This is a genomic window from Methylomonas koyamae (genome assembly GCF_006483455.1).
GTDB lineage: Bacteria > Pseudomonadota > Gammaproteobacteria > Methylococcales > Methylomonadaceae > Methylomonas > Methylomonas koyamae_B.
Window position 1 is genome coordinate 1 of sequence record NZ_PPPU01000012.1, and the last position, 114432, is coordinate 114432.

A 114432-nucleotide genomic window follows, 5' to 3' on the forward strand; every position below is an offset into this window, starting at 1 on the left:
ATCGGCAATTCCAAGTGGCTAAGCCCAATCAAGTATGGACGACCGATATTACCTACGTATGGACCCTGCAAGGTTGGCTTTATGTCGCGGTAGTGATCGATCTGTTTTCCCGCCAAGTCGTGGGCTGGGCGATTGACGATCACATGCGCACCTCGCTCTGCGCACGGGCCTTGCAAATGGCCTTCTGGCGCCGTAAACCGCCACCCGGCTTGCTGCATCACTCGGATCGTGGCAGTCAGTATGCGAGTCGTGAATACCGTCAACATTTGGCGGTGATGAAGATGCAACAAAGCATGAGCCGCAAAGGCAACTGTTGGGACAACTCCCCAACCGAACGATTTTTTCGCAGTTTGAAGCATGAGCAACTCAACTACGAAAAATTCAAAACCCAAGAAGCGGCAAAACTGAGCGTGATCGATTATTTGGCTTTTTATAACGGCCGCCGATCGCACTCAACATTGGGCTATCAATCCCCGCTTGAATTCGAGCAGGAATTTTATAGAAACGCTGCCTGATGTGGTGTCCGGTTTTTGTTGACCATTACAATCCAGGTACGGGACACGTAAGGCTGCTAATCCGCCTAGAGAGTCGTTCAATTCGACTACATTGCGGCAATTCGTGCTCGCCAGTCAGCTAAATTGAATCGACCAGTCACCCGAGAAACGACATTCCTTTCCCGGCCAATCAAAAAACTGCTGGGCGTCAACCATACATCCCCAAAGGCCCTCGCATGGACTCCTTCGATATCCAAGGCTACTGCATACGGCAATTTCCGCATTTCGCTCAACTGCTTTACTCGGCTGGGAATGTCGTAAGGCATCGCTACCGCAATTATTTGCAAACCCTTGTTGGCGAATTGTTGGTGCAAAGCGATTAAATCCGGGATTTCTTCGATACAGGCCCGGCAGTCGGTCGCCCAAAATGTGATCAATACTGGCTGACCGCCCAATTCTCGGAGCACAATTCGCTCGCCACTTAGCGTGGTGAATTCGGCATCGGGGGCTTTGGGGTCTAAATGAGTTTGTTGCCAAAAAACTATCGCCAACATGCTCACAGCGACAATTGCACCAAGTGCGGGTTTTAGTTGCATAGGCGTTAAATTCGGGACGACTTGATTGGTCTTGGGGCGATTATAACAAAGCTGCTAAAATGGCCGAATTGCCCATCAATCGTGGTTTCTGTTATGAAAAAAATTCTGATTTCCGACAAGCTCGCGGAAGACGGCGTTAATTTTTTGAATGCTCAAGAAGGCATTCAAATTCATATTCAGACCGGATTGGATGAAGATGAATTATGCGAATTGATTGCCGAATATGATGCATTGCTGATCAGAAGCGATACCCAGGTCACGAGGCGGGTTTTACAGTGCGCGACCAAGTTAAAAGTGGTTGGACGAGCGGGCATTGGAGTCGATAACGTCGATTTAGCGGCTGCTACCGAACAGGGTGTTATCGTAATGAATACGCCGGATGCGAACGCGACCACCACGGCGGAATTGGCGATCGCCCATATCTTCTCGTTAAGCCGGAATCTGCCTGCGGCCAATCTCTCGGTTCGACAAGGAAAGTGGGAGCGGGCCAAGCTGATGGGTGCGGAGATTGCCCACAAGACGCTGTCTATTTTGGGTTTCGGTACGATCGGCCGGATCGTCGCCCAGCGAGGACATGGCTTAGGCATGCGGGTAATTGCTTACGATCCTTATGTTGCCCCCGATGTTTTCGCTAAACACGGTGCGGAAATGGTCGATCTGGATACGTTGCTTAAACAGGCAGATTATTTGACGCTGCATTGTCCGTTATTAGAAAAAACTAAAAATATTATCGGCCACCAACAATTGGCCATGATGAAGAAGTCGGCAAGACTGATTAATTGCGCCCGTGGTGGTTTGGTCGACGAAGCGGCTTTATACGACGCGTTAAAGGAAGGGCGTATTGCCGGCGCGGCCTTGGACGTTTATGAAAACGAGCCACCGGCCGATTCCCCTTTGTTGAGTTTGGATAATATTGTGTTTACTCCTCACCTTGGAGCGTCCACCAAAGAAGCGCAAATTGCAGTCAGCGTAGAAATTGCGCGTCAGGTTGTCAAATACCTGCAAACCGGCGAAGCGGTTAATGCCTTGAATCTACCTAGACTGTCAGCCGAAGAGCTGAACGAGGCGCAGCCATTTATGAACTTGGCGAATATTCTGGGTAAGGTTTTGGTGGGTTTAATCGACCGGCCGATCGAAAAACTGGATGTTGCCGTTTTCGGTAAAGCGGCCCAAGTCAAAATCAGGCCGATATCGGCGGAAGCCATGGTAGGTTTGTTTAAAGGTCAGCTTTCGACTCCAGTCAACCGGGTCAACGTCGAAAATATCGCCAAACGCCAGGGTGTTGCGCTGGTTGAATCACAGACCGAATACGCTGAAGGCTATCAATCGTTGATTAAAATCACCGGGCATTGTGCGGATAAGGAAGTATCTCTGTCCGGTACCTTGCTCGGACATCAGCATCCCCGGTTGGTCGGTATCAACCACTTCGAAATCGAAGTCGTGCCGGAGGGGGCATTGTTGATTACCCGGCATGACGACAAGCCGGGTGTGATTGCGGCGATCAGTTCGATATTGGGCACGGCCAATATCAATATCACCCGGATGCAGGTCAGTATCGCCGACCAAAACCAATTGGCGATGATGGTGATCAGCGTTTCCGACCCTTTGAACGAACAAGTATTGAAAGCAGTATGCGAAGTGCCGGCAGTGCATACGGCGAGGCAAATCGTATTATGAGTTTTGACGTAGTCTGTTTTGATTGTGACAGTACCTTGAGCCGGATCGAAGGGATAGACGAGTTGGCCCGGCGTAATGGGATATTCGATGAAGTGGCGGCGTTGACAGATGCGGCGATGAATGGCGAATTGGCGTTGGAAGAGGTTTATGCCAAACGCTTGGAATTGATCAAACCGGACAAAGCGGCGATAGATTGGTTGGCCGCCTTGTACATTTCCGAGTTGGTCGACGGCGTTGCCGAAACCGTTGCCGCGTTACAAGCGAATGCCAAACAAATCCATATTATCAGCGGAGGATTGCGGCAAGCGATTTTGCCGTTGGCGGAACGGCTGGGGATTCCGGAGCAGCACGTGCATGCGGTCGATATCGAGTTCGACGCCGACGGCGGGTATTCGGATTTTGCCCGGCATTCGCCGTTAGCCGTCAGCGGCGGCAAGGCTAGAGTCTGCAGAAGGCTTAGAATGCACCATTCAGCCTTGGTGATGATAGGTGATGGCAAGACCGATCTGGAGGCTAAGCAGGCCGGTGCTTATATGATTGGGTTTGGTGGCGTGGTCCGCCGGCCTTTGGTGGAAGAACAAGCGGATTGCTACGTCGCCGATGCGTCGCTAACGGCCGTTTTGCCGCACGTGCTATAACGAAGCTCGATAAGCCGGGTTTGCGATGGTAAAATCGGCAAATTTTTTAGAGGATTCAGAGAGATACAATGGCAGGGCATAGTAAGTGGGCGAATATCAAGCATCGTAAAGGTGCGCAAGACGCCAAACGGGGCAAGATTTTTACCAAACTGATCCGGGAAATTACTGTAGCGGCCAAAGGTCCGGGGGGCGGCGACGTTGCCAATAATCCCAGCTTGCGCGCGGTTATCGACAAGGCGCTTGGTGCCAACATGAAGCGGGACACCATTGATAACACCATCAAAAAAGCCATCGGCGCACTCGACGGTGATAATTACGAACACGTGCGCTACGAGGGTTATGGCCCCGGCGGCACCGCGGTCATGGTCAATTGCCTGACCGATAATCGTAATCGCACCGTAGCCGACGTGCGACACGCTTTTTCCAAGCATGGCGGCAACTTGGGTACGGACGGTTCCGTGGCATATCTTTTCCGTAAGGTCGGCATTATCAGTTTTTCCGACGAGGTAAACGAAGATGCGGTGATGGAAGCGGCGATGGAGGCGGGGGCCGAGGATGTCGTGAGCAACGACGACGGTTCGATCGATGTGTTTACGGCGCCGGAGGATTATCTGAATGTCAAAGAAGCCATGGTCGCTGCTGGATTGGAGCCGGAAAGCGCGGAAGTCACAATGCATGCCGACACTAAAACCGAGTTAGACGCCGAGGCGGCTGAGAAAATGCTGAAGTTGATCGATCGCTTGGAAGATTTGGACGACGTCCAAGACGTCTATTCGAATGCCGACATCAGCGACGAAATTATGGCCGCGATCGGTTAATCTGCTTTGACATTAAGCGGCGGTTAAGCGATTGGTCAGGATACTAGGCATAGACCCCGGCTCGAGAATTACCGGTTACGGCGTGGTCGAAACCTCGCCGCGCGGCGTCAAATACTTGGCTAGCGGTTGCATTCGGGTGCAGTCCGATAATTTTCCGGAGCGGTTGCAACAAATCTTCGATGGCGTGAGCCAGATTATAGAGTTGTATAGTCCGGAGCAGATGGCGATCGAGCAGGTTTTCATGCACAAGAACGCCGATTCGGCCTTGAAGCTCGGCCAAGCCCGCGGAGCGGCAATTTGCGCGACGATGAACAGGCAGCTACCGGTGTTTGAATATGCCGCTCGGCAAGTCAAACAGGCGCTGGTCGGCAAAGGCAACGCAGACAAGTTGCAAGTGCAGCATATGGTGAAAATTTTGTTGAATATTCAAGGCGAGCTACAAATCGATGCCAGCGATGCGTTGGCGGTCAGTCTGTGCCATAGCCATTACCAGGAAACCGCGAAACGCCTGCAGCAGGTGGGGGCGTGATCGGTTTTTTGCGTGGCAAGCTGATCCACAAGGCGCCGCCGCAGTTATTGCTGGACGTGCAGGGCGTTGGCTATGAAGTCGAAGCACCGATGAATACCTTTTACGATTTACCGGCGCTGGGCGAGGAAGTCCGCTTACATACCCATTTGATCGTACGGGAAGACGCGCATATTTTGTTCGGTTTTGTCAGCGAAGGCGAGAGAAGTTTGTTTCGGGCGCTGATCAAACTTAACGGGATAGGACCCAAATTGGCGTTGACCATATTGTCCGGACAGACGACAGAGGCGTTTTACCGCTGTATCGACGACAATGACGTCAAGGCCTTGGTGCGCTTGCCTGGCGTCGGCCAAAAGACCGCCGAACGTTTGATCGTGGAGATGCGCGGGCGCTTGCCGGACCTAAACAAATTTAGCGCGCGCGATTCAGGTAGTGGCCAAACCTATGTCGCCAAAGAGTCTGCAAAACAGGAGGCCATCAGCGCGTTGTGCGCGTTGGGCTACAAACCGCAGGATGCGGCGCGGATGGCCCAGGCCGTTGCCAGCGACGATAGCAGTTGTGAAGATATCATTCGCGCGGCACTGCGCGGAGCGGTTAAATGATAGAAAGCGACCGTTTGGTCACTGCGCTGGGTAGTAACGACGAGGAAAGAGTCGATCGGGCGATTCGGCCGAAACGCTTGAAAGATTACGTCGGCCAGCGCGAATTGCGCCAACAAATGGAAATCTTCATTCAGGCTGCAGTCAGCCGTGCCGAAGCGTTGGATCATGTGCTGATATTCGGACCGCCCGGACTGGGTAAAACTACGTTGGCCAATATCGTAGCCACCGAAATGAACGTCAATATTCGGCAGACCTCCGGGCCGGTGCTGGATAAAGCCGGAGATTTGGCGGCTTTATTGACCAATTTGCAGGCGCACGATGTCTTGTTCATCGACGAGATCCACAGGCTGAATCCTGCGGTGGAGGAGGTGCTGTATCCGGCTATGGAAGACTACCAGATTGATATTATAATAGGCGAAGGCCCTGCCGCGCGCTCGATCAAGCTGGATTTGCCGCCGTTTACATTGATCGGTGCCACTACTCGTGCTGGATTATTGACTTCGCCATTGCGCGATCGCTTCGGTATCGTCCAGCGCTTGGAGTTCTACACTGTCGAGGAGCTGTCCAGTATCGTCAAGCGGTCCGCACAAATGTTAGGTATCGGCATGGATGGCGGCGGTGCAGATGAAATTGCCTGCCGTTCACGCGGCACGCCGCGCATTGCCAATCGTTTGTTGCGCCGGGTGCGTGATTTTGCCGAGGTGAAAGGGAGCGGCGTGGTGACGCGCGAAATTGCCTCTCAGGCTCTGGAAATGCTCAAAATTGATCCGCAAGGCTTCGATATGCTGGACCGCAAATTGCTGCTGGCGATGATCGAAAATTTCCAGGGTGGTCCAGTGGGTTTGGATACATTGGCAGCGGCTATCAGCGAAGAGCGTGGTACGGTTGAGGATGTATTAGAGCCGTATTTGCTGCAGCAGGGATTCATCATGCGCACGCCGCGAGGCCGTGTCGCCACGCACAAGGCTTACAGCCATTTCGGATTGCCTCAGCCCAAAAGCGCGCCAGGTAGCGACGATATTTTTAGCCTATGACGTTAGGACTGTTCAATGCGGCGGAATTCAACTGGCCGGTCAGGGTGTATTACGAGGATACCGATGCCGGCGGTGTCGTATTCTACGCAAACTACCTTAAATTTTTCGAACGGGCCCGAACCGAATTTTTGCGCAGTTACGGATTCGAACAAGACGCATTGATTGCCGAGCAAGGCGTTATTTTTGTAGTGCGCTCGGTCAAGATTGAGTATCTGAAACCGGCCCGATTTAACGAACAATTGGCGGTCAGCGCCAAAGTCATTGAAATCAAAAAAACCAACCTTACTTTTGAACAGGCCGTTACCCGCCAACAACAAATTCTGTGTGCCGGGGAGGTCAGGATCGCCTGTCTCGATGCGCAAACCATGAAACCCAAACCAATTCCCACCGTTATTTTGGAACAATTAAGCTGATGAATACCGATTTATCCATTCTGACACTGGTCAAAGAAGCCAGTTTTGTCGTGCAGTTTGTCATGTTCATACTGCTGTCGGCGTCGATTGCTTCGTGGACTTTCATTTTCTCCAAACGGAAAGAGTTGAAACAGGCTATCGAGATCACCGACGATTTCGAGGACGAGTTCTGGTCCGGCGTCGGTCTGGCGGAGTTGTACAAAAAAATGTCCAGCGACCGTTTCGAGCCGGAAGGGATCGAAAAAATCTTTCTGGCCGGCTATCGCGAATTTGCCAGAATGCGCCAAAAAGGTGACGTCGAGCCGGTGGTTCAGGTCGAAAGCGCGCAGCGGGCGATGCGTATCGAGCTGGCCCGCGAATTGGACCGGTTGGACGAAACCCTGCCGTTCCTGGCAACGGTCGGCTCGACCAGTCCTTACATCGGCTTGTTCGGTACCGTATGGGGCATCATGAATTCGTTCCGGGCTTTGGGCGAAATTAAAAATGCCACCCTAGCAAACGTCGCACCTGGCATTTCCGAAGCGCTGATCGCGACCGCAATCGGTTTGTTTGCCGCGATTCCGGCTGTTATCGCCTACAACCGCTTCTCGACCCGGCTGGACCGTTTGGCCGGCCGTTACGAGTTGTTTATCGACGAATTCGTCGTCCTTCTGCAAAGACAGGCGCACAGCAAATGAACGTAGGCGGCAGCAACCGTAAATCGCGCAAACGGCGCGGACCGATGGCGGAAATTAACGTCGTGCCTTATATCGACGTTACTTTCGTGTTGTTGATGATATTCATGATCACGGCGCCGCTGGTGCAAACCGGGGTCGATGTCGACTTGCCGCAAGCCGAAGCCGAATCGGTCGACTTGCAAGACCAGGCCCCGGTCATCGTCTCGATTAAAAAAGACGGCAGTCTGTATGTCGACATCGGTAACGGCGATGAAGAAGCGGATACCCCGGTCGATGTCGACACCGTCAAAACCAGGGTGGCAGCGGTGTTCCGGAACAACCCGAAGGCGCAGCTTTACGTGCGCGGTGACCATGAAGTCGACTACGGCAGTATTGTCAAGGTCATGGTGGAACTGAAAAAAACCGGTGCGCCGAAAGTGGGCTTGATGACTTCGCCGCCGCCTGAGAGCAAATAACGTCAGAATCATGAGAAATTTCAAACCTTCGTTTGTTTTGGCGGTGGCACTGCACATATTGATTGTGCTGCTGTTCAGTATCAGCTTCCTGACCGATAGCGATAATGCTCAAACTGCGCCGCCGGCCGAAATTATCGAGGCTACCGTACTCGATGGTGCGGCAATCGATGCCGAAGCCGAGCGTCTGAAGCAAAACGAAGAAAATAAACGGCAGGCTGAAGTCGAGCGCCAGCAGCATTTGGAAGAAGCGCGCAAGGTCGAGGAACAAGCCCTGCAGCAGGCAAAAAAGCAGCGGGTATTGGAAGAGCAGAAAGCCTTGGAAGCCGCCGAAAAGCGTAAGCAGGAGGCCCAGGCTGAACAAAAGCGCCAGGAGGCGCTAGAAACCAAGCGCAGGGAAGAGGAAAAAAAGTTGGAGGAGGCCAAGGAACGGCGGGCTCTGGAGGAAAGAAAAGCCAGGGAAGCCGCGGAAAAACAGAAGCAGGCCGAATTGGACAAGCAAAAGGAAGTAGCCGAAAAGCAGAAACAGGCCGAGCTGGAAAGGCAAAAGGAAGCCGAGAAACAAAAGCAGTTGGAAAAACAAAAGCAACAGGAAGCCGAACGGGAAGCCAAAGTCAAGGAACAAAAACTGGCGGAAGAAGCCAAGCTGAAACAACAGGAAGCCGAAGCAAAAAAATTGGAGCAGGAAAAGAAGCTTCAGGAACAAAAGGCTCTGGAACAGAAAAAGCTGCAGCAACAAAAAGCCGAGGAAGCCAAACGCGAGGAACAGGCGCAACAAGCCAAGGCGGAAAAAGAAAAGCAGTTAGCTGAAGAAAAAGCCCGGGCCGAGAAGGAAAAACAGGCGGCATTGGCGGCTGAGAAGGCGAAGCAAGCGGCGGAAGCCGAAGCCAAGGCAAAAGCGGATAAGGCCGAAAAGGATCGCCAGGCTAAATTAGCGGCGGAAAAGGCCGAGAAAGAACGACTTGCCGCAGAAGCGGAAGCCAAAGCCAAGGCCGAAAAAGAACGCCAAGCCAAATTAGCCGCGGAAGCTGCAGCAAAGGCGAAAGCCGAGCAAGAACGCCAAGCGGCAATAGCCGCCGCCGAAAAGGCCGAGAAAGAACGCCAAGCCGCCGAGGCCGCTGCCGCTGCTGCGAAAGCCGAACAGGAGCGCTTGGCTGCTGCGGCGGCCGAGGAAGCCCGCTTGAATGGGTTAATCAAAAGCAAAACCGAAGGCGCGTGGATTCGGCCGATGGGGGCCGCACAAGGCTTGAAATGTACAATTCAGGTAAAATTGCTGCCCAGCGGCGACGTGATGGATGCGGTGGTTGTCGGCAGCAGTGGCGACCCGATATTCGACCGTTCGGCGGAAAATGCGGTCAGAAAAGCCTCGCCGCTGCCGGTGCCACAAGACAAAATACTATTCAACCAAAAGTACCGAGTTTTCAATTTATCGTTTAAACCGGAATAAACCACGGAACCCATAGAATGATGCTAATCAACAGAATTTTAATCGGCGGCTTCATTGCCTCATTGCTATCGGTGGCCCAGGCGGCCGGTTTGACTATCGAAATCACCAAGGGCTCGCAAACCGCCGTGCCTATCGCTATTGTCCCATTTGCCCAACAAGGCTCTATCGGCAACGTAAAACTGTCCGATGTGGTCAGTTCCGACTTGGCCGGTAGCGGTTTTTTCAAAACCCTGGCCGAAGACGATATGTTGACCAAGCCCAGCGAGCCGGAAAAGGTAAATTTCCGGGACTGGCAGGTGTTGGGCCAGGACTACATGACCATTGGCCAAGTCGTCGGTAACGGCAATAGCTTCAATATCCAGTTTTACTTGTTCAACGTGCACAACGGCCAATTGCTGATGGGTTACCGGCTGACTGCCGGAGCCAACGAATTGCGCCGCGCCGCGCACCACATCAGTGATTTGATTTACGAAAAACTGACCGGACGCAAGGGCGCGTTCAATACCCGTATCGCTTACGTTACCAGCGTATCTCGCGGAAGCGGCAAACAGTACATGCTGCAAGTCGCCGATGCCGACGGCTACAACCCGCGCACGATAGCGGAATCTCCCGAGCCGATCATGGCACCGGCTTGGTCGCCGGACGGCAGCAAAATCGCCTACGTTTCGTTCCATACCAAGCGTTCCGAGATTTGGGTGCAGACCTTGGCTACTGGTCAACGTGAGAGTGTTGCCGCCTACCCTGGCATTAACGGCGCGCCGGCGTTTTCGCCGGACGGCAGCCGGTTGGCGGTTACCTTGTCCAAAGACGGAAGTCCCGATGTTTACGTGCTGACTTTGGCTAGCCGGGCCTTGACCCGCTTGACCAGCGGCTTGTCGATCGACACCGAACCGACTTGGTCTCCGGACGGTTCGACGATCGTGTTTACCTCGGACATGGGCGGCAAGCCGCAACTCTACAGCATGCCTGCGTCCGGCGGTAAAGCCAGCCGTTTGACCTTTCAAGGCGATTACAACGCCAGAGGCCGATTCTCGGCGGATGGCAGAAGTTTGGCCATGGTCACCGCCAATGGCGGCAGTTACCGGATCGCAGTAATGGATATGGCGTCGCGTACCGTAAACGTGTTGAGCGAAGGCAATCTCGACGAATCGCCCAGTTTTGCCCCAAACGGCAGCATGATTCTGTTTGCGGCGACCCGTGGCGGCAAATCGGCGTTATCGGTGGTGTCGACCGACGGCGCGATGCAACAAAAATTGGCATTCGAGAGTGGCGGCGTGCGCGAACCGGCTTGGGCGCCTTGATTGCAAGGCCGATAACCCTCAAACTATAGCTACCTGATTTTTATTTATTTTTGGAGAGACTTGATGAGATTCAATAAAACCTATTTGGCTTTGGCGATGAGCGCCGTGTTGATTGCCAGCGGTTGCAGTTCAACCGACGAAGAAGGCAGCTTGGCCGATTCCACCCAAGGTACCGACGCTTCGACCAGCGGTTATAACGACGGCTCGATGTCCGGCAGCCAGTTTGGTTCCGGCAACGGCTTCGGTTCCGGCTCAGGTTCGAATTTGGGCCCGGAGTTCAGCGACCCGAATAATCCGTTGTCCAAACAGATCATTTATTTCGAGTTGGACAGCAGCCAAGTCAAACAGGATTACGTGCCGATTGTCGCCGCCCATGCCCGTTATCTGGCCTCGCATCCGAACCAACACGTCATTCTGTCCGGCCATGCCGACGAGCGCGGTTCCAGCGAATACAACATCGCCTTGGGCGAGCAACGTGCCAAATCGGTGGAAAGAATGATGCGCTCGCAGGGCGTCACCGCGTCGCAATTGGAAGTCGTCAGTTACGGTGAAGAAAAACCGGCGGTATCGGGCCACGACGAATCCGCTTGGCAAATGAACCGCCGGGTCGAAGTCGGTTACCAGTAATGGCTAAGCGCGCACTTCTGGCAATCGGATTGAGCCTGGGGTTGGCCGTCTCGGCATCGGCAGCGCCGGTCAACAATGCCGGTGCCTATCCGGCCGCACCCAGCGATAACGCGATATTCGAAGTCCTGGGACGGCTCGAGCAGTTACAGTCGGAAGTGCAGCAATTGCGCGGCATGGTTGAAGAGCAGTCGCAAACCATCGCCGATTTGCAACGCAAACAAAACAATATGTATTCCGATCTGGACGAGCGGATGCAGGCTTTATCGACCGCTGGTCAGCCGGCTGCGACCCAACCTGCGGTCGGTCAGCCGGACGCAGCGGCGGCACCTGCGGCTGCTGTGCAAACGGCGGCTCCGTCTGTCGCTGCAACTGTTCCGGCCGCTTCCGCGACGCCTGCTGCTCCCGCGGCAACGCCCGCGGTTCAGCCGGCGCCGGTAGCTGATACCAAGCCCGTTGCAACAACGGTTTCCGGCAACGAAAAAGAGCGCTACCAAACGGCCTACGACACGTTGCGTAACGGTCACAATGCCCAAGCCGTAAAAATGTTTCAGGAGCTGCTGAAAGATTTTCCGGCCGGCGAGTTCGCCGATAATTCCCAGTATTGGCTGGCAGAGGCTTATAAGATCAATCGCGAATTCGATGCCGCCCGAGCTGCGTTCAACAAAGTGGTCAGCCAATATCCCAACAGTTCGAAAGTGCCTGACGCCTTGTTGAAATTGGGCTATATCGAATTCGATCTGCAAAACACCGCAAAAGCCCGCGATTATTTGACCCGAGTAACCACCAGTTATCCGGGAACCACCGCTGCGCATTTGGCCGAGAAAAAGCTGGCGCAAATGTCGCAATAGCCCGTCGGCGGATGGACCAACAGTTACGCATCACCGAGATTTTTTATTCGTTGCAAGGGGAAACCAATACGGTTGGTATCCCCACGGTATTCGTGCGCCTGACCGGATGTCCGTTGCGCTGTTCCTACTGCGATACCGCTTACGCCTTCAGCGGCGGCGAGAAACTCGCTATTGCGGATATCCTCGCCGAAATAACGCGCTATAACACCCGTTACGTGACCGTGACCGGCGGCGAGCCGCTGGCTCAACCCGGATGTCAGTTGTTGTTGGTACAACTGGCGGACGCCGGTTATTTGGTCTCTCTGGAGACCAGTGGTGCTTTGGATGTGGCGGCGGTCGACTCCAGAGTCGTCAAGGTTATTGATTTGAAAACGCCCAGTTCCGGCGAAATGCAGCGCAACCTTTACCGCAATCTCGATTTTCTGTTGCCGCACGATCAAGTGAAATTCGTTATTGCCGATGCTGCCGATTATGAATGGTCCAAACAACAAGTGGCGCATTTCCGATTGGCGCAGCGTTGCGAAGTATTGTTTTCGCCGGTGATGGGGGTAATGCCGCCGACCGAATTGGCTGAGCGAATTCTGGCCGACCAGTTAACGGTCAGATTTCAAATTCAATTGCATAAATATTTGTGGAATGATGCGCGAGGAAAATAATTTCAGCGGCAAGCCGGCGGTGATTTTGTTGTCCGGCGGATTGGATTCGATCACGGTGTTGGCGCTGGCTCAGCGGCAAGGCTTTGTCTGTCATGCGTTGAGTTTCGATTACGGCCAACGCCACAACGCGGAACTGGAAGCGGCAAGAAACATTGCCGGCCACTATCAAGTCGCGGCCCATAAAATCATCAATTTGGGATTGAGTTCGATCGGCGGCTCGGCACTGACCGACGCCAATATCGATGTGCCGACTTCGCCTCAAGCCGGTATTCCGGTGACCTACGTTCCGGCCAGAAACACTATTTTCCTGGCCTTTGCCTTGGGTTGGGCCGAGGTGTTGAACGCACACGATGTGTTTATCGGCGTCAATGCCGTGGATTATTCCGGTTATCCCGATTGTCGGCCGGAATTCATCAAGGCGTTCCAGGATATGGCCAACCTCGGCACCAAGTCCGGCGTCGAAGGCCATAAAATTCAGATCCACACGCCGTTGATTGCGTTGAGCAAGGCCGAGATTATCCGGCAAGGTATGGTCTTGGGCGTCGATTATGCCGCTACCGTTTCCTGTTATTCTGCCGACAGCGAAGGCCGGGCCTGCGGCGTATGCGACGCCTGTCGGCTGCGTGCGGCTGGGTTTGAGGCGGCCGGCGTCCTTGATCCGACCCGTTATCAGTCCCGCTAAATTCGTATCGGCGCGCATTTATCGAAACTGAAATTCGCGCGCTGGAATTTGTCGGCTAAGCTTTGCAGGGTCAGACGGAGTCAGTCGCAAGAGGTTTCGCCACATGCAAGTCAAACAAACCAAATCCCAGTTCGTGGCGGTGGCGTCCATCGCCGCCGAATTGAGTGCCGTGATGGAGGTGGCTAAGGAAATATCGTTGGCTGCGGCCAACGCCAAAGCCATCGCCTTTCGCGCCGGAGAAAAAGCCAAAGGCTTTCAGCCCATCACCGATTTTATTAACGAATTGGCCAAGGGCACCATTGAGTTGGTCAACAATATCAACGATTACGCTTTTGTTCTGTACCGGCTGACGGTCAACGAACAGCGTTTGGCAGAAGCCTGCGAGCGTTTCGAAAAAGTCGAACGACTGGCCGTGGGGGCTCGCTACGCCGAATCCTTGAAGGGACCGTTGCAGCAGGCCAGACAAAGAGCTCAGGCCGGACGTCGCGAGTTCACAATTCATGTCGAAGAATTGCTGGTTAAGCTGGCCGAAGTGATGCATCCGGCTCGCGCGGCGCGGGTGATCGCCGCCAATTCCCGAATCGAAGCGTCGCAAGCCGGCGAATATCTGCAGAGCTTGCAAGCGGTTGCCGAGAGCGTCGATAACGCGGCCCAGATCATTAACGACAAAGTTCATCGCTGTCGCAGCGCATTGACCGTTATCAATCTCGCCGATTAGCACAGTTCGGCAGCACGAGGTATATCGCATGAAAATGACCAAAATTTACGAAGGCGCACATCAATGGATAATGTTCGGCCGCGATCCGCACCGGCCGGAGAAGATCATTGATACCAACCAATACATGGTGCGCACTGCCGATCGTTGTTTATTGATGGACCCCGGCGGCATCGAGCTGTTCGCGCCGATGCTGGCGGCGGTTTTGCACCACGCGCCGGTCGAAGAAATAACCGATTTATTCGCCTCGCACCAGGACCCGGACATTATTTCCTCTTTGGGTTTGTGGGACCAAGCCTTGCCGAACGCCAAATTGCATGCGGCCCAGTTGTGGGAGGGCTTTTTACGCCATTTCGGTTGCGAAACAATCGAGTACGTGCCGATTCCCGACCATGGCGGCACGATCAATCTCGGCAGCGTCGAGCTGCAAATCGTGCCGGCACACTATCTGCACTCGTCGGCCAACTTTCATATTTACGATCCGCAGGCCAAGATTTTGATGTCGGGCGATGTCGGCGCGGCACTGGAGGCTTCCGATGCGCCGGTTTTCGTCGATAATTTCGATGCCCATATCGAGAAAATGCGCTTTTTCCACCAGCGTTGGATGCCGTCCAACCAAGCCAAACGGGTCTGGTTGGAGCGGGTCAGAAAACTGGATGTGCAAATTCTGGCGCCGCAACACGGCCGGATGTTCAAGGGCGACGATGTCAAACGTTTCCTGGATTGGTTCGAGGCGTTACAGGTGGGTATTGCCGTATAAAACAAGCATTTGCCGACAATTGGGTTTATAATCCAGCCGTTATCAAGCCCCTGTCGCGAGACGGGGGTTTTTTGTTAGTGAGAGGAGCTGGAGTATCTCATCAAGCATGGCGCAAAAACTTTATATACAGACTAACGGCTGTCAAATGAACGAGTACGATTCCGACAAAATGCGGGACGTACTGCAAGCATCGCACGGTTTGGAATTGACCGATATCCCCGAACAGGCTGACGTGTTGTTGCTGAATACCTGTTCCATCCGGGAAAAAGCCCAGGAGAAAGTATTTTCCGCGGTGGGGCGTTGGAAAAAAATCAAAGACAAGCGCCCTGACGTGATTATCGGCGTCGGCGGTTGTGTCGCCAGTCAGGAGGGGGCGGCGATACAGAAGCGTGCGCCCTACGTCGACATCGTGTTCGGTCCGCAAACCCTGCATCGTCTGCCGGAGCTGTTGAATCAGGCGCGCAGCGGCGACAAACATGTGGTCGATATCTCCTTCCCGGAAATCGAAAAATTCGACAACCTGCCGGAGCCGCGCGCCGAAGGTCCGAAAGCCTTTGTGTCGGTGATGGAAGGGTGCAGCAAATATTGCACTTATTGCGTCGTACCCTACACCCGCGGCGAGGAAGTCAGCCGGCCGCTCAACGATGTGATTGCCGAAATCGAAACGCTGGCCAAGCAAGGCGTGCGCGAGATCAATCTGCTGGGCCAGAACGTCAACGCTTATCGTGGCGCAATGGAAGACGGCGACATCGCCAGCTTCGCGTTGTTGCTGCACTGTGTCGCCGCCGTCGACGGCATCGACCGTATTCGCTTTACCACCTCGCATCCGTTGGAATTCACCGACGACATCATCGAAGCTTTCGCCGAGATCCCGCAGCTGGTCAATCATTTGCATTTGCCGGTGCAAAGCGGCAGCAACCGGATTCTGGCCGAAATGAAACGCGGCCACCGGCGCGAGGATTACCTGGAAATCATGCGCAAGATCAAAGCCGTGCGGCCGGGAATCAGTTTGTCGTCGGATTTCATCATCGGTTTTCCCGGCGAAACCGACCAGGATTTCGAAGATACGATGGCTCTGATCGAGGAAGTCGGCTTCGACTTTTCCTACAGTTTCATATTTAGCGCCAGACCCGGCACGCCGGCCGCGAATTTTGCCGACGACGTCAGCATGGAAGTCAAGGAGCAGCGCCTGCAACGCCTGAAAGAACGCTTGAACCAGATGTTCATGGCGATCTCGGAATCGATGGTCGGCACGGTGCAAAGCGTGTTGGTGGAAGGCGTTTCCAAGAAAAATCCGTTGCATCTGACCGGGCGTACCGAGAATAACCGGGTGGTCAATTTTGCCGCCCATCCGCGCCTGATCGGACAATTCGTCGACGTCCTGATCACCGAAGCGTTGCCGAATTCTTTGCGCGGCCGCGTGTCGGAATCTTCCATCGAAAAAGTCAGACAGACCGCCTAGTGTTGAATACCTCGCATTTTTCCCAAGAAATCACGCTGTTGCCGGACGACGCCCAGCGCCTGTCCAATTTCTGCGGTCAACTCGATAGCCATATCCGCCAGATCGAGCAGCGCCTGCATGTGGATATTGCCAACCGTAGCAATCATTTTCGGGTCACCGGCGTCGATGCCGCAGTCAAAGCGGCTTGCGCGGTGATTCAAAAGCTGTTCGAAATGACCGAGCGCGAAGAAATTACCCCGGAGCAGGTACATCTTAGTTTGCAGGATGCCAGCATCGACCAACTGTTGCAGCCGGCGGCCAATCACGAGCCGGTGGCGATCCGGACCAAGCGCGGCGTGATTAAAGGCCGCGGCCATAATCAGCAGGATTATTTGCGCAAGATTCTCAGCCACGACATCAATTTCGGCGTCGGTCCGGCCGGCACCGGCAAAACCTATCTGGCGGTAGCTTGTGCCGTGGAAGCCTTGCAAAACGAGACTGTACGGCGAATTGTTCTGGTGCGGCCGGCGGTGGAGGCCGGCGAGAAGTTGGGTTTCCTGCCCGGCGACATGGCGCAGAAGGTCGATCCTTATTTACGGCCGTTGTACGACGCTTTATACGACATGCTCGGTTTTGAACGGGTCGAGAAGCTGCTGGAAAAAAACGTCATTGAAGTTGCGCCGTTGGCCTTCATGCGCGGCAGAACTCTGAACGATTCCTTCATTATTCTCGACGAAGCCCAAAATACCACGGTAGAGCAGATCAAGATGTTTCTGACTCGGGTCGGTTTCGGCTCGACGGCGGTGATTACCGGTGACGTAACCCAGATCGACTTGCCCAGCGAAAAAATGTCCGGCCTGAAGCATGTGTTGAAAGTGTTGAAAGACGTAGAAGGGATCAGTTTTACCTTTTTCGGCGTGCGCGACGTGGTCAGGCATCCTTTGGTGCAGCGCATCGTTGCCGCTTACGACCGCTACGAACTGGAACAGGGCAACAATAAGCCGTGAACTATATCGATCTACAGATTGCCACCGAATCGGTCCACCCCGACGCGGGGCAATTCCAAACCTGGGTCGATGCCGCCTTGTCCGGTTTCGAACGCGACAGCGAAGTGACGATTCGCCTGGTAGACATAGCCGAAAGCGCCGAATTGAACGGCCAATACCGGCACAAATCCGGCCCGACCAATATCCTCAGCTTTCCGTTCGAAGCGCCGCCGGGCGTGGAGCTCGATTTGCTGGGCGACCTGGTGATCTGCGCGCCGGTGATCGCGCACGAGGCGGCGGAACAGGGTAAATTACCCGACCACCATTGGGCGCATATCACTGTACACGGCGTATTGCATTTGCTAGGGTATGACCACATCGAAGAGCAAGACGCGGAACAAATGGAAGCGCTGGAAATTGACATTCTAAGCCGATTAAACATAGCCAATCCCTATCTGGAGGATAGTAAGCAATGAGCGATGGTAACCCCCCGAGTAGCCAGCCCCATCAGAAAAGCCTGATCGAACGCATCGGCCATTTTCTGAGTGGGGAGCCCCAAGATCAGGAAGACTTGCTGGAGATATTAAGAGAGTCGCAAGAAAAACATTTACTCGATTCCGACGCGCTGTCCATGATGGAAGGCGTCATGCATGTGGCGGAGATGCGGGTCAGAGACATCATGATCCCCCGGTCGCAGATGGTGGTAGTGCCGCGCGAGGCCGAACTGGAAACCATCTTTCCGCTCGTCGTCGAATTTGCCCATTCTCGTTTTCCCGTCATCGAAGAAGACCGCAGCAAAGTGGTCGGTATTCTGTTAGCCAAGGATCTGTTGGCTCATGCCTTGCGCGATAAATCTCTGAAAGTGGAAGACGTGATGCGACCGGTTAACCTGGTGCCGGAGAGCAAACGCCTGAACGTGCTATTGAAAGAATTTCGTACCGAGCGCAACCACATGGCGATCGTGGTCGACGAATACGGCAACGCCGCCGGCTTGGTCACCATTGAAGATGTGCTGGAACAAATCGTTGGCAAAATCGAGGACGAGCACGACGATGACGAGGTTCAGGAATTTATTTCTCAGCGGGGCGAAAAAGAATTCATTCTGAACGCGTTGACGCCGATCGAAGAATTCAATGATTATTTTTCCGCCGATTTGGCCGATGACGAATACGACACCATCGGCGGTTTGATCGTGCAACGCCTGGAGCATTTTCCGAAGAAAGGAGAAAAAGTCGAAATCGGCGATTTTTGTTTCGAGGTCTTGCGCGCCGATAACCGCCGCGTGCATCTGTTGAAACTAAAAATCAAATAAGCGTTCAATCCGGCCTTGCGGCCGCACTCAAATAACCCTCGAAATCCTCGGCCGGCAACGGCTGCGAAAAGTGGTAGCCCTGGCCGTAGTCGCAGCCGGATTCGAGCAGCAAACGGAGTTGGTTTTCGGTTTCCAGACCTTCGGCGACGACTTGCATGCCCAGCTTATGCGCCATGACGATGATGGCTTCGCATAACGCCATGTCGCTCGAGTCCGGGGCTAAATTGGCGACGAAGGAGCGGTCGATTTTCAAATAATCGATATCGAATTTTTTCAGATAAGCCAATGCCGAATAACCGGTGCCGAAGTCGTCGAGCGCTATCTGCATGCCGGCCTCGCGAAATGCTTGCAGGCTATTGCGGACCACGTTGCTGGCATCCAGTAGTAGACCCTCGGTAATTTCCACGACCAGGCCTTGCCCGGCCAATCCCAAAGCCCGCAGTTGGCTTAACCATTCGTCATGTATTTGGCTACCGTAAAATTGCGCAGGCGACTTGTTGATACTGATTTGAAACTCGGGATGGTAAAGCTCCCGCCAGCGCTTGGCCTGCCGCGCCGCCTGCTCGAACACCCAGTTCCCGATCTCGACGATCAAGCCGTTATCCTCCGCGATCGGGATGAATTCGGTGGGATTGATTTGCCCGCGCTCGGGATGGTGCCAACGCAATAGAGCTTCGGCTTTCAATATTCTGCCGGAAGCCAGTTCGACGATAGGCTGGTAATACAGCTGGAATTGTCCAGTTGCCAGTGCGCTCCGTAAATCGCCGGCAATCAACATCCGTTTTTGGGCCGCGGCATGCATCGCCGGCGTGAAATAACAGTAGCGGTTGCGGCCTTGCTGCTTGGCGGCATACATGGCCTGGTCGGCGTTTTTGATTAACGCATCGATCTTCTCGGCGTCCCGCGGATACAGAGTAATGCCGACGCTGGCCGACAAATAAGCGACTTTGTTTTTGAGTTGAAAAGGGGCTGCCAGAGTGCGCAGCACGCTTTGTGCGACGCGTTCGGCGCTGGCAATATCATCCAGTTCCGACAGTATCATCGTGAATTCGTCGCCGCCGAGACGCGCCACCGTATCCGATTCTCGTACGCAGCGGCTCAAGCGTAAGGCGGCGTCTTTCAACAGCATGTCGCCCATGTCGTGGCCCAAGCTGTCGTTGACTTCCTTGAAACGGTCCAGATCGATAAAAATCAGTGCCAACGGCAGGCCGTTGCGTTGGCATTTTTTGGTTTCCTGTTCCAGTCGGTCATGGAACATGCGGCGGTTGGGCAACCCGGTCAACGGATCGAAATTGGCCTGAGTCCAAATCAATTCTTCGGATTGTTTTTTCTGCGTAATATCGGAGAACATCGCCACTCGTCGGTGCGGGCTGCCGTCGGCATTGAAAATGGTATTGATGGTCAGCAGTTCGGCAAAGATCTCGCCGTTCTTGCGCCGATTCCACAGTTCGCCTTTCCAGTGGCCGCTACTGCCAATCGCTTGCAGCATGGCTTGGTAAAATTGTTCGCTCTGCCGATTCGAATTTAGGATCGCATGGCTCCGGCCCGCGACCTCGGCCAGCGTGTATCCGGTCAATTCGGTAAAGGCCGGATTTACCGTGATGATGGCGCAGTCGGCATCCATCACGGCCATTGCTTCGCTACTGTTCTGGTACACCAGCGACGCCAATTGCAAGGCTTCGTTGCTGCGGCTGCGGTCCACGGCGATTCCGGCCAGATTGGCAGCTTGTTCTATGGCCAGCAAATCATCGGCACTCGGTGCCCCCGGCTTATGTTGATAAATAGCCAGACAGCCCAACAATTTGCCAGCGGTGTCGTGAATCGGTTCGGACCAACAGGCGCCCAGTCCGGCTTGAGCGGCCAATTCGCGAAAAGGTGCCCAGTAGGGATGTTGCTGAATGTCTTCAACGATAATGCGCTCGCCTGAGTAGGCCCCGGAATCGCTATGTCCGACGCCGTTTTCGACCGGCATGCCATCGATAGTCCGATGGTAAAAAGCCGGCAGATGAGGGGCGGCGGCAATATGCAATTGTTTGCCGTCGTTATCCAGCAATAGTATCGAGCACAGCAGATCGGGATTCTGGGTTTCGACGGCTAGAACCACGGCTTCCAGGATGCCGGCCAGTGGTGCGCCTTTGGCGATCAACTCCAGGACGTGATTATGGGCGCGTTCCCGGTCCGCCGCCTGCTGGCGGTCGGAAATGTCCATGGCGATACCGATCACTCCGGCCGGCTTGCCGTCGATATCTTGCAGACGGGCGCGGGTGATTTGCAGCACCCGGCGTTTGCCGTCCGCGAATGTCATGCGTTCCAACGACTGGTGAACCGGTTCTGCTCCGTTCAGGCAGTCCTGGTCGGCGGCGTTAAACCGCGATGCCAATTCCTCGCCTAGCGACTCAGCCAAATCCGGGTTGGCAATGACTTGGTTTTCCGCCAATCCGAGGTGGTCGCAAAAGGTTTTATTGGCGAAGGAAAATTGCCGGTTTGCGTCAATCAACCAAATTCCGACCGGTGCATTATCCAAAATGGCGTGCAACTTAGCTTCGGACGCATATAGCTCGGCCACCTGGTTGTTCAGTTGCCCGGTCATGGCGACGAAATTTTTCGCCAGATAACCGATTTCGTCGTGGCGGTCGATTGGAACGGCTTCCAAGCGTTGGCCAAGCCGAAACCGACTGACGGCCTGGGTCATCTGATCTAGCGGTTTGGCCAGTATTCTGGCCAATACCAACGAAATTGCGCTGGCCAACAGGCTGAAGATCGCGGTGATCTCCACCACTTTCCAGCCCAGCAAGTGGCTGCCGGTCAATACCTCGGCCAAGGGGGTGTAAATACCCAGTAGCGCGAAGCGTCGGTTATACGGGTCTAGCGGTAATTTGACGAAGGCCGCTAACGACGACGGCGCCAAGGTTCGCTCGGCGCCGGTCGCGAACACCGCCAAATTCCGCTCGCCGTGCAACACGCCTTCGATTTCGGGAATATCGTTCTGAATCTGGAAACGACGGCCGTTCTCGAAGCCGAAGGTCTTGGTTTTGTCGGGGTGGATCAGATAATCGCCGTTGCCGTTGCTCAGTAGCAATTGGGTGTGAGGTGGCAGCCGGCGGCTAATCAGCGCAAATAAGCCGTCGAGGTCGACATTGATAACCAGCAACGCGATGTGAGTGCCTGCCGGCGATGAAATCGGTAGCGCGATGCGTACCGTGGGCTTGCCGAAACCTTGGTGGGAGCCAAGTTCCTGGTTTAAATTGATCTCGGAGACGTAAATTTCATCGGCGCTGGCTAAATGCAAGGTTTCGAACACGTACGGAAAATGGTTCTTTTCCTGCAACTGCGCCTCCGGAACGATCTGTACGCCGTCTTGGTCCCGGTCGACGCGGACCAGTTCCTTGCCGTAACGCTGGGCATGGATCAGCCGGACTTGGCTGTATTCCGGGTGACTTTTCAGCAATGCCGAAAACAGGTCGGCTAATTCGGCTTTCGCGGCGTCGAGCTGGCTGGCGGGATTTGCCAAGGCGATTTCTCGGCATAGCTTGAGGTTCGCCAGCGTTTTGGCGTCTTTTGCGGTGGCGGCCAACGCATCGCCGAAGCGGAACGATAAGCCCTGGACGGTGCTTAGCAACTGTGTTTGCGCGGTGCCGACCAGCAGCTGGCGGCTGCGGTCGTAGACGTAATAACCGGTCAGGCCGGTGGAAACGGTACCCAGCAAGGCTAGCCAGAATCCTAGTTTGATCCCGACGCTTGCCTTCATCAAAACGCCTCGGGCGGTTCGCCGGAAATAACGCGATCCCACAGCTGTTTTTGCAGGTCCGGATTGGCGACGGGTTCCAGCCAAATCAGTTTTTGCCCGGATTCGGTGTCGGGGTGGGCGGAGATGGTGTTTGCCAAGCCGTGACGGGCACTGAGGCGTTCGCTGACGGCAGGTTCCAGCGTGTAATCAATCCATTGTTCGGCCAATGCCGGGTTGGGTGCGTTGCGGGTAATCGCCCAGCAATCCAGCCAAGCCAGCGCGCCTTCTTGCGGAATCAGATAGCCGACATCGGCGCCGGCGTCGCGCAAGGCTTTCAGTTGCTGGCTGCCGTAATTGCCGAACACCAGTGCGACATCGTGGCGCATAAACAGCTGGACCGCTTGTTCCGCCGTCGAATAAAAGGTCAGCACGTTGCGGCGTAATTTCGCCAGTTCGCGCGCGGCTTCGGTCAGATTGCCATCTGAGAGTCGAAACGGATTGGCGGCGCCCAGCAATAGTCCGACCAACGAGAAATTATGGTCGCTGGTGTTAAATGCCAGGACCCGGCCACGGTAGGCAGGGTCCCACATTGCGGCCATCGATTGTGGTGGTTCGGCAATGATCTTGCGGTTGTAGATCAAGCCCATTTCCGCATAGGTGTAGGGAATTGCGAACACCTGCCCCTGCCGAACCAAACCTGGAATTGCCGCCAGATCGCGAAAACGCGGCAGTTGCCGGGCATGATTGGCGAGCCGGCTGGGATCGAGCCCTTGCACTAAATTCCGGTCGATATAGCGCTGCAGTTCGGCCGTGTTGACTGCAAACACGTCGTAGGCGGCATGGTTGATCTTGTACCACAGGTCGTCGTCGGAATTGGCGTAAGTCACTTCCACCTTGGCGGCGTAGCGGTATTCGAATTCGCGGACAGTATCGGCGTCGGCATAACCGTCCCAGGCCAACACTCGCAAGACTTCCGTTGCCGCTACCGTCGCGGGGCAGAGCGCACAAATAATCGCCAGTACAGCGATGGTGGCGGCGAATCGAAAGCGTGGTGCCATAAAGAGTGCCGGGGCTTATGCTCGATTGACGAAGATGCCTAAGTATATTGGCAGATGGGGCAGAGTGTGGGCCGCTAAACGCTGGAAACGTCGCCGCCGCGGCATTTGCCGACTAAAGCGTGTCAGTCGGTCGTTTCCACTTTGACCAGAATCCGCAGCTGGTTGTGCCGCGTGGCGTCGTTGAAACTGTTGAATCCGCTATGCCGGCTGTTTTCGTCATCGACGTTGCCGGCAATTTCGACCCATTCGCCCAGATTGGCGCGTATCGAGGTCTGTGCCGACTGGGTGTCGAGTTGGCCATTCTGGCGAAAGCGATCGGACCAGGGGGCAACGTCGATGATTACTTGCCGGCCGACCAGGCGCGGCGTGACGGCGAATCCGGTCGTCGCTTCGACCATTTGGGTGTTGCTGTAAACGCTGGCGCCGTAGCCGTATTGGTAAGCATTGTATTGATGCACCGGCCTTACCTCGCCGGTTCTGATGATGGCCGGCTGGCCTTCCAAGGTGCGCAATTGTTGGTGTTGTTGCCGGTTTTCCAAATCGGCCGTGTTGCCGACCATGCCGCGCATCCGAATCGCGTCCGGCGACACTGCGATTGCCGCTTCGGCGTTGAGTTCGGCGGCGGTTTTGCTGCTGCTTTGCAAGACGCTGATCACCAGGTTGCTGAGGCGGGCGTCCAGTTTGCGCACCAGGGACTGAATGGCCTCCAGCCGGTCCGGATGGGTTCTGACGATCAGGCTGCTGCCGTTGTCTACCACCCGATCGTTGGCGTCCAGTAATGGCGCCAACAAGGGCAGGATTTCTGAGGCTGGGCGGTTGGCGAGCGGAATCACTTCCATCACCGGTTCGTCGGCCAGGGCGGCTTGCCCGGCCAAGATTGCCAGCGCCAGCCCAGCGGCCTTAAATTTCATCGTACAAGGCCATGTATTGTGCGGCGCTGTTTTTCCACGAGAAATCCTTGGCCATCGCATTGCGTTGAATCTGATGCCAGATCTTCGGATTATGGTATAGAACCAAACTGCGCTTGATGGCTTCGATCAATGCCGCCGCCGAGGCATCGTTGAAGGCAATCCCGCTGGCGGTACCGTTGGCGATGCTTTCCGGCAAGGCGTCGACCACGGTGTCGGCCAGACCGCCGGTCTTTCTGACGATCGGGATGGTGCCGTAACGTTGGCTGTACATCTGATTTAGTCCGCACGGCTCGAACCGCGACGGCATCAGGAAAATGTCGGCCCCGGCTTCGATTTGGTGCGCCAGACGTTCGTCGTAGCCTATCGTTACGGCCACCTTTTCCGGGTAGAGCCGAGCGAACTCCTGCAAGCGGTACTCTATGCTTTTGTCGCCGCTGCCCAGCAAGGCGAATTGCAGCGGTAAGCTCGTCATTTCCGCCAGACAGTTCAATACCAAGTCTATGCCTTTTTGCTCCACCAGTCGGCCGATGAGGCCGAACAAAGGTACATCGGCCGCGACCGGCAGGCCCAGTTGCTGTTGCAATGCGGCTTTGTTGGCCTGCTTGCCTTCCAGGTTGTCAGCACTGTAATTGTGCGCCAAATAACTGTCGCTGCTCGGGTTCCAAACGGCTGTATCGATGCCGTTGATGATGCCGCTGAGCTGCTGTTGCTTGTGCGCCAGCAAGCCTTCCAGGCCGTAGCCGAATTCCGGCGTTTGGATTTCCTGGGCGTAGGTGGGGCTGACCGTGGTGATGCGGTCGGCGTAGGCCAGGCCGCCCTTGATGAACGACAGCATGCCGTGAAATTCGAGTCCTTCCGGGTGCAGCAATTGCCCTGGCAAATTCAGTTGCGAATAGGCGCTACCCGGAAACAGGCCTTGGTAAGCCATGTTGTGGATCGTGAACACGGTCGCCGGCGGTTCTTGCTCCAACGACAACAAGGCCGGCGCCAGCCCGGTTTGCCAGTCGTTGCAATGTAAAATGTCGGCGCGCCAGTCCAGGTAAGCCCGATTCATCGCGACTTCGACGATGATGCGGCAGAACAGTGCAAAGCGCTCGCCGATATTGGCCCAGGGCCGGCCGGCTTCGTCCAGGTAGGGATTGCCGGGGACGTTGAAGAACGGGGGGTAATCGACCAGCCAGACGATGACGCTGCTGTCCGGCAGTCGGGTTTCCAGCAAATTGACGTCGCAATTATTCACCCGCACCGTGCACAGGTAGCGGCCCGGCTCGCAGTTTTTGATGGCCTGGTAATTGGGCATGATGATACGCACGTCCTGACCCAATTCGGCCAAGGCTTGCGGCAAGCTGCCGGCGACATCGGCCAAGCCGCCGGTTTTGATCAGAGGATGGGTTTCGCTGCTAGCGAACAGGATTTTTTTCATATCGGAGAACTACATTTTCAAAATGATGCCGGCTAAGGGCGGTAAGGTGACGGCAATCGAATGTTGCTGGCCCATCCACGGTTGCGGTTCGGACAATACCGTCCCGTTGCCGACGTTGCTGCCGTCGTAATATTGCGAGTCGGAGTTGAAAATTTCGAAGTAGGTGCCCGGTTGCGGCACGCCGATCCGATAGCTTTCCCGCGGCACCGGTGTGAAATTCAGGATGACGATCAAATCTTCGTGCGCCGATTTGCGCCGGTAGCTGATGATGGACTGCTGGTAGTCGTGGCAATCGATCCATTCGAAGCCTTGATGTTCGAAATCGTACCGGTGTAACGCGGCATGGCTGCTGTATAGCTTGTTCAGATCCTTGACCAATGTCTGCAAGCCGCGATGGTGGGGATAGTCCAACACGTACCAATCCAAGGTACGGTTACAACTCCACTCGGTGCCCTGGCCGAATTCGCAGCCCATGAACAACAGCTTCTTGCCGGGATAGGTGAACATCATGGTATAGAGCAGGCGCAGGTTCGCGAAACGCTGCCATTCGTCGCCGGGCATTTTGTTCAGCAGGGAGCCTTTGCCGTGCACCACTTCGTCGTGCGAAAACGGTAGCACGAAGTTTTCGGTGAAGGCGTACAACAGGCCGAAGGTCAGCGAATCGTGATGGTAGGAGCGGTGAATCGGCTGCTCTTGCATGTAATGCAGAATGTCGTGCATCCAGCCCATATTCCATTTCATCGAGAAGCCCAAGCCACCGGTCCAGGTCGGCCGGGTCACTTGCGGCCAGGAGGTGGATTCTTCGGCCATGATCACGGTGCCGGGGTGCTGCTCGTGGGTCACCGTATTCATATGGCGCAGGAAGTCGATCGCTTCCAGGTTTTCGTTGCCGCCGTACATATTGGGAATCCAGTCGTTGGCGTCGCGCGAGTAATCCAGATACAGCATCGAGGCGACCGCATCGACGCGCAGACCGTCCAGATGGAATTCCTCCAGCCAGAAGAAGGCGCTGGACAGCAGGAAGTTTTTCACTTCATTGCGGCTGTAGTTGTAGATCAATGTGCCCCAATCGCGATGTTCGCCTTTGCGCGGGTCTTCGTGCTCGTAAAGCGGGGTGCCGTCGAAGCGACCCAGCGCGAAGCTGTCCTTCGGAAAATGTGCCGGCACCCAGTCCAGGATCACACCGATGCCGTTTTGGTGGCAGTGATCGACGAAAAAACGGAAGTCGTCCGGCGTGCCGTGGCGGCTGGTCGGCGCAAAATAACCGGTGGTCTGGTAGCCCCAGGAAATGTCCAGCGGGTGTTCGGTGACCGGTAACAGTTCGATGTGGGTAAAGCCCATTTCCTTGACGTAATCGACCAATTGCGCGGCCAGATCGCGGTAGTTCAGAAAATTGCCGCGGTGGTCGCGCCGCCAAGAGCCGAGGTGTACTTCGTAGATCGACATCGGCCGGTGGAGCCAGTCGTGTTGTGGCCGTTGCTCCATCCAGGCGCCGTCGCGCCAGATGTAGGCATCCTCGTCGACCACGATTGCCGCAGTGGATGGACGAAACTCGAACTGCTGGCCGTAAGGGTCGGTTTTGACCAGCACCTGGCCGCTGTGGCGGTTCAGGATTTCGAACTTGTACAGGTTGCCTACCGTCAGGCCCGGAATAAAGATCTCCCAAATGCCGCTGTTGCCCAGATTGCGCATCGAATGGCAACGGCCATCCCAGCGATTGAAGTCGCCGATGGCGCTGACTCGTTGCGCGTTGGGAGCCCAGACGGCGAAATGCACGCCTTCAATGCCGTCGACCGTCATCAAATGGGCGCCGAGCTTTTGGTAAATGTGCCAATGCCTGCCTTCGCCGAACAGATGTTGGTCGAATTCCGGCAGTATCGGCCCGAAGCTATAAGGATCGTACTGGCAGTGGCTGCCGCCGTCTTTGTCCAGCCAGATTAACTGGTAGTGGGCCGGAACGCCGGTTTTGCCGGGGCGGTATTCGAAGAAATCGCTGTCCGGGATGCGTTGGAATTCGCCGCCGTCGGCTGCCAGTTTGACGGATTCGGCGTAGGGCAAAAAGGCGCGGAGAATGGTGTCGCCGCCTACGGTATGGCGGCCCAAAACCGAGAACGGATCGTGATGTTTGGCATCTTTAATTTTGACGAGTTCTGAATCAAGCGAATGTAACGGGCTTGGCTTGTTCATCTTGCAGGGCCTCAGTATAGTTAGGGTTAAGCGTTGGGCGGGGACGGCGATTTTGCTAAAAGACCGGCGTTAATAGTAGCAATGCGTATGGGTTTTTACTTTTCCGTGAAGAGTAACGATAATGGCTCAGCGCGGCAAGTGCCAGCTCGAGAAATCTGCATCGGCCGGCCGCCGCCCGTATTTGCAGTAAAGCTTATCAATTGAACGAGGAAATACATGTCAGTCGTCGATACACATCAGCAGGAGAGACGGGTAAACGATTTAACCCGCAATACCATCGCTTTAATTTTGGCTGGCGGACGCGGCTCGCGGTTGAAGAACATGACGGACTGGCGGGCTAAGCCGGCGGTACCTTTCGGCGGCAAGTTTCGGATTATCGATTTTCCATTATCGAATTGCATCAACTCGGATATTCGCAAGATCGGAATCCTGACCCAATACAAAGCCGATTCCTTGATTCGGCACATTCAGCAAGGCTGGGGCTTCCTGCGCGGCGAATTCGGCGAATACGTCGATCTGATGCCGGCGCAGCAGCGCCACGACGAACACTCCTGGTATCAGGGCACAGCCGATGCAATCTACCAAAACATCGATATTTTACGGGCGCGCAATCCGGAGTTCGTGTTGGTCTTGGCCGGCGACCACATTTACAAAATGGATTACTCGGTGATGTTGGCCGACCATGTCGCGAACAAGGCCGACCTGACCATCGGCTGTATCGAAGTGTCGCTGGAAGATGCTAAGGCGTTCGGGGTAATGCACGTCGACGACAACCGTCGGGTCAAGGCCTTCGTCGAAAAGCCGGAAAATCCGCCGGTCATGCCGGGCCGGGAGAACACCGCGCTGGCGTCTATGGGGATTTACATTTTTAACGCCGGGTTTTTGTTCGAGCAACTGATCAAAGATGCGGACACCAAGGGGTCCAGCCGCGATTTCGGCAAAGACATCATTCCGGCGGTAATCGACAAGTACCGGGTCAACGCCTATCCGTTTTTGGATCTGCAAAGCGGCCAGCAAAGCTACTGGCGCGACGTCGGAACCATCGACGCTTACTGGACCGCCAACATGGAGCTGGTCGGCGTCAAACCGGACCTGAATCTGTACGACAACACTTGGCCGATCTGGACCTACCAAGCGCAGACGCCGCCGGCTAAATTCGTGTTCGACGACGACGACCGCCGCGGTCAAGCCATCGACTCGATGGTCTCCGGCGGCTGTGTGATATCCGGCGCGACGGTCAGGCACTCGCTGTTGTTCTCGCAAGTCAGGGTCAATTCCTATAGCATCGTAGAGGATTCGGTGGTGCTGCCGGAAGTCAATATCGGCCGGCATTGCCGGATCAAGAAAGCGATCATCGAAAAAGGCTGCCAAGTGCCGGAAGGCACCGTGATCGGCGAAAACCGGGCTGAAGACGAAAAGCGCTTTCATGTCAGCGAGGGCGGCGTCGTGCTGGTGACCTCCGACATGTTGGGGCAACGCCGGAATTATGTCCGCTAAAAAATTGAAGCTGGTGCTGTGCTGGCACATGCACCAGCCGGAATACCGCGATATGCAGAGCGGGGAGTTCAAATTACCTTGGACTTATCTGCATGTCATAAAAGACTACGTCGATATGGTGGCTCACCTGGAGGCCACTCCGGCGGCGAAAGCGGTGGTGAACTTTGCGCCCATCCTGCTGGAGCAGATCGAAGACTATTCAAACCAAGTCAATGGCTATTTGCACGATAGAATCGCGATCAAGGATCCGCTGCTCGCGGCCTTGGTTGAGCCGGCTGTTTCGGCTGATCCGGAGCGGCGACTGAAATTGTTGCACGATTGCCGTAAGGCGAACCGCGAGCGACAGATCGAGCGCTATCCCGCCTTCCGCAAGCTAATCGATATGGCGGATTGGATCCAGTCCCATCAGGATTCGGTCAACTACGTTAACGCACAGTTCATTTCCGACATATTGGTCTGGTACCATTTGGTATGGATGGGCGAGACCGTCAAACTCGGCGACGGCCGCGTGCAGCGTCTGATCGACAAAGGCAGCGGCTTCAGTCTGCACGACAGGATCGAGATTGTCGAAATTATCGGCGACCTGTTATCGCGAGTCATCTACCGTTATAAATCGCTGGCCAGAAAAGGCCGTATCGAATTATCCGTTACCCCTTACGCCCATCCGATCATGCCGCTGATGCTGCAAATCGATTGTGCCCGCGAGGCGATGCCTGGCGTCGAATTGCCAGGACTGGAGAACTATCCGGGCGGCGAGGAGCGGGTACGTTGGCATCTGCAGAAGGGCGTGGCGACGTTTCGGCATTTCTTCGGCTTCGAGCCGCAAGGTTGCTGGCCGTCGGAGGGTAGTGTCAGCGAGCGGACGCTGCAGATTCTCGCGGATAACGGTTTCCGTTGGGCTGCCAGTGGCGGCAACGTGCTGCACAATAGTTTGCACGCCTCAGGTGTGGCCGGAAGTTGCAGCCCGCACCAGCCGTTTAAACTGCATTCAGCGGATATCGCCTGTTTTTTCCGGGACGATGGCTTGTCAGACCTGATAGGTTTTGAATATTCCAAATGGCATGCCGATGATGCCGTGGCCGATTTGATCAAACATTTGGAGAATATCGCCGATTTCGATAGCGAGGAGCCTCTGGTTTCGATCATTATGGACGGCGAAAATGCGTGGGAATATTTTCCGGATAACGGCTATCATTTTCTTAGCGCTTTGTATCGACGGTTGAGCGAGCATCCGCGTATCGAGTTGACCACCTTTTCCGAATATCTGGATAGCAACGGAAATCGCAGAGGAAAATTGCCGCAATTGGTGGCTGGAAGTTGGGTCTACGGTACCTTTTCGACCTGGATTGGCGATGCTGATAAGAATTACGGCTGGGATATGCTGGGCGATGTCAAGACGGCGTTCGATCGGGCTGTGGCGAACGGTAAGCTCGGCGAGCAACAGCTGCTGCGTGCCCAAACCCAGCTGGGTGTTTGCGAAGGATCGGACTGGTTCTGGTGGTTTGGCGACTATAACCCCGGCGAAGCGGTTAGCGACTTCGAAAAGCAGTATAGGCTCAATCTGACCAACCTTTACCGGTTGTTGGGGGAAGAGCCGCCGGCGTACTTGGCCTTGTCGTTTACGCAAGGTAGCGGTAGTCCGGCGATGGGCGGTGCTATGCGCCGCGGTAATCAAATATAAGAAAACGGAACTAGTTCATGGGTGCTCTCTTGGATAAACGCCGCGCGGGCGTTTTGCTACACATTACATCCTTGCCGGGGCGCGGAGAGTGTGGCGATTTGGGAAGGGAAGCGTTTCATTTTGTCAATTTTCTGCACGATACCGGTGCCACGGTTTGGCAGACCTTGCCACTCGGCATGCCGCACGGCGACGGGTCGCCGTACCAGTGTTTGTCTGCCCATGCCGGCAATCCGGCGCTGATCAATCTCGAATGGTTGTCGGACAAGGGTTGGCTGCAGGCCGTCGACCGTTGCGGCGATTGTCATACCAATACTGAAATTACCAAAAGTTGCCTGATAACCAAGGCGTTCTACGGCTTCCAAAATTTGGCCGATGCCGAACAGCAGGCTGATTTTCAACGGTTTTGTCAGGAAAAAGCCGATTGGCTCGATGACTTCGCTTTGTTTATCGCATTGCGTAACGTATTCGGGCACAAATGTTGGAACGAGTGGCCGGAAGCGTTGCGGCAACGTGAGCCGAAAGCGCTGAGCGAGTCGCGGCAGTTATTGAAAGCGGTGATCGATTCGATCAAATTCGAACAGTACGTATTCTTCAGACAGTGGCACGAGTTGAAGGATTATGCGGCTCGGCACGGCGTGCTGATGTTCGGCGACATTCCGATTTTTGTTTCCTATGATAGTGCCGACGTTTGGGCTAACCGCGACGTGTTCAAACTGAATGCGGCCGGCGAGATGGAAGTCGTGGCCGGGGTGCCGCCGGATTATTTCTCCGAATTCGGTCAGCGCTGGGGTAATCCGCATTATGACTGGGAGTATTTGCGCAAAACCGGTTTCAAGTGGTGGCTGGAGCGGATCAAATCCCAATACGAGATGTTTGATATTCTCCGCATTGACCATTTTCGCGGGCTGGAGGCGGCCTGGGAGATTCCGGCCAACGAGGACACCGCGATCAATGGCCGCTGGGTCGTGGCGCCCGGCGCCGAGCTGTTGGCCGAGATTCAACGCCATTTCGGCTCGCTGTCGCTGGTTGCCGAAGACTTGGGCATCATTACCGCCGAAGTCGAGGCCTTGCGCGACGACTTTGAATTGCCCGGCATGAAGATTTTGCAATTTGCTTTCGGCGACGATAGTCGCAATCCCTATTTGCCGTGTAACTACCATCGAAACTGTGTGGTGTATACCGGTACCCACGACAACGACACCACGTTAGGCTGGTTCGACGGGCTTAACGACAGCGAAAAACAGCGGATTTATGACTATTTAGGCTGGTCCAGTTTGCCGATGCCGAGCGCGCTGATTCATGCCGCGATGGGATCGGTTGCCAATCTGGCAATGATTCCAATGCAGGATATCTTAAAGCTCGGGTCGCCGGATCGGATGAATACGCCCGGAACCACTGAAGGTAACTGGCGCTGGCGTTTCGATTGGTCGCAATTGTCCGACGATAAAGCCGGACATTTTGCGCATTTAGTCCGCTTGTTCGGCCGCTGCTGAAGCGGCCGAGTTCAGCTGTCAATCGTCGTCTTGCTTGGCCGGTTTTTCCGGTATCGGTAGCGACGGAATTTTGTAGTCGGCAATAATCGCCTGGATTTTTGCCCGATTCTTGTCGATCAAGTCGTTAAGCTGTTGCTTGCGCTGATTGTCGCCTTGGCGAATGCCCATCGCAATCGAGAAATCGAAGCGCGTCCCCGGTGCCGATTGCATCGGGATTGCGATATAGCCGTTCTTGGTGTTCTGATTTTGCACGTACGCCGCCATCGGGCCCCATAAAATCACCATGTCGATTTTTCCGGCGCTCAGATCCTTCTCGATCTGCATTGCCACGTTGTGTTCGCTGTCGCCGGTCATGCTTTGGTAAGGAACGCCGTAATCCAGCAGGCCGTTCTGTTGCAGCCAGTCGGTGCCGGGGCCGCGGTCGAACATGGCGATTTTCAGTTTCTGCTGTCGCTGCTCGGGCAATTGCACCAATTGATTGGGATCTTTGATATCGTCCCAGCCCCGGCCTTTTGCAATCAATAAAACGTAGGTGGAATGCAGGTAGGGTTTGGTGGTTTCGGTCAATTCGAAGCCGGCCGGCACGCCCATTACGACATCGCACTTGAAGCCTTCGCCATTGTCGTTTTCCGCTTTCAAGGTATTGCGGATGAAGCCGATGCGGTCTGGCAACCAGGTGTATTCGAGTTCCTGGCCCAATTGGTCGGCAAACAGCGCGGCGATTTTATTCTCGTAGCCGGTCAGTTCCTTAGTGGAATAGGGCGGGTTTACCGGATCTGCGCAGACTTTGAACTTGTCCTGGGCTTGGCTGTTGGCGATTGGCGCGGTCAAGGCTAGAGATAGGGCCCAGGTGGTGAAGGTCGAATTGGCTTTCATGATAATTCCTGTACTGGTTTTCTTGGCATAAAAAAGCCTTGGCCGATTGCTCGGCCAAGGCTTGCTTCACTGCGAATCTAAAGAATTATATCTTAGTTAGGCAGAGCGAATACAGTCAGTGTACCACCCAGTTTGGTGTATGCGCCTAAGCTTCTGTACGCGCCAACCGCACCCAAACCTTCTGAGTTGGTCGATGACGAACCGTCGTCCAGACCGGCCGCGATACCGATACCTGCCCAACCGCCGATACCTGACAGAACGCCGACGTATTGTTTGCCTTCGAATTCCCAAGTGTTGACGTTACCGATGATGCCGGATGGGGTTTTGAATTTGTACAATTCTTTACCGGTTTTGGCGTCAACTGCTTTCAGGTAACCTTCCAGGGTGCCGTAGAACACAACGCCACCAGCGGTTGCAACAGAGCCTGACCATACAGAGAATTGTTCTTTGTTAGACCAAGCGATTTTGCCGGTTTTAGCATCCCACGCGGTGAACTGGCCCAGGTTGGTGGTGCCGTCTTTTTTACCGGTCAAAACATCGGCGCCAGCAGGCATCATGTTCAGGGTTGCACCAACGTAAGGTTGGCCGGCGGTGTAGCTAACTTCAAACGGTTCGTACTCCATGCACAAGTGGTTGCCGGAGATGTAGAACAGGCCGGTTTGTGGAGAGTAAGAAACCGGTTGTTGGTTTTTCGCACCCAGCGCTGCAGGGCAGGTACCAACGGTGTTGACGTCTTCGCCGTTATGTTCGGTAGAGAATTCAGGCACGACTTGTGGGCGGCCGGATTTCATGTCGACGTGAGTCAGCCAGTTGACTGATTTGTCGAAGGTTTCTGCAACCAGCAATTCGCCAGTTTCACGGTCCAGGGTGTAGCCCACGCCGTTACGGTCGAAGTGGACGATGGTTTTGTGCATTTTGCCTTTCACTTCTTGGTCAACCAGCACGGTTTCGTTGATACCGTCATAGTCCCATTCGTCGTGAGGCGTCATTTGGTAAACCCATTTAACTTCACCGGTATCGGCGTCACGGGCCCACAATGACATAGACCATTTGTTGTCACCTGGACGTTGTACAGGATTCCAGGTTGAAGGGTTGCCTGAACCGTAGTAGACCAAGTTCAGTTTAGGATCGTAAGAGTACCAACCCCAAGTCGTACCGCCGCCGATTTTCCATTGGTCGCCTTTCCAGGTCGCCAAGCTGGACTCAGGTCCCAGCGGGGTGACTTTACCGTCTTGCCAGGTGGTGGATTTGCCCGGTTTGATCAGGGTGTCCTTGTCTGGACCCATGCTGTACCCTTTCCACGCCAGATGGCCGGTTTTGATATCGTAAGCAGCCAAAAAGCCGCGAACACCGAATTCGCCGCCGGAAATGCCGGTGATGACCTTGTCTTTAACAACGATCGGCGCGTTGGTGTTGGTCATACCCAGTTTCGGGTCGCCGTTTTGTACGCTCCATACGCGTTTGCCGGTTTTGGCATCCAGCGCAGTCAGCACGGTGTCTGATTGTTGCAGGAAGATTTTACCGTCGCCGTAAGCCAAGCCGCGGTTAACGGTATCGCAGCACATGACCGGGATGGTTACGTCGGCATCCATGGTCGGGGTGAATTCCCAGATGACGGCTTTGGTTTTTTGGTCGATAGCGTAAACCGTGTTTGGGAACGGAGTGTGAACATACAGAACGCCGTTAACAACCAGAGGACCACCTTCGTGACCACGCAACACACCGGTAGAGAAAGACCAGGCAGGTTGCAGGTTTTTAACGTTCTGAGTGTTGATTTGGGACAATTTGCTGTAGCGGGTACCAGCGTAGTCGCCACCCCAAGAAGCCCAGTTAGCAGGGTTTTGAGTTAATTTTTCTAAGTCGTCGTTGGCGGTAGATACGGTTGGTGCAGCAAGGATCGTCGCTACAGTCGAAGCAAGCAGCCAGTTGTGTACAGGCTTCTTCATATGTTTCCTCCTGGTAATCTGTTGATGAGACAGAGTACGGTTTTGTGTTGTTAAGACTAATATTAGTTTTAAAGCTCTGTTTGGATGACTGACCTGTTCAGGTCGTTCGCACATCGTCGAACGCAGAGGTAGAGCCACACCAGACGTGTAAATTGAAGGATTTTTTCCTAAAAGTCAACCGGAAAAACTCTGCCGGGAGCGCCCGCAAACGATAAAGCCAAGACTTATAATGCCTTAGCATTTGGCGCTGATTTGCTCAACGCGGCAAACAAATGCCCAGGCCGCCGAGGCCGCAATAACCGTCGGGATTTTTGGCCAGATACTGCTGGTGGTCCTGCTCGGCGTAGTAAAACGGCGGTGCAATGCGGATTTCGGTCGTGATTGGCGGAAATCCGGCTTTCGATAGTTCAGCTTGGTATGCGTGTTGGCTGGCGGTGGCTGCGGCGAGTTGTTCGTCACCGTAGCAGTAAATTGCCGAACGGTACTGCGTGCCGATGTCGTTGCCCTGACGCATGCCTTGGGTCGGGTTGTGCGATTCCCAAAACACCGCCAACAACGACGCGTAGCTAACGGTTTGCGGGTCGAAAACTACCAGCACCACTTCGGTGTGGCCGGTCATGCCGCTGCAGACTTCCTGATAGCTTGGATTGGGCGTAAAGCCGCCGGCATAGCCGACTGCAGTAGTATAGACGCCGGCTTGCTGCCAGAACTTGCGTTCGGCGCCCCAAAAACAACCCATGCCGAATACCGCTTGCTGCATCTGCTCCGGAAACGGCGGGTGGTAAGGATGGCCGTGTACGGCATGCGCCAAGCCGCTGGCGATAGGCGACGAGCGGCCCGCTAACGCTTGTTCCGCAACAGGCATGGCAATTTTTTTGGAAAGAAAAGACATAACCGCCTTCCCCCTAGTCGAATGATGGGACGCTGGGGATTATAATCCCCGACCTTTCGATAAAGTTAATCAAATCATGAAACAACAGGATTGCTTACGCCGCTTTATCTTCGAAGAGCACGGTGTGCGCGGCGAATGGGTGCGGCTACAGACCAGCTTGGTCGAAGCCAAGCAACACCAGCGGATAGCGGACGACGCAGTCGACGCCCAAATGGGACAGGCGCTGGCCGCGGTGGTATTACTGTCGGCGACGATCAAATTTAAAGGCGCAATGATTATGCAGATTCAGGGCGGCGGCGATTTGACCGCTTTGGTCGCCCAGGCCAGCAACGACCGTAACATTCGGGGACTGGTGCGTAGCGCGGACAACGTCAGCGGCGCCAACCTGCGCGAAATGGTCGGTGCTGGCGGGCGATTGGTGCTGACCGTCGAATCCGAGAATGCCGAACCTTACCAAGGTATCGTCGGGATCGAGGCCGATACGCTGGCCGAAGTGTTGGAAGTGTATTTCAAACAATCGGAACAACTGAACACCCGATTGTGGTTGTTCGCCGACCGCAACGCCGCGGCCGGATTGTTGATTCAAGAGTTGCCGGGTGAACACAAAGACCCGACCGACTGGGAGCGCCTGGAAATGTTGGCTGCTACCGTCACCGCCCAGGAAATCTTCTCGCTGGATTGCGAAGATTTGCTGTATCGGCTATTCCATCAGGAAAAGGTCAGAATCTTCGATCCGGAAGCGGTGGAATTCAAATGCACTTGTTCCCGGCAAAAAATCGCCGGCACTTTATTGATGTTGGGGCGGTCCGAACTGCATGCGATTTTGCAAGAGCGCGACGACATCGAAATCGACTGCCAGTTCTGCGGTGCACAATACCGCTTCGATCAAATCGACGTAGAAAATTTGCTGACCAATCCGGCGGCAGAAACCGAGACCAACCCGCCGACCCGGCATTGAGGAGGCTATGAAAACATTTTCCCGAGTTTTACGCTGGTTGCTGGCTTTTACCTTGCTCAGCACGATGACTGGTTGTCTGCATTGGTTGCACGCCTATCAGACCTATTTGCAGATGGACGAATTCGACCGCTATTTCTCGGTGGTGTCGAAAGACGATTTCACCGTACATTTCAAAAAGCCGAAGTTGTTCAGTGAAGATTTCGTTTCCTTGGCCAAACTGCATGCCAGTAGCGAGGAGCTGACCGCCGACGGCAAACGTTGGCGTTACTGGTTCCGGAAAATCGACAAGGACGGCAAGCAGGTCGCCCCGGAAATCAGCTTTTACCTGGATCTGGCCTTCAACAAGGAGGACAAGATCACCGACTGGACCTTTTCCAACCTGTTTCTGCAAATCGCGCCGCCGGAGTTTTTGGAGGCTTCGTTCCGTTCGTTGGGCGGTGCCGAAATCAATGAAGAGAAGAAGCAGTTAAAAGCCAAAGCCGACCAACTCGAAAAAATTGCCGCGCTGCTGCCGAAAAAATCGGTAGTGGTCAAGCAGTTAGGCGAGCCGTTGGAGATCACTCAGGAAGACAAGCAGGAAGTTTATCTGTACCACTTCCGTCTGGAAGCGAAGGAGATCGAAGAAGGTTACGAGGATAGGGCTTTGAGCGAAGTCAGGCTGATGTTCGACAAGCAAACAGCGGAGATGGTGAAAATGTCCGGCCGTTTCGCCGGCCTGAAGATTTCGATCAACTACCGGGATTACCAAGAAGATAAGACCGTCGCCGGTTTGTAGGCTGATTGGGCCGGCTGCATGGCCGCCGGCCCATTTGCTCGACTGCTTGATTAGCTGCGGGCTTTCAATACTGCAACGGCAGGCAGTTCCTTACCTTCCAGGAATTCCAGGAAGGCGCCGCCGCCGGTGGAGGTGTAGGACACTTTATCGGCGATACCGTATTTGTCGATCGCCGCCAAAGTGTCGCCGCCGCCGGCAATCGAGAATGCCGGGCTGTCGGCGATCGCCATCGACATGGATTTGGTGCCTTCGCCGAACTGGTCGATTTCGAATACACCGACCGGGCCGTTCCAGACGATGGTGCCGGCCGTTTTCAAGATTTCCGCATATTGCTTTGCGGTTTCCGGGCCGATGTCCAGAATCAGATCGTCTTCAGCTACGTCGGCCACGTTTTTCACGGTGGCGGCTGCGGATTCCGAAAATTCTTTGGCAGTGACCACGTCAACCGGCACCGGAATGTCCGCACCGCGTTGTTTCGCCGCTGCAATCAATTTTTTCGCTTCCGGAAGCAGATCGGCTTCGTACAAGGACTTGCCGACGCCATAGCCAGCCGCGGCAATGAAAGTATTCGCGATGCCGCCGCCGACGATCAACTGATCGACTTTGGTCGACAATGATTCCAGCACGGTCAATTTAGTCGAAACCTTGGAACCGCCGACGATTGCCACCAACGGCCGGGCCGGGGTTTCCAGGGCCTTGCCCAATGCATCCAATTCCGCGGCCAGCAGCGGACCGGCGCAGGCGACTGCAGCGTGCTCGGCCACAGCATGGGTCGAGGCTTCGGCGCGGTGGGCGGTGCCGAAGGCGTCCATCACGAAGATGTCGCACAGCGCGGCCATTTTTTGGCCCAGCTCGGCGCTGTTTTTCTTTTCGCCCTTATTGAAACGCACGTTCTCGCATAATACGACTTCGCCGCGTTTGACTTCGACGCCGTCCAGCCAGTCTTTGACCAGACGTACCGGCTGGCCCAGCAATTGGGAAAAACGCTCGGCAACGGGTTTCAAACTGGAGGCTTCGTCGTATTCGCCTTCGGTCGGGCGGCCCAGGTGAGACATCAAAATCACCGCGGCGCCGCCGGCCAAGGCTGCTTCAACGGTCGGAACGCTGGCCTGGATGCGCAAATCGCTGGTGACTTTGCCGTCCTTGACCGGTACGTTTAAATCCTGGCGGATCAGGACGCGTTTGCCTGCCAGATCCAGATCGACCATTCGTTTGATAGACATAAGTTCTCCTATGGTTGAAATAAAAACATTATAGGGTAACACCGGTCGCGGCCCGAATTAAAAATCGGCAACACTCCGACCCATTAGACTATATTTTTTAACCATTACCTTAACTCTCCCGGACGGAGTCATGTGCAGATTACTGATGGCGGTCGCGGCATGCGTTTTTGCTTTTGCCGGTACTGTGGCCCGAGCGCAACCCTCGCCGGCAACGGGCGGAGACGAGATTCAGGTGCTGATCGACGTCTCCGGCAGCATGAAGCAAAACGATCCGGACAATCTGCGCGTCGAAGCCGGCCGCTTGCTGGTCGAATTGCTGCCGGACGGCAGCCGGACCGGATTGTGGTTGTTTGCCGAAAAGACCGTGCCGCTAATCGCCAGCGATAAGGTCAATGCGGCCTGGAAACAGCAAGCCGGTAAAGCGCTGGCCAACATTCATTCCCGCGGCCTGTACACCCATATCGAAGACGCGATCCGTACCGTTCTCAGCCAAGGCTTCAAAGGCCCCGGCCGCAAGCACTTGATCCTATTGACCGACGGCTTCGTCGATATCTCCAAGGACATCATGCAGAGTGCCGATTCGCGGGAGCGCATTCTCAGCGAATGGATTCCGCAGTTGCAGCAACAAGATATCCAGGTGCAGACTGTCGCGCTGTCCGACCAAGCCGACCAGGAGTTGCTGGATAAACTGGCGTTCGAGACCGGCGGTTGGGCTGAGGTCGCCCAATCCGCCGACCAATTGCAACGTTCGTTTTTGAAGATGGCACAAAAAGCCGCGCCGAAAACCACGCTGCCGTTGCGCGACAATAAATTCAGCGTCGACAGCGGCATTCAGGAGTTTTCGATTCTGGTGTTCAAGACCGCGCATGCGGCGCCGACCCAATTGGCCCTGCCGGACGGCAAAACATTGGCGAAGCAGACCATGGCCGCCAATGTGTCGTGGCTGGAAAGCCAGAATTACGATTTGATCACGGTCAGGCAGCCGGCGGTGGGTGAGTGGCGTTTGCTGGCCGAAGTCGATCCGGATAATCAGGTCATGATCGTGACCGACCTCAAGCTACAGCTCAGCCAAATTCCGAATTTTATCGGCGAGCACGACACATTGGCGGTGGAGGCCCACTTTACCGACCGCGATCAGTTGATTACTCGGGCCGATTTTCTCGGCATGTTGAGTTTGGAGTTGGGATTGGACCAATCTGCGCCGCAGAAAATGGCGGCGGCCGGCAACCCCGGTTTTTTTCAGCAAAGTTTGAGCGGGCTGGCGGTTGGTAAGCACACCCTGAAATTCCTCGCCGACGGCAAGACCTTCAAACGCGAAATCATCAGCGAGATCCAAGTGGTAGCGACGCCGATTACTGTGGAGAGGCAGATCGATGCCGGACAGCGGCGGGTACGCCTGTTGTTGAAACCCGATTTGGCGCTGTTGGAGCCGGCCGGCATGGTGATTAACGCCCAAATCAGCCGCGACGACAAACCGCCTGAAACGCGTGCAGCGACCGCAAAAGATGGGCTCTGGGAGTTGGATTTAACCGAATTGCCGCCGGCAAGCGTCACCAAGGTCAGTTTCAACGTAATGGCCAAGGATCGCCATGGCAACCCGGTGTCTCCGGCCGTCAAGCCTGTAGCGATAGACGATAGCTGGTTTCATGCGGCGCCGGCCGCTGCCGAGGAACCACCGCAACATGGCGAGCCTGCGGTCCCGGCTGCCGAGGCAGGCCATGTTGCGGCCAAGGAAGCTGCGCATCCGGACACGCATCCCGAGCCCGAGTCGGAGCCCGAGCTGCTGCCGGCGGCCAATTGGTGGCTGGTCGGCGGCGTTTTGCTGGCGATTAATCTGTTATTCGGGCTGGCCGGCTTTTTTATCTACCGCTATTTGAAAAAATCCGAAGCGGAACAGCATCAACGCTTGTTGGAGAAATTGTCATGAGTTCGTTCGATTCGGTAGTCGTGGTATTGGCGGCGGAAGCCTTTGCCGTTTTGTTGTTGTTGGTTATCGCGCTGTTCTACTTGTCCCGGAATAGAAAAGGCAAGGAAATGGCCGAAATCGAGCGCTTCATCGGCGATTTGGAAGGCCATTCCTTCGAAAAAGGCGAACGTTTGCAGCAGTTCATCAGCGAACACTGCAGTTTGAGCGAAGCGGAAATCGAAACGGTGCTGCAGCAAGTCAACGCCTCGGAACGCGCCTTGTTTCAGGATGTAATCCGCTTGTTCCTGAAGCGGGAATTGGTGCTGTTGCAGGAGATAGAGCAACGCATCGAGCAATTGGCCGAGCCTTACCAAAATCTGGTCACCAGCGCCGGTTCGGTTCAGCACGGGCCAGCCGGAGGCGCTGATGCGGAGCAGGTGCAAAAGCAGGTCGGCTTGGAGCGGGTGAATCAGCAATTGGTGCGGCAGCTCGATACGGCGATGAAAACCATAGACGAGATGTCCGCCGAATATACCCGGGTGTTCAGCGGCAACCAAACCGCTTTGGAATTGGAAAACAGCAGCAAAAAGATGTTGCAGATATTTCTCGACGCCGAGTTGGCGTTGCGGCATGACCTTGAGGAGTTGGCGCAGCGATGAGTCAGACGTGGACGATCATCATTCTGGCCAATCTATTCGCCGTCAGCGTGTTGGGATTGGCGGTGCTGTGGCTGGTTGGCAGACGGGAGAAAAAACGCCATCAGGCCGAAATCGAGGCGTTGTTGGCTGAAATCGAAGACCGGCAAGGGCAGCGTGCAGATCGTATCCTGCTGGCGCTGGTCGAAAAATACGGCTTCGGCGAGGAGGCAGGGCATAGCGTGTCGGAGGTGCTGATGCTGGCGGAAAAGCAGTTCCTATACCAGTGTGTCGAGCAATTGCTGGGTCGGCAACCGCTATCCGGTTTTTACGAGAGTCTGTGCGGCTTGCTCGACAGTTATCTGAACGCCACGCTGACGGCAAAAACCGTTGCGCCGCCGATTGCAGAACCAGCGGACGGCGATGGCGATGCGGAGCCTGCGGAAGCCGGTGCGGAGCAAACCGAAACGCCGCCGCCGGATTGGGGGGATGTGTTCGATTGACGCTCAGGCCGCAGTATCGGCCAGTTTAATACCGGTGAATTTGCTGAAAAGTTGGGCGGAGCGTTTAGACAGGCTATCGCCGTCGCCCGGTTCCGGTTGGCCGTTTTCGAATACGACCACCGAGTCGCTGTCTACCCAGTAACGGTTGCCTGCGACCGGTTTTTGTTCGGCCGGTTCGAAAATGTCGCGCCCCGGTTTTTGCGCGGTGTCCACCGCCAGCCGCCAAGTCCGTTCCGGAATGGACGGTAACTCCATCGCCAGCCGTTGATCCGACATGTTCAGTATCACGTGCAAGTCGGACTCATCCTTAGCCAAAGCCGTTAACGTAAATGCCAGCACACGCGCTTCCCGATCGTCCCAACGCGGAGGCTGGCCAACCTCCAGGCCGTGCCAGACGATATCGGGCATACCGCGTTCTTCCAAAATCTCCCCGCTCAGAAACCGCCGGCGCATCAGCGAAACGTGGCGTTTGCGCAAGCGAATCATCAACTGTACGAAATGCAGAATGTCGGCATTTTCCTTGGCTTTCTCCCAATTCAGCCAGCTGAGTTCGTTGTCCTGGCAATAGCAGTTGTTGTTGCCCTGTTGCGTGTGCAGGATTTCGTCGCCGGCCAGCAGCATCGGTACGCCGTGGCTCAACAGCAGAATGGCAAAGGTGTTTTTTACGCGTTTGCGGCGCAGCGCCAGGATAGCCGGATCGCGGGTTGGGCCTTCGGTGCCGCAATTGCTGCTCAAATTGTTATTGCAGCCGTCGCGGTTGTTTTCGCCGTTGGCGGCATTGTGTTTTTCGTTGTAACTGAACAGGTCGTTCAGCGTAAAACCGTCGTGGCAGGTGACGAAATTAATCCCGCTGATCGGCAACCGGTGTTGGTGCTGGTAAAGGTCGCTGCTGCCGCAAATGCGGGTGGCGACCTCGCTGATGATGCCGGTGTCGCCGCGCACGAAACGGCGGATCACGTCGCGGTAACGGCCGTTCCATTCGCCCCAGCGGTAACCGGGGAAGTTGCCGACCTGGTACAGGCCGGAGGCGTCCCAGGCTTCGGCGATCAGTTTGGTTCTGGCCAATTGTTCCGACAATTCGATGCCCCAGACCAGCGGCGGGTCCTGCAATACGCTGCCATCTTCGCCGCGGGCCAGTGCGCTGGCGAGGTCGAAGCGGAAGCCGTCCACGTGCATTTCTCTGACCCAATACTCCAGGCAACTGATAATGAAGTTGGTGACCAGCGGATGGTTGGCGTTGACGGTGTTGCCGCAGCCGGTGTAATCGTGAAAAATGCGTTTGTCGTGCTTGTCGGTCAGATAAAAGCTGTTACCGGTGATGCCTTTGAAGTTGATCACCGGTCCATCGGCGCCGGCTTCCGAGGTGTGGTTGAACACAACGTCCATGATCACGCCGATGCCGGCTTTGTGTAAAGCCTTGACCAAGTCGCGGAACTCGCGGATGTGCGTGCCCTGTTCCGGCGTTACGCAGTAGCCGGGATGCGGGCTGAAAAAACTGTGGGTGCTGTAACCCCAGTAGTTTTTCAGGCCCAAATCCGAGGTGTGCGGCGGAACGTCCTGCTCGTCAAAGGCCATCACCGGCAGCAACTCGACGTGGGTGATGCCCAGTTTGGACAAGTAAGGGATTTTTTCGATCAGGCCGGCAAAGCTGCCCGGATGCTTGACTTTGGCGGACGGATGGCGAGTGAAACCGCCGACGTGCAATTCGTAAATGATGGCTTTCTCGCTGCGGATCGCCAGCGGGGTATCGCCTTCCCAGTCGTAGCGGTCGTCCACCACCACCGCGCGCATCGCATGGGCGCTGTTGTCGCCGGGCAGGCAGGCGGCGGCGCGTTGCCAGAGTTTGTCGCTAACCGCGCGTGCCCAAGGGTCCAGCAACAACTTGTCCTTGTCGAAGCGCAAGCCGGACTCGCGAGTATTGCTCGGCCCGTCGATACGCCAAGCGTACCAAGTGCCGGTCGGCAAGCCTTCGACGAATACGTGCCAGGAAAAAAAAGTGTGGTGTTTGTCTTTGTGTAGCGCAATGACTTGAAACGGTTCCGGACTATCGTTGCTGGCGAACAGCAACAATTCGACCTCTGTGGCATGCCGGCTGGAGATGGAAAAATTCACGCCGCCTTCGCTGACTTTGGCGCCGTGCGGATAGGGACTCCCTGACTTTAAACTGTATGATTCGCGCATGCCCTTTGCCGAAAAACTTGGATGCCTTGATTTTACTGCATATCGTAGGCACAGGCCTACGCCTTGCGTAAATAATCGACAACGGGTAGAGTCTATTAGCGTGCCATTGCGGAGGGCTGAATCAGCCGGCAGCATCGGCCTGCGCTTAACCTTCCGCCAAACCATATCTTTAACATTGCCAATGGCTTCTTCCCGGTCCACATCCCAGTCTCGCTTGCAGCTATCTGCCGAGGAGATGCGGGATATCAGCCTGGAGATCAGCCGCACTTTTGCCCCGCGGCGGTTCAGGGCCGGCGGTCGGGCCGCCACCTCCGGGTTTTCGCCGCAAGAGCTGTTTGGCATCAGCCAGCAAATCAGCCGCGAATTCGCGCCGCGGGCCGATATGCGCGCACCGGGGGCGCCCAGCTTGGTGCTGTTGCCGGTGGATCCGCGCCGGCTGCACGCCTATTGGCAATTGCCGGAACCCGCGCGGCAAGCCCGGACCGATGCTCAGCCGCAACTGCCGGCAACGAGCGAAACCGGATTGACCCTACGGATTTACCGGCAACCGGAAGCGAAGGCTGATTTGCCGGAGCAAACCGAAAACCGGCCCGAGTGGTTCGACCTGCCGGTGTCCGGCCAGAGCAGTCAGCAGCAAATCGCGTTACCCGAGCCATTGTCGAATTCCGCCGGCTATTACCAGGCGGCTATCGGTCATCTGGACCAGTATAAGGAGTTTACCGCCTTGGCCTATTCCAATCCGGCGGCTGTCGCCGAAACCGCGAGTGCGGCGACCTGGCTGGCGCCGGTCATCGCCCAGTTCGTGTTGCCGGTCTCCGCCGGTTCGCCTGCCGGATCGGCGGCATTGGCGGGTTGCGACCATGAATAACGGCTATCTGGCAATTGTTCTGCACGCGCATTTGCCGTACGTGCACCACCCCGAGCACGACAGTTTTTTTGAAGAAAACTGGCTGTTCGAGGCGATCAGCGAGTGTTATCTGCCGCTATTGGCCATGTTCGAGCGGTTGCGTTACGACCGGGTAGCCTACCGGCTGACCCTGTCGTTATCGCCGACGCTGATGGCGATGTTGCGCGATCCGTTGTTGCAAAACCGGTTTTTGCGTTATCTGCGGGGACGGGTGGAGCTGGCCGAGCGCGAGGTGGAGCGTACCCGGCGCTTGCCGCAGTTTCATGCGCTGGCGCAACATTACCTGCAACTGTTTCACGACAATCTGTACGATTACCAGCAGCGCTACCACTGCGATCTGCTGGCTGCATTTCAGCGCCACCAAAGCAGCGGCCGGCTGGAGTTGATCACTACCGCGGCGACCCACGGCTATCTGCCGTTGTTGGACGTCAATCCCGTCTCGGTCCGCAATCAAATCGGCGTCGGCATCGACAGCTTTCAGGCTCAATTCGGTTTTGCCCCGCGCGGATTTTGGCTGCCGGAGTGCGGCTATTACCCCGGTCTGGAGCAGACCCTGAAGGCCGCCGGTATCGAGTATTTTTTTCTGGAAAGCCATGCGCTGCTCAATGCCGATCGTCGGCCGCCGTTCGGCGTGTATGCGCCGATCGATTGCGGCGGAGTGGCCGGATTCGGCCGCGACCCGGCCGCGTCGCACCAGGTTTGGAGCGCCGAGTCCGGCTATCCTGGCGACGGCGACTACCGCGAATATTACCGGGACATCGGTTTCGATCTGCCATTGGAATATATCGCGCCCTACATCCTGGACGGCGAGACCCGGATCAATACCGGCATCAAATACTACCGGATCACCGGCGGCAAACAGCCCAAACAGGCTTATCAGCCGGAATTGGCCAAGTTGAAACTACGCCGCCACGCCGAAGATTTCATCGCCAGCCGCCGGCGGCAGATCGACGCCTTGGCCGCGGAAATGCAACAAGCGCCTATCGTTGTCGCGCCTTACGATGCCGAATTGTTCGGCCATTGGTGGTTCGAGGGGCCGTTGTGGCTGGAACAGGTATTGCGTTTGGCAGCCGGCGCGGACAGCGGTTTGCAAACCGTCGGTTGCAGCGATTATCTGCAATTGGGCTTGCCGTGCCAGCCGGCGGTACCTGCCGCATCGAGTTGGGGCGAGCACGGCTATTCGGAATTCTGGTTGAACGAAAGCAACGATTGGATTTATCCGTTGTTGCATAAGGCGGCCGCCGAAATGGAAAAGTTGGCGGGCGACTTGCGCGGCTTGCAGGTCAGCGACTTGCAACGCCGGGCGCTGAACCAGGCCGCGCGCTCCTTGTTGCTGGCGCAGGCTTCGGATTGGCCGTTCATCATGAAAGCCGGTACCACCATCGATTACGCGCGGAAACGCATCACCGACCATCTGGCGCGCTTCAATTATCTGCACGACTCGATTCGTAAAAACCGGATCGACGAACGCTATTTGACAGCGCTGGAGATCATGGACGATATTTTTCCGGAGATCGATTTTCGCCAGTATGCCGCCTAGGCGGCCGGCCACCAAGCCAAACCGGTGCGTGCTATTGCCGTGCCGTTCAGCTCACGGGAGGGATCATGGATAACATCCAGTTACTGTATGTCGGCAACATCGTTAGCGGTAAAGCCGCTGCCAGCAGCCAGATCTTGCAGTTTTTCATGCGGGTGGCCAATCTCGGTTACGGTAAGACCGTCGAAGTGCATTGGGCCGGCGAAGACGGCGTGCGGCGCACGGTGTTGGCTGACTATTGCATCACTGCCGGCGACGGTAGCGAATACTGGCGCGCCGAGCTGAGGTTTCAGTGTCAGGCCAAGGCCGATTTGCCCGGCGATATCCGTTTCTCCTTACGCTTACAGCATGAGGGCCGCGAATATTGGGACAACAACGACGGCTGTCAGGGTTATTTTTGCGCAGCCGGCAGCGGTGGACGCACGACCGGTCTGGTGCCGGTACTGAATTTGAGCCCGTTGCAGGGACTTAGCGCGTCGCAACGCAGCATTCCGCTTAAATTGGCCGTCGATGCCGGTTTGGCGGCAGAAAAGGTGACGGTCCATTGGACGCTGGACGATTGGCACCACGTCCACAAAACCAGCTGCCGGCTGCAATCCGGCAGGCGCTCCGCCACCCGTAGCGGTTATGCCGGGCTGCATCCGGTACAGCATTGGAGCACCAATCTCAAACTCGACGGCGCGTTCCGGGTGCAGTACAGCATCTGCTGCGAAGGTAAGGAGCAGACCTTCTGGGATAACAATGCCGGACAAAACTACCGGCTGAGCCGGGCGCCGCTGAAAGTGATGATTCTGAATCTGCACTGTTACCAGGAGGACGATCAGGATCGGAAGTTCTGGCAAATCGCGAAAGCGGTGGACGAACTGGGCGCCGACCTGGTGTGTTTGCAGGAAGTGGCGGAACATTGGAACGACGGTCGCGGCGACTGGGCCTCCAATTCCGCCAATATCATCAACCGGCGTTTGAAGCAGCCGTTTCATTTGTATAGCGATTGGTCCCATCTGGGGTTCGACAAATACCGGGAGGGCGTGGCGATCCTGAGCCGCTATCCGTTCGAGCGCCAGGAGGCGCGCTACGTTTCCGACAGCAGCGATGCCTATAGCATCCATTCCCGCAAAGTGGTGGCGGCCAGCATCGACGTACCTTACATCGGCACCATCGACGTGTTCTCCGCCCATTTGAGCTGGTGGGAAGACGGTTTTCGCGACCAATTTCAACGCTTGTCGGAATGGGCCGACGGCCGGCGCGGCGCCGAGGTGGCGGCCACTTTGTTATGCGGCGATTTCAATATCGCGGCGGGTTCGTTAGGCTATGGCTTGGTCGTCGACGGCCACCGCTACGAAGACCAATATCTGGCGGCCAACGCACCGGCCTTGTTTCAACAGATCTTCCGGGTGGACGATGCCCACTGGCGCGACCGGCTGGCGGACGACTACCGGATCGATTATGTGTTTATGAACAAAGATAGCGGATTGCGGGCGACTTCGGCGCGGGTAGTCTTCACCGAGCAGGATTACGGCCGGGTTTCCGACCATTGCGGCTATCTGCTGGAGTTCGAGCCGCTGTAACCGGTTCCAGGCTCGAGTATGGATTTTAACCTGTGCGATTAGGCGAGCGAATATGCAAGTAGCAGAACATTACGCCAAGCCGGTATTCGGCAAATTGGGGGGCTGTTTTCAACGCAGCAACGATTTTAGGGAAATCTTCGACGTTCGTTGGGGCAAGATCGATTTCGAGTTGAACCATGGCGTCACCGCCAACCTGAAGGTGGTGCTGAAGGTATTCCGCGATGCGATCTGCGAAACTTACGTGGTCGACACCGATGCCTACGACGTCGAGTGGGATCGGCACAAGCGTTCGACCCGCGACTTTTACGTGATGCCGTATTCGGCCCAGTTCGGCCGGATCCATTGCATCAAGTTTGCGTTCATCGTCCACCTTGGCGAACATTCTATAGCGTCTCGGCACGAGTACATCTTCATGGACGCGCCGCAATTGCAGGACAATCAGCCGGCGCAACGGCATATCGGCGAACAATGGGCGACTGCCAACCACTACCGCACGCATGAGGTCGATCCCGGCAAATTGCAGGCCGACGTGGACTGGTACAACCGCCATTTCGACTCGCTGCACCTGACGCCAAAATTCACCAAGGGTCAGCAGCACCATCCCTACCACCCGAAGCGCTTCATCCACGACCATATCGACAAAACCATCGCCGCCAAACGGGCACAACCCGATCGCCTGTGCACGATCAAGGTCAGCGTGGACTGCATCGACGACAACGACTTCATCAATCACCTGATCCATGCCAGCCACCAGGGCGTACTGGTGCAATGCATCGTCGACTGGCGCAAGATGACCTTGACCAACAGCCAGAACTACGCCCGGTTGAAACGTTCCGGCATCGAGTTGGTTGGCGTGTTCTGCACGCCGAAGCACCACTTGATCGAAGTCGAGCCGGACATGCATACCAAATTCGTCATCTTTAACGACGAGGACGCGATCATCGGTTCGTTCAACATTACCTTCGACCGCTGGTGGGCCAACTGGGAATCGGGCATGAGCTTCCATTCCCAGGGCGTGTGCCGCTTGCTGGACAACATCTTCCAAAGCCAGCGCGGCGGTGTGATCCAGAAATACGGTATCGATCCGCTCAGCCCGTTCAACCTGCTCTACACCTTCGGCCGGCAAACCATGGCTAACGGCAAGGTGTATAGGCCGCATCATGCGATTTTGGCCGAAATTCACCGCGCCCGCCGCTCGTTGAAGCTGTGCCTGTTTTTGATCGGCGATCTGCTCGGCGACCACAACGATAGCGTCATTACCGCCTTGATCCAGGCCCGCGACCGCGGGGTGGACGTGCAGTTGCTGTTCAACGGCCATTTGGCGCGGCAGGGCAAGATCGGGGTCGAACGGCCGATGGCGGAGGAACTGGCGCGGCCCTTGCTGCCGGCGATTCAACGCCTGAAAGACGCCGGCATCCGCGTCGGCCTGGTCTACGGCCAAGACGATTTACCGGTGCCGTACTCGCCGATCCATTGCAAGTATTGCGTGATCGACGAATACATCGTCATCGAAGGCAGCTTCAACTGGTACAACACCTCGGTGTTCTCCCACGATCTGGTCGTCGTCGCCGCCAACCGCGACGTGGCGCGGCCTTACTTGTACGAGTTCGAGCAGATTCAGCGCTTGTTCCGGGTGTTCTACTGATTCGAGTCGATACGGCATGGCAAAAAAACAAAAGTCGGCGTACGTCTGTACCGAATGCGGCGCGGATTATCCGGGGTGGTCGGGGCAATGCAACCAATGCGGCGCCTGGAATACGATCAAAGAGGTCAAACTGGGCGGCGGTAAAACGGAGCGGGAGCGTTCCGGTTACGCCGGCAGCCGCAGTGCGGTGCAGTTGCTGTCGGAGGTCAATCTGGCTCAGGCCGAGCGCATTTCTACCGGCTTGGCCGAGTTCGACCGGGTATTGGGCGGCGGTATCGTCAAGGGCAGCGTGGTGTTGATCGGCGGTGCACCGGGCGCCGGCAAGAGTACGATTTTGTTGCAGGCCATCGCCCATATCGCCCGGCAATTGCCGGTTCTTTATGTTTCCGGCGAGGAATCCTTACAGCAGATTGCCGAGCGCGCCCACCGCCTGCAATTGAATACGGCCGGCATCAAGATGCTGGCCGAAACCTCGGTGCAGCAGATTTGCCAGCTGCTCGATGAAGAGCAGCCGCAAGTCGTCATCATCGATTCGATCCAAGTCATGTACACGGCGGATTCCGATTCGGCGCCGGGTTCGGTGTCGCAGGTGCGGGAGTCGGCCAGTTTTTTGACTCAGTACGCCAAGCGCACCGGCGTGTCGTTTTTTATGGTCGGCCACGTCACCAAGGACCAGTCGCTGGCCGGGCCGATGACCTTGAGCCACATCGTCGACGCCCAGGTGGTGCTGTCTTCGACCGACGATTCGCGGTTTCGGGTGTTGCGCGCCGACAAGAATCGCTTCGGCAGCGTCGGCGAGCTGGGTTTTTTCGCGATGGAAAGCAGCGGCTTGAAGGAAGTGAAAAACCCGTCGGCGATGTTTTTGTCGCGCGCGGAAAAGCCGTCGCCGGGTAGCGTGGTGACGGTGTTGTGGGAAGGCACCCGGCCCTTGCTGGTGGAAATCCAGGCTCTGGTCACCGAAAGCCAGTACGGCAATCCGCGCCGGTTGGCGGTGGGTCTGGATCAAAACCGGCTGGCGATGCTGCTGGCGGTGTTATCGCGCCACGGCGGTATCTTCACCGGCAACGACGAGATTTACGCCAACGTGGTCGGCGGTATCAAAGTCAGCGAAACCAGTACCGATCTGGCCATCCTGGTCGGTGTCGTATCCAGTCTTAGAGACCGGATCATTCCTTACGATACGGTGTTTTTCGGCGAAGTGGGCTTGAACGGCGAGATTCGCCCGGTCGCCAACGGCCATGCCCGTCTCAATGAAGCTGCCAAACACGGTTTCAAAAAAGCCATCATTCCGAAAAGCAATAAGCCGAAGGATGGCGTCAAACATCTGGAAATCCATGCGGTGAGCAACATTCAGGACGCGCTGGCGGTATTGGCTGATTTGTGAACGGCGGCCGGTTGTCGGTAGCGGTGATCTTTAAACCGTCTGGGGGGCAGAGATACGGTTAACGCTAGCTACTTCCCGGAATCTCGGGGTGTCGCGGAACGTTAAGTTGTCAGGTAGCCGTGTCCGAGGCGTTACGGATAGGCGATGCGGCCGCACAGAAGCGGCAGAGGAGAGATGCGGAGCGTCCTTGCTCCGTTGGCTCGACGCAATCCGGCGTCGAGCGTCCAGCTTAGTTTAAGCCAGTTGTTGTTTGCGACGGCTGGCGCCAATCAGGCCGGCCATGGCGCTGCCGAACAACCAGACTGCGCCCGGTACCGGCACCGCAGCGACGGTGGTTTCGATGGTGAAGCCGTAAGGACTACGCAATGTAGCCACCAAGTTTTCGTATTTTGTAACGTTAGTCCGTGCTACGTTGTAAGCATCTTTTAAAGCAACTGCGGCCGGATCAGCTGCTAAAGCGGCGTCCAGTGCGGCTTTAGCGGCTGCTTTTTCAGCGGCTGTTGTCGTATGGCTTGCGATAGCCGCGTCGTAAGCTGCTTGTGCTGCTACGATGGCTGGAGCAGTCGATATGTAGTTTGTATAAGCGGTGTTTGCCGCAGCGATTGCGGCATCGTCCGCGGTATGCGCTGCCTGTAGGCCTTGGTAGTTGGCTTGTTGTTCAAGGGCATGTGCTGCGTTGGTGCCGCCTACCCAAAGACTGTAGTCACCGGGGCCTAAGATGCCGCTCCATGTGACCGTATGGCTGCCAGCGGCTGACGCCGCAGAGTCGATATATTTCAAGGTTGAGACATTACCTTCGCCGAGCACTTGTGACGTGCCAATCGACTTGCCATTACCGTATGTTGCGGTCGCGCTAATATCTCTTCCGCCAGTCCAGTCGGCGTTTGAACGATATGCACCCCATGTGCCGGAACCGGTATAAGTATTGCCGGTTGTTGTTTCATAGGTAGCATCCGTTGCCGCGGTATAGGGCTGAACTGATGCGTAGGGCCCCCATGCAACATATCCTGGAAGACGCTGGGCCAGTGCGGTGTTGCCAATCCCGCCTTCGTGAGATGACTGCGGAGCCAAGCCTTTAAAAATGGAAAATGCCGGGTTCCAGTCTTGACCGCTCAAGGTGGTCACTGTGCTGCCGCCTGTAGCTTGAGTTTGTACGGTGCTAGCGGCTGTACCCAGCGTTGTCACAGTGAATGTAACGCGAGAGGTATTGGCTAGAGAAAACGCCAAGCCTTTGTTGTCGTGGCTATTGGCCCACAGGCTATTGTCTTGGCCTTGGATCCAGCCGTAGTCGGAAGAAACCGCGCGAGTTTGGGTATAGGTGCCGTAGCTGGTGCCGGTAGCGGTATTGGTACCGAAAGTGCCGGCTGCATTGGCGCCGGTACCGTTGTTTGCTACGCCGGCGGCCAAGTTGCTATTAGCCAGATTCATTGGGTTGGTGCCGGCATCGTTATACAGGAAAGGGCCGGAACTCCAGTGAGCGAACGCTTGGCCGGAAATACCCGCCATGCCGCCGGTTAACAGTGCTACTACCAGTTTTTTTTGCAATACCATTTTCTGTCCTCAGAATTATCGTTTTTGTAAAGACGGTGCTAACGAAGCGGCCTCCCCCATAGCCCGGCGATCACCCTTACTGCGGCAATTAGCCAAGCTCGATCCGATTCAATAACTTCCTGCTGTTGTGTCCGTCGCTCAGCTTCGGACGTGTTGTCTTCGAGTCGGGACTATCTGTTCGGAAATCCCGAGTGTTGCCGACATCGACGAGCAAAAGCCCATCAACAATATTCGTGCCAGCTCGATTTGCAATGTTGACAACGCCTTTATAAATCAAATGGTTGGCGGTATAGATGGCTGGTCGGGTCGGCTAGACGAGTTTGAGGCGGCTGCTGCGTACCGGCCGAAAAGTGTGTGATTTGGCGCAATTTTTTATAACTTATTGAAATCAATTTGATATTTTTTGCGCAGATTGCGGATTGCTTCCCGGTTTTGCGGATAAAGCTGAGTTTTTTCGGCGGACAGCCAGGAATTCCGGGGCGAGACCTGGAAATTAAATAGTGTTATTTCACAAAAACAATGATTTATATAACATAGTTTAATTTTTAAATCGTGAAATTCCTTCCTAATCCTAAGGTTGGACTAGAGGTGTTTGGCGGCTGATTAAACGCGGCGCGGTTTAACGTTCGACGGGATGGTGGCGCCGCAACGCTTGGTTTTAGCGGCTTCGGCGGATTGCGTGGTGTCGGCTGAGTATGGCCGTTCGATATGTCGGCGGCGTAGTTCCAGATTGTGGCGCGGGTTTTGCTGTAATCCATTGGATTCTGCAGGCCGGTGGTCGAGGCTTGTCTGTAACCGTTCTACTAAACGTTTGAGGATTGCTATGAAGCACCAGTTATTCAAGGTCGTACCCGTTATTGCTACCGTCATGCTGCCGTTCCAATCGGCATCGGCTCATGTGAATTATTACGATTTGTTCAATAACGTGACTACCCAAGTCACCAGCACTGCGACATCAACGACCTACAGCGGCGGCGACGTCCTGAAAGGCAATTTTGGTTGGGGTGACGCTACCGATGTGGACTGGGGTGACAGTCATATGGGTTCTTGGATTCGCTTCAGCGTTAGCCAGCCGGCAGGTGTTTGGGTAAGTATTAACGTCGCCAGCGACGGCATCAACCAATACGTCAATAACGATCCGAACAACCCGTCGCGCTTGGGCGACTTAAAGCCGGGGTTTTCTTTATACCGCGGCTTAGTGCCCGACGAAGCTCACGATGGTGCTACTGCCGGTGTGCAGCCCGGCGATCCGCAATTCGGTAAGGAAGGGGCTTGGCGAGCGCTGGCGGATACAACCATGGGCAATGACAACGGCGATGTCGCTACCATCGAATACTTGGCTCATGCCGGTTCCGTCAATGGTTCCGCAGCCAGCGTCTCGTTGCTCAATTTCTTTTTGACGCCTGGCGATTACACGCTGGCAATCGGCGGCAGCTGTTACGACCAAAACCAATGCGTTGGCGCGTTCAATATCTTCGATCCGAACGCCGACGAAACTGCCCGCGGCTATAAAGTCAGCGTTACCGTGTCTTCGGTTGCGCCGGTACCGCTGCCGGCAGCCGCTTGGCTGATGATCAGTGGCCTGATCGGTGTATTGGGTTTAAACAAACGCCGCTTGCCCGCGGCTTAACCTAAGAATTTTTGGCCGTGGTGGCAGAGCGCCGCGGATCAAAGAGCTGGCGCCGGTTCGGCGTTTCCATCAATGCAATTAAGGAGATCAACATCATGGGTTTTACCAATAGCTTGAAGATATCGGCGCTCGCGCTGGGTTTGGCGGCCGGAACGGCCAATGCGCACGGATTGCCGACTCCGGTGTCCGGCGACCCTTACATCGCCACCGAAACCGACCTGAGTTGGAGCGGCGGTGTCGGTACAGCCACCGACGGTGTGCTGATTAACAACACCATTTTGGCTTACCACTTCGACGTCACTACGGCGGGATCTTTGGATGTGTATACCGACGACGGCGATGATGCGGCCGGGATTGCTTCTCTATACATCTACAAAAAAGATGACGTAGGCGCGGATTGGACCCTGACCCATTTCAATTACTTCGGCGACGGCCCCGTTACCGGTCCGACCGATCCGAACAATATCTTCGGGGTGCCTCGTACCGGTTATCTCGATCAGAACAATGTTGGTCTATCTGATGCTGGTCTCCGCGAGCATTTCGATTTGGGATCCTATATCGCATTTGTGGTCGGCAGTTCCGGCGATATCTTCGGACATCTTGGTGCCCCGCTGGGGGCTAAACTGTCCGAGGGCTTTACATGGTCTTGGACTGGCGACAAGGACGATTTGTATACCAATGTACAAGCTTTGAGCGATTTGACGATCAAAGCGTCGCCGGGTTCGTTGGCCGTGGCCGGTCCTGCGGTCGAGCCGGTGCCTGTGCCTGGCGCCATTTGGCTGATGGGTAGCGTGTTGGCCGGCTTCGGCGCATTCGGCCGCAAAAAAACCATCGTCGCTTAAATCGCGGTTTTGCCGGTATACCGATTCGGGGATGAAGCGCATAGTTGCACTAAATCGGCGGTACGGCCGCGTGTTCCGGCATTTGCCGACACCGCATTTGTCTAGCCTTGTGAAAACTTGGCATTGTTGGTTTGCCGTGTGGGCAATCATTGAGTGTGGCAATCCGGTTCATGCGGCGACTGACAGCGGCGTTGTCGTCGAGCGTATCGCAGGCCAATGGCATCTGGATGCGCGGCATGCCGACTTGCCGCGCTTGTTGGATATGGTTGCCGAACGTACCGGCAGCAAGCTGCATTACTCCTGGTTGCCGGCGCCCGAGGTGACCGCGACTTGCGTGGCTGTCGATGCGGCGGGGCTGTTGAAATGCCTGTTCGGCAATTCCGTGAACATGGCGGTGCGCGATCTCCCGCTCGCGACCGGCAAAACGGCGGCGGCCAGCGAGATCTGGATTATGGGCTCTACGTTGGGCGCGGCGAAACAGGCCGCGACGAGCCAATGCCAGTCGAGCGTTAGTGCCGCGGCGGCCGAAGCGCCGGCCAAGGAGCTGGCTATCGCCACCTGGTTGCAGCAGGCGCGGAGCAAAAACACCGGCGAAAGGCTGCAGGCGGTTAGCGAACTGGCCCGATTGAACGCCTCAAGCGACGACGCTGCGATCCGGACCGCTTTGCAAAACGCCTTGGCCGACAGCGACAGCCGGGTCAAGTTGCAGGCCATTGGCGGTATCGCCAGCCGCGACGGCGAAGAAGCGGTAATGCAACCGCTGGCGCAGATCCTGCGTAACGGGAACGCCGAACTGCGGCTGATGGCGCTGGACTACATCGAAACCGACCAGACTTTGTTGCAAATGGCGGCACGGGATGCGGATCAGGCAGTGCGCGATTTGGCTTCGGTCAAACTGGAACAGTTGGCGCAGCCGGATAGGTAAAGCGGGTTATTAATTTTCACAAAAAATCCCAAATTGCCGCGGGCTTCGACGACAGTCCGATGTTGGCATCGCGGTTTGTTTGGCTATAAATATCATCAGGAATTCTTATGCAAAAAATCACGAGTAAAAAAACCTGGCAAATGGGTTTGGTGTTGGTCTGTGCTGTCGCAACGGAGCAGGCGTTTGCCCACACCCAGAACGGCAGCTTGACCTTGACATCCGGCCTCAGCGCGACCGACTATTACCAAGTCACTTGTTCCAGTGCGACGGATGGCACGGCGACCGCCAACCTGTTTTTCCAGATTCGCGATCTTAGCTCTGGAGGTAACTTGGTAGGTATGTCGGTGGTCAAAGCCGATGCACCGGCCAATAAAGCCGCTTACACGACCATCGATCCGGTCGGCGGTAGTGCCAATACGGTTTATAGTCCGGGCATCACTATGCCGGGCGGCAACGGGGTGTATAACGTCCTGGTTTGGCATACCGGTGTGGCCGCGACCGAGAGTTATAGCTTTGAATACCATTGCCAAAACGCGGATGGTAGCGTACACACCCCCACTTCTATTTTGCGTATCTCCAATCAATAGTTCGCGTTACCGGGCGTTTGCCGGCTCCGGCCGGCAAATTTGCCGGTAATTCTGTTGTTCGCCGCGCGGCTATTCGAGTTCGGATTGCTGCGCGGTAGATCGGTCAATCTTCTGTTCCTAGATATGAAATCCGCATTAATCCCTTTCCTAATTTGCTTGTTCGCTGTTTCCGGTTCAGCCGTGGCGGCGGACGAGGCGGTCTTGGCGCCCGATTGCAGATTCGCCGGCTTCGAGTCGGCTCCCGAGCGGAGCTTGAGCCAGTACCGCGGCAAAGTGGTTTATCTGGATTTCTGGGCTTCCTGGTGCGGGCCTTGTCTGGAATCGTTTCCGTTCATGAACCGATTGCACAGCCAGTTGCAAGATAAAGGTTTGGTGGTATTGGCGGTGAATCTGGACGAAAACCTGGAGGACGGCGCCCAATTTTTGGCGCAGCATCGGGTCGATTTTGCCGTGGCAGTGGATAGCGGGCAGGCGTGCGCCAAACAACTCCAATTGAAGGCCATGCCTTCTTCCTATTTGATCGATCGGAACGGGCGGATCCGGGCTCGGCATTTGGGGTTTCGCGTCGGCGAGGCCGAGCAATTCGGTAAGCAAGTCGAGCAACTGCTCGACGAGCCGACCGCGCCCTGATGCTAAGCGGTATCGGATGCTTTGGCTTGGGTTTCGGCGGCGGAATCAAAAGCGGTTAGAATGCGCGCCGGTTTAATCGTGGTAAATGCCTATGAAAATGTCCCTGTCTCTATTAGCAATCGTCATTAACCTGACTGCTTGCGCCGAGGTGCAGCCGTGGGAGCGCGGCAATCTGGCCAAACCGCAGATGGCGTTGGATCCTTATCCGGTGCAATCCGAATTGCGCGGCCATAGTTACGGTGCCCGCGAAGCGGCAGGGGCAGGAAATACCGGTAGCGGAGGCGGTTGTGGCTGTTATTAATCCGGAAAAAAAATCTAATCCCGGTTTGCAGGCTCTGACGGCCGCGGCCTTGATGTTGCCGGGGCTGGTCGGCTCCGCGGCGAATGCCGCCGACGGCGACGAGTTCAGCTTTCAGTACGGCCGCTATGAAGAAAGCGCGCGCGATTTGAATGGCGTCAAAAGCCAGTACCAGCCGATCACGGTGGATAGCCTGCATGGCGGCGGCAACGTCAAACTCACCGACAGAATCAAATTTGCCTTCAATTTCGTGCAGGACACTTGGTCCGGCGCGACGCCGATCACGACCGCGCCTTCGGGTCGTCATGGTAATAAAGTCTATGAGCAATTCGGTACCGTCGCCGGTGCTTCTCCCTACATCAAGGATAGTGACAATATCGTTTATTTCGATAACAAGCTTCAGCCGCTATTGGTGGACCCGGATTCGGTTGCGAATGGGGATGTGGTGGGCTTGGGCGCCGACCGGAAACTGGTGCACACGATGTCGACCGCTTCTCCGGAGACGCGGAAGGAGGGCAACTTCAAACTGGGCTACGAATGGGACGAAGCGGCGGTGGATGTCGGTGGCGGCATCTCGGTCGAGAACGACTACGAGTCGCGCTTCGGCAATGCTGGGATCAGGCTGGATTTCAATCAAAAGCGCACTACCGTGAATGCCGGCTTGAGCTATACCAATAGCGATTCGTTTGCGCGCCTGAGCGGCCATTTTACCGAGCCCTACATCAATTACGTCGCCTACGCGAATCAGTTAAAGAGAGTAACCAGCGATCGGAGCGGGGATCAGATGATCATGGGCAAACGCGACGACTGGAGCGGAAGCTTGGGGTTGACTCAGGTCGTGAATAAGGACGCTTTGTTCAAATTGGGTGTCGGTTTTACCCACAGCCAGGGCTATCTGGAAAATCCGTATAAAGGGGTGACGGCATTTTTTATTCAGCCGGCTGACGGCAGCTTGGGCGAGTTTTCGTCGACGCTTCCTTATGTCGGCGTCGCCAAAGTGTTTTTGGAGCAGCGGCCGGATTACCGGAACCAGTGGAACTTCACTACCGGCTGGGTGCAGCATGTCGGCTGGCTGGATGCGGCGTTTCATTTCGATTACAAGTTTTTCCATGACGATTGGGGGATCAACGCCCATACCTTCGAGAGCGATTGGGTGCAGCCGCTCGGAGCGGGATGGTCGGTCACGCCGCGGGTGCGCTATTACTCGCAAAGCGCGGCGGATTTTTATCACCCGTATTTGATTGCCGGGCCTTCGGCCAATCCGGGGGAATCCAATTTAGCCAGCGATAACGCCAAGCTGCCGGCCGCATTTTCCAGTGACCATCGTTTGTCGGGCTATGGCGCCTTGAGCGGTGGTATCGTGTTGAGTAAGCAATTCAGTAAAGGCATCCGTTTCGATGCCGGCTTCGAGTATTACACCCACCAGGGCGATTTGAAACTGGGCGGCGGCGGCGAAGCCGGCTATGCCGATTTCAACTATTACCTGGCCAGCGGGACGCTCAACGTCAATTTGAGCGCGATGGGGCGCAGTTTGGCGGATGATCCGCATGCGCAGCATCGGCACCATGGCCACCATCACGGGTCACCGTTGCCGGCCGGCGTGATGTTCGGCCACGTGATGTCGACGCCGGGCGAGGTGATGGTTGGATACCGCTATATGTACAGCCGCCAGGACGGTGACATGCTGTATGCCGGTAAAACCGTGACCGATCGCGCCATCATCAATAACGGCTGTACCGAAAACGGCGAAACCTGCCGCACCGTGCCCGAGTTCATGAATATGCACATGCACATGCTCGATATCATGTATGCGGCGACCGACTGGCTGAATTTGATGGTGATGCCGCAGTTCATGGATATGGATATGAATTCGCGCTCCTTGGCCGGGATTTCCCCCGCGGCGTCGCCGGCCGCCGATCACTTGCACGGCGGTCACGACACCGGCAGTGTCGGCGATACCGGGATATATGCGTTGGTCGATGTGTTTAAAACGGAAGGGCATCAGGTCAACATGGGGCTGGGCGTCACCGCCCCCACCGGCAAGGTGGATGTCAAACTGAACCGAAACCATCAATTCGACAGCGGTTATATCCATTATGGGATGCAACTCGGCAGTGGTACCTGGGACTTTAAGCCGAGTTTGACCTATACCGGCCAGGCCGGCGCTTGGTCCTGGGGCGGCCAGGTCAATGCTACCAAACGGCTGGAGGACAGAAATTCGGCCGGTTTTGCCTTGGGCGACGCGGTGCAGGGTACGGCATGGGGGAGCTACAATGTGCTGGATTGGTTGGCGGCCTCGGTGCGCGGGATTTACACGGCGCAGGGCGCCATCAAAGGCCGTTTTTCAGCGATCCCCGGCGAGTGCGCCGTGAATTACAATCCACTTATTCGGACAGAGTGCGCCGACGTCAACCCGAAAGGCGGATCGATGGATAACCCGAAGAACTACGGCGGCCATTATTGGGATGTCGGTTTCGGCTTGAATGCGACGGTGCCGGACGGCGCTTTTGCCGGTCACAATTTTAGTGTGGAATGGCTGCAACCGGTAGAGGATAATGTCAACGGCTACCAATTGGAGCGCAGCGGCACTTTGAATGCGACCTGGATGTACGCGTTTTAATAACCGATCATTTAAACCTTTCAACCGAAAAATTTATGCAAAAAACCGACAAGACGCCGTTATGGGTTTTCCTGGCCTTATCCAGTATCGAAACCCGCCGAGGCGCGTTGCTGCTGATTTGGAGCAGTATCGTGTTTACTCTGTATTGCCTGCCCTGGAGCACGTTTTTTGTCGGCAACGAGTGGGTGGCGAAGTTATTCCTGATTTCGGATTGGGAGTGGTTTGCGATGATGCTGCCGATGACACTCTGGTACTGGGCGAGCATGCGCTGGGTGGATAAAAACGGCGGATGGCGGGTTGCCGGAGTCTGATCCGGCTTTTGTCGGGAGCGGTGGCGGTAACGGCTCGGTTTTCGGCGATTCTTTCGCGTACAGTTTCTGACCGGTTGTGCCGGTCAAATTTTGGTTGCGCCTGGTCTGCCGCTGGATTTTTCCGAATCCGGCCTTATTATTGCGTTTGCCGCGGCTTGCCGTCTTGTCCTCTCTGAGTTTTTCTATCCATGCTTTCCCACATACTGCCTAAAGCCGAAATTTCGATTCGGGAAAATCTTCGCTGGTTGTATATCCTGCGAAATCTGATGTTATTCGCTGTGACTTTTGCCGTGTTCATCGCCGTGAACGGGCTGGGTATCAATCTGCCGCAAAATCAGCTATGGCTGGCGATATTCGCGATCTCGATACTGAATTTATACACTTGGCTGCGGTTGCGTACGCCGGAAGAAGTCACCGAGCACGAGATTTTTTCGCAAATCTGCATGGACGTGTTGGCGCTGGCTTATCTGCTCTATCTAACCGGCGGAGCCTCCAATCCGATCATTTGGGTGTTTCTGTTGCCGTTGATCGTAACGGCGATCATGTTGCCGCAAGCTTATGCCTGGAATATGGTGATCATTACGTCCTGTGTTTACACCGTGTTGATCGCCTACAACGTGCCGCTTCCGGCCATCGAGCCGCATTTGGCCCATCCGGCCATGACCGAATTGACGCCGGAAATGAGTCTGCAAATGCATTTGATCAACGACCGGCGCTATTTCAATTTACATGTGTTCGGCATGTGGTTCGGCTTTGTGTTCAGTGCCGGCTTGGTTGCGTTTTTTGTGGTGGAGCTGTCGAAAACGCTGAAAGAGCGCGAACGCAATCTAGCCGACGCCCGCGAGAGTGCGTTGCGGGATGAACGGGTGGTGTCGCTGGGTACGTTGGCAGCCAGCGCCGCTCACGACATGGGCACGCCGCTGGGTACGATCGCGATCCTGACGCATGAGATGGTTGAGGATTTGCCCGAACACCGTTACCCCGAGCTTTACCAGAAACTGATGATCGTGCAGCAGCAAATCGACCGTTGCAAACAGGCCTTGTCGGTGATGTCGGCGTCTGCCGGCGAGATGCGGGCCGAGTCGGGCAAGGTCATGCTGGTCAGCGAATATATCGACGAGGTGCTGAACCAGTGGCGGGCGCATAAGTCCGCTACCCGGATGAAGCTGTTCGTCTCGCCGAATGTGGATATGGCGGCGAAAATCATTGCCGAGCGCACGGTGACCCATTCCATTATCAATATCCTGAACAATGCGGCCGAAGCCTCGCCGGTCGATGCCGGTATCGAATTCCATGCCGAGTGGAGCGATGAGAATTTGTTTTTGCGGATACGGGATTTTGGCCCCGGTTTACCAGCCGAGTTTATCGATTTCGCCGGGCATCAGCCGGTGAAAAGCAACAAGCAGGGCATGGGGGTGGGATTGTTTTTGACCTATACCACGATAAAACGCCTGGGAGGTACAATACAGTTCAGTAATCTCGACAGCGGCGGAGCTTGCGTGGAGATCAGTTTGCCGTTATTAGCTAAGGAGAGTACCCATGACCAATTTGCCTATGGATAAGCCGAATTTACTTTTGGTTGACGATGATGTCACCTACTGCTCGGTGTTGAAACCGGCACTGGAGAAACGCAATTTTCAGGTGACCGTAGCTAACGATGTGGCGACGGCAATGAAGCTGGCGGAGCAGACCGAGCCGGAATATGCGGTCATCGATTTGCGGATTGGTTTCGATTCCGGCTTGGAGATGGTCAAGAAGCTGATCTCGCTCGACGACAATACCCAGATCGTCATGTTGACCGGTTTTGCCAGCATCGCGACCGCGGTGGAAGCGATCAAATTGGGTGCAATCCATTATCTGACCAAACCGGCGAATGCCGACGAAATTGTCAGCGCGTTGTACAAGAACGAGGGCGACGCCTCGGTGGCTATCAGCGATAGTCCGCTATCGGTAAAGCGCCTGGAATGGGAGCATCTGCAAAAAGTGCTAATGCAGCACGACGGCAACATTTCGGCCGCCGCGCGCGCACTGAATATGCACAGAAGGACTTTGCAAAGAAAGCTGGAAAAGAAGCCGGTCAAGGAATAGATTGCAACAAGGTTTTAGATTGTTCTTGCCGATTGCGTTGATTCATAAGCAATAGTTCGAATCAGTTAAGGCCACTCTTAGCTTTGGATGTCTTGGCGTTATGCTAAACAAGCGTTCTTTGACGATGGTGTGGTTGGTGCGGGCTTATCGGTTTTGTAATATTTTGGTTATATCTGTTGCAAAATTAAAAAACATAGGTATAATGGGTAATTCATTCAGGGGGTCGTTAGCTCAGCCGGTAGAGCACCGCACTTTTAATGCGATGGTCGTGCGTTCGAATCGCACACGACCCACCATCAAATTCAAAGGCTTACAGCAAAAACTGTAGGCCTTTTTTGTTTTTAGGCGTTTTTCGTTCACAAATCGTTCTCAGTGAACAGGAAAAGCGCTTATGGCAGCTATCGGAAAGTTACCAACCGGTTCTTGGCAAGTTCAAGTAAGACGCAAAGGCGAATCGCCGATAAGCAAAAGTTTTTCATCAAAAAAAACTTGCTGAACAAATGGTCAAGATCAATTGAGGGCCAAGCTGATTGAGGTCTCTTTGTAGATCGTAGTGAAGCAGAAAAGACAGCTCTCGGAGGTTTGATAGATATGCCTGGCGGTCTAAGTTGCGGCGTAGGATCGGTACGCAGCCAGCGCCCGTCAAAGCAAAGTCATTGATCGGGCGGGCTCGTTATTTTACGACGCGCAATTGCGGTTTTTGCGGCGGTTTGGGTTCTGTGGGTGTTGGCGGTGTTTCGTCGTCGGTTTCGTCCGGGTCGAATATCATACCTTTGCCGTTTTCCTTGGCGTAAATCGCCAGTACGGCTTTGCAGGGGGCGACTATACGCATGGCTTTGCCGGCAAAGCGGGCATTGAACTGGATCTCATCGTTACCGAGGTGCAGGCCTTGAATGGCTTCCGGGCGGATGTTCAATACGATACGACCGTCTTCAACGAAATCGGTCGGAAGTACGACGCCAGGGTATTCGGCGTTGACCAATAAGTGCGGAGTCAGGCTGTTGTCGACAATCCATTCATAAATGGAGCGGATCAGATAGGGTTTTAGTGGGGTCATTTGCTTGCGAGTTGCATCATGTCTTTTTCTTCGCGGCTCAAGCTTTCCTGAAAGGCTTTGCGGCCGAATAAGCGGTTGGCGTAGGCAGTGACGCCTTTGCCCAGCCCGGCGATGTCGATACCTATGCTCGGCAGCCGCCATAAAAACGGAGCCATCGCGCAATCGATCAACGAATATTCTTCGCTCATAAAATAAGGTGTGGCTTCGAAGACCGGAGCCGCCGCAATCAGGCTTTCCCGCAGCATTTTTTTGGCTTTTGCGGCTTTCTTGTCGCCGTGGACCTGGACTTCCTCCAGCAACGGGTACCATTCCTGGTCGATGCGTTTGATCAGCATTCTGGCGTTGGCGCGGGAAACCGGGTCCATTTGGTGCAGGGCGGGGTGGGGGAAGCGTTCGTCGAGGTATTCCATGATAATGCGGGCGTCGTATAGAACCAGATCGCGTTCGACGAAAGTAGGCGCGTTGCCGTTCGGGTTCAGTTCCAGCAAGTCTTCCGGCGGGTCGTTCGGATCGAAAAATTCGATGTCGGCCGGCACGCCTTTTTCGTGCACCACCAGCCTGGCGCAGTGGCTCATTATGCAGTTGGCCGAGCTGAAAAGAATCATTGCGGATTTTCGGCTGGAAATGTTTGCCACGAATTGAACCTCTTGGAGAAACCGGAATTGGATCGCGGCTGATTGTAGCATGGATGATCGGGCTTTTGGGTTGAGCGGCGGAGGCTGGAGGCGCCGTAATTCGCCGGTTTCAGCTTGGCTTGGCGGCATTTGCCGGGCTGCGGTCAGCCGAGTTTGACGATGATGTCTTCCAGCACGTTGGCGGTGGCGTGAACCTTGTCGGCGGCGTTGGAAAGGTGCCGATAGAGCTCGCGTTGTTTGAACATATTCAGATAGTCGTCGCCCTGGAATAAGTCGGCGATGGCCTTACGGTACATTTTTTCGATGCGCCGCTCGGAATGGCGAGCGGCGAAAGCATGCGGTTCCGCGCCGCGAGGCTGTTTGCCAAGCACCGCAAAGCCCTTTTCCAGGGCGTTGATGCCGACTTGTAGTTCCTGCACCATGGCCAGTGAATGCCGGTCCGGTGCCAGTTGCAGTGCCTGCATTTCGTTGTAAGTACTCTTGCAATAGGTGACGATACTGTCCAGCGAGGCTATGGCGCGGTAAATATCTTCCCGGTCCATCGGCGTCGCAAACGAACTGTTCAGCGCGTGCAAATTGCGTATCCGCAGGCGGTCGGCCTCGTGCTCGTCTTCTTTTAACATCTCGCCGGCGTCAATGCATTCGGTGACCATGAACCGCGCCAGATTGTCGACCGTGACGCAAACTTGTCGACATTGCTCGTGCAATAGCCGGTAAAAATCCGCGGGTTTCGGGAAAATCTTTTGCAGGAGGCGTGAAATGGCAGACGTGTTTGGGCTCGGCATCGCGGTTCACAGGCCCAAAACGGGCAAATGGCTGATTAAGGTATAACTCAGGCTGGCGATCAGTGCCGAGCCGGGAATGGTGATGATCCAGGTTTCCAGTATCTCCCCGGCTTTACCCCAGTGCACGGTGCGCGGCCGCTCCGAGGCGCCTATGCCCATGATCGACGCCGCGACGACGTGGGTGGTGGAGACCGGCGCGCCGCAGAACGAGCCGGCGAATATGGCGCCGCAGGCGCTCAGTTGCGAATTCAGAGCGTGAATCGGCCGAATCTTGTAGATCGAGAACCCCAGGGTGCGGACGATGCGCCAACCGCCGGTCAGCGTGCCGGCCGTCATCGCGCCGGCACAGAGCAAGATCACCCACATCGGCACCCGAAAGCTGTCGATAGCGCCGCCGAGCAGTAGAACCAGCGTCAAAATGCCCATGCTTTTCTGAGCGTCGTTGCTGCCGTGGGCGAAGGCCAGTGCCGCGGCGGTTAGCCATTGGCTTTGTTGCAGGCGTTTGTTGATGCGGGGATGGGCTGCGCGTAGTAAAAACAGGGTCAGCCGCTGCAGCACGAAACCGGCTGCAAAGCCCAATAGCGGTGACAAGCACAAGGCGAGCAAGACTTTACTGAAACCGTCGAATTCTCCGCGGCGGAGTTCCGCAAATCCCCAGTACACCGGTTCGGTACCGGCCGAAACCACTACCGCGCCTATCAGTCCGCCCACCAACGCGTGGGAGGAGGACGAAGGCAAGCCGCGCCACCAGGTGAACAAGTTCCAGGCCACGGCGGCAAACACACCGGAGATGATGATGGGCAAGGCTTGGCGCTTGGGAATATGCGAAAGATCGATCATGCTGCCCAGCGTGTTGGCCACGGCCGAGCCGCCCAGCAACGGTCCGAGAAACTCGCAGCTGGCTACGACCATTACGGCTTGAAGTGGAGTCATCGCCCGGGAAGCGATGACTCCGGCAATGATATTGGAGGCGTCGTGGAAGCCGTTGGTATAGTCGAACACCAGTACGATTCCCACGGCAACAACGATAAGCGGTAGTAAGCCCTCCAATGTAGGTGGCAAGCCCGGTTAATTAGTTGATGACGTTGTGGCCGCGCTGCCGCAAGCAGTTGCGGTAAGCGTTCTTGTAGCTGTCGTTGGAATGGATGCCTTGCTGGGCTGCGCCGCCGATACCGCCTGCGGCTGCGCCGACCGCAGCCCCTCTAGCGGCGTTACCGGTTGCAGCGCCGATCGCCGCACCGCCGGCTGCGCCGATCAGGCCGCCGACGCCGGCGCCGATTGCGGTATCCTTGTAGGTGCTTGCCGATTGCGCTGCCAACTGTTGACATTCCTGCATGTCCTGGTTCAATCGGTAAGCGTTTCTGTCGTTGTAGGTGTCCACGGTCGGCGTCCAGCCTGTCGTCGTCGCGCAGCCGGAAACCAGCAATACGGTTGTCAGTACCGATTTAAGCGATAGTTTTTGCATGTCATTTCTCCTGAATATGTCCGACTCGGCGGAAGTGGGCCAGAGATTAGCCGATTTCGCACCAATTTGGAATCGGGTAAGTCGAATTGACAGTTGCGCGCCGCTTCACGTATGATTCGCAGCCTTTTTATCCGTTATCAATCAGGGCAGTACCTTATGAAAAGAACATATCAACCCAGCAAAATCAAACGCGTCAGAACCCACGGTTTCCGTGCTCGCATGGCTACCGTCGGCGGCCGTAAAGTAATTAACGCGCGCAGAGCCAAAGGCCGCGCTTCGTTGACGGTTTAATTGTCGGCGGAAAGTTTTGGCTTTCCCGATCAGTATCGGCTAGGGACGCCCGCTGAGTATAAAAGAGTATTCGCTAACCCGGTAAAATCGACCGACAGGTATTTTACGGTATTGGCAGTAAGCAATTGCCTGGCCCATTCGCGTTTGGGCCTGGCGATCGCCAAAAAAACGATAAAAAAAGCAGTCGCACGGAATCGCATAAAAAGGGCTGCCAGGGAAAGTTTCAGATTACAGCGGCAACATATCGTCGGCATAGATATTGTAGTTTTGGCGCGGGGCGACGCGGCTAACGCAGCCTCGCCCATATTGAGGAAGTCATTGGAAAGGCATTGGCTAAAACTGGTAGAGCGATGCGATTCCTGCTCATAACCCTGATCAAGTTTTACAAATACTTCATAAGTCCTTTGCTGGGGCCGAGATGCCGTTTTTATCCCAGCTGTTCAAGTTATGGCTTAGAAGCAATCCAACTGCATGGTGCTTTCAAAGGCTCTTACCTCACGCTTCGCCGATTATTGAAATGCCACCCTTTTCACGAGGGCGGCATTGATCCTGTTCCGGAAAAATTGAGTAAATAACAATGGATAACATAAGATTTGTCTTGGTCATGGCGATGTTGATGATCTCCTACATGTTGTGGGAGTCTTGGCAGATCGATTATGGCCCGAAGCCGCAAGCGATTATTTCCGAAACGCCCGTGATCGCTGGAGACGTAACGGTCGCCTCAGCCGGACAGACAGCCGCTGCCGGGCAAAACCCCGCAAATCCAGCCGTTGTCCAAGCGCCTGCTGATAAAGTCATCAAAGTCAAAACCGATGTTTTCGAGCTGGAGATCGATACCCAAGGCGGCACATTACGCAATCTCGATCTGCTCAAGTACCCCCACGAAAAAGTCAACACCGTCGTCGACAAGGCCTATGCTCTGATCGGCATGACCCCGCCGGAAAAAAATCTCAACCCGATCCGCCTGTTCGACAGCAATCCGGAAAGCCTTTATCTGGCGCAAAGCGGCTTGATCGCCAATGCCAATTCCGCCGCGGCTCCGGACCACCGCAGCGTGTTCAGTGCCGAAAAGAACGAATACCAATTGGCCGAAGGCCAGGACGAATTGCGGATTCCGCTGACCTGGACCAACCAGCAAGGCCTGACCGTGACCAAAACCTATACCTTCAAACGCGGTAATTATGCGATCGGCCTGGAACAAAAGGTCAGCAACCGTTCGGCACAGGATTGGTCGGGTAAACAATACAACCAACTGCTAAGAAAGCTGTACAGCGACAAAAGCAACAACAGCTTCATCAGAACCTTCTCCGGCGGCGTGGTTTACACCGAGAAAGACAAGTTCCAAAAAATCAAATTCGAAGACATGGCCGACGACAAATACGACGTCAAGGCCAAAGATAACGTGCACAGCAAAAGCGGTTGGAGCGGCATGATCCAACACTATTTCGCCGCAGCCTGGATTCCGCCTGCCGACCAGGACGCCCAGTTTTACACCAACGATTTAGAGGATACCCGCTATCAAGTCGGTTCCCTGTCGCCGGATTTAAGCGTACCCGCCAACGGTGAAGCTGCGTTCACCAGCCAATTGTTTGCCGGCCCGAAAATCCAGCCGGTGATGGAAGCTTTGGCTCCCGGACTGGAATTGACCGTCGATTACAGCTGGTTGACGCCGATTGCCAAAGGTATTTATTGGTTGCTTAACCAGATCTACGGTTTCGTCGGCAACTGGGGTGTGGCGATTTTGGGCGTGACCTTCGTCATTAAGGCCTTGTTCTTCAAATTATCCAAAGCCAGCTTCCAGTCGATGGCAAAAATGCGCAAGATTCAACCGCGCTTGAAGGATTTGCAAGAGCGTTACGCCGATGATCGCCAGAAGTTTAATACCGAAATGATGGCGATGTACAAAAAGGAGAAGGTCAACCCGCTCGGCGGCTGTTTACCGATTCTGGTGCAGATTCCGGTGTTCATTTCGCTGTACTGGGTATTGATCGAAACCGTCGAAGTGCGTCAGGCCGACTTTGCCCTGTGGATTCAGGATTTGTCGGCGCAAGATCCGTTCTACCTGTTGCCGATTTTGTACGGCATCACGATGAAGATCCAGCAAAGCCTGAACCCGGCGCCGATCGATCCGCTGCAAGCGCAGGTCATGAAAATGTTCCCGATCGTGTTCACCGTGTTCTTCCTGTTCTTCCCGTCCGGTTTGGTGCTGTACTGGATTTGCAATAACAGCTTGTCGATCATCCAGCAGTGGTACATCACCAAGCACGTGCTTGAAGAGGATGCCCACAAGCATAGTGTTGTCCCTTAATGCTTGACGGCGACACCATAGCCGCCATCGCCACGCCGCCGGGTAACGGCGGCGTCGGCGTGATCCGCATCTCCGGGTCCGCCGCGCCCGGCATCGCCGGTCACCTGACCGGCAAACCACTCCCCAAACCCCGCTTCGCTCAATTCGTCTCTTTCCTGGAAGCCGACGGCCGCGCCATCGACAGCGGTCTGCTGCTGTATTTCCGCGCCCCCGCTTCTTTTACCGGTGAAGACGTCGTCGAACTGCAAGGCCACGGCGGCAGCGTCGTGTTGGATATGCTGTTGCGCCGGGTATTAGCGTTGGGCGCCAGATTAGCCGAGCCGGGAGAGTTCAGTCGCCGCGCCTTTTTGAACGACAAAATCGATCTGGCCCAGGCCGAAGCGATTGCCGATTTGATCACCAGCAGCACCGAACAGGCCGTGCGCTCGGCTCAGAGATCGCTGCAGGGCGTGTTTTCCGAAAAAATTAACCAGTTGATCGACGAATTGATCGAGCTGCGCGTGTTCATCGAAGCGGCGATCGATTTCGTCGACGAAGAAATCGATTTTCTCGGCGACGGCGTCGTCGCCGGCCGGATCGCGCGCCTGCAAACACAGATCGGCGAAATCCGCCGTAGCGCCGAACAGGGCCGGCTGCTGCACGACGGCATGACCGTGGTCTTGGCCGGCAAACCCAACGCCGGCAAGTCCAGTTTATTGAATGCCTTGGCCGGCCACGACGCGGCCATCGTCACCGACATCGCCGGCACCACCCGCGACGTGTTACGCGAGCGGATTCAACTGGACGGCATGCCGCTGCACGTGATCGATACCGCGGGTCTGCGCGACAGCGACAATCCGGTCGAGCAGGAGGGCATCCGCCGCGCCCGCCAGGAAATCGCCAGGGCGGATCGGGTGTTGTTGTTGATCGACAGCAGCGACACAGACTGTACTGGCAGCGATGCCGATTTGCCGGCCGGTATCGCCGTCACCAAAGTGTTCAACAAAATCGACTTGGTGGGCGGCCAGGCTCGAATCGAACAAACCCCGCAAGGGACCGAGATTCATCTGTCGGTCAAACAAGGCCAGGGGTTGGATTTGTTGAAACACCATCTGAAGCTGAGTATGGGCTTCAGCGAAGGCGCGGATAACGTTTACGTGGCCAGAGTCCGCCATATTCAAGCCCTACAACAAGCCGCCCAAGCCGCAGAAAACGCCGCCGACCAATTGCAGCACCAGGCCCACGAACTGGTCGCCGAAGAACTGCGCCAAGCCCAAACCAGCTTGTCCGCAATCACCGGAGAATTCACCTCCGACGACCTGTTGGGCGAGATTTTTTCCAGTTTTTGTATCGGGAAGTAATCGATTTAATTCCAGTCTGTTAGGCCTGGAAGCCATTAAAGCTGGGTATCGCCGTCGCTCGGCCCTAGGCCAAAGTTACTCAAGTTTATTTTATGAATCCACACGTCTACGAAACTGGCTTGGAAAACTTGGCCCATATTCAGACACTAATTTTCGAGTCCGCTCGAATACTTCAGTTTCCTTCCCTCGACCGCCACAGAGCGGCTACGCAATACCGGCCCGGTCGGACCTACTAAACACTATCGGCGAATTCGGCCATTTCGGTGTAGTATCGGTCTTACGCGAATGGGCGCAGCCGCTAACGAGGTACCGCTATGTTGGACACCATGAGAAAGCCGTTTTTTGCCGTCGCGCTGGTGCTGTTGGCGCTGGCGTTTTTGATCGACATCGGCGCTTCGTTTCTGGATTTCGCCGCGCCGAGCGGCCAGAAAAGTCCGGGCGATCTGCCGCGGCCGGGTTTGGGGATTCCCTACCTGGCCCTGGTCGACGGGCTGTTGCTGTACACGGTGGGCTTGATCGGCGTGTCGCTGCTGGTACCGGAACGCATCCACGGCCGCGTCCAAGGCATCGTGACTTTCATCGTCGGCTTAATCAGTCTGATCGCGTCGATCGGCATGATTATGGCCGCCATCGCCTTGTTAGGGGTCATGGTGTCGTTGCTGTTGGCGGTGCCGTTCGGCACCGCGCTGTATTTCGCCGGATTCGCCGATTTTGCCAAGGCCGCGGCGGCCTCCACCCTGGCGCTGATCATGCTGTTGAAGCTGGGCTTTTGCGGATTTTTGGTGGCGGCCCAGCAGCAGTTCCTGCAGAACAAGGGGCTGGTGCTGTTGACGCTGACGGCCTTGCTGGCGAATATCCTGGTCACTTTCCTGCACGGGCTGGTGCCGGGTTTTCTGGTCAGCATCACCGACTGTATCGCGGCGCTGGTGATCGGCGTGCTGGGCGCGATCTGGAGCCTGGTGCTGCTGATCGGCTCGCTGCCGGCCATCGTCAAGGCCTTGCGGGTGGATCGGGCGCTGGCCTGAGCTTATTCCAAGGCTAAGCGCGCGGTTTGCCCATCGCCGCAGGTTTCGCAGCTCAGTCTCAAATTGGCGCCTTTGGTCAGCACCGGCGCTTTGAAATGTTGCGGATTGCGGGCCGGTTTCCAACATAGCGGTTCTTCCCACTTCGAATCGGCGTCGTTCAATTCGAATCTGACCCGGACCCGGACCGGCGCCGAGTTTTGCGGACAAGCCTCCCCGGCGGCAACCGGGATCAGCAACTGATAATTGTCGGACCCGCGCAGGTTCAAGGTTCTGCGTTCGGCTGTGGCCGGGTCGATTTTGATCAGGCAGGACTCATTGGCGCTGAGCGACAATGTATCGCCGTCGCGCCGGCAATGGTTATCCAACGGGTGAATTTCGGCCGGCTTGACCGCCGGCGCCAGCGGCGCCAGCAGGTCGTCCATCGCACTCAGCCAACTATCCTTACTTAAACGCGAGGCCTCTTGGTTTCGGCTGCGGGCGTCGGCCGGTTTGTCGTTGGCTCGGGGACGGAACCCCAAAGCCAACGCCAGCGCAAACAGGCATAGCAATAAAACCAAGCCGATGATCACGCCTTTGTTTTGCTCCATCGATCGAATCTCCGAATTTCAATCTGTGATTACTGTTCCGCCGGTTCAATGCCGCGCGGCATGACTTTGAAGATTTGTTGTTGTCTGGTCATCAACTTGGTCAAATCGCGGTCCCAGATAATCACCGGCCGGGTCGGCGTGGTTGCCACGGTCAGCTTGATCGGAGTACCTTTATCCACGGCTTGGCCGGGAGCAGGGTTTTGCTCGATGACCGTTTGTTCCGGCTGGGCGTTAGTGGGTTGCGAGTTGGCTTCGCCCAACACCAGATTGCTGTTGGATAGGGTTTGCGCGGCGGCGAGCAGCGTTTTACCTCTCAGGTCCGGCACGGCGATGCCGGGAAAGCTCAACACCACCGACACCGTCGTTTCCGCTTCGGCCGCTGAACCGGCAGACGGAGATTGATCCAGCACGATCGGATCGCGTTTGCTCGGGTCGAATTTGAAGCTGGTTTCAAATTTACTCAAGCCGGCCTGCTTCAGGCGTTGCTGAGCTTCGTCCCAGATCATGCCTTTTAAATCCGGAACTTTGGCTTTCTCGACCACCGGGCCGGTGTCGTCGGGCTTCATCATCAACCAAACCGCGACGCCTATGGTCAACAGCACCACCAACGCCAACACCAGAATCCACCAGGGGAATGGTTTGGGCGGGGGAGGCGGCGCCACTGCGTTCTGGATTTGCAGATAAACCGGTTCGCCGTCCTTGAAGTCGTCGTCCGGCCTATCCACCGAGAACACCTGCAAGTGGAACGGGTATTTGCCGTCGGCAACCGATTTGGGGACTTGAAAATTGACCGATATTTCCTCGGTGGCGCTCGGCGCCAGCTTCCATTCGTTTGAAATCGCGCCGCCGGTCGGTTTGGCGTTGGCGCCGGCCTGAATCGACGAGATCCATTTTTCATCCGTGCCGCTGCCGGTGACGACCCGGGCTTTGAGCAGCAATTGCCGGTCAGTGTAGGCGTTGGTGACGAAAAACTTGCAATTGCCGTTGCCGTTGCTATCGCAACTTACCTTGTCTGACGCTTGTTTGATACTGACGATTGCGGTCATTGTAGTTATCTCCTGTGACGTTAAATAAAACGAATACCGGCTTGTTAGCCGCCGCTGTCGGCGCTACCAGCCGCTTCGACCGAGTTGCCCGGATAGCGGGTTCAAGTTCCGCCATCGGCGACAAAACAAACCTCGCTGGTCGCGTAAGCCGGCTTTTCCTGATCCACTATTCTTTCGATCAAGCCGCGGTGCGGCCGCAGCCGTTCCGGCACCAACACGCACAAATGGAACGGCCTGGCGGCACCGTCGGCCGTGGCGTTTTCTCTCAGCTCGAAACCGGCGTCGCCGGTGGCGGTCTGTAAAAATAATTTCAGGCCGTAGGCGGTCCCGCGCCACTTCGACAGCAAGGTGGCCGACGCGATCAGTTCGCGCAAGCGCTCGATGCCGGTGGAAATTGGCGGCGCGCCGTTCGGGCGGCCGGCGCCGGATAAGGGCGACAGCCGGTCCAGATCGACCCAGGCCGCCAGCATCGGCACGAAACGCTCGTCCGCCAGATACGGGTTGAAACGGGTTTCGACGTTTTCCAGAATCGCTTCGGCCGGCGCGTGTAGCGCTTCCATAATCTCCAGAATCGCGAACAGCGGCGATTGCGGCGTCAGGCCGCGCTGGAATATGCCCGGCAACAGGCGTTCAATCGCTTGGCGTTTCATCTTCGCTGACCACTTCGAGTTCGTGCGCGGCGGAACACAGCAACCAATTGCACGGCACGGTGACGATGTCCGGAAACCAGTCTGCCGAGCAATTGCGGTAATCGCCGGCCGCGCCGCGCAGATAAAGCCCTTCGACGCCGCCGCACAGCAATAGCGCTTTGCCGGCCGGAGCGGCGGCAATCGCATCGACGGCCTGGAACCGGCCCACATCGCGCACCGGCAAGCCGCATTTGGCGTCGGGCGCTTTCCAGGCGGGCGCGGCGGAATTGGTGTTCAGGCTCAATACGCCCAGGCGTTGGCTGGCGGCGAATACCTCTTCGCCGACGAAAGCGAGGCCGTTGCAACTGCCGGCTTGCCAGCCGGCCTGAAAGCCTTTCCAGCCCTCGTTGTTATCGCTGGTGCCGGTCAGTCGCCAGCGGAAGCAGCCTTTGCCGGGGTCGGTGCCCGGTGCGCCGATGCCGGCCCATAAATAACTGTGTCCGCCCTGGTTTTGCACCGCAAGCAGCCGGACCAGCTCGCCTTTCAAGCCGATGGCGCTGAAGCTGCCGGGACGGCCGCCGTTGTTGGACAGGTAAATGCCGCGGTTATTGCCGGCAGCCAGCGCGACGCTGACCAAGCCGGAGGCGTCGGCCGCGACCGCAACCGCGTATAACGGGATTTCGTTGTCCTCGGCATCGAACTGCACCGGTTTCGGGCCCGCCGCCGGGTCCCACGGCACGCCGAGTTCGAACAGGCCTTTCTCGGTGGCCAGCAGCAGCGCCAGTTTGGCGTCGCGCTCGATCCAGGCCATGTCTTCAATCAGAAAATTGGTTTGCGCATAATCCAGCCAGCTTTCGCCGCAGTCGAGCGAGACTCTGACCCGGCTGACGCCGTCGCTGTCGAGCAGGCGCGAGCTGATCGCCAGCAAGCCGGCATGTTTCGGATCGGCGCCGGCCTGTTTCGGCCAGGCTTTGATCGCGTCGATTTTTTCGCCGGCAAACGGCTCGATCAATTCCCAGCCGTCGCCGTCGTTCGAGGAGCGGAACAGCCCGGCCGGGGTTGCCGTGTACCAGGTTTTGCTCTGGAAAGCGTCGGCGCACAGGGCGGCGACATTGGCGTTCGGCGCGTGTTGCACCGAGAGCCGGACATTGTTGACCGATTTGACGCCGGGGTCGTCGCCGAGGATTTTGTAAACGTCGAACACCCGTAACGGTTGGCCGAACGGCCAGGGTTGCGCCGAGTTGGCTTCGATCGGATTGATGCCGCGGTAGAGTTTGCGTAACAAGCGCTGTTTCAATTGCAGCAGGTCTTCTTCGCGGTGGGTGACGATCTGCGCCCGCACCGTGACGTTTTTGTAGCGCGCCCAACTGACCTGGCATTCGGTACCCAGCGGCCGGCGTTCCGCCAGCGCGTTTTCAATTCGCAGCCGGGCTTCTTCGCTTTCCAAAGCGTAGAGTTGTTCGGCAGTCAACGGCGCGCTGTAGTCGTCCGGCGCCGGCAGGTTGGGCACGATCAGGACTTCGACGGTACCGGGTCTGGCGTGGCTCCAGATGTCGGCCCGGGTAAAGGCTTTGGCCCGGTTGGCGGCACCGGAGCAATGCACCGCCAACAGCGCGTAATCGCGGGCCGTGACCACTCGTTCCAGCGAGTGGATTTGTTGCGGGCCGCGGATCAGCGCGTTTTCCAGGGTTTCGGCGGCTTTGCCGCCGGCGGCCGGTTCCGGGTTGGTCACCGCAACGCCGACGAGCGGATCTTTCAGTGTGTTCAGCGTATTCGCCGCCAGATTGCCTTCGCCGCCGCCGCCGCGCCGGTACCAAAGCCGGATCTCCCGCCCGGCCGCCGGGATTTGCGCCAGGGTTTGCAACGGCGTCATGCCGCCGGCCGGATCGGGCAGCCGTAGCGCCGGGGTAAACACGATTTTCCCGGTCAGGCGGTCGACCAGATAGACTCTGCCGTCGGAACCCGGATTGGCGAAGTTCTCGGCTTCGCGCCAGACGATGTAGGACTTACCTTCGTATTCCAGCGCCGAGGTATGGTCTTCGATTTCGTCCGCTCCGGCCTCCACCCCCACCACCAGATCGAGGCCGTCGCGGTTCGGCGCGACGATGGGCGGCCGTTTGGCGTTGACGAAAAATCCCGGTTGGCCGTTGCTCTTGCCGGCCAGTTCGCCGCGCACCCAGTCGCAGTGGTAGGCGATGCTTTCGGCGCTGGTACTGCCGGCCGGAATCGTTACCGCCTCGCTGGTGGTGAAGATCGGCGGTTCTCGGCCCGAGCCGGCGCGGCCCAGCGTCACCCTTACGCCTTTCGGGATTTCCACGGCGTGGCCCAATGGTTTCGGAATCGAAAACACCAATTTGGTGACCGCGGCGGCGGGCGGTTGCAAGCGCACGCCGATCAGGTTCAGGAACTCGATATAGGCTTTTTCCGGCAAGCGGTTCAAGCGGTAGATCATCACCTCTGTCAGATGGGCAAAGGCTTCCAGCAGCACCATGCCCGGATCGCTCGGACTCAGATCGGTCCACTCCGGGCATTGCTGGCGAATGCGGTCGCGGGCTTCCTGTAGCAAATCGGCGAAGCGGCGGTCGTCGAGGTTGGGCGGCGTCAAGTAAGTCATGATTAACCTGCCACGAGTGGGTAGCCAAATAGTAGTTGGTCGCGGCCTAGCGTCCGCCGCACCCGGTAATCCAGAACAATGTCGATTCGGGTCGGGTCGTCGGGATTGCTGCCGGCGTCCAGTTTCAGGATTTCGATGCGCCGTTCCCAGCGTTCCAGGGCCTGGCGCACGAAGTGGATCGCCAGGCCGTGAGTGGTGGCGTCGTTGGGCATGAAGGCCAGTTTATCCAGACTGCAACCGTAGTCGGGACGCATGACCCGCTCGCCGGGCACCGTGGTCAACAGTATCAGGATCGCCTGACGTACCGACAAATCCTCGCTGACCATGCGGATGCCGCCGCCGGCGGAGATTTCCAGACCGGCCGGCGCGTCGGGATGCAGAAAATCGGGGTGGGCAAAACTCCAGGCCCGGAATCTGGCTGTACTGGGCATTAGCGTTCCTCCACGAAATATTGGCCCGGCTGGCGTACTTTATACAGCACGGCGCCCGGCGGGGTGCCGTCGGTCAGGCCGGTCACGATGTCCAGGCAAACCCGTTTACCGCCGATTCTGATCCAGCTCGAATAACCGTGCTTCACCGCCAAGGTCGAGGTACAGGGTTTGATCGCCGGGCCGGCGTTCGGGCAGCCGACGATCGGCCGTTGCTCAGGATTGGTCTCGACCAACAGTCGGCGGCCGTTGACGGTGACAAACGACTGGGTCGGGACAATACCGACCAAACCCAGCTCGTGGGCGCAAACCAGCGTGGCGTCTTCGGTTAACAGTTTCATGATTTCTGCTCGAAATTAATGGCCTGGCCGCGAATCGTGATGGTGCGCCCCGGCGCCTCGATCTCCAGATCAGCCTCGGCATGCAACCGGGTGCCGTTATCGGCCAGTTCGAAAAAACTGCCGGAATCCAGTTGCAGGCGGATCTTGTCCGGCTGCAGTTCCACTTGTTGGCCGGATTGGGTTTGCAGCCGGATCGAGCGCTCGGAGTCGTCCAGGCTGATGCGTTGGCCGCCCGGCGTGGACAGAAAATAGCGGCCGATGTCGGCATCGACCACGGCGTCGTCCGGCAGCGGGCTGTCGCCGTACAAGCCGCCGATGACGATGGCCTGGGCCGGATCTTCCCGGATCAGCGCCAACAGCACTTTGTCGCCCAGATTCGGCAGCAGCAGCAGACCTTTGCCTTTGCCGGCGCCGGTACAGGCGACTTCGATCCAGTCGGTTTCCAGTTCGCCGTAAGAGGGCAGCATGGCCTTGACCCGGCCCAGGCCGTCCGGATCGTCGACCCTGGTGACGACGCCGACCGTAGCCAACGTGGCACGTTTGCGCGGTCGCAGCGGCGGCGGTGCCGAATCCAGCTCGCAGACGTAGCCCTGGCGGCTATCGAAGCGGTGAGTCACCGCGCTGAGCACGTACTGGCCGTTTACCGGTCCCGGCAAGCCGTCGAGCTTGACTGCCAGACCGGGCATCAGCTCGGGATTGCCGGCGGCGATGCCCCAAAACACGGTTTCGGCGGCCGTTCTGTGGTCCAGTTGCGCCTGGGCGTAAGCTTCGGCCTGGTTGTCGTCCTGCACGCTGTCGTCGGTCGAAGTGAATTCCGGCGCCGAATCGGCGTGAAAAGCGGCGTCGGCGGCCAAGCGGCGGCCGCAGCGGGCGGTATCGGCCCGGCCGCGGCGGGCGGCGGCCTGCCAAGGGTCCCAGGCCAGGTTGGTCACTGCTTGCCGGCTTTTGCCGCTATTGGCTTCGATTTTGGCTTCGAATAGATTTTCGCCCAGGGTTAACACCGCGTTGCCGGGGCGGCCGGCCAGACTGGCGAACTGCAACACCGAATCGCGCAAATGGAAATACAGACCGGCGCGTTCGGCGAATTCGGTCAGCAATTCCAGATCGGATTGCTCGTGTTGCATGATCAGCCGCCAGATCGGGCCGGTTTCGTAGGCTGCGACTGCGATATCCAGATCGCCGACCAAGGTCGCGGCCAATTCGGTGACGGTCAAATCGACATAGGAGCGCGGCGCCTGGCGCTGGCGCAAGCTGTGTAGCCGGTCGTAAGCGCGGATGCGCAAGCCTAGATTGTTGCCCGGCGCGAATTCGTATTCCAGTGCGGTGACGTTACCTTGAAACAGGCAGCGGTCGGGGCCGGTACGAATGACCAATGCCGTGCCGTCGGCGATCGAGGCCAGCTCGCCGAGCAAATCCGGTAGCCCCTGAAACGCCAGTTCGCATTGGCTGGGCACGGACAGGCGCTCGCAGACTTGCAGTTCGGTCAGATATTGGGCGTCGCCGGCAGACAACGGCTTACCGGCCAATTCGATCTGCAGTTGCGGCGGGTTCAGCAGCGCTTCCATGGCTAAGGCTCGGCGGCGGGGGCGGCCGGGCCGATTTCCAGCACGGTCCCGGAGGCAATGTTTAACGGATCGGCAACGACGGTGTTGGCAAACAATTCCCGCCAGCGGCCCGGATCGCCGAAATACTGGAACGACAACAGGTCGGGGCGATCGCTGCTGCTATTGTCGGCGGCGGCATCGGCCTCCGCCAGTTCGGTTTCGGCTGCGGCAATCATGTGTTGCAAACCGCCGGCCGGGAGCGGCGCGTTACCGGGGTAAGTGAAATTTTCGATAGCCATCGCTTCGGGAAAATCGGCGTCGGTCGGTATCGGCGGTTCGTTGACCCGCAGCAGCCGCATCCGCAGCCAGGAACGCTGCGGGACGCCGTCCTGATTGAAATGTTCCAGTCGTTCGGCGACGGCGGTCACCACGCCGGGAATGTTCCAGCTTTTGCCCCAGACGAAGCGGCAGACCGGGACTTGGCCGCTGCCGCCGGTTTTGGCGTTGTTCTCGGCCAGATTCCAGAACGGCCGGGTCAGGTCGCGCACGTCTTCGCTGCCGATCGACGAGCCGGCGATATTGACATCAAACAGCAGATCCAGCTCCAAAACGGTAGTGCCGCCGCCGGTCTGGATATAGCAATCGTCGGCCAGACCGTGGCCGGTCAGGATTGCGGCCGAGGACTGCCGGGGCTGGATGCCGGCCTTGCGCCGCATGACCAGTGTTTCCGGGTTCAACAGGCAGCGTAATTGTTCGCCGCTGTGTTCCAATACAAAGGCTACTCGTTCCATGCCAGCCCCCGTTGTTCCTGCGCCAGCCGGCGGTTACGTTCCAGTTCGCGGCTCATCGGCTCGGCTGGGCGCTGGGTTTGGGCGCCGGATTCCGAAAATTGATCCGGCAGATCCGGCCAGCGTTGGCAGCGTTGTGCGAATTGGTCCGCCGATTCGTCGGGTAATTGCGGCCAGTTTTGCCGCTGCCAGTTTTCCGGTTTGGCCGGCTGTGACTCGGCTGGTAGCGTCGGCTTGGCCGGAACCGCGCCAAGCAGCGGCTGGGTTGCGGGCGACGGGTTGTGGGAAACTGCGATCGGCTCGGCCGAGCGGGTGGCGTTGCCCTGGATCGGGGCGGTCTGCTGCGGCCTTGCCGGTAGTTGAGCCAGCGCAATCAGGCGCCGGCTAGCGGCCGGCGGATTTTGCCGGTCCGCTTTGCCGGCCGCTTCAGTTTGGCCGGCAAATTGCCGGGTACGCGACGCCGATTCCGGTTCGATCGTGGCAGGCCGCGGCGCTGGTGTCGCTTCGAACTGATGACGGGCTGTTTGCTGTTGCTTGCGGTACGCAGCCCCAGGCGCCGGGTGGCTTTCGATCCGGCGCCGAGTCGAGGCAGCCGACGCGGGCTTTGCCGAACCCATTTCGGTTGAAATCGGCGTGGGTCGGGCCGGCGGGTCGGTGCGCGGTGTTTCAGCTCGCCGGGAGGGGGCATCGCTGGGTTCGATAGTCGCACTGGGCCGTGCGGACTGCCGGGTGCGGCTGGCTTGGCCGGGGAGCGTCGGCTTGGCCTTACTGTGCCGGCGCAGCCAGAGCTTGGCAGGCGAGGGCAATGGCTGGGCTGGGCTGTGGTGATTCGTGGCAGCGGTTTCCGGCACGGGTTGACCGCCGGTTAACGGTGAGCCGGCTACTGCCGGCGCCGGCGTATTCGCTGCTCGAGCTTGGGCGGCGGGCGCTCGGCGGCTCGGCTCCGGTTCGTTTCCTGGGCGGCCGGTGCGGGTCGCGGCGCTTGGCTCGGTCGCGGTTCGATAAGCCCCGGTCTCCGGCCAAACGTAGTCTTCCAGCAGCCAAGGCGCCTCGGCTTGGACCAAAGCCACCCAGTGCGGCGGCGGTACCCTGGCGGATGAGCCTGCTACAGGCGCTGCCCCATCCTCTGCTTCGGCAAGGTCGCCGGCCGGATTGACGGTCTGGTAGCGTTCGACTAAACGATTGCCCCAGCTTTGCAGCCAGTGTCCCAGGTTCATCAGCAGCGTGCGTCCCATAGCCGTTCCCGCTTAGCGTTGTTCCAGGCCTTCGTGGGCGATTTCCAGGGTCTGAATCGCCACGCCCTGGCCCAGCGATTCCAGCCGGGCGCCTTTCCATTTGCAGGGCCAGGCGTTGTGCAGGTTCCAGCGGGTGGCTTCCTCGGCCTGGCCGTAAGGCTTCAGCAAAATGATCGATATTTCCCGGCGGTCGGCTTTGCCGCGCGTCGATTGCATCAACCAATTCCAGACGTCTTTATTGTCGGAAACGCCCCAACGCAACACCACGTTGCCGTAGGCAACCCGGCCTTCCAGTTTGCGTACCGCCGGTGCGGCGCCGCCTTCCCGGTAATCGATGGTCTCGACGTCGATGCTGAGGCCGTCGATTTCGGTGAAATAGGCGCCGTTCTGGCCGCCCCATTCGAGGATGAAATTGTAATTTCGGTAAATTTCCGCTTCTGCCATGGTCGTTCTCCTGGTTGCTTGGTCGCTGATTGATCTATGCCGCGTTTTGCGGTTCTACCGGCGTCGCGCCGGCCCATTGCCCGATGCGGAAGATGATGAATTCGGCCGGTTTCACCGGCGCGATGCCGATTTCGATGATCAGTTGGCCGGCGTCGATGACTTCCTGCGGATTGGTTTCCGCGTCGCATTTGACGAAGAAGGCCTGCTCCGGCGTTGCGCCCTTCAAAGCGCCGCTACGCCACAATCGGGTCAGAAAAGCCGAGACGTTGCGCACCACCGAGTTCCACAGAATGCGTTCGTTGGGTTCGAACACGGTCCACAGCGTGCCTTTGGCCAGCGATTCTTCCACTGAGTTGAACAGGCGGCGGACGTTGACGTAGCGCCACTCGCTGCGCGAACTCAAAGTGCGGGCGCCCCAAACCCGGATTCCGGAAGTCGGAAACGAGCGGATGCAATTGACGCCGAGCCGGTTCAATTCGCCTTGTTCCTGATGGGTCAGCATGTAGGTCAAACCCAGCGCGCCGTTCAGCACTTGGTTGGCCGGCGCTTTGTGGACGTCGGTTTTGGCGTAGATCCCGGCCATGAAACCGGACGGTGGCGTCGCCACTTTTTGCAGCGGATTCAGCGGGTCGGCGGCGACTACCCAGGGGAAGTAAAGCGCGGTGAAGCCGCGGTCGGAGCCGCTCGGCAACAAGCCTTTCACGGCTGGGGCGTCGGCCGGCTTGGCCGCGGCGTCGCTGGCTTCTTCGCTGCCGATCTGCTTCAGCGCGTCGATGTTCTTTTCGGCGTCGCGCGAGGCATCGAGGATCGCCACCACGTCCTGCCGATTCTCGCAGAAGGTTTTCAGGGCTTCCTGCGTGGTTTTGTCGGTATAGCCCGGTGCGGCGACGATGGCGATTTCGTCGATCGGTTCCAGACAATACAGGCCGGTGCGCTTGCGGGCGTCGCCGACCACCGAGCCGCCTTTGCCGACATTGACCACATAACAGCGCGAGCCGCCGTTACAGAAAAAGGCGTACACCGATCGGGCCAGATCGGTACTTTCGCTGTCCTCGGCGGTGAATTCGCGGACGAATTGCTGCCAGTTGTTGCAGGCGAAGGCTTCGTTCAGGTGCTTGTTCGCGGCGGGGGCCACGCCCAGGAAAGCGGCGACTTCGGATCCCACCATTTCGATAGAATTCGATCCGGTCGAGAGCTCTTCGATATAAACGCCCGGTGTCAGATAGGTAGCCATGTCAGATCTCCAATTGCTCGAAATGTATTACTACGGGTTCTTGAGTCGAATTAGCGGGTTCCACTAATAACTCGCGTCGTTTGGCGCGGATCAGATAACCGCGACGGTGTTGGTTCGGATCGATGCCGGCAAAGCTGAAATTGCCGGCGGCATCGGTCCGGGTGTAACGGCCGGCCGCCACCAGCTCGACGTCGGTGTCGGCCAATGGAATCTCGCCGGGGCCGAGCAGGCGGCCGCTGAAAGTCGCGACCGGGCCCATCCTGACCTGTGGCGGTGCTTTGATGCGCGGCACCGTTGGTTCGGCCAGCGGTAGCGTTACCGGAACCTTGATCGTAAAAGCCGGCGCCGGTTTGGCGGCGAAGGCTTGCCAGACTTCGAGCGGTGGCGGCGCAAACTCGTATTCGAATTCGGTTTGTTGCACGGCTGCCGCGACCAGGGTGCCCAATAATCGGTGTGCCGCGGTTTGATCGGCGGCCTGCACCGTTATCAGATAGTTCAACAGCAATTGCGGTTGCGGGCTGCGCGCGGCCGCAGATGAAGTCAGACGTCTGAAATCCAGCAGGTACAACACGACGGTCGGTTCGGCGGCCGGGACGCCGGGCGGCTCGAACGATATCCTGGTTCCGGCGGCGACGGCGCCGACCCAGGCCGATAATTTTTGGTCGGTTTGTTCGAACATTTAAAATCTCCCCCGGCTGGCGGCGCTGAATCGACTGTACGACTGATTGCCGGAAAGCCGAGTACTGAGGCCGGTTTCACCGGCAGAAAGCAACCGGGTGCTAAGCCAATTTGTCTCGGCTTGGTTGGCGGCCGTCTGTCCGCTGGGTCGAAAGTAAAACTCGCCGGCGGTGTCGCCGGCGCCCTGAATCGGGCCGTACAACGGCCGTTGCGGATGGCCGAGCCGGGAAGACTGGTCGTAAACCGTTTCTTCGATCTGGTCGTGAATAGCATCGGCCGAGACCGGGTCCGGCTTGTTGTAATTTTTCAAGAAGTCGATGAATGCCGCGGCGAACACCGAATGTTTGCCGCGGCCCTTGTCCAACACCGGTTCGTCGCCGCCGGAGGTCAAGTATTTGCGCGATATCAGCGACGATTTCAGTGCAACAATCGAACCGGGCTGGCCGGTCGCGGCGGTCAATTGCGGGGTCGACATCAAGGCGGTATTGCGTAACGATCCGGAAAAACAGGAGTCGGCCACGATTAGCACGTGTCTGGCGCGCATCACTTGCGGCGCGGTGTTGCGGGCAATTTCGTAATCGCTGATCCAGGTATCGCTGCGCGGCGGCTTGTCGGCATCGATCGGCAGCCAGAACCCCGCCGTGTTTTCTTCCTGACCGTGACCGGCGTAATAAATCAGCAGGTTGTCGTTGTCGGTCGTTTGCTGGCGCAAGTCGAAAATCGCCTGCCAGATTCGTGAGCGGGTCGCCTCTTGATTCAGCAGCAGCGTGACCGAGGTGAAGCCGAATTTGCCGCGCAGCAATTCGGCCACCGCTTTGGCGTCGTTGACCGGGGTTTGCAGTTGATTCATCGCGGTGTAATCGTCTATGCCGATCACCAGCGCAAAATAGCGGCCGACAGCGGGCGCGGCGATCGTTTCGGTTTCCACGCCTTGGCCGCGCAACTTGGTTTCGGTTTGGGCGATCTGGCTTTGCAACTTGGCGATTTGGTCTTGGTCGGCTTTGGCTTTTTGTTCCAGTTCGCTAATCCGTTGCTGCAATTGCTGGTTGAGCTGTTGTTCGGCCGGATCGGGGTGGGATGGCGGTTGTTTTTTGATTTGCATCGCCAGCGCTAACTTTTCCGCAATTTGCTGCTTCAAGCCGGCTTGAGCGTTAACCAGCAATAGGTTGGTCTGGGCCAGTTCCGTACGCAATTTGGCCGTTTCGGCATTGTCGTTCGCCGGCGGAGCCTGAGCCGGCAAACCGGCGGCTTTGCGATACCATTCCATCGATGCAGTGGAGTCTTTGCCGATACCCAACCCTTTTTCCAGTAAAAATCCCAGATTGGCTTGGGCGCGGGAATAGTCTTGCTCGGCGGCTTTGCGGTACCAAACCGCGGCATTGGCGTAATCGGCGGCGCGTTCGTAGAACTCGCCGAGATAGGTTTGGGCAATCTTATCGCCGGCTTCCGCGCATTCTTTCCAGACGTTGGCGACCTGCTGCAAATTGGCGGCGTCGAAGGCTACATGCTGGCCGCCGCTAGCCCGGCATTGCCATAAACTGGTACGGGCCGGGCGCGGTGGCGTGGTATAGAAAATGCCGGTTCCGACTTCGATGTGCAGTCCGGGCAGTTGGCAATCGACGATCATCCGTTCCTCGGCGCTGCGGTTGCTGCCTTCCGCCGGGTCGCCAACCCGGCTGGCGTTGACCGGGCAGCCGGCCAATTGCATGCCGCCCGAGCGCGACATGCCGCCGGCGCAGCCGGTCAGCAGCAAAACGCAGCCGAGCCAGACAGCGAAGCGGCCGATTGCGCTTGCCGCAAAGGGTGTCGTCATTGGAGGCTGGCTTTGCCGTTGCATATTCAATTCTCCTAAATCCGCCGAGGTCCGTTTCAGCCCACCAGCACGAAAGGCGCCCAGTAGTACGGGTGCCGGTAGTCGGCCGGCGAGGCGTCGATATCCACCGATACGCCGCGGCTGTTTAACGCCTCGCGCCGGCCGGATTTGATCGCATCCGGACTCAGGGTTTGTAAATGAAGCTGTGCTGCCTGCAGCGCCGAGCCCGGTGTCTCGCCGGCCTGCAGGTGCCGGTAAAACTCGGCCATCAGCAGGCTGGTCGCCAAATCGTCGACCGGCCAGAGGCTGACGATCGCGGCGCGGGCGCCGGCCGCCAGCAAACCGCGACTGAAGCCCAACACATCGTCGCCGCCGGCGGCTTTGCCTTGGCCGGTGCGACAGGCACTCAACACCACCAAATCGGCGTTCAAGCGCAGTCCGATCAAGTCCTGCACGGTCAACGCGCCGCCGTCGGCCAGCAGAATCGACGACAACAACGGCGCGTTTTCCGCCAGTACGCCGTGGGTGGCAAAGTGCAGCACATTGAAATCCGGTAACGCCTTTCTTACCGCCGCTACCGTCGCCGCCGGCCCGGTCAACACGAGGCTGTTATCGTTTAACTGGGCAATGTGGGCGGCTTCGGTTTCGGCTGACGGCAGCGCCGGTTGGGCTACTGCATGCTCGGCAAACGGCGATTGGTAGGCCATCTTGGCCGGATTGCCGACTGCCAACACCTTCGGTTTAGTGCCGTTATCGGGCTTGGCGAGAAACTGCAGAATGCTGGCGCTGGGCAGATAGGACAGGCTGTGGCCGGCGATCAGCGGCCGGCCTTGCCAGGGTAAGGCATGGAACGGTAGGCCGTGGGTCGAACCGTAGGGTACGATGAGCAGGCGATTGTGCGTAGCGAGGACGTCGGCAAACGGTTTCAGCAACCATGCGCTGAGCTGGTCGCCGGTTTGGCGGTAGTCGCCGCGGCGTTCGCAGGCGGTATGGAAATCGCGTACTTGGCGGTCCAGCTGCTTGGCGTCGATGTTCTGCCGCCCTGCCGTAATCAGACCTTGACTGTCGATTGCCCAGGTCAGCAGGTCTTCACCGAGAAAGGCGTATTGCAGCAAAGCCGTGCCGGCCGGCAGCAGGCCGGCAATTTGGCCGACGTCGGCGATCGGCGCCTGGCGATTGACGGAGCGGTAGAAGCTGGGATTTGCTGCGGCCAGTTGGGTTTCGGTCTGGCGCAATTGAGTTTCGGCGGCGGCAATTTTTTGTTCCAGATAGGCAATCCGGCCGGCATCGGGCGATTGCGCGCCGCGCTCGCCAGCCAATAGGCTGCCCCAGGTCGCCAGCTTGGCCGTATCTTGCAGCCAGCGGCGGACGCTTTCATCTGCGTTACGCTCGGGGCGATTCGCGCCGTTAGCCATCAGGTCCAACAGCGCGCGGGCTTTGCCGCGCTCGGCATAGTGGTAGGCGGTTTGCCGGTGGCTGGCTGCTGATGCCGGTTGCGATGCCGCCAATTTCAACGCGTTTCTGGCCGGCAAAAAATACAGGTATTGCGAGCTGGAGGCGGAGGATAAGGCGGTTTTGAAGTTGTCCCGCCGCAGCAATTGCCGGGAACGTTCGAACGCATCCAGCGCTTTGGCATAGTACTCGGCCGCCTGGGTTAAATTTTCCAGGCCTTCGGCGACTTCGCCGTAGGTTTGCAGACTCTCCCAGGGCTTGTCTTCGCTTTGCCACCAATCTTTACCGAAGCGGTTTTCCAATTGGCCGAGATGGTCCGCCGAATCGGCGTAGGCCTTAATCATGCAGAAGAACAGCGCCGCCTGCTGCTGGCTATTACGCCATTGTTGTTGGACGCCGGCCTGGATTGCTTCGCCGCCGATCTGCGCTGCCAGCGCTTCGATGCCGCTTAGTAACGGCGATGCGCCGATTTGTTTTGGCAGATAGCGGCTATAGGCTGCGGCGGCGGCAGGGTAGTCTTTGCGCTGGGCGTGGACGATCGCCAACTGAAAGTCGCGGTGGTGTTGAGCCGTTTTGTCGGCTGCCGCCAGTGCAATGGCAAATTGCCGCTCCGCTTCCGTGCGATCGCCGGCATTGCGTGCGGCCAGCGCCCGGTAACACGGGGCATTGACGGCGGTGTATTCGATGGCCTCCTGCGCCAGTTGCGTCACCAAGGAGCCGGCGCCGGTATTGTCGCTAATCGGGTGAGTCTTCAACCAATCGAGTTGGGTTTGCAGTTTGCCGGCGATGGTCTCCATATTGTCGGCGTCCATAGCGTCCAGATAGGCCTGCCACAGGCCGTGCAGCGACAACAGCAGCCGCAGCGGCGCGTTGGCGTCGAGCTTGGCCGAGTTTTGGGCCGCCGATTGCAATTCGACCGCCTGTTGCAGGTGGACGATGGCGGCGTCGCGCTCGCCCAGCTTACGCAGCAGATAGCCCTGGTCCATCAGGCTTTGCACCCGCCGCGGCGTCGAACCCAGGCCGGTATACAGCGATTCCGCCAGACGAAAGCAGGCCAGCGCCCGCTCGAAATCGGCATCGCGCAACAGCCAGTGCCAGCCGAGGCGGCTGTGCAGGAATCCCAGACCCAATGCATAACTGAACGAGCCGGCGGTTTTGCCCCACTCGCCGATGCCGGCGGCGATGTCGCGCGGTTCCGGCACTTGGCCGTCGGCGACTTTCAGCAACGCGACATGCGCGGCGGCGGTCCGGTAACCGTAACCGTCGCCGGCAGCTTGGAACTGCTCGCGGGCGCCGCTTGCTGTGGCCAGCGCTGCGGCAGTGTCGTTTGCCAACGCCGCCAAATAGGCATGGCGCAAGCTAACTGCCGCTTCGCCGCGCGGGCAGTCGCCGGCCGCCGCGAATAGTGCCGCGGCTTGGGCGTAGGCATCAGTCGCTCGCCGGATATCGACGGCGGAGCGGTCCAACTCGCGTTCCATCGCTTGCGAAGACAAACTGCTGTCGGCGTTGGGCGGCGGGTTCAGCGCGGTATTGAATACCAGCGGCGACGATAACGGCGCGGCGTAGGCGTCGCCTTCCGCTAGCCAGCAGGCGCCGGCACCGGCTTTGTCGCCGATTTGCAGATAAAGTTGTTTGGCTTGCTGCCAATAAACCAGCGCGGTTTGCAGGTCGCCGCCGCGGCGGTAGAGATCGGCCCGGTTACGCAACACCACGGCTTGCCATGCCGGCGGGTAGCCCGTTTGGCTGTCCGGCGTCAGCATCGTCAATACCTGGTTCAGCAATTGCGTGCGTTGTTGCGGGGTCATCGGTAGCGTGGCCGCCGAATCCAGCGCCGACTGCAGCGATTTGATGCCGTCCAGCTCTTCGCCGACGAAGGCATTTTCCTGGAGCGCTTGCGCTGCCGAGACTTGGGTGCGCAATGCCGACTTACGTTTGCCGGTTTCCGCCAGCAGTGCCATGAAACGCTGGGTTTGCCCTGATTCCATGTCGGAGACGCTGCCGCCGCTTTCGTTCGGAAAATGGTTGAATTGCTGGTAAGCGGCCATCTCGGTAAAGCTGGTCGCCCGCAGTTGGCGCAGCGAATCGGCCGGCACCACGGTTTCGATCTCGCGGAAATGGCCGGCGGCAGCGGCCGCTTCGCCTTGCATTAAGCGGACGACGCCCAAACCCAGCAGCGCATCGGCCAAACGTTCCGGATTTGCTGCGGTTCGGGCGGCTGCGGTTTGAGTCTCCGCCTTGGCCCGGGCTTGGGCGAAATCGTCTTTGAATTCGGCGTAGACGATAGACGTCAGCGGCAACGAGCCGGCGCCGGCAAGTTCGGCGGCAAAGGCTTCTGACCAGCCCGAGACTCCGATTTTTCCGGCATAGGCGGCCACTAGGGCCGCGTATTTCAGAAAGGTGCGTCGGTCGAGGTAGAGAGAAGCTGGGCTCATGGCTCGGTTCCGGTCAGTTGCCGCAGCGGCTTTTGATGTCGCAAGCCTTGGCCAGGGCTTTGACGCCGGGCAGGCCGCGGGCACTACGGGTTTCTTCGCCGAATTGCCGGTAACGCCAGCAGGCTTTTTGGCGCATGGTTTTCCGGTCCCAGCGTTCCCAATCCTTTTTGTATTTGATCAATTGATATTCGACGCCGATATCGGGTTTGACTTTCAGTTCCTTGGCGTTGCCGTCGTAACCGTGCGAACCCCAGGCGATCCGCTTCAGCGGGTCGACCACCATCACCACGTGGCCGTCGCCGCGTTTCGGATCGCGGTACACCAACAGGTCGCCGGTTTGCGGCGGTGCGCTGTCGCAGCGCTCGAAATGCTGCGCCAGCGGGCTGTCGGTTTTGACCATGTCGGCCGTGTTCAGGTATTTGTCGCCGGCGTTGTAGGGCAGGCCGGCGCGGGTAAAGGCAAACCAGATCGCCCGCGAACAATCGATGCCGCGTTTTAAATTGTCCAGATCGGTCGCTGCGTTCCAGGCGTGGCCTTTGTAGCCGAAACCGTCGCCGGCAGCGGCTTGCGCCAGCCAATCGGCTTTTTGCAGCACTTTGTAGAGTGCCGTGTCGCGGTCGTCGGGCAGATAGGGGCGGATATCGAAATGCGGGATGGTGAATTCGCGGGTCTGGCTGAACCCGGCGAGTCCGCGGTCGCCGGTTTTTTGAAAGCGGGAATTGGCCTCGACCCGTAATTTGATTTTGCTCAAGGTCCAGGTAGTGTCTTCCGCACTCTCACTGTCTTGCATCTGGCCGCGGGTGCCGGTCAGATAGCGGTCCAGCGCCCGATACAAACCGGTTTTGGCCGGGTCGGCCGCGCGGGTGCGGGCGCTTTGCGTCAACAAATCCCAACGCACCGGATTTTTTTCCTTGGTGCCGAACACGATCAGTTGGTCCCAAACATCCAAAGGCAGGCCGGCGCGAAAGGTCTCGCCGGCTGCGCTAAACGTAGTCGATTCGCCCGGTTTCAGCAGTTCGCGGCGGCCGTCGGCCGGGAAGCCGAAGCTGCTGCCGTCGGTGGACAGCACCACGCCGCCGACCAGCAGCGGCGCCGGCGCGTTCTTGTCCAGCGTGACTTTGACGTTCCAGCGGTGGCACAAGGGCATGACCTGGTCGGCATTCGGCGCGGCTGCTTCCCACACGCCTTTGGCGCAGTCGTCTTGTCTGGAAGAGGGTATGACTTCGATTTGCAGGCTCTGGTTGTCGCTAAACTCGCTACCGCCTTCGCCGCGCAATTGCAGCAAACCTTTTTGGCGGGCGTGCTGCCACAAGTTGTGGGCGGCGTCGCTATCCTGGCCGAAGATGTTGCGTACCCGGTTTTCCGGGCCTTTCAGTTGCAATAAGCCGTCGGAGGTCAGGCTTAATTCGAAGTCGCCCGGGCCGTCGCCGACGTTGAGTAAGGTTTTCGCATCCGGATCGTCGGCGATCGCCTGTTTGATCGCGGCGGCGCGGTCCGCCGGCACGCCGCCGGGCTCGGACTCGGGTTTGATCCTGACATTGATGCGGACGTAGTCGTCGGCCGGCCGTACCGGCACGGCAATGTCGCCGATCGCCAGCGCGGCAGCCGCCGCATTTTTGCCGACGATATTGGCCGTCGCCGTCAGGCCGGTCATGGTGTCGATTGCCACGCTGGCTTTGGCCTTGGCCGGATCGCGGGTATCCGCTCCACTCAGCGCGCCGTCGTAAATACGGAGTTCGGCGCCGGCGCCCAGTCCCGGTAACGGCGGACCGGCCAGTTTCAGTGGTGGCCCCAATTCGGTGACTTCCCAGGCCACCGGCGCCGTACGTGTGCTGTTGCCGAACACCGGCCGGTCCAGCTTGCCTTGGAAATAGGGGATTTGGTAACTACGGGCGGCGACCAGGGCCGGAATTTGCCGGGCGGCCTGGGCGTAAGTCAGGGCTTGGTTGCTGCCTTGGCCAAGCACTTGCAACAAGGCGTCGGTAAATATGCCGCGACCGGCTTGTTCCAGGGCGCTGGTGCCGTCGCTGGCCGCGGTCAGCGCAATCAGATTCGGCATCGATTCCGGCGCTAAATCGCCGGCACCGTCGCCGACGCCTTCGGTTTGCGGGGCGTCGGCTTGATCCGGCGCCGGTTCGACGAAGCGAGCGACCATGGTTTCCCGGTCGCCGCGGGTCGCGGTGCCGGAATTGCAGGAGTCGAGGATGACGGTGACGTTGTCGCTCTTTTTATAGAGCTTGGCCAACAGGCCGTTCAAGCGGTCGTCAGTAAAATCGCCGATTTTGGTGCCGTTTTGCTCGGTACGCGAATCGTGCAATACCAGGGTTTCGTCCTGGCCGTCGGGTTCGTCGCCGTTTTTATCGACAGTTTGCGAGCCGTGGCCGGCGTAGTAGAACACGACGATGTCCTTTTCTTTCAAGCGCGGCAACAAAAAGCTGTCGAACGCTGCCTGCAGATTTTGCACGGTGGCCTGATCGTCCAGCAGCATACAGACGTTTTCTCTCGGAAAGCCGTAACCGTTCTTGCCGGACAATATCTCCTGCATCCGGCGCGCGTCTTCTGGTGGGCCGGCCAGATCCGGGACCTTGTCCGAGATGTATTGGCCGACGCCGACGATCAAAGCCAGCTTTCTGACTCCGTCGGATTCGGTGGTTTGTTCGATGGCGCAACCCGGAATTTGTTGAATCGCTGCGAGGCATGGGCTGGCCGCTGCCAGATACAAGCCCAGCAGGCTGCAACAAATCTCTAGCGCGAGGCGGTTGGAGCGTTTCATGGTTTCGACTCCCGGCGAAAGCTGTGGTCGGCGACTTTGCCGGGCCTGAGCCCGGCGCTGACTTTATTTCAGCTTGTCGACGTTGTGTTTAAGTTCGTCGCGGAAGGTTTGCAGCGCTTCGGCGGCTTTGGCTTGGCCCTGGTCTCTGAGCGCCTGTTGTTTCGCCAGCAATGCTTTCTCGATCTCGTCGTAATCTTGAAAAATCTGTTTGCTTTGTTCGCCGGCTTCGCCGCGGATCGCTTCCATTTCCTGTACCAGTTTTTGGTAGCGGTCGCGGATTTCGGTTTCGGTGGATTGGGCGTCCTGCTGCCATGCCGCCAGCGATTCGTTCATTTTCTGTTTCGAATCCGCCCATTCCTGGTTGGCATCTTTGAAATAGTCGCCGAGGTTTTTGGCGGCCTCGCTGACCGCCTGTTTCATATCGGAAATGGCACCCAAAATCGCGCCGAATCCGGATTTGGGTTCCAACGCCGTCAGCACGCCGCCGTCCGCTACGGGCGGCGCGGATTCCGGCGGATTAGTGATAACGATTTTGGCCGGCGGCGGCTCGACGGCGATTGCGGCCCGGGCGTTGGCTTGTACCGGTGCGGCTTTGGCTTTTTCCAGCGCCAGCGCAATCGTGACGCCGCTGCTGATGGGGGTTAAGCCGGTGACTTTGCCGATCACGGCGCCGTTGAATTCGACCGGATCGTCGGGTTTGATGGATTTGGCATCGCTGAAATTCACGCTGACGTTGATCCAGGACGGGAACAGGTCGCAGCCTGCCAACACGGTAACGATTGCCAATATCAGCCATTTGAAATGGGTGCTTGCCATGGGATTCTCCTAAGGTGCGTGATCGCTGGGCATTACTGCCCCTGAATGAAAAGTTCGGTTATCGCCCGGTTTCGCCCAAGCGAATATCGATTTCAGGCAATTCCGCCTCGGCTTCCGGGACCGCGCGGGGGACGCCGATCCCGTCGAAAAACAGATCGATCCGTTTTTCGTTGCGGATCTTCAAGCCTTTGATGACCCGGCCGTTGGCTTTGCTCCATCGGCGGAATTGGGCCGGGACCCGGTCGAATTGTTGCTTGTTGACCACCGACAACAGGCTGGATTTGGCGAAGTTGCCGGTGCCGACGTTGTAGACGAAATCGCATAGCGCGGCGTATTGGCCGTCAGTCAAAGGCACTTTGGTTTTGGTCAGTACCGCGATTTGGGCGCGTTCCATGTCGGACACCAATAGCTCGCCGCCGCGCGGTTCGCTGATGCCGTTGCGGAACTCGGCCGGTTCGGTGCCGTTGCAGCGGGCTTGCTTGATCAGATGGCCGTAACCGATGGTGCAGAAGTAGGCCACGTCGTGGTAGGGCAGGCTTCTGAAGCCTTCCATGAATTTGGTCAGGTCCAGGCCCTTGTCGTAAATCGGCCTGAGTTCCATGCCGGGCGGCAATACCGCCCGCTCGTCGGGTTCCAGAAAAATACCGGCCGTGATTTTTTCTTCGTCTTCGGCCCATTCCTGCGTCAGCGTGGTGCAAGCGGCAAGACACGAAATCAGGGCACACGGTAGCAGGGTCTTGGCGATTGCCGTCCGCCGCAATTCCGGCCGGGCGAATGGCTGCGGCTTTGCCGGACTGCAACGGTTTGGTTGGGCGCGATCGGACGCCGGCTGGCGTGCCGCTTTCACAATGGCTTTGTTGCGCATGATTCCCCCTCTAGCGTTGATGCTTTATTTAGTGGCCGGTACTGGTTTGCCGGATATCCGATCCGTTAGCGGCCGTTTGTTATGGTCGGGACGGTCGAGGTCTTTTCGGAAAGGTTGGCCTCGACTCAGTTTTGCGTTAATGGGCCTAACTCAAAATTGAATCTTTACTCCGCCGGAAACGATCTGGTTGCTGCCGTTTTCGATCAGTAACGCTTCGTAATCGACGAAGGCGGTAATGTTTTGCGGCAACAGCATCTGCACGCCGGTAGCCAGGTTGACCCAGTTGCGTTCGGGTGCCGCAGTTGTCAGTCCAATCAGTGGAATGCCGGCCAAAGAGGCATCGATTTGCCGCCTGCGGTTTTCGAATTCGTGGACCCATTCGGCCCGGAAACGGGGGATGAAGACGGTGTATAAGCTCGGCACGCTGAAGGCGCGACTGATTTCGGCGCCCATTGTCGTAGTGAACGAGTCTATGGTTTGGCCGTTCATACTGATTGTCGCGCTACCGCCGCTGTTCATGATGCCGCCGGTTTCCTGATAGCCGTCGATTTCGGTGTGGCTGTAATCGCCGCGGACGAAACCGCGTAAATTGAACCATTCCATTTGCGCTAGGTAACCGGCACCGAGGCTGGTGAAAAATTGGTCCGCGCCGTAGCTGGCAGCCGCACCGCTAATAGTTATGGAATTGTCAGCCAGTCCGGCGTTGACATTGCGCAGGGAATCAAACTCCAACCGACTATAACCGGCCATAACACTGACATAACTGTTGGCGGAAGGTGAGTAAACTAAAAATGGAGCGACCCGGTAGGCATCGGAGTTCAAATAGCCGCTATTCAAATTGAAGTCCCGGTCTGAGTGCAGATAGCCCAAAGACAGCCCCCCGGCAAATTGCTCGTCGAAACGGTAGTCCAGGATGGCGTTGGCGTGTTGGGTGTTGATGTCGAAGCCGGTTTGGCCGCGGGCGTCGTTGCGGTCGCCGAAGCCGCCGCCGCCGCTGATCGAAATACCGAATGGGCCTATATAGCCGTTGTCCCCACTTCCGTCGCCATGTTTCCTGCAGTCTTCCCGGCTTTTGGCTGATTGATTGGTGTCGTCGCAATCGTTTATACGCTGAATTCGATTGTTGATTTTTTTGACGAAATCGTAGGGTGATGAAATTGCAATCGACTCTGCTTGCATCGAGGCCTGAGGCGATAGTTGTTGAGCGGCTACGTCTGATGTGTTGCCGCTGCCGCACAAGGCGCCCAGAGGATTGGCGGTAAAGCAAGCGGCAGATATTGCCCGAAATACGGCTTGTTGGCCTAAGCTACCGTTAGCAATTGACGTGGTTGGTGGATTGAACGATCCGCCGCTAATGCCGCTATCTGCACCGCTCGGCTTTACCGCAGCGAGAGTCAATGTGAAGCAAGCCAGCAGAAGCTGGAAAATTTTTTTGAGCCAAGCGATGATATTCATGTTTCCCCCTTGACAAAAACTCAATCCGAAGAGTTGTGCCGGCTTATAGTAGCCCCGATTTGACGATTGTCAAACACTAATAATTTACGGTTTCAATTGTCCTATCGGGCTAGTTGTAGCGCGATGGATTAGCGAATACGAAGCAGGTGAAATGGCTGGCTTGAACGCTCGTGTGAATCGTGTTAGCCGGAAGTGGTTTGAGTGGATCGATTTGCCGAGAGGGGCAAATGGGTGGGACGGAAACGGAAGTAACCACCGTCCGTCGTTGATGAGATCTCGTCAATCCGCCGTCGGCGGATCGACGGCGGCAGGAAGCGATTATTACTCGGCGGAAGCCTCCCCTTCTATCAAATGCAGCGCCGGCGCTTGGGCCGCGAATACTTCGGCGGCCAATTCCAAGGGCTTGGTAAAGCCCGGTATGGCCGGAATTTTCCAGGCTTTGCCGACGAACTTGGCCAGGATGTTCTGCAGCCAGGGCCGATCGGATTGGGCGCGGTGCAAAATGAAGCGGTAGCTTTCGCCGTCGTTGAACACGGCAAAATCCTCCAATACCACGTCTATCGTGAAATCCTCGCCGTACAAACGGCTTTGCACATAGACCCTGCGCGCATCCAGATCGAAATTGAACTGGGTCAATTCGGCGATACCTTTCATGACGTGGTTGGCGACCCAAACGATCAGCGAGTTGGGCGTTATTTTGATGGCGAATCGGATTAAATTGGCTGCTAAGCTCATAGTGGGCCTTCAACGGTGGATGGAAGTAAGCCGATGATTCTAATCGCAATCGAACTGCTTGGCCGCCAATTATTTTTACACCTTGTCTGACGCGGAACTTTTGAGATGAGCATACGCCGGGAACGTCTGTAGGCGGCTGTCGTCCAGCGGCTCGCCGACGGTAAAGTGGTATAGGCTTTGCCAGTCGTTGTCTTTTAACCCCAGCACGCCGTGCACCGCGTCGTCGAAGAAGCAGCCGATGCCGGTGCCGCGCACGCCGGCCGCTTCCGCCTCCAAATACAAAATCTGGCCGAGCAGGCCGCATTCCCAAAACAGCCGGCGGTAGCGCCAAGCCTCGGCCGAGACGTTGTCGGCGAAGCGGGCCAGCATGCCCAGGCTGAAGGCGCTGTCGCTGGCAATCGGTTGGTGGCAGGACAAGGTTTTCGCCGCCTGACGCACGTTGCCGGCTTGCAGTCGGTACCACTCGAACGGGGCGTCGATGCGTTGCCAGTTGTAGTCTGTGGAACAGGCGGGGCGGATTTCTGCCAAGGCTTCCGTGCTGCGCGGCAGGAAATACAGGCCCGGTTCGAGGCCGTCGACGCGATGCACGAACAACACCAAATGCACCTGCGCCGGCCAGTTCCAGGCCGTGAACGGCGGCTTGGCGGCGGGGAGCAGCGCGGCGAGGATACGGTAAAAGTCGGCGAGCGGCAGCGGCGCCGATTTGCCGTTGAAATGTTGCGCGCTGCGGCGCTGGCGGATCAAACGGCTGGCGAGCTGGTCGTGGCTGACAGCGGGTAGCGAGGCGGCCGGTAATTCGAGCCGTTCCCGCAGCGTGGCGGGTTTGAGCGTGTGTTCGGCGACTTGGTCGATAATCGGCCAGCGGTAGAAGTGGCGGCCGCTCAAGCGTTTGGTGCTACCGAACCAGTCGGCGGACTGCAGCGCTTGCGACAAGGCCGGCCCGGAAAATTCACCCTCGGAGCCGGCACCGGTATCGATCCGGCACAACAGGTCCGGCGTTTCGCGCTCGTCAGCGACGAAGTCGCCGTCACGGTCCAAGCCGAGCCAGGCGCCGATTTCGGCGTCGCCGGTTTCGCTGAGCAATTCAACGTGCCAGCCCAGGCAGGCGGCGGCATAGCTCAACGCCGCCAGGGCATGGCCGATGTCGTGCTGGCAATAGCGGAATGCGCGTTCGCCGTATTTCCAGGCTTCGCGCCAATGGATGGACGACAAGCCAACGTACAAGCCGGCCGGCAAACCGGCGGCATCGAACCGGCAGCGCCGTTCCAGAAGGTGGTCGTGGCTGACGTAATGGTACACGCCCGGCGCCAATACCTCCGGGGCCGTGCTGAGCAGATAGGCTTCGGTCGGATGCAAATTGCCGCTGGACGGGTTGCAGCGCAAGGCCCAGCGGTCCGGGCCGAATTGCTTCCAAGCGGACAGGCCGAAACTGAGTTCCAGTAACAAGCCGAGATTGGAGACATTTAGCGGTTGAACGGGAATCAGCCCCGGCGCATCCAGCTCGGCGAACTTGCAGTCCAATTCCGCACCTGGCTGTGGTAAAGCCGACGTTTCGCAGCCGTCGAACCGGCGGAACGGACTGGGCTGGTCGTCCCAGTCCAGCGATGCCGGGCCTTTGGCGTAAGCATTCAGTTGATGTTTGGTGCGCTGGTGGTACGCAAGTACCTGTTGGGAGTCGTCGCTCATAGCCTGTTGGTGCGAAATTGGGTGGGGCAGGGACTGGCGGCGTTGCGAAGAGGCATTGCAGCCGGGTGTCCCGCCGGTTAGTCGCGCGTGTATCAATGCGTCGTTACCGGCTCCAGGTCCGGAGCGATCAGGTCTTCGGTCCAGCAACCGATCGGCCGACCCAAATTCAGTTCGCTGTCTTCAAAGCGTACCAAAAAAACGGTCAGCCCCGGGTCTTCTTCGACATGGCCTTTCATAACGATGACGCCGCGCGCTCCGGCTTCGGCCAGTATCGCACCTTCTTCGCTGTACGGCATGCTGCCGTCGTCGATAATCGTATGCGCTGCGTACACGACGTCGCCCAAATCCAAGTCTTCTACGTTCATTCTGTACTCCTGTGAGTGGTTTGTAGCAAAGCCGACAAAATGTTGGGAAACGGCTTGCCGATCAGGGATGGCCTGCACGCTGTTGCTAGTTTTTTCAATAGCTTAAGCTGGGGAATCGCGCATGGCATGCTGGTTGCTTGAACGAGTTACAAGATCAATGCCAACCCGTTTCAGGAGACTTATCCATGATTACCCTTACCGAAAGCGCGATAAAAGCCGTGGGCCGTTTTATCAGCAGTTCCGACAAGCCCACCGGCGGTTTGCGCATCGAAGTGACCGACGGCGGCTGTTCCGGCCTGTCTTACGGCCTGCGCCTGGAAGCGAAAGAAAGCGAAGCCGATACCGTGATCGACTGCGGCGAAGTCAAAGTCTTCGTCGACCCGTTGAGCATGCCCAAGTTGGACGGCATGTCTATCGATTTCGTCGATAGCCTGGAAGGTTCAGGCTTTAAATTTACCAATCCCAACGCGGTGAAAAGCTGCGCCTGCGGTTCGTCGTTTACCACCGGCGACAACGGCGGCGCCCCTAAATCCTGTTCTTAAGTTTGCGAGGTTATTGCCATGTGGGATTATTCAGAAAAAGTTAAAGACCATTTCTTCAACCCGAAAAATGCCGGTGCGGTCGCCGGGGCCAATGCGATTGGCGAAGTGGGTTCCATCAGTTGCGGCGACGCTTTGCGGCTGACCTTGAAAGTCAACGAAGACACCGAAGTCATCGAAGACGCCGGCTTTCAAACCTTCGGCTGCGGCTCGGCGATTGCGTCGTCGTCGGTGTTGACCGAAATCATCAAAGGCATGACGCTGGACGAGGCCTTGAAAGTCACCAACCAGGACATCGCCGCCGAACTGGACGGCCTGCCGCCGGAAAAAATGCACTGCTCGGTAATGGGCCGCGAAGCGCTGCAAGCCGCCGTCGCCAACTATCGCGGTGAAGAGTGGAAAGACGACCATGAAGAAGGCGCGCTGATCTGCAAATGCTTCGGTATCGATGCAGCAATGATCGAAGAGATGGTGTGGGCCAACAAGCTGCGTACCGTCGAGGACGTCACCAACTTCACCAAAGCCGGCGGCGGTTGCGCTTCCTGCCATGAAGACATCGAAGGCCTCCTGGAAAAAGTGTTGAAAGAACGCGGCGAAAGCTTCGATCCGAACGCGGTTCCGGTCGCCAAACCGGCGCCGGTGGTAGCGGAGAAAGGACCGATGACCAATCTGCAGCGGATCAAGAAAATCGAGGAAGTGATCATGTCGTTCCGGCCGCAATTGATGGCCGACGGCGGCGACGTCGAGTTGGTGGAAGTGGTCGACAAGACTGCTTACGTCAACATGACCGGCGCCTGCAACGGCTGCCAAATGTCGGCGATGACCATCGCCGGTATTCAGCAACGCCTGATCGAAGTGATGGGCGAGTTCATCAAAGTCGTGCCGGCGTCGCAAATGCCGAAACTGGTGAATATCCAGGAGGCCGGTCATGCCTGATATCTATCTGGATAACAACGCCACGACCAAGGTGGACCGGGCCGTCGTCGATGCGATGATCCCCTATTTCACCGAATACTTCGGCAACCCGTCGTCGATTCACCGCTTCGCCGACGGCGTGGCGCGGGCGATCAAGAAGGCCCGCAGTCAAGTGCAGGAATTGCTGGGCGCGGAGCACGATTCGGAGATTATTTTTACCTCCTGCGGCACCGAATCCGATTCGACCGCGATTTTGTCGGCGATCAAATGCCAGCCCAACCGCAAGGAAATCATCACCACGGCGGTGGAGCATCCGGCGATTTTGAATCTGGTCGATAACCTGGAAAAAGAAGGTTACACCATCCACCGGCTGCCGGTGGACAAGCGCGGCCGGATTAATCTGGAAGCCTATCAGGCCATGCTGTCGGATAAGGTTGCCATCGTTTCGGTGATGTGGGCCAACAACGAAACCGGCACCATTTTCCCGGTCGAGAAAATGGCCGAGATGGCCAATGCTGCCGGCGTGATGTTCCATACCGATGCGGTGCAGGCGGTCGGCAAGATTCCGATGATGTTGCAGGATACCAAGATCGACATGCTCAGTCTGTCCGGCCACAAACTGCACGCGCCGAAAGGTATCGGCGTGTTGTATCTGCGCCGCGGTACCCGCTTCCGGCCCTTGCTGCGCGGCGGCCACCAGGAGCGCGGCCGCCGGGCCGGCACCGAGAACACCGCCTCCATCGTCGGTTTGGGCGTGGCCTGCGAACTGGCGCTGCAGCACATGGAGTTCGAGAACACCCAAGTCAAGGCCATGCGCGACAAGCTGGAGCAAGGCGTGGTCGAGGCGATTCCGCATTGCTTCATTACCGGCGACTTGAACAACCGCTTGCCGAATACTACCGACATTGCTTTCGAATACATCGAAGGCGAGGCGATCCTGATGCTGCTGAACAAGGCCGGCATTGCCGCGTCGAGCGGCTCGGCCTGTACTTCCGGCTCGCTGGAACCGTCGCACGTGATGCGGGCGATGGACATCCCTTACACCGCCGCCCACGGCACCATCCGCTTCTCGTTCTCGCGTTACAACACCATGAGCGAAGTGGACGAGGTGTTGAAAGTGATGCCGACCATCGTTGCCAACCTGCGCAAGCTGTCGCCGTACTGGGACAGTATCAACAACTGCCCGGTGGCCGACCCCGAGCAAGCCTTCCAGCCGACCTACGCCTGACGGCGAATACCGCGACACCGCTTTGATCGGCGGTGTTGCGGCGGCTTCGCCAAGCTTCTGCCCCGTCCCAACTCGTTTGGAGACGCCGATTTATTTGGAAACGAACTCCACCGTATTCAAGTCCACCTGAATTCTGATCTGGTTGTTGATCTGTTCCAGAGCCTGGCTGAGCCGGGTTTTGACCTGGCCGCCGTGGAGGGCGCGCACCAGGAACTGGTCGTCTTCGCCGCTACGTGCGGCCAGGAAGTTGTCCAGGTCGCGGCCGGGTTCGAATTCGCCGCCGACCCAGCGCAGGGCGTCCACGCAGCGACGGAAGATTTTGGGGTAGACCAGCACGCCGGTTTCGGGGCCGAGGTCGTCCAGTGTGGAGACGGTGAAACGCTTGCTGCGATCCAGTCGCCAGATGCCCCGCCGTGCGGTTTTGGCTTGTTGGTAGGCGGCGATCAGCCGGGTCTGGCTGTCGAAGGACAGGCCGCCGGAGTACAGGCCCAGGTAGGCGAGACCGTTGGCGACAGCGTGAAAATTGTAGGTTTTGCCGAGCAGGGCTTTGGTCAGTTTCACGTCCGCGCCGTCCTTGATCTTCTGCCGCGGCAACACAAAGGCGATGGGTCGGCCGTGGCCCTCGAAGCCGTCGCACAGTATCGCCGCCTCGGTTTCCCAGGCGAAGCCGCTGGGGGCGACCGTCCAGTCCCAGCCGGCGGGGTCGACGCCCAGCCATTCCAGCAGACCGTTGCGGCTTTCCAGTCCGTGCGGTTGTTCGGCGCCGCCGTAGTGCAGCTCCGGCGTGTCTATCGCTTGAAAGCGCAATTGGTAACTTTCCTCGCCGCCGGCCTCGCTGGGCTGAGCGAAGCGGGGCAGCCCCTGGAACAAGGTCATGTCGTCGGCGATGAAACGCATGCTGTCGCCGTCCGGCGATTGCCGTTGCCGCACGACGAGACGGCCTTTGATGTAGCGGTAATATCCTAATGACATGCTGACCTCGCTGCTGGGTTCGCGGCCGGTACGCTCGGTGCCCGGCCTGGTGGCTGGATGGGGCGTGCGGCCCGGATCATGCGCCGATTTCGGCCGGCCGGCAAATTTTTTGGGCAGGTTGAGGCGCAATCCCCTCAGTTGAGCGGTGCGTTATGTCGGGTGGATTTATATTGTCTCGACCATCGTGCGCACAAATTCCGGACGAATCCACTTGCCGGTAATGGGGTGAGGTGTCTTGGGCTAACAGGCCTAACTCGGATGTTCTGTGCTAATCTGCCCGGTATCGAAGCGCTGCCGCCTGCATTGTCCGTCTATGAATCAAAGCCGATCCTCTGTCAAACCGCAACCTCAAGCGGCCAACGACAGCACCGCCTTTATCGACAAAATCCGCCCCGACAGTGGCGTTGCCGAACCGGTTTATAAACAGTTGTTGCGCCGCATCGTGCAATTGATCGAGTCAGGCGAGCTCGGCGACGGCTTTAGCTTGCCATCCGAGCGGGCCCTGGCCGAAGCGCTGGCTTTGAGTCGCACCACCGTCCGCCGCTGCTATGAAGAATTGCGGGCGCAAGACCATATCGATACCCATGGCCGCGCCGGGGTGACGGTAAAAGCGGCGCCGCAACGGATCGCGCCGGAAATGGGGCGGTTGAAGGGTTTTACCGAAGAAATGCGCGAACTCGGTATGGTGGCGTCGACCCGGATTTTGGAGCAGGGCATCGTCGAGGACCGTACCATTGCCTCGATCTTCAATCGGCCGGCATCCAACCGTTTTTTTAGAATTGTGCGTTTGCGTCTGGGCGATGGCAATCCGATGTCGCGCGAAGTCGCTTGGTACGATTTGACCCCGGCGCCGGATTTCGCGCAATGGAACGGCGACGGTTCCGCTTACCAATTTTTACAGGAACGCTGCGGTTTGAGCTTGCAACGCGCCGACCAGACCATCGAAGCCGTCATCTGCAATCAGGCGGAAATGCGGGTATTCGGTTTCGAACAGCCCGGCCCTTGTTTGCTGCTGAAGCGAAAAACCTATACCGACCAGGGCACGATGGTCGAGTACGTCGAAGGCACCTTTCGCGGCGACGCCTATACCTATCGGGTCGAGCTCAAAATGCCCGGCTGATCCGTCGAATCCCAGGCGCAGGCCGGCTAGCCATAAACGCTGTCAGTGCTGCATTGTCCGGCAAATGCGCCAAAACCCCGTCGCGCTCGGCGATATAGGCGCCGCAAGCATTGGCGGCAAGCAGGGCGTGCTCGGGCGGGTAACGATCCTGCGCCCACAGCCATCCGGCGCTGAACGCATCGCCGGCGCCGGTGGCGTCGCGCACATCGACCGGCCAGGCCGCGACGTGGATTACTTCCTGCCGCCCCAGTGCGACGCAGCCTTGGTCTCCCAGCGTCACGATCAACCAATCGCCTTGCCAAGCGATGGTATCGGCCATTGCCGGGAGCAACTCCAGCCACCGTTCCGCCGATAAAGTCAGCCAGGCACCGTAATCGGCAAACAGCGCCGCCGCTTCGGCGGCGTTGACGATCATCGTGTCGGTAAGCGCAAGCAATTCCGACGTAATCGGCCGCCACGGCGACGGATTCAGCACCGTGTAACTGCCGAGCCGGCGCGCCGCCGAAAATGCCGCCAAGACCGATTCCAGCGGGATTTCCAGTTGGGCGTAAACCCGGCGCGGACGCGACTGGTCCAAGGCGTCGCAAACCATAGCCGGAGTGAGGTGAGCATTGGCGCCGGGGAACACGGCGATGACATTATCGCCGCGGGCGTCGATCAAGCCCACGCCGTAGCCGGATTGCGCGGCGCAAACAATTACCCAGCGCGTATCAAGCCCCATCTGCGACAACTCTGCGCTAATTTGCCGGCCGCCGTTGTCGTCGCCGACCGGCAGCAGTAATGCCGTTTCAGCCGCCAGGGCGTGCAAAGCCACGCCGACGTTCAAGCCTTTGCCGCCATGTTCCGACCAATAACCTGCGGCCAGCAACGATTGGCCGGCTGCCGGTAAATCCGGAACTTGTAAACAATTGGCCTGCACATAGCTGCCTAAAACCAGCGTTAGCATGAAGCGTCCTGACGGAGTTAAAAAAGCCAATAGCCTAAAGCCAAACGCCGACAGACGCACGGTAATATTTGGTATTGTTTTGGTATCCATATGGTATTACACTCCCGGCCGACGGTGGCTGGAGGCAGCGCATCGCATTTTCTGAGAATTTCGGAGCGATCATGAATCGATTTCATTACACGACATTGGCGTGCTTGCTGGTCACAAGCTCTTCCGCCTGGTCTTACTCAACTTCCGTCGAAACCGGTGCCAGTGCGGGTTTCTCGTCCGGACGGTCTCTGGCGAGCGACTTGAACACCGACAGCCATATCGACCAGGACTCTTTCACCTCGGCATCCGCGAGCATCGACGGCTATTCTGCCAGTGCGTTCGCCTCTGCCGGTGTCGGCGTGTTGAAGGCTTATGCGGGGGCCAACATCGAAAAAGGGGCGCTGGATTCGACCAGCTACGCCAAGTCGCTCTTTAGCGACACCATCAAAATTAGCGGATCCGGCGCTGCGCGGTCGACTCAAATCGTGCTGAATTTTCGGGTGGAGGGCGGCATCAGCGGTATCGGTGCAGCCAGCGGTTTCATCAACTTCGCCGGCGGCAATATTACCTTTGCGCACAACTACTACAGCGCGCCTGTATATACCTGCGGCACCGGCGCATGCGATGGCGTCTCGGTCTTTTGGGTTCCCACCAATACCGAACTCGCGATTAGCGGCTTACTACAGGTAGCGGCGACAGCGGATGGCTACGGCGGATTGTTCGACCCAAAGAAACGACACGCGGAAACCGATTTCAGCCATACCGCGCGGACCTTCATCAGCGTGCTGGATCCCAATTATTCGTTGAGCAGCCAAAGCGGATACAGCTATGCAGCGGTGCCGCTGCCGGCCGCGACCTGGCTGTTCGTTAGTGGTTTGGGCTTGCTGGGTTTTGGCAAGCGTCGCTCAAATTTGGCCGGTTAAGCCGGGAGGGAATCATGAACAGAATCTATTGCTTGGTAATGGCGAGTTTGCTATCGGTCAGCACTTCGGCGACGGCCTATTCGACTTCGGTCGAAGCCAGTGCCAGTGCGGCAAACGGTGTGGACAGCGAATTGAATGTCGATGCACATGTGGATTTGCCCGCGGTGGCATCGGCACTGGCAACTTACGAAGGCTATGCCGCCAGCGCTTTTGCCTCGGCGAATGCCGGGGTGTTGAAAGCCTACGCTGCGGCCAGCGTAGAGAGCGGAACGTCAACTTCCGCTGCATTTGCTAAATCGATCTTTAGCGACACCATCAGGTTAAATGGATCCAGCAATCTGCGGTTTGTGCAGGTTTTGCTCAATTTTCGTGTCGAGGGCGGCATTAGCGGTCCCGGCGGCGCATCCGGATTCGTCGAACTTGGCGGTAGTCAAGGCAAAATTGACTTTGCGCAATCGTACTACTCTGCGCCTGCCTTTACCTGCGGCACCTGGTCGGGCGACACCGGGGCTTGCGACGGTACGGCTATCTTTTCCCTGCGTACCAATACCGATATTTCGATAAGCGGATTACTGAGCGTTGCTGCCGGAGCCGATGGTTACCTCGGTTTGTTCGATCCATTCAGGAAGCGCTCGCAAGTTGACTTCAGCCATACCGCGCGCACCTTTATCAGCGTGCTCGATCCAAATTACCAATTGACCAGTCAAAGCGGCTATAGCTATGCACCGGTGCCCCTGCCGCCGGCCTTGGCATTGTTCGCCGTCGGTCTGGCGGCTATTGCGCCTAAGCGTCGGTTGGCAAGCATTTCGCGGCCGGTTTAGCGTTCGGCTGGTAGATGGCGTTCGCTCTGGCGCGGCTCGCAGCCTACGCTTAAAGAAACACGATACCAGCCGCAGTCTCATCTTTGGGTTGCGATACGACGTTTACCATACCCTCTCGGGGCGCCAAGCACGGTGCTTGGCGGCCCCGTCTCTCACGGTTCCATTTCACATCGATTGAGCCAGCGCGTATTGATGCGGCTGGATCAATGGCCGGACTCGGCCTAATCAGGCGGTGCCGCCAACTTCATTAGCCATTGTAGGGTTTCCGACAATGTGTTTTTTCGATTCCGGTTTTTCTTGTCGTTATCCTGCCAAACCGCAGTTGCCAAAGCCGCAAAACCCTGGTTTCCGGCAGTTGGCAAGTGTTTTGCATTATCTCTGACAAAGGCGTTACCCCAGCAAAACCGCAATCGACGTTCCGCCAGAGGTGAAGAATGCAAGCTCAAAACCGACAAATCATCATCGACGACACCACGTTGCGCGACGGCGAACAGTCGGCCGGCGTGGTGTTTTCGCTGGAGGAAAAGCTGGCGATTGCGCAACGGCTGGCGGCGTTGGGCGTGCCGGAACTGGAAATTGGCATCCCGGCGATGGGCGGCCAGGAACGGGCCGAAATCGAAGCCATTGCGGCGCTGAACTTGCCCTGCAATCTGCTGGTGTGGTCGCGGATGCGCGACGACGACCTGCAACATTGTCTGGGCTTGGGTGTCGGCATGGTGGATTTGTCGATATCCGCGTCGGACCAGCATATCCAACACAAATTGAAACAAAGCCGGGCCTGGGTGTTAGCCACTATCGACCGCTGCGTCAAAGCCGCAATCGACGCCGGCTTGCAGGTCTGCGTCGGTGCCGAAGACGCCTCCCGCGCCGATAGCGATTTCCTGGCGCAAATGGCCGAAGCCGCGCAAAGCGCCGGTGCGATTCGGATTCGTTTTGCCGACACGGTCGGCATCATGGAGCCGTTCGGCACCTTCGAAGCGATCCGCAAGCTGCGCAGCGTCACCGATATGGATATCGAGATGCACGCCCACGACGATCTGGGCTTGGCGACCGCCAACAGTCTGGCCGCCGCCTTTGCCGGCGCCACTCACTTGAATACCACCGTCAACGGCCTGGGCGAACGGGCCGGCAACGCCGCGCTGGAAGAAGTCGTGGTCGGCCTGAAACAACTGTACGGCTTCGAAACCGGCGTCGATCTGCGCAATTTCCCGGAATTGTCCCATCAGGTGGCGACCGCCTCCGGCGACACCATCGGCAGCCGTAAAAGCCTGATCGGCCGCGACGTATTCAGCCACGAAGCCGGCATTCATGTCGACGGTTTGCTGAAAGACCCCAACAACTACCAGGGTGTCGATCCGGCCTTGGTTGGCCGCAGCCACCGGCTAGTGTTGGGCAAGCATTCCGGCAGCCAGGGCGTGATGCATGCCTATCGGCAATTGGGGATCCAGATTAACCGCTGGCAGGCCGGCCGCTTGCTGCCGCTGATTCGCGAGTTTGTCAGCCTGCATAAACGCGAACCGCAATCCACCGATTTGAACCAGTTTTTACACAGCCTATAGCGAGGTGTGCGATGAGTAGTAACCGCCAACAATCTGTCGTTAAAACCGCAAACAAAGTCGAAGCGCCCGCCACCAATCCGGCGCAACGCGAGCTGCCGGACGAGCGCTATCCGGGTACGTTTTTCCGGGTGCCGGGCGTGCCGATGCCGGGTAAAACCACCTGGAGCTTGGCAAAATGATGCTGTTCTCGCCGTCGCGGCTTGCGCCCAAACCCAGCCTTTGGCAGGACTGGCGGGAAGACGTGGCGTGCGTTTTCGCCCGCGATCCGGCGGCCCGCAATGTCTTCGAAGTGTTGTTCGCCTATCCCGGCGTACACGCCGTGCTGATCTATCGGGTTACCCACCGGCTGTGGCTGGCGGAGTGGAAATTTGCGGCGCGGTTTCTGGCCGCGTTCGGCCGCTGGTTGACCAACGTCGATATCCATCCCGGCGCGACCATAGGCAAACGCTTTTTCATCGACCACGGCGCCTGTGTCGTGATCGGCGAGACCGCCGAAATCGGCAACGACGTGACCATGTACCACGGCGTGACACTGGGCGGCACCACTTGGCATAAAACCAAACGCCATCCTACGCTGGGCAACAACGTGCTGGTCGGTGCCGGCGCCAAGATTCTGGGTGCAATCACGCTGGGCGATAACGTCCGGGTCGGCGCCAACTCGGTGGTGGTCAAGGACGTGCCGCCGTGCTGCACCGTGATCGGCATTCCGGGACGGATCATTCAGCAAAAAGGCGTCAAGATTCAAGACCCGCGCGGCATCGATTTGGACCACCACCTGGTACCGGACCCGATCGGCAAGGCCATCAACTGCCTGGTCGAACGCCTGGATGAGCTGGAGCACAATCAAAAGCGTTTCGTCGTCGCCGAAGACACGTGCGGCAGTTGCGAAGCGGAAGGCGTCTGCCACGGCGACGAAGTCGTGCAATTGAAACAGGCGGCAGGTGGCAAGTAATGGATTTGCTGCAGTTCGAAGCCGAGGATTTGTACTACGAGCAGGAAGACAGCCCGGAAGTCCAGGAATTGATCAAGTACGCCTCCGAGCGTTACGCCACCGGCGAAGCCGAGTTGCCGCTGCTGCAAGCTTACTTGCGGGCACCGGAATCGTTAAATGTGCTGGTGTCGTTGAACCGGTTTTATTACTACCAGCATCGGCTGCAGGAAGCCTTGCTGATCTCCGAGAAAGCCTTGGTGCTGATCCGGCCCGGCATCGGTTTCCCGGCAGACTGGCGAGACGTAAACCTCGGCTTGATCAGCGACGCGCCGAAAGAGTTGTTGACCCGAATCAGGTTGTATCTGTTTACCTTGAAATCGATCGGTTTTTTGAATATGCGGCTGGAAAATCTGGAGTTGGCCAAAGCCATTTTCGAAAAACTGGTGGAGTTGGACGACATGGACCGGATCGGCGCTAAGGGCTTATTGGAAATGGTGGTCCGGCGCCAGGAAGCCGATGAAGGGATTTTCCGCTTGTTCGGGTGAAGCCGCCCGATAAATGAACCCAACCGCGATGGGCGTCGCCCGTCCGCACAATTAACCCGAAGGTGATTGCCATGAAAAAACAACTGAAGTCCGATCCGTTTCTAGCCCAGACTGCGGTAATGCTGGTGGTGTTGTTAGTGGTGTATGCGCTGGGCGAACAGCCCGCCCACCTGGATCACCTGATGATGAGGTAACGAGATGACTTTTTTGGAAGAAATGGAAGAAATGGAATCGGCCGAAGACTTTATGGTGTATTTCGGCCTGGAATACGACGCGACCGTGGTTCACGTCAACCGGCTGCATATCCTGCAACGGTTCCACGACTATCTGAGTCAGGCCAGCGACAACATGCCGGATGACGAAGATGCTTTGCGCGAGATTTATAAAAAATTGCTGCAGCGGGCTTACAGCGATTTCGTCGAGTCGGATGCCCAGACCGAAAAGGTGTTCAAGGTGTTCAAGATGATGGAACCGCAAACCGTATTCGTTTCCTTGGGCGACATTAAGACATGATTGAAGAACGCTATGACGAAGAACGGTTCGAGTTCGGCGAGGCGGTGCGGGTTACCCGCAACGTGCGCAACGACGGGACTTATCCGGGCCGGGAAATCGGCGATCTGCTGATCCGCCGCGGTAGCGTCGGTCACGTCATCGAAGTCGGTACCTTTTTGCAGGACCAGGTAATCTACACGGTACATTTTCTGGACCACGGCAAAATGATCGGCTGCCGAGCCGAAGAACTGATTCCGGCTGAAGCGCCCTGGAATCCGAGTCGGTTTGAATTTCGCGATAAAGTCAGGTGCAACCGCGATTTACCGACTGCCGATGGCGTGATAGCCTCCGGTACCGAAGGCGAAGTAATGAAAATACTGCGCGACCGTGAACCCTTGCTGTACCACGTGCGCTTTCCGGGTAAGACCATGCAGGTCCCGGAAGCCGTATTGGACCCCGCCGATCCGGCCAACTTTCGCGAACCGGAGGAGTAGCATGAATCAAGCTGCTGAAGTCATGATCGAACCTTACACTTTATTGCGGGCCTCTTTGAGTCTGTTCAAAAAGTCGCCGACGGAACTTGAGCAATTGCAGCTGCGCCAAGTGGAGGTGCAGGCCAAAAACGAATTCGAAATCGAGAGCAGGGTGCTGAGTTCGGCCGAAGCGGCCGGCGTCGTGGTATCCGACATCGAATTGGAACGGGCTTATCAGGAGATTCGCAGCCGCTTCGACGATGAAGAGGCTTTTTTGGCCGCGCTGGCAGCCAACCATCTGGACGTCGATCAGCTCCGGGCCGCGTTGAGCCGGCAATGCAAGGTCAATACCGTGCTGGAGCGAGTCGGGTCACGGGCGCCTAAGGTCAACGAAGTGGAAATCGGCATTTTCTACCACTCGCATCCGGAAAAGTTTCACAAGCCGGAGCAGCGTTCCGCCCGCCATATCCTGATCAGCATCAACCCGGATTATCCGGAGAATACCCGCGACAGCGCCCGCCGCCGGATCGAGGAGATTCTGGAAACGCTGAAACGCAAACCGCATAAATTCGCCGATTTGGCGCTGAAATATTCGGAGTGTCCGACCGCCATGCAGGGTGGGGAATTGGGCGCGGTGACCAAAGGTGTGCTATACCCCGAACTGGACCAAGCCCTGTTCGCTTTGAAGGAACAAGCCGTCAGCGAAGTGCTGGAATCCGAGATCGGGTTTCATGTCATCCAATGCCTGAAGATTAGCCCGGCCGAGACCATGTCCTTGAAAAAAGCCACGCCCAAGATTCAGCAGATCATGCAAGACCGTTACCGCCGCAATTGCCAGCGTACTTGGCTGGCCAGTCTACCCGCCGCCACTAGGAGAGCCTAACATGACAAAAGAACCCAAACATTGCTCGTTTTGCGGTATTGAAGCGTCGGCCTCCGTGCCGATGATTGCCGGCACCGAAGGCTATATCTGCGAGGCCTGCGTGATGCTGGCCAGCCAGGTGGTGTCGAGTTGGGGCAAGAAGAAGGAACTGGCCGACATGCAGGGGCCGTTGCCGAAGCCGGCTGAAATGAAAGCCATGCTGGATCAGTATGTGATCGGCCAGGATTTGGCCAAGGAAATCCTGTCGGTCGCGGTTTACAACCATTACAAACGTCTGAAGCACGTCGGCAATAAAACCGGCGGCTTGGGTGAGGCCGACCAAAGCGTCGAAATCGGCAAATCCAACATTCTGATGATCGGCCCGTCCGGCACCGGCAAAACCTTGCTGGCCTCGACGCTGGCCAAGATCGTCGGGGTGCCGTTCGCAGTGGCCGACGCCACGACCTTGACCCAGGCCGGCTATGTCGGCGACGACGTCGAAAACATCCTGGTGCGCCTACTGGACGTGGCCGACGGCCAGATCAGCAGGGCCGAGTGGGGTATCGTCTATATCGACGAAGTGGACAAAATCGCCCGTAGCCCGGAACAGGCCTTCGGTACTCGCGACGTGTCCGGCGAAGGCGTGCAGCAAGCCTTGCTGCGCCTGGTCGAAGGCTCGCAGGTCAAAGTGCCGACCAAGGGCCGGCGCAAAGACCACAGCGGCAGCGATTCGGTGATGGTCGATACCAGCAATATTTTGTTCATTGCCGGCGGCGCCTTTCCGGGCTTGGAAAAACATGTCGAAAAACGCCTGCAGCCGCCGAAAACCGCGATCGGTTTCCATGCCGAAGTCAGCAACCCGGACGATAAACCGAGTCTGGAACAGATGTTGAATGCGACTCAGCCGGACGATTTGAAACGCTTCGGTCTGATTCCGGAATTCATCGGCCGTTTCCCGGTGCTGGCGCCGCTGGAGCCGCTGGATGTCGATGCCTTGATCCAAGTGCTGACCGAACCGAAAAACGCCCTGGTCAAGCAATACCAACAATTGTTCGCCTTTGACGAAGTCGAGCTGGAGTTTACCCAGGACGCCCTGGTCGAAATCGCCGAAAAAGCCATCGCCCGCAACACCGGCGCCCGCGGCCTGCGCGGCATCATGGAACAAGTGCTGCGGAAAACCATGTTCGATTTGCCGTCCAGCACCAACGTTCAGCGCTGCATCGTCAATGCCGAAGTGATTCGCGGCGAGGGCGAGATCCAAACGGTGGAGCGGGATGGCGTTACTGATGCCGCGGATTTGAAGCGGTTGTCGGGTGGGGAGTGAGTTGCCATTTTTGACATTTGCTTGAGGCCTCGCTGGCGCGAGGGATCGTTTAGAAGTCGGGTTTCGGCCCGACAGCCGAGTGACTTTTCTTTGCTTGGCCAAAGAAAAGTCACCAAAAGAAAGGCCACCCGGATGCCGCTTTGATCCTGCGCTCCGCAGTGTTTATCGAGGGCCGGCAGAACGGGCTTCCCAGCCCCGCCGCCGCCGCGCCGCATCCCTGCGGCGCCCCTTCGGGCTGTACTCGATAAACACTGCGGTGCTCGGCGCGGCATACGGGAATGAGTCGGTGTTGTTGGTGCGATGAGTTTGTTTTTAAGTATGTCGGGTTTAGCTTCCGGCGGAAGCCTTGATGAAACCATTTTAAATCAAAATGTTAGGCTTCTATGGGCTCAAATCGGTTTTGAAATGCGCGTTGGGGTTTCTCCCGTTTGCCGCGCCGAGCACCGGAGCTTTTGGACGGACCAGCCCGTTAGGGGCGCCGCAGGGAAGCGGCGCGTTGCCGAAGGGGCAGGAGCCCCTTTCGGCAACCCCGTTCAAAAGCGAGGAGCGCAGGGAATAAGCGGCATCCGGGCCGCCTTTCTTTTGGATACTTTTCTTTGGCGGAGCAAAGAAAAGTATCTCGCCTTCGGGTGCGAGAACCCGATTAAAACAGCTTCGCGGTAGCGAAACCATGTTCAATATTGAATTGCGGAACCCACTATGAGCGTCAAAGAAAAAATCCTAAAACAGCTCGCCGAGAACCCGGTGATTATTTATATGAAAGGCGTGCCCAGCGCGCCGGAGTGCGGGTTTTCCGCCAAGGCGGTGGGGATACTGAACGAAACCAAGATTCCTTACGCCTACGTCAACGTGCTGCAATCGCCGTTCATCCGCGAGAAATTGCCGTCGATTTCGCGCTGGCCGACTTTTCCGCAATTGTTCGTCAAAGGCGAGCTGGTCGGCGGGGCCGATATCGTCGAGGCGATGCATAAGGACGGCAGCCTGTTGCCGTTGCTGCAAACCGCCGTTCAGCCTGCCGCCGGAGCAGAACCGAGCCAAACCATCACTCATTCCGAAGTGGAGGCGCTGATTTTGGCCGAGTATCCGGGAGCAACCATCGGTATCGAAGGCGTCGGCTGCGATTTGAGTATCAGCGTGGTCAGCGAGGCTTTCGCCGGCCAAACCATGATCAAACAACACCAGGGGGTGATGGCGACGCTGAGCGAGCCGCTGGCGAACGGCCGGCTGCATGCCGTGACCTTGAAAACCCATACCCCGGCCGAATGGGCCGCACAACAACCGGCTGCCAACCCCGGTTTGTTGCAGATTCAGCTTTAATTTTTGGATAACACGGAGTAAGCACTATGGCAAAAGTAGGCATTTTCTTTGGCACAGATACCGGTAACACCCGCAAATTCGCAAAGGCGATCGCCACTAAATTGGGCGATGTCGCGGACAAACCGGTCAACATTAATAAAGCCAGCGTCGACGATCTGTTGGCCTACGATGTGTTGATCGTCGGCTCGCCGACTTATGGCGAGGGAGAATTGCCGGGCTTGAGCGCCGGCCATGATAACGAGAGTTGGGAAGAGTTCCTGCCAACCCTGGGTGGTGCCGACTTCTCCGGTAAAACCGTCGCCCTGTACGGGCTAGGCGACCAGGAAGGTTATCCCGGCCATTTCGTCGACGCGCTGGGCTTTTTATACGACGCCTTTGCCGATGCCGGCGCCACCATCGTTGGCATGACCAGCCCGGAAGGTTACAACTTCAAAAAATCCAAGGCACTATTGGGCGATCAGTTTGTTGGTTTGGCTTTGGACGAAGACAACCAAAAGGAACTCAGCGAAGGTCGCTTGAACGCCTGGCTGGAATCGATCGCGTTGGCTTGGGCCTAGTTTGAGCTTGCCATGATCGAAGAAGCGGCCGTCGTCACCCGCATCGGCACAGACGGCCGAACCTGGATCAAAAGCCTGCAAAGCAGTGCCTGCAGCGGCTGTATGCAACAGCCGTCCTGCGGCACTGCGACGTTGGCGAAAGTCTTGCCTAAACGCGAATTTGCGGTCGATTCCGATATTGCGCTGCAAGCAGGAGACCGGGTCGTGGTTGCGATCGACGACGGCCATTTGTTGTTGACGTCTCTGGTTTTGTATTTGGCGCCGCTACTGTTCATGCTAGGCGGGGTTGGGTTGGCCCAGGCTTGGCTGCCTTCGCCGGACAACACCGAATATCTTCCCGAAATTGCCTTAATCAGCCTACTAAGTGGATTTGCGCTAATCCACCGTTGCCAGAATCTGTTATTGCTGCACCTGTGCTTCAAACCGCAAATCGTGAAAAAGCTGCCCGCCGCATGACGGCGCGGTTGTCGGATCGGCCACAATCTCCAGGTTTTGGTGTCGGCTTGTCGTAAATCTGCACTGAAATATTCCGCTAATCATTCCAGTCTCGCCGGCAAATCCGCATTAGACCTTGTGTTTCGTAAGGTTATATCCATGGCATTGATATTGCAGAGAAATCATCGAAAACCACTGGGCTTTCAAAAGGGCGACAGGCGAGTGCCAGCGCCTGCCGCCATTGTGTTTATGGCGATATCTTCGAGGTGATGAGATGAGCGAAGTTGTTCTGGTTGGTTTGATCATGGTGATCGTCGCGGCATGCGCCTTTGCACCGTTGGGTTGTTTTTTGTCGGCTTACGCCAAAGCGAAGCAGACCGACGCCGACAAGCCGTTTGCCGATAGCGGCAAGACTGCGCCGGTGGTGCCGGAAGATTCGATTCTGAGAAGGCATTTTCTCGCGCAATTGCAAAGCGAGAT

The 114432-nt window shown here is 57.2% G+C and carries 111 protein-coding genes and 1 tRNA gene (1 of these 112 only partly in view); 72 read left to right on the forward strand and 40 right to left on the reverse strand.

Going from position 1 to position 114432, the window contains the following annotated elements:
- The first annotated feature begins 14 nt into the window (after nt 1-14).
- Nucleotides 15-515 (forward strand): IS3 family transposase, encoded by a 501-nt coding sequence (locus C2U68_RS05960; protein WP_409563846.1) that lies wholly within the window; start codon nt 15-17, stop codon nt 513-515.
- A gap of 86 nt (nt 516-601) precedes the next feature.
- On the opposite strand, the gene C2U68_RS05965 is transcribed toward C2U68_RS05960, so the two are convergent.
- A complete protein-coding gene (locus C2U68_RS05965; RefSeq protein WP_140911607.1) occupies nt 602-1090 on the reverse strand; it encodes a peroxiredoxin family protein in 489 nt (162 codons plus the stop codon).
- Nucleotides 1091-1183: 93 nt separating this feature from the next.
- On the opposite strand from C2U68_RS05965, the gene serA reads away from it, so the two are divergent.
- The 21 genes from serA (at nt 1184) to C2U68_RS06070 (ending at nt 18702) form a co-directional block, all read left to right on the forward strand.
- Complete coding sequence (gene serA, locus C2U68_RS05970; RefSeq protein ID WP_140911608.1) at nt 1184-2767, forward strand: phosphoglycerate dehydrogenase; 1584 nt, start codon at nt 1184-1186, stop codon at nt 2765-2767.
- Nucleotides 2764-3405 (forward strand): HAD-IB family phosphatase, encoded by a 642-nt coding sequence (locus tag C2U68_RS05975; protein WP_140911609.1) that lies wholly within the window; start codon nt 2764-2766, stop codon nt 3403-3405. The genes serA and C2U68_RS05975 overlap by 4 nt, the downstream gene beginning before the upstream one ends.
- A gap of 68 nt (nt 3406-3473) precedes the next feature.
- Nucleotides 3474-4223 carry a YebC/PmpR family DNA-binding transcriptional regulator gene (locus C2U68_RS05980; protein ID WP_140911610.1) on the forward strand — a complete coding sequence of 250 codons (750 nt, stop codon included), beginning with the start codon at nt 3474-3476 and terminating at the stop codon, nt 4221-4223.
- Nucleotides 4224-4254: 31 nt separating this feature from the next.
- The gene (gene ruvC, locus C2U68_RS05985) at nt 4255-4752 is read left to right on the forward strand and encodes a crossover junction endodeoxyribonuclease RuvC (protein ID WP_140911611.1); all 498 of its coding nucleotides are present in this window, start codon (nt 4255-4257) and stop codon (nt 4750-4752) included.
- Nucleotides 4749-5351: a Holliday junction branch migration protein RuvA gene (gene ruvA / locus C2U68_RS05990; RefSeq protein WP_140911612.1), complete on the forward strand. Its 603-nt coding sequence runs from the start codon at nt 4749-4751 to the stop codon at nt 5349-5351. The genes ruvC and ruvA overlap by 4 nt, the downstream gene beginning before the upstream one ends.
- Nucleotides 5348-6385, forward strand: a complete 1038-nt coding sequence (gene ruvB, locus C2U68_RS05995) for a Holliday junction branch migration DNA helicase RuvB (protein WP_140911613.1) — start codon at nt 5348-5350, stop codon at nt 6383-6385. The genes ruvA and ruvB overlap by 4 nt, the downstream gene beginning before the upstream one ends.
- Complete coding sequence (ybgC, locus tag C2U68_RS06000; RefSeq protein ID WP_140911614.1) at nt 6382-6798, forward strand: tol-pal system-associated acyl-CoA thioesterase; 417 nt, start codon at nt 6382-6384, stop codon at nt 6796-6798. The genes ruvB and ybgC overlap by 4 nt, the downstream gene beginning before the upstream one ends.
- Nucleotides 6798-7475 carry a protein TolQ gene (gene tolQ / locus C2U68_RS06005; RefSeq protein ID WP_064020548.1) on the forward strand — a complete coding sequence of 226 codons (678 nt, stop codon included), beginning with the start codon at nt 6798-6800 and terminating at the stop codon, nt 7473-7475. The genes ybgC and tolQ overlap by 1 nt, the downstream gene beginning before the upstream one ends.
- Nucleotides 7472-7930, forward strand: a complete 459-nt coding sequence (tolR, locus tag C2U68_RS06010; RefSeq protein ID WP_140911615.1) for a protein TolR — start codon at nt 7472-7474, stop codon at nt 7928-7930. The genes tolQ and tolR overlap by 4 nt, the downstream gene beginning before the upstream one ends.
- Before the next feature lie 10 nt (nt 7931-7940).
- On the forward strand, nt 7941-9374 hold the full coding sequence (gene tolA, locus C2U68_RS06015; protein WP_140911616.1) for a cell envelope integrity protein TolA: 1434 nt from the start codon (nt 7941-7943) through the stop codon (nt 9372-9374).
- A gap of 17 nt (nt 9375-9391) precedes the next feature.
- Nucleotides 9392-10675 carry a Tol-Pal system beta propeller repeat protein TolB gene (gene tolB / locus C2U68_RS06020; RefSeq protein ID WP_140911617.1) on the forward strand — a complete coding sequence of 428 codons (1284 nt, stop codon included), beginning with the start codon at nt 9392-9394 and terminating at the stop codon, nt 10673-10675.
- A gap of 63 nt (nt 10676-10738) precedes the next feature.
- A complete protein-coding gene (gene pal, locus C2U68_RS06025) occupies nt 10739-11302 on the forward strand; it encodes a peptidoglycan-associated lipoprotein Pal (RefSeq protein WP_140911618.1) in 564 nt (187 codons plus the stop codon).
- Nucleotides 11302-12150, forward strand: a complete 849-nt coding sequence (gene ybgF, locus C2U68_RS06030) for a tol-pal system protein YbgF (RefSeq protein ID WP_140911619.1) — start codon at nt 11302-11304, stop codon at nt 12148-12150. Before pal ends, ybgF begins: the two co-directional genes overlap by 1 nt.
- Nucleotides 12151-12161: 11 nt before the next feature.
- The gene (gene queE / locus C2U68_RS06035) at nt 12162-12806 is read left to right on the forward strand and encodes a 7-carboxy-7-deazaguanine synthase QueE (RefSeq protein WP_140911620.1); all 645 of its coding nucleotides are present in this window, start codon (nt 12162-12164) and stop codon (nt 12804-12806) included.
- On the forward strand, nt 12790-13488 hold the full coding sequence (gene queC / locus C2U68_RS06040) for a 7-cyano-7-deazaguanine synthase QueC (RefSeq protein WP_140911812.1): 699 nt from the start codon (nt 12790-12792) through the stop codon (nt 13486-13488). Before queE ends, queC begins: the two co-directional genes overlap by 17 nt.
- Nucleotides 13489-13591: 103 nt before the next feature.
- Nucleotides 13592-14206 carry a chemotaxis protein gene (locus tag C2U68_RS06045; RefSeq protein WP_140911621.1) on the forward strand — a complete coding sequence of 205 codons (615 nt, stop codon included), beginning with the start codon at nt 13592-13594 and terminating at the stop codon, nt 14204-14206.
- Nucleotides 14207-14234: 28 nt separating this feature from the next.
- On the forward strand, nt 14235-14963 hold the full coding sequence (locus C2U68_RS06050; protein WP_140911622.1) for an MBL fold metallo-hydrolase: 729 nt from the start codon (nt 14235-14237) through the stop codon (nt 14961-14963).
- A gap of 106 nt (nt 14964-15069) precedes the next feature.
- Nucleotides 15070-16425 carry a tRNA (N6-isopentenyl adenosine(37)-C2)-methylthiotransferase MiaB gene (gene miaB / locus C2U68_RS06055; protein WP_140911623.1) on the forward strand — a complete coding sequence of 452 codons (1356 nt, stop codon included), beginning with the start codon at nt 15070-15072 and terminating at the stop codon, nt 16423-16425.
- The gene (locus C2U68_RS06060; protein ID WP_140911624.1) at nt 16425-17411 is read left to right on the forward strand and encodes a PhoH family protein; all 987 of its coding nucleotides are present in this window, start codon (nt 16425-16427) and stop codon (nt 17409-17411) included. The genes miaB and C2U68_RS06060 overlap by 1 nt, the downstream gene beginning before the upstream one ends.
- Nucleotides 17408-17866, forward strand: coding sequence for an rRNA maturation RNase YbeY (ybeY, locus tag C2U68_RS06065; protein WP_140911625.1), 459 nt, complete (start codon nt 17408-17410; stop codon nt 17864-17866). The genes C2U68_RS06060 and ybeY overlap by 4 nt, the downstream gene beginning before the upstream one ends.
- Entirely contained in the window at nt 17863-18702 is an 840-nt protein-coding gene (locus C2U68_RS06070; RefSeq protein ID WP_140911626.1) for an HlyC/CorC family transporter, read from the forward strand. The genes ybeY and C2U68_RS06070 overlap by 4 nt, the downstream gene beginning before the upstream one ends.
- A gap of 4 nt (nt 18703-18706) precedes the next feature.
- On the opposite strand, the gene C2U68_RS06075 is transcribed toward C2U68_RS06070, so the two are convergent.
- The 5 genes from C2U68_RS06075 to glgB all read right to left on the reverse strand — a co-directional run bounded on the left by C2U68_RS06075 (nt 18707) and on the right by glgB (nt 28008).
- A complete protein-coding gene (locus tag C2U68_RS06075) occupies nt 18707-22450 on the reverse strand; it encodes an EAL domain-containing protein (protein ID WP_140911627.1) in 3744 nt (1247 codons plus the stop codon).
- Nucleotides 22450-23487 carry an extracellular solute-binding protein gene (locus C2U68_RS06080; protein ID WP_140911628.1) on the reverse strand — a complete coding sequence of 346 codons (1038 nt, stop codon included), beginning with the start codon at nt 23485-23487 and terminating at the stop codon, nt 22450-22452. Before C2U68_RS06080 ends, C2U68_RS06075 begins: the two co-directional genes overlap by 1 nt.
- A 122-nt stretch (nt 23488-23609) precedes the next feature.
- Nucleotides 23610-24398, reverse strand: coding sequence for a secretin N-terminal domain-containing protein (locus tag C2U68_RS06085; RefSeq protein ID WP_140911629.1), 789 nt, complete (start codon nt 24396-24398; stop codon nt 23610-23612).
- Nucleotides 24388-25821, reverse strand: a complete 1434-nt coding sequence (gene glgA, locus C2U68_RS06090) for a glycogen synthase GlgA (protein ID WP_140911630.1) — start codon at nt 25819-25821, stop codon at nt 24388-24390. The genes C2U68_RS06085 and glgA overlap by 11 nt, the downstream gene beginning before the upstream one ends.
- 9 nt (nt 25822-25830) lie before the next feature.
- Entirely contained in the window at nt 25831-28008 is a 2178-nt protein-coding gene (glgB, locus tag C2U68_RS06095; RefSeq protein WP_140911631.1) for a 1,4-alpha-glucan branching protein GlgB, read from the reverse strand.
- A gap of 216 nt (nt 28009-28224) precedes the next feature.
- Here glgB and glgC point away from each other — a divergent pair, with 216 nt between their 5' ends.
- Genes glgC through malQ form a run of 3 tightly spaced genes read left to right on the forward strand, consistent with a single transcriptional unit; the run spans nt 28225 to nt 32679 of the window.
- Nucleotides 28225-29505, forward strand: coding sequence for a glucose-1-phosphate adenylyltransferase (gene glgC, locus C2U68_RS06100; protein WP_140911632.1), 1281 nt, complete (start codon nt 28225-28227; stop codon nt 29503-29505).
- A complete protein-coding gene (locus C2U68_RS06105; RefSeq protein WP_140911633.1) occupies nt 29495-31186 on the forward strand; it encodes a glycoside hydrolase family 57 protein in 1692 nt (563 codons plus the stop codon). Before glgC ends, C2U68_RS06105 begins: the two co-directional genes overlap by 11 nt.
- A 17-nt stretch (nt 31187-31203) precedes the next feature.
- On the forward strand, nt 31204-32679 hold the full coding sequence (gene malQ, locus C2U68_RS06110) for a 4-alpha-glucanotransferase (RefSeq protein WP_140911634.1): 1476 nt from the start codon (nt 31204-31206) through the stop codon (nt 32677-32679).
- 18 nt (nt 32680-32697) lie between these two features.
- Here the strand turns inward: malQ and C2U68_RS06115 are convergent, their stop codons facing one another.
- From C2U68_RS06115 to msrA, 3 genes are all read right to left on the reverse strand, one after another.
- Entirely contained in the window at nt 32698-33555 is an 858-nt protein-coding gene (locus C2U68_RS06115; protein WP_140911635.1) for a quinoprotein dehydrogenase-associated putative ABC transporter substrate-binding protein, read from the reverse strand.
- Nucleotides 33556-33647: 92 nt separating this feature from the next.
- Nucleotides 33648-35501, reverse strand: a complete 1854-nt coding sequence (locus C2U68_RS06120) for a methanol/ethanol family PQQ-dependent dehydrogenase (RefSeq protein ID WP_140911636.1) — start codon at nt 35499-35501, stop codon at nt 33648-33650.
- A gap of 256 nt (nt 35502-35757) precedes the next feature.
- Nucleotides 35758-36393, reverse strand: a complete 636-nt coding sequence (gene msrA / locus C2U68_RS06125) for a peptide-methionine (S)-S-oxide reductase MsrA (protein ID WP_140911637.1) — start codon at nt 36391-36393, stop codon at nt 35758-35760.
- A gap of 76 nt (nt 36394-36469) precedes the next feature.
- Between msrA and hslO the strand changes: the two genes are divergently transcribed.
- A complete protein-coding gene (gene hslO, locus C2U68_RS06130) occupies nt 36470-37351 on the forward strand; it encodes an Hsp33 family molecular chaperone HslO (RefSeq protein WP_140911638.1) in 882 nt (293 codons plus the stop codon).
- Nucleotides 37352-37358: 7 nt separating this feature from the next.
- Nucleotides 37359-38126, forward strand: coding sequence for a hypothetical protein (locus tag C2U68_RS06135; protein WP_140911639.1), 768 nt, complete (start codon nt 37359-37361; stop codon nt 38124-38126).
- A gap of 50 nt (nt 38127-38176) precedes the next feature.
- On the opposite strand, the gene C2U68_RS06140 is transcribed toward C2U68_RS06135, so the two are convergent.
- Nucleotides 38177-39349: a phosphoglycerate kinase gene (locus C2U68_RS06140; protein WP_140911640.1), complete on the reverse strand. Its 1173-nt coding sequence runs from the start codon at nt 39347-39349 to the stop codon at nt 38177-38179.
- Nucleotides 39350-39479: 130 nt separating this feature from the next.
- On the opposite strand from C2U68_RS06140, the gene C2U68_RS06145 reads away from it, so the two are divergent.
- From C2U68_RS06145 to C2U68_RS06155, 3 genes are read left to right on the forward strand one after another with little or no spacing between them, the layout of a single operon-like run.
- On the forward strand, nt 39480-41276 hold the full coding sequence (locus C2U68_RS06145) for a VWA domain-containing protein (protein WP_140911641.1): 1797 nt from the start codon (nt 39480-39482) through the stop codon (nt 41274-41276).
- Nucleotides 41273-41914, forward strand: a complete 642-nt coding sequence (locus C2U68_RS06150; RefSeq protein ID WP_140911642.1) for a hypothetical protein — start codon at nt 41273-41275, stop codon at nt 41912-41914. The genes C2U68_RS06145 and C2U68_RS06150 overlap by 4 nt, the downstream gene beginning before the upstream one ends.
- Entirely contained in the window at nt 41911-42393 is a 483-nt protein-coding gene (locus C2U68_RS06155) for a hypothetical protein (protein ID WP_140911643.1), read from the forward strand. Before C2U68_RS06150 ends, C2U68_RS06155 begins: the two co-directional genes overlap by 4 nt.
- Before the next feature lie 3 nt (nt 42394-42396).
- Here C2U68_RS06155 and glgX read toward each other — a convergent pair whose 3' ends face one another.
- Complete coding sequence (glgX, locus tag C2U68_RS06160) at nt 42397-44574, reverse strand: glycogen debranching protein GlgX (RefSeq protein ID WP_140911644.1); 2178 nt, start codon at nt 44572-44574, stop codon at nt 42397-42399.
- 214 nt (nt 44575-44788) lie between these two features.
- Between glgX and C2U68_RS06165 the strand changes: the two genes are divergently transcribed.
- The 5 genes from C2U68_RS06165 to radA all read left to right on the forward strand — a co-directional run bounded on the left by C2U68_RS06165 (nt 44789) and on the right by radA (nt 51615).
- Nucleotides 44789-45442 (forward strand): DUF4912 domain-containing protein, encoded by a 654-nt coding sequence (locus tag C2U68_RS06165; protein WP_186289510.1) that lies wholly within the window; start codon nt 44789-44791, stop codon nt 45440-45442.
- Nucleotides 45435-47021, forward strand: a complete 1587-nt coding sequence (locus tag C2U68_RS06170; RefSeq protein ID WP_140911646.1) for a glycoside hydrolase family 57 protein — start codon at nt 45435-45437, stop codon at nt 47019-47021. The genes C2U68_RS06165 and C2U68_RS06170 overlap by 8 nt, the downstream gene beginning before the upstream one ends.
- Before the next feature lie 65 nt (nt 47022-47086).
- Nucleotides 47087-48586 (forward strand): endonuclease/exonuclease/phosphatase family protein, encoded by a 1500-nt coding sequence (locus tag C2U68_RS06175; RefSeq protein ID WP_140911647.1) that lies wholly within the window; start codon nt 47087-47089, stop codon nt 48584-48586.
- A 52-nt stretch (nt 48587-48638) separates the two neighbouring features.
- Entirely contained in the window at nt 48639-50231 is a 1593-nt protein-coding gene (locus tag C2U68_RS06180) for a phospholipase D-like domain-containing protein (RefSeq protein WP_140911648.1), read from the forward strand.
- A gap of 16 nt (nt 50232-50247) precedes the next feature.
- On the forward strand, nt 50248-51615 hold the full coding sequence (radA, locus tag C2U68_RS06185; RefSeq protein WP_140911649.1) for a DNA repair protein RadA: 1368 nt from the start codon (nt 50248-50250) through the stop codon (nt 51613-51615).
- A 234-nt stretch (nt 51616-51849) separates the two neighbouring features.
- On the opposite strand, the gene C2U68_RS21535 is transcribed toward radA, so the two are convergent.
- Nucleotides 51850-53166, reverse strand: coding sequence for a hypothetical protein (locus C2U68_RS21535; protein ID WP_260839237.1), 1317 nt, complete (start codon nt 53164-53166; stop codon nt 51850-51852).
- Between the two features lie 823 nt (nt 53167-53989).
- Here C2U68_RS21535 and C2U68_RS06195 point away from each other — a divergent pair.
- The 11 genes from C2U68_RS06195 (at nt 53990) to C2U68_RS06245 (ending at nt 63393) form a co-directional block, all read left to right on the forward strand.
- Nucleotides 53990-54796 carry a VPLPA-CTERM sorting domain-containing protein gene (locus C2U68_RS06195; protein ID WP_140911650.1) on the forward strand — a complete coding sequence of 269 codons (807 nt, stop codon included), beginning with the start codon at nt 53990-53992 and terminating at the stop codon, nt 54794-54796.
- 95 nt (nt 54797-54891) lie between these two features.
- Nucleotides 54892-55638: a hypothetical protein gene (locus tag C2U68_RS06200; protein WP_140911651.1), complete on the forward strand. Its 747-nt coding sequence runs from the start codon at nt 54892-54894 to the stop codon at nt 55636-55638.
- A gap of 136 nt (nt 55639-55774) precedes the next feature.
- Entirely contained in the window at nt 55775-56563 is a 789-nt protein-coding gene (locus C2U68_RS06205) for a hypothetical protein (RefSeq protein WP_140911652.1), read from the forward strand.
- 107 nt (nt 56564-56670) lie between these two features.
- Entirely contained in the window at nt 56671-57150 is a 480-nt protein-coding gene (locus C2U68_RS06210) for a hypothetical protein (protein ID WP_140911653.1), read from the forward strand.
- 252 nt (nt 57151-57402) lie between these two features.
- Nucleotides 57403-57780, forward strand: coding sequence for a TlpA disulfide reductase family protein (locus C2U68_RS06215; protein WP_260839238.1), 378 nt, complete (start codon nt 57403-57405; stop codon nt 57778-57780).
- 91 nt (nt 57781-57871) lie between these two features.
- The gene (locus C2U68_RS06220; RefSeq protein WP_140911655.1) at nt 57872-58081 is read left to right on the forward strand and encodes a DUF4266 domain-containing protein; all 210 of its coding nucleotides are present in this window, start codon (nt 57872-57874) and stop codon (nt 58079-58081) included.
- Nucleotides 58068-60698 (forward strand): DUF3570 domain-containing protein, encoded by a 2631-nt coding sequence (locus tag C2U68_RS06225; protein ID WP_260839239.1) that lies wholly within the window; start codon nt 58068-58070, stop codon nt 60696-60698. Before C2U68_RS06220 ends, C2U68_RS06225 begins: the two co-directional genes overlap by 14 nt.
- A 35-nt stretch (nt 60699-60733) precedes the next feature.
- The gene (locus C2U68_RS06230; RefSeq protein WP_140911656.1) at nt 60734-61009 is read left to right on the forward strand and encodes a hypothetical protein; all 276 of its coding nucleotides are present in this window, start codon (nt 60734-60736) and stop codon (nt 61007-61009) included.
- A 188-nt stretch (nt 61010-61197) separates the two neighbouring features.
- Entirely contained in the window at nt 61198-62571 is a 1374-nt protein-coding gene (locus C2U68_RS06235) for an ATP-binding protein (RefSeq protein ID WP_140911657.1), read from the forward strand.
- Nucleotides 62549-63097, forward strand: a complete 549-nt coding sequence (locus C2U68_RS06240) for a response regulator transcription factor (protein WP_140911658.1) — start codon at nt 62549-62551, stop codon at nt 63095-63097. Before C2U68_RS06235 ends, C2U68_RS06240 begins: the two co-directional genes overlap by 23 nt.
- 220 nt (nt 63098-63317) lie before the next feature.
- A tRNA-Lys gene (locus C2U68_RS06245) sits at nt 63318-63393 on the forward strand.
- Nucleotides 63394-63770: 377 nt separating this feature from the next.
- Here the strand turns inward: C2U68_RS06245 and C2U68_RS06250 are convergent.
- The 5 genes from C2U68_RS06250 to C2U68_RS06270 all read right to left on the reverse strand — a co-directional run bounded on the left by C2U68_RS06250 (nt 63771) and on the right by C2U68_RS06270 (nt 67039).
- Nucleotides 63771-64154 (reverse strand): ClpXP protease specificity-enhancing factor, encoded by a 384-nt coding sequence (locus tag C2U68_RS06250; RefSeq protein WP_140911659.1) that lies wholly within the window; start codon nt 64152-64154, stop codon nt 63771-63773.
- Complete coding sequence (locus tag C2U68_RS06255; RefSeq protein ID WP_222101875.1) at nt 64151-64759, reverse strand: glutathione S-transferase N-terminal domain-containing protein; 609 nt, start codon at nt 64757-64759, stop codon at nt 64151-64153. The genes C2U68_RS06250 and C2U68_RS06255 overlap by 4 nt, the downstream gene beginning before the upstream one ends.
- 173 nt (nt 64760-64932) lie before the next feature.
- Nucleotides 64933-65574 carry a DUF47 domain-containing protein gene (locus C2U68_RS06260; protein ID WP_140911661.1) on the reverse strand — a complete coding sequence of 214 codons (642 nt, stop codon included), beginning with the start codon at nt 65572-65574 and terminating at the stop codon, nt 64933-64935.
- A 6-nt stretch (nt 65575-65580) separates the two neighbouring features.
- Nucleotides 65581-66591 carry an inorganic phosphate transporter gene (locus C2U68_RS06265; RefSeq protein ID WP_260839240.1) on the reverse strand — a complete coding sequence of 337 codons (1011 nt, stop codon included), beginning with the start codon at nt 66589-66591 and terminating at the stop codon, nt 65581-65583.
- A gap of 55 nt (nt 66592-66646) precedes the next feature.
- The gene (locus C2U68_RS06270) at nt 66647-67039 is read right to left on the reverse strand and encodes a hypothetical protein (RefSeq protein WP_140911662.1); all 393 of its coding nucleotides are present in this window, start codon (nt 67037-67039) and stop codon (nt 66647-66649) included.
- A 156-nt stretch (nt 67040-67195) separates the two neighbouring features.
- On the opposite strand from C2U68_RS06270, the gene rpmH reads away from it, so the two are divergent.
- From rpmH to C2U68_RS06300, 6 genes are all read left to right on the forward strand, one after another.
- Nucleotides 67196-67330, forward strand: coding sequence for a 50S ribosomal protein L34 (rpmH, locus tag C2U68_RS06275; protein WP_054763660.1), 135 nt, complete (start codon nt 67196-67198; stop codon nt 67328-67330).
- The gene (gene rnpA / locus C2U68_RS06280; protein WP_140911663.1) at nt 67331-67699 is read left to right on the forward strand and encodes a ribonuclease P protein component; all 369 of its coding nucleotides are present in this window, start codon (nt 67331-67333) and stop codon (nt 67697-67699) included.
- On the forward strand, nt 67681-67905 hold the full coding sequence (yidD, locus tag C2U68_RS06285; protein ID WP_140911664.1) for a membrane protein insertion efficiency factor YidD: 225 nt from the start codon (nt 67681-67683) through the stop codon (nt 67903-67905). Before rnpA ends, yidD begins: the two co-directional genes overlap by 19 nt.
- Nucleotides 67906-67907: 2 nt before the next feature.
- Complete coding sequence (gene yidC / locus C2U68_RS06290) at nt 67908-69638, forward strand: membrane protein insertase YidC (RefSeq protein ID WP_140911665.1); 1731 nt, start codon at nt 67908-67910, stop codon at nt 69636-69638.
- Entirely contained in the window at nt 69638-70978 is a 1341-nt protein-coding gene (gene mnmE, locus C2U68_RS06295; protein WP_140911666.1) for a tRNA uridine-5-carboxymethylaminomethyl(34) synthesis GTPase MnmE, read from the forward strand. Before yidC ends, mnmE begins: the two co-directional genes overlap by 1 nt.
- A gap of 314 nt (nt 70979-71292) precedes the next feature.
- Entirely contained in the window at nt 71293-72003 is a 711-nt protein-coding gene (locus C2U68_RS06300; RefSeq protein WP_140911667.1) for a hypothetical protein, read from the forward strand.
- Between the two features lie 2 nt (nt 72004-72005).
- On the opposite strand, the gene C2U68_RS06305 is transcribed toward C2U68_RS06300, so the two are convergent.
- From C2U68_RS06305 to C2U68_RS06405, 21 genes are all read right to left on the reverse strand, one after another.
- The gene (locus C2U68_RS06305) at nt 72006-72590 is read right to left on the reverse strand and encodes a hypothetical protein (protein ID WP_140911668.1); all 585 of its coding nucleotides are present in this window, start codon (nt 72588-72590) and stop codon (nt 72006-72008) included.
- A gap of 29 nt (nt 72591-72619) precedes the next feature.
- Entirely contained in the window at nt 72620-73636 is a 1017-nt protein-coding gene (locus C2U68_RS06310) for a PASTA domain-containing protein (RefSeq protein WP_140911669.1), read from the reverse strand.
- 101 nt (nt 73637-73737) lie between these two features.
- Entirely contained in the window at nt 73738-74286 is a 549-nt protein-coding gene (locus tag C2U68_RS06315) for a phage tail protein (RefSeq protein WP_222101876.1), read from the reverse strand.
- Complete coding sequence (locus C2U68_RS06320) at nt 74267-76879, reverse strand: baseplate J/gp47 family protein (protein WP_140911670.1); 2613 nt, start codon at nt 76877-76879, stop codon at nt 74267-74269. The genes C2U68_RS06315 and C2U68_RS06320 overlap by 20 nt, the downstream gene beginning before the upstream one ends.
- Nucleotides 76880-76881: 2 nt before the next feature.
- Nucleotides 76882-77310: a GPW/gp25 family protein gene (locus C2U68_RS06325; protein ID WP_140911671.1), complete on the reverse strand. Its 429-nt coding sequence runs from the start codon at nt 77308-77310 to the stop codon at nt 76882-76884.
- The gene (locus C2U68_RS06330) at nt 77310-77648 is read right to left on the reverse strand and encodes a hypothetical protein (RefSeq protein ID WP_140911672.1); all 339 of its coding nucleotides are present in this window, start codon (nt 77646-77648) and stop codon (nt 77310-77312) included. The genes C2U68_RS06325 and C2U68_RS06330 overlap by 1 nt, the downstream gene beginning before the upstream one ends.
- Nucleotides 77645-79213, reverse strand: coding sequence for a phage baseplate assembly protein V (locus C2U68_RS06335; RefSeq protein WP_140911673.1), 1569 nt, complete (start codon nt 79211-79213; stop codon nt 77645-77647). Before C2U68_RS06335 ends, C2U68_RS06330 begins: the two co-directional genes overlap by 4 nt.
- 2 nt (nt 79214-79215) lie before the next feature.
- Nucleotides 79216-79983 (reverse strand): hypothetical protein, encoded by a 768-nt coding sequence (locus tag C2U68_RS06340; protein ID WP_140911674.1) that lies wholly within the window; start codon nt 79981-79983, stop codon nt 79216-79218.
- Entirely contained in the window at nt 79971-81215 is a 1245-nt protein-coding gene (locus C2U68_RS06345; protein WP_140911675.1) for a hypothetical protein, read from the reverse strand. The genes C2U68_RS06340 and C2U68_RS06345 overlap by 13 nt, the downstream gene beginning before the upstream one ends.
- Before the next feature lie 12 nt (nt 81216-81227).
- Nucleotides 81228-81659 carry a phage tail protein gene (locus C2U68_RS06350; RefSeq protein ID WP_140911676.1) on the reverse strand — a complete coding sequence of 144 codons (432 nt, stop codon included), beginning with the start codon at nt 81657-81659 and terminating at the stop codon, nt 81228-81230.
- 34 nt (nt 81660-81693) lie between these two features.
- Nucleotides 81694-82893 (reverse strand): phage tail sheath family protein, encoded by a 1200-nt coding sequence (locus C2U68_RS06355; protein ID WP_140911677.1) that lies wholly within the window; start codon nt 82891-82893, stop codon nt 81694-81696.
- Between the two features lies 1 nt (nt 82894).
- On the reverse strand, nt 82895-83572 hold the full coding sequence (locus tag C2U68_RS06360) for a hypothetical protein (protein WP_140911678.1): 678 nt from the start codon (nt 83570-83572) through the stop codon (nt 82895-82897).
- On the reverse strand, nt 83573-85384 hold the full coding sequence (locus tag C2U68_RS06365) for a caspase family protein (protein WP_186289511.1): 1812 nt from the start codon (nt 85382-85384) through the stop codon (nt 83573-83575).
- Nucleotides 85385-85440: 56 nt separating this feature from the next.
- The gene (locus C2U68_RS06370) at nt 85441-89268 is read right to left on the reverse strand and encodes a CHAT domain-containing protein (protein ID WP_140911680.1); all 3828 of its coding nucleotides are present in this window, start codon (nt 89266-89268) and stop codon (nt 85441-85443) included.
- 13 nt (nt 89269-89281) lie between these two features.
- On the reverse strand, nt 89282-92041 hold the full coding sequence (locus C2U68_RS06375) for a caspase family protein (RefSeq protein ID WP_140911681.1): 2760 nt from the start codon (nt 92039-92041) through the stop codon (nt 89282-89284).
- Nucleotides 92042-92104: 63 nt separating this feature from the next.
- Complete coding sequence (locus tag C2U68_RS06380) at nt 92105-92857, reverse strand: MlaD family protein (protein WP_140911682.1); 753 nt, start codon at nt 92855-92857, stop codon at nt 92105-92107.
- A 58-nt stretch (nt 92858-92915) separates the two neighbouring features.
- A complete protein-coding gene (locus tag C2U68_RS06385; protein ID WP_140911683.1) occupies nt 92916-93722 on the reverse strand; it encodes a lysozyme in 807 nt (268 codons plus the stop codon).
- A 150-nt stretch (nt 93723-93872) separates the two neighbouring features.
- Nucleotides 93873-95177 carry an autotransporter outer membrane beta-barrel domain-containing protein gene (locus tag C2U68_RS06390; protein ID WP_140911684.1) on the reverse strand — a complete coding sequence of 435 codons (1305 nt, stop codon included), beginning with the start codon at nt 95175-95177 and terminating at the stop codon, nt 93873-93875.
- 321 nt (nt 95178-95498) lie between these two features.
- Entirely contained in the window at nt 95499-95912 is a 414-nt protein-coding gene (locus C2U68_RS06395; RefSeq protein WP_140911685.1) for a hypothetical protein, read from the reverse strand.
- A 75-nt stretch (nt 95913-95987) separates the two neighbouring features.
- Nucleotides 95988-97598, reverse strand: coding sequence for a SagB/ThcOx family dehydrogenase (locus C2U68_RS06400; protein WP_140911686.1), 1611 nt, complete (start codon nt 97596-97598; stop codon nt 95988-95990).
- A 92-nt stretch (nt 97599-97690) separates the two neighbouring features.
- Complete coding sequence (locus C2U68_RS06405) at nt 97691-97963, reverse strand: nitrogen fixation protein NifZ (RefSeq protein WP_140911687.1); 273 nt, start codon at nt 97961-97963, stop codon at nt 97691-97693.
- A 185-nt stretch (nt 97964-98148) separates the two neighbouring features.
- Between C2U68_RS06405 and C2U68_RS06410 the strand changes: the two genes are divergently transcribed.
- Genes C2U68_RS06410 through nifS form a run of 3 tightly spaced genes read left to right on the forward strand, consistent with a single transcriptional unit; the run spans nt 98149 to nt 100645 of the window.
- Entirely contained in the window at nt 98149-98505 is a 357-nt protein-coding gene (locus C2U68_RS06410; protein WP_140911688.1) for a HesB/IscA family protein, read from the forward strand.
- A gap of 18 nt (nt 98506-98523) precedes the next feature.
- Nucleotides 98524-99438, forward strand: a complete 915-nt coding sequence (gene nifU, locus C2U68_RS06415; protein WP_140911689.1) for a Fe-S cluster assembly protein NifU — start codon at nt 98524-98526, stop codon at nt 99436-99438.
- Nucleotides 99431-100645, forward strand: a complete 1215-nt coding sequence (nifS, locus tag C2U68_RS06420) for a cysteine desulfurase NifS (RefSeq protein WP_140911690.1) — start codon at nt 99431-99433, stop codon at nt 100643-100645. Before nifU ends, nifS begins: the two co-directional genes overlap by 8 nt.
- Nucleotides 100646-100735: 90 nt before the next feature.
- Here nifS and C2U68_RS06425 read toward each other — a convergent pair whose 3' ends face one another.
- Nucleotides 100736-101617 (reverse strand): thermonuclease family protein, encoded by an 882-nt coding sequence (locus tag C2U68_RS06425; protein WP_140911691.1) that lies wholly within the window; start codon nt 101615-101617, stop codon nt 100736-100738.
- 313 nt (nt 101618-101930) lie between these two features.
- Between C2U68_RS06425 and C2U68_RS06430 the strand changes: the two genes are divergently transcribed.
- The gene (locus C2U68_RS06430) at nt 101931-102737 is read left to right on the forward strand and encodes a GntR family transcriptional regulator (RefSeq protein ID WP_140911692.1); all 807 of its coding nucleotides are present in this window, start codon (nt 101931-101933) and stop codon (nt 102735-102737) included.
- Here C2U68_RS06430 and C2U68_RS06435 read toward each other — a convergent pair.
- Nucleotides 102721-103683: a PfkB family carbohydrate kinase gene (locus C2U68_RS06435; RefSeq protein ID WP_186289512.1), complete on the reverse strand. Its 963-nt coding sequence runs from the start codon at nt 103681-103683 to the stop codon at nt 102721-102723. The genes C2U68_RS06430 and C2U68_RS06435 overlap by 17 nt on opposite strands.
- Nucleotides 103684-103751: 68 nt before the next feature.
- Here C2U68_RS06435 and C2U68_RS06440 point away from each other — a divergent pair, with 68 nt between their 5' ends.
- The 16 genes from C2U68_RS06440 to C2U68_RS06510 all read left to right on the forward strand — a co-directional run.
- A complete protein-coding gene (locus C2U68_RS06440) occupies nt 103752-104636 on the forward strand; it encodes a hypothetical protein (RefSeq protein WP_140911694.1) in 885 nt (294 codons plus the stop codon).
- A gap of 14 nt (nt 104637-104650) precedes the next feature.
- Complete coding sequence (locus C2U68_RS06445; protein ID WP_140911695.1) at nt 104651-105457, forward strand: hypothetical protein; 807 nt, start codon at nt 104651-104653, stop codon at nt 105455-105457.
- 434 nt (nt 105458-105891) lie between these two features.
- Nucleotides 105892-107016, forward strand: a complete 1125-nt coding sequence (nifV, locus tag C2U68_RS06450) for a homocitrate synthase (protein WP_140911696.1) — start codon at nt 105892-105894, stop codon at nt 107014-107016.
- A gap of 11 nt (nt 107017-107027) precedes the next feature.
- The gene (locus C2U68_RS21120; RefSeq protein WP_186289513.1) at nt 107028-107195 is read left to right on the forward strand and encodes a hypothetical protein; all 168 of its coding nucleotides are present in this window, start codon (nt 107028-107030) and stop codon (nt 107193-107195) included.
- A complete protein-coding gene (gene cysE, locus C2U68_RS06455; RefSeq protein WP_186289514.1) occupies nt 107192-107968 on the forward strand; it encodes a serine O-acetyltransferase in 777 nt (258 codons plus the stop codon). Before C2U68_RS21120 ends, cysE begins: the two co-directional genes overlap by 4 nt.
- Nucleotides 107968-108492 (forward strand): hypothetical protein, encoded by a 525-nt coding sequence (locus tag C2U68_RS06460; RefSeq protein ID WP_140911697.1) that lies wholly within the window; start codon nt 107968-107970, stop codon nt 108490-108492. The genes cysE and C2U68_RS06460 overlap by 1 nt, the downstream gene beginning before the upstream one ends.
- Before the next feature lie 71 nt (nt 108493-108563).
- A complete protein-coding gene (locus tag C2U68_RS21540) occupies nt 108564-108686 on the forward strand; it encodes a hypothetical protein (protein ID WP_260839241.1) in 123 nt (40 codons plus the stop codon).
- A gap of 4 nt (nt 108687-108690) precedes the next feature.
- Nucleotides 108691-109005 carry a nitrogenase-stabilizing/protective protein NifW gene (nifW, locus tag C2U68_RS06465; RefSeq protein WP_140911698.1) on the forward strand — a complete coding sequence of 105 codons (315 nt, stop codon included), beginning with the start codon at nt 108691-108693 and terminating at the stop codon, nt 109003-109005.
- A complete protein-coding gene (locus tag C2U68_RS06470; RefSeq protein WP_140911699.1) occupies nt 109002-109478 on the forward strand; it encodes a nitrogen fixation protein NifZ in 477 nt (158 codons plus the stop codon). The genes nifW and C2U68_RS06470 overlap by 4 nt, the downstream gene beginning before the upstream one ends.
- A 1-nt stretch (nt 109479) precedes the next feature.
- The gene (gene nifM / locus C2U68_RS06475) at nt 109480-110340 is read left to right on the forward strand and encodes a nitrogen fixation protein NifM (protein ID WP_140911700.1); all 861 of its coding nucleotides are present in this window, start codon (nt 109480-109482) and stop codon (nt 110338-110340) included.
- Between the two features lies 1 nt (nt 110341).
- Nucleotides 110342-111643: an ATP-dependent Clp protease ATP-binding subunit ClpX gene (gene clpX / locus C2U68_RS06480; protein WP_140911701.1), complete on the forward strand. Its 1302-nt coding sequence runs from the start codon at nt 110342-110344 to the stop codon at nt 111641-111643.
- Between the two features lie 300 nt (nt 111644-111943).
- Entirely contained in the window at nt 111944-112306 is a 363-nt protein-coding gene (locus tag C2U68_RS06490; RefSeq protein ID WP_186289515.1) for a hypothetical protein, read from the forward strand.
- 36 nt (nt 112307-112342) lie between these two features.
- Nucleotides 112343-112960, forward strand: coding sequence for a Grx4 family monothiol glutaredoxin (gene grxD, locus C2U68_RS06495; protein ID WP_140911702.1), 618 nt, complete (start codon nt 112343-112345; stop codon nt 112958-112960).
- A 26-nt stretch (nt 112961-112986) separates the two neighbouring features.
- Nucleotides 112987-113517, forward strand: a complete 531-nt coding sequence (locus C2U68_RS06500) for a flavodoxin (RefSeq protein ID WP_140911703.1) — start codon at nt 112987-112989, stop codon at nt 113515-113517.
- 12 nt (nt 113518-113529) lie between these two features.
- Entirely contained in the window at nt 113530-113973 is a 444-nt protein-coding gene (locus C2U68_RS06505) for a SoxR reducing system RseC family protein (RefSeq protein WP_140911704.1), read from the forward strand.
- Nucleotides 113974-114226: 253 nt separating this feature from the next.
- A protein-coding gene (locus C2U68_RS06510) for a hypothetical protein (RefSeq protein ID WP_140911705.1) crosses the window boundary here: on the forward strand, nt 114227-114432 show its 5' portion. The gene runs 106 nt beyond the window's last position; 206 of the gene's 312 nt are visible here — the first part of the coding sequence; it begins with the start codon at nt 114227-114229; its stop codon lies beyond the right edge, outside the window.

Bases quoted from the DNA above. Each gene is read 5' to 3' on its own strand.
- C2U68_RS05965 (WP_140911607.1), bottom strand. From the start codon at position 1,090: ATGCAACTAAAACCCGCACTTGGTGCAATTGTCGCTGTGAGCATGTTG.
- serA (WP_140911608.1), top strand. From the start codon at position 1,184: ATGAAAAAAATTCTGATTTCCGACAAGCTCGCGGAAGACGGCGTTAAT.
- C2U68_RS05975 (WP_140911609.1), top strand. From the start codon at position 2,764: ATGAGTTTTGACGTAGTCTGTTTTGATTGTGACAGTACCTTGAGCCGG.
- C2U68_RS05980 (WP_140911610.1), top strand. From the start codon at position 3,474: ATGGCAGGGCATAGTAAGTGGGCGAATATCAAGCATCGTAAAGGTGCG.
- ruvB (WP_140911613.1), top strand. From the start codon at position 5,348: ATGATAGAAAGCGACCGTTTGGTCACTGCGCTGGGTAGTAACGACGAG.
- ybgC (WP_140911614.1), top strand. From the start codon at position 6,382: ATGACGTTAGGACTGTTCAATGCGGCGGAATTCAACTGGCCGGTCAGG.
- tolQ (WP_064020548.1), top strand. From the start codon at position 6,798: ATGAATACCGATTTATCCATTCTGACACTGGTCAAAGAAGCCAGTTTT.
- tolR (WP_140911615.1), top strand. From the start codon at position 7,472: ATGAACGTAGGCGGCAGCAACCGTAAATCGCGCAAACGGCGCGGACCG.
- tolA (WP_140911616.1), top strand. From the start codon at position 7,941: ATGAGAAATTTCAAACCTTCGTTTGTTTTGGCGGTGGCACTGCACATA.
- tolB (WP_140911617.1), top strand. From the start codon at position 9,392: ATGATGCTAATCAACAGAATTTTAATCGGCGGCTTCATTGCCTCATTG.
- pal (WP_140911618.1), top strand. From the start codon at position 10,739: ATGAGATTCAATAAAACCTATTTGGCTTTGGCGATGAGCGCCGTGTTG.
- ybgF (WP_140911619.1), top strand. From the start codon at position 11,302: ATGGCTAAGCGCGCACTTCTGGCAATCGGATTGAGCCTGGGGTTGGCC.
- queE (WP_140911620.1), top strand. From the start codon at position 12,162: ATGGACCAACAGTTACGCATCACCGAGATTTTTTATTCGTTGCAAGGG.
- queC (WP_140911812.1), top strand. From the start codon at position 12,790: ATGCGCGAGGAAAATAATTTCAGCGGCAAGCCGGCGGTGATTTTGTTG.
- C2U68_RS06045 (WP_140911621.1), top strand. From the start codon at position 13,592: ATGCAAGTCAAACAAACCAAATCCCAGTTCGTGGCGGTGGCGTCCATC.
- C2U68_RS06050 (WP_140911622.1), top strand. From the start codon at position 14,235: ATGAAAATGACCAAAATTTACGAAGGCGCACATCAATGGATAATGTTC.
- miaB (WP_140911623.1), top strand. From the start codon at position 15,070: ATGGCGCAAAAACTTTATATACAGACTAACGGCTGTCAAATGAACGAG.
- C2U68_RS06070 (WP_140911626.1), top strand. From the start codon at position 17,863: ATGAGCGATGGTAACCCCCCGAGTAGCCAGCCCCATCAGAAAAGCCTG.
- C2U68_RS06075 (WP_140911627.1), bottom strand. From the start codon at position 22,450: ATGAAGGCAAGCGTCGGGATCAAACTAGGATTCTGGCTAGCCTTGCTG.
- C2U68_RS06080 (WP_140911628.1), bottom strand. From the start codon at position 23,487: ATGGCACCACGCTTTCGATTCGCCGCCACCATCGCTGTACTGGCGATT.
- C2U68_RS06085 (WP_140911629.1), bottom strand. From the start codon at position 24,398: ATGAAATTTAAGGCCGCTGGGCTGGCGCTGGCAATCTTGGCCGGGCAA.
- glgA (WP_140911630.1), bottom strand. From the start codon at position 25,821: ATGAAAAAAATCCTGTTCGCTAGCAGCGAAACCCATCCTCTGATCAAA.
- glgB (WP_140911631.1), bottom strand. From the start codon at position 28,008: ATGAACAAGCCAAGCCCGTTACATTCGCTTGATTCAGAACTCGTCAAA.
- glgC (WP_140911632.1), top strand. From the start codon at position 28,225: ATGTCAGTCGTCGATACACATCAGCAGGAGAGACGGGTAAACGATTTA.
- C2U68_RS06105 (WP_140911633.1), top strand. From the start codon at position 29,495: ATGTCCGCTAAAAAATTGAAGCTGGTGCTGTGCTGGCACATGCACCAG.
- malQ (WP_140911634.1), top strand. From the start codon at position 31,204: ATGGGTGCTCTCTTGGATAAACGCCGCGCGGGCGTTTTGCTACACATT.
- C2U68_RS06115 (WP_140911635.1), bottom strand. From the start codon at position 33,555: ATGAAAGCCAATTCGACCTTCACCACCTGGGCCCTATCTCTAGCCTTG.
- C2U68_RS06120 (WP_140911636.1), bottom strand. From the start codon at position 35,501: ATGAAGAAGCCTGTACACAACTGGCTGCTTGCTTCGACTGTAGCGACG.
- msrA (WP_140911637.1), bottom strand. From the start codon at position 36,393: ATGTCTTTTCTTTCCAAAAAAATTGCCATGCCTGTTGCGGAACAAGCG.
- hslO (WP_140911638.1), top strand. From the start codon at position 36,470: ATGAAACAACAGGATTGCTTACGCCGCTTTATCTTCGAAGAGCACGGT.
- C2U68_RS06135 (WP_140911639.1), top strand. From the start codon at position 37,359: ATGAAAACATTTTCCCGAGTTTTACGCTGGTTGCTGGCTTTTACCTTG.
- C2U68_RS06140 (WP_140911640.1), bottom strand. From the start codon at position 39,349: ATGTCTATCAAACGAATGGTCGATCTGGATCTGGCAGGCAAACGCGTC.
- C2U68_RS06145 (WP_140911641.1), top strand. From the start codon at position 39,480: ATGTGCAGATTACTGATGGCGGTCGCGGCATGCGTTTTTGCTTTTGCC.
- C2U68_RS06150 (WP_140911642.1), top strand. From the start codon at position 41,273: ATGAGTTCGTTCGATTCGGTAGTCGTGGTATTGGCGGCGGAAGCCTTT.
- C2U68_RS06155 (WP_140911643.1), top strand. From the start codon at position 41,911: ATGAGTCAGACGTGGACGATCATCATTCTGGCCAATCTATTCGCCGTC.
- glgX (WP_140911644.1), bottom strand. From the start codon at position 44,574: ATGCGCGAATCATACAGTTTAAAGTCAGGGAGTCCCTATCCGCACGGC.
- C2U68_RS06170 (WP_140911646.1), top strand. From the start codon at position 45,435: ATGAATAACGGCTATCTGGCAATTGTTCTGCACGCGCATTTGCCGTAC.
- C2U68_RS06175 (WP_140911647.1), top strand. From the start codon at position 47,087: ATGGATAACATCCAGTTACTGTATGTCGGCAACATCGTTAGCGGTAAA.
- C2U68_RS06180 (WP_140911648.1), top strand. From the start codon at position 48,639: ATGCAAGTAGCAGAACATTACGCCAAGCCGGTATTCGGCAAATTGGGG.
- radA (WP_140911649.1), top strand. From the start codon at position 50,248: ATGGCAAAAAAACAAAAGTCGGCGTACGTCTGTACCGAATGCGGCGCG.
- C2U68_RS21535 (WP_260839237.1), bottom strand. From the start codon at position 53,166: ATGGTATTGCAAAAAAAACTGGTAGTAGCACTGTTAACCGGCGGCATG.
- C2U68_RS06195 (WP_140911650.1), top strand. From the start codon at position 53,990: ATGAAGCACCAGTTATTCAAGGTCGTACCCGTTATTGCTACCGTCATG.
- C2U68_RS06200 (WP_140911651.1), top strand. From the start codon at position 54,892: ATGGGTTTTACCAATAGCTTGAAGATATCGGCGCTCGCGCTGGGTTTG.
- C2U68_RS06210 (WP_140911653.1), top strand. From the start codon at position 56,671: ATGCAAAAAATCACGAGTAAAAAAACCTGGCAAATGGGTTTGGTGTTG.
- C2U68_RS06220 (WP_140911655.1), top strand. From the start codon at position 57,872: ATGAAAATGTCCCTGTCTCTATTAGCAATCGTCATTAACCTGACTGCT.
- C2U68_RS06230 (WP_140911656.1), top strand. From the start codon at position 60,734: ATGCAAAAAACCGACAAGACGCCGTTATGGGTTTTCCTGGCCTTATCC.
- C2U68_RS06235 (WP_140911657.1), top strand. From the start codon at position 61,198: ATGCTTTCCCACATACTGCCTAAAGCCGAAATTTCGATTCGGGAAAAT.
- C2U68_RS06240 (WP_140911658.1), top strand. From the start codon at position 62,549: ATGACCAATTTGCCTATGGATAAGCCGAATTTACTTTTGGTTGACGAT.
- C2U68_RS06250 (WP_140911659.1), bottom strand. From the start codon at position 64,154: ATGACCCCACTAAAACCCTATCTGATCCGCTCCATTTATGAATGGATT.
- C2U68_RS06255 (WP_222101875.1), bottom strand. From the start codon at position 64,759: ATGATTCTTTTCAGCTCGGCCAACTGCATAATGAGCCACTGCGCCAGG.
- C2U68_RS06260 (WP_140911661.1), bottom strand. From the start codon at position 65,574: ATGCCGAGCCCAAACACGTCTGCCATTTCACGCCTCCTGCAAAAGATT.
- C2U68_RS06270 (WP_140911662.1), bottom strand. From the start codon at position 67,039: ATGCAAAAACTATCGCTTAAATCGGTACTGACAACCGTATTGCTGGTT.
- rpmH (WP_054763660.1), top strand. From the start codon at position 67,196: ATGAAAAGAACATATCAACCCAGCAAAATCAAACGCGTCAGAACCCAC.
- yidD (WP_140911664.1), top strand. From the start codon at position 67,681: ATGCGATTCCTGCTCATAACCCTGATCAAGTTTTACAAATACTTCATA.
- yidC (WP_140911665.1), top strand. From the start codon at position 67,908: ATGGATAACATAAGATTTGTCTTGGTCATGGCGATGTTGATGATCTCC.
- mnmE (WP_140911666.1), top strand. From the start codon at position 69,638: ATGCTTGACGGCGACACCATAGCCGCCATCGCCACGCCGCCGGGTAAC.
- C2U68_RS06300 (WP_140911667.1), top strand. From the start codon at position 71,293: ATGTTGGACACCATGAGAAAGCCGTTTTTTGCCGTCGCGCTGGTGCTG.
- C2U68_RS06305 (WP_140911668.1), bottom strand. From the start codon at position 72,590: ATGGAGCAAAACAAAGGCGTGATCATCGGCTTGGTTTTATTGCTATGC.
- C2U68_RS06310 (WP_140911669.1), bottom strand. From the start codon at position 73,636: ATGACCGCAATCGTCAGTATCAAACAAGCGTCAGACAAGGTAAGTTGC.
- C2U68_RS06315 (WP_222101876.1), bottom strand. From the start codon at position 74,286: ATGAAACGCCAAGCGATTGAACGCCTGTTGCCGGGCATATTCCAGCGC.
- C2U68_RS06320 (WP_140911670.1), bottom strand. From the start codon at position 76,879: ATGACTTACTTGACGCCGCCCAACCTCGACGACCGCCGCTTCGCCGAT.
- C2U68_RS06325 (WP_140911671.1), bottom strand. From the start codon at position 77,310: ATGCCCAGTACAGCCAGATTCCGGGCCTGGAGTTTTGCCCACCCCGAT.
- C2U68_RS06330 (WP_140911672.1), bottom strand. From the start codon at position 77,648: ATGAAACTGTTAACCGAAGACGCCACGCTGGTTTGCGCCCACGAGCTG.
- C2U68_RS06335 (WP_140911673.1), bottom strand. From the start codon at position 79,213: ATGGAAGCGCTGCTGAACCCGCCGCAACTGCAGATCGAATTGGCCGGT.
- C2U68_RS06340 (WP_140911674.1), bottom strand. From the start codon at position 79,983: ATGGAACGAGTAGCCTTTGTATTGGAACACAGCGGCGAACAATTACGC.
- C2U68_RS06345 (WP_140911675.1), bottom strand. From the start codon at position 81,215: ATGGGACGCACGCTGCTGATGAACCTGGGACACTGGCTGCAAAGCTGG.
- C2U68_RS06350 (WP_140911676.1), bottom strand. From the start codon at position 81,659: ATGGCAGAAGCGGAAATTTACCGAAATTACAATTTCATCCTCGAATGG.
- C2U68_RS06355 (WP_140911677.1), bottom strand. From the start codon at position 82,893: ATGGCTACCTATCTGACACCGGGCGTTTATATCGAAGAGCTCTCGACC.
- C2U68_RS06360 (WP_140911678.1), bottom strand. From the start codon at position 83,572: ATGTTCGAACAAACCGACCAAAAATTATCGGCCTGGGTCGGCGCCGTC.
- C2U68_RS06365 (WP_186289511.1), bottom strand. From the start codon at position 85,384: ATGACGACACCCTTTGCGGCAAGCGCAATCGGCCGCTTCGCTGTCTGG.
- C2U68_RS06370 (WP_140911680.1), bottom strand. From the start codon at position 89,268: ATGAGCCCAGCTTCTCTCTACCTCGACCGACGCACCTTTCTGAAATAC.
- C2U68_RS06375 (WP_140911681.1), bottom strand. From the start codon at position 92,041: ATGAAACGCTCCAACCGCCTCGCGCTAGAGATTTGTTGCAGCCTGCTG.
- C2U68_RS06380 (WP_140911682.1), bottom strand. From the start codon at position 92,857: ATGGCAAGCACCCATTTCAAATGGCTGATATTGGCAATCGTTACCGTG.
- C2U68_RS06385 (WP_140911683.1), bottom strand. From the start codon at position 93,722: ATGCGCAACAAAGCCATTGTGAAAGCGGCACGCCAGCCGGCGTCCGAT.
- C2U68_RS06390 (WP_140911684.1), bottom strand. From the start codon at position 95,177: ATGAATATCATCGCTTGGCTCAAAAAAATTTTCCAGCTTCTGCTGGCT.
- C2U68_RS06395 (WP_140911685.1), bottom strand. From the start codon at position 95,912: ATGAGCTTAGCAGCCAATTTAATCCGATTCGCCATCAAAATAACGCCC.
- C2U68_RS06400 (WP_140911686.1), bottom strand. From the start codon at position 97,598: ATGAGCGACGACTCCCAACAGGTACTTGCGTACCACCAGCGCACCAAA.
- C2U68_RS06405 (WP_140911687.1), bottom strand. From the start codon at position 97,963: ATGAACGTAGAAGACTTGGATTTGGGCGACGTCGTGTACGCAGCGCAT.
- C2U68_RS06410 (WP_140911688.1), top strand. From the start codon at position 98,149: ATGATTACCCTTACCGAAAGCGCGATAAAAGCCGTGGGCCGTTTTATC.
- nifU (WP_140911689.1), top strand. From the start codon at position 98,524: ATGTGGGATTATTCAGAAAAAGTTAAAGACCATTTCTTCAACCCGAAA.
- nifS (WP_140911690.1), top strand. From the start codon at position 99,431: ATGCCTGATATCTATCTGGATAACAACGCCACGACCAAGGTGGACCGG.
- C2U68_RS06425 (WP_140911691.1), bottom strand. From the start codon at position 101,617: ATGTCATTAGGATATTACCGCTACATCAAAGGCCGTCTCGTCGTGCGG.
- C2U68_RS06430 (WP_140911692.1), top strand. From the start codon at position 101,931: ATGAATCAAAGCCGATCCTCTGTCAAACCGCAACCTCAAGCGGCCAAC.
- C2U68_RS06435 (WP_186289512.1), bottom strand. From the start codon at position 103,683: ATGCTAACGCTGGTTTTAGGCAGCTATGTGCAGGCCAATTGTTTACAA.
- C2U68_RS06445 (WP_140911695.1), top strand. From the start codon at position 104,651: ATGAACAGAATCTATTGCTTGGTAATGGCGAGTTTGCTATCGGTCAGC.
- nifV (WP_140911696.1), top strand. From the start codon at position 105,892: ATGCAAGCTCAAAACCGACAAATCATCATCGACGACACCACGTTGCGC.
- C2U68_RS21120 (WP_186289513.1), top strand. From the start codon at position 107,028: ATGAGTAGTAACCGCCAACAATCTGTCGTTAAAACCGCAAACAAAGTC.
- cysE (WP_186289514.1), top strand. From the start codon at position 107,192: ATGATGCTGTTCTCGCCGTCGCGGCTTGCGCCCAAACCCAGCCTTTGG.
- C2U68_RS06460 (WP_140911697.1), top strand. From the start codon at position 107,968: ATGGATTTGCTGCAGTTCGAAGCCGAGGATTTGTACTACGAGCAGGAA.
- C2U68_RS21540 (WP_260839241.1), top strand. From the start codon at position 108,564: ATGAAAAAACAACTGAAGTCCGATCCGTTTCTAGCCCAGACTGCGGTA.
- nifW (WP_140911698.1), top strand. From the start codon at position 108,691: ATGACTTTTTTGGAAGAAATGGAAGAAATGGAATCGGCCGAAGACTTT.
- C2U68_RS06470 (WP_140911699.1), top strand. From the start codon at position 109,002: ATGATTGAAGAACGCTATGACGAAGAACGGTTCGAGTTCGGCGAGGCG.
- nifM (WP_140911700.1), top strand. From the start codon at position 109,480: ATGAATCAAGCTGCTGAAGTCATGATCGAACCTTACACTTTATTGCGG.
- clpX (WP_140911701.1), top strand. From the start codon at position 110,342: ATGACAAAAGAACCCAAACATTGCTCGTTTTGCGGTATTGAAGCGTCG.
- C2U68_RS06490 (WP_186289515.1), top strand. From the start codon at position 111,944: ATGAGTTTGTTTTTAAGTATGTCGGGTTTAGCTTCCGGCGGAAGCCTT.
- grxD (WP_140911702.1), top strand. From the start codon at position 112,343: ATGAGCGTCAAAGAAAAAATCCTAAAACAGCTCGCCGAGAACCCGGTG.
- C2U68_RS06500 (WP_140911703.1), top strand. From the start codon at position 112,987: ATGGCAAAAGTAGGCATTTTCTTTGGCACAGATACCGGTAACACCCGC.
- C2U68_RS06505 (WP_140911704.1), top strand. From the start codon at position 113,530: ATGATCGAAGAAGCGGCCGTCGTCACCCGCATCGGCACAGACGGCCGA.